Raw genomic sequence first — 88,980 nt, 5'->3', positions numbered from 1 at the left:
GCTTCTACATAATCCCGCTCGACTTGCATGTATTAGGCACGCCGCCAGCGTTCGTCCTGAGCCAGGATCAAACTCTCCATTAAAGACCAACCGAGGTTGGTTATAGAAAGAGCGATTAGCTCACGTTGAATCTGACGAGATAAAATATCTCAATGTTTGCTTCGATTTCATACAGCCTGAAGGCATGTACCAAAATCTCAGCGGTGGATTTTGCAAGCAAAATCCGTACTCACTCGTTGTTCAGTTTTCAAAGATCAAACCTGCATTATGTCTTGCCTTTGTTCTTGCTTTGCTTCACCACCGCGTCTCAGCGGCGACTTAAATAATGTAACACATAACCCTGTTTTTCGTCAAGCACTTTTTTAAAATTTATTTTTCACTTAAATTTTCGCTTGATGCAACACGCTTATCCTGCTTTAAACAGTACTAAATTATTCATGCTGCTTCATGGGGCGAGTTATAACTTATCACATATTTTATATACTCGTCAACCTAAATTAATAATTAATATGTGGTTTTAAGCCACCTCCAACTTTAACCGTATAAAAAAAGGAAGAAAAGTCAGCTCGACGACCTTTCTTCCTGAAAAATCAGCTCTTATTCATCAAATAAGAGAGTAGCGCAGTTCACGACTATGTCCGTGATCTCTAAAGTTCCCAGCAGCTGATTCTTTAATAAGTGAACGATACACCAGTTTGCGGAGCACGACGGTAAGATCCAATTGGAGATTTTTTAGCTCAGGATGATTAATGAGTTCATCTATAGACCAAGGCTCCCGTCTGCTCCCTAATATACGGAATAGCGGGGAAGAACACTCTTTCATTTTAGACATGACTGAAAATTCGCAAGCAAGCAGTACCAGCTCAATCCGCTGCTCCAACGTTTCCGTACTTAATGTGAGCTCGTTATACAACTTATAGACCGTCCGATCCAACGGCTGTACCTGAAGCCATAAATGTACCTTCGGATATATTCCCCGCTCAATGAGTTCAATTGAGGCCCAATGATCCAACGCCTTCAAAACACTTTGATACGCGTCAATGGTTCGACCTTCTCGCATCGCCTTTTTACCATGAACGTAATTGACCAGAAAGCGAGAAAACTCATGAAATCGCTTCTGCTCCCGCAACGGATCGTTGAATTCGACAATTTCCTCTCTTAAAAGACGGACCCTATCATCCCGCTCCCAAACGATACGACCTTCCAGCAAATAATCTATAACGTTGGCTTGTTCACCAGCGATAATCCAGCCCTTCAGACAAGCAAGTGTTGCATACAGCACCTGACATCTTAATCCATCAATAAGTAAATGCTGTATGAACCGGGCTGGCTGCTGGCCTTCTCCAATAATTAGAATGAGTTCATCAAAATCGTACAACATCGCTCCGTGAAAATACTCTCCCGGCTTTCTGTACGAAATAACTCCTATTGAATTTTTCTGCAACAATTCATCATACATCAAGCTTAATTTGGTTTGCTGCACTTCTCCCTCCATACCTGCAAGGCGGCTCAACCGCTAAATTTGGATATATGTGAACACTTCTACATAAAGAAGCAACTTCCTTCTTCAATTGTATAATTTTTTATGCTTATTTACTTATTTCTTTTAAAGTTTCCCATGCGTTTTCATCTGCAAAGGTCCGATTCCACACACCAATCCCTCCGAGTTTCAAGGATTTGGCAAGCTCCACTCTCGCCTCCAGAGACACCCGATCCTCCAGCCAAATCTTTTTGACCACACCGTCTTCAGTATACTCCACATAATTTTGGCCTTCCGAAGCTCTGAATTTAGGCTTTAACTTAAATTTTTCCACGATGGCCGCTGCTGAATCCATGCCAAGTGATTTGGAGCTAACCTTAATTTTCCCTTTTTCAGGAGTCTCGGACCATACACGGGTATATAATGGAATTCCCAAAACTACTTTTTGCGGCGGGACCTCGTCCTCCTGAAGGATTCGCTTAATTGACGCTTCCGTCCACGGTAGCGAGGCTACAGAACCTGCCTTGGGACTGGCAGCCCAATGTTCATCATAAGCCATTACCATAAGGTAATCTGTAATACTTCCCAATGATTTTCGATCCAAAAAAGCAGACCACATCTCACTTTGAGATTTGGGCGTAACATCAACGGACAACATCAAATCATGTTCCCGAGCCATCGGCTTAAGCTCCCGCAAAAATTGGGTAACATTAGGGCCGTCCTTCGTATGAACATTTTCAAAATCAATATTAATGCCGTCCAGATCATATTCTTGGGCAAATGAAATCATCTGATCCACAATCGACTTTCGCCGTTCGAAGGTAGATAATGCTTCTGTTGTTAATTCGGGATTAAAGCTGTTGCTCAGCAAGCCCCATACCTCCATCCCTTTGCGATGCGCCCAACTGACATAAGCCGGATCAGCCTTGCTTTCTACAGTACCCTCCTGATCAATGACACTGAACCATGTGGGACTCACTACATTGACCCCGGGCATAGGATTAAATGTAGAAGGATTAGGCTTACGATTATAGACGGCCTCCCAAGCCAGATTAACTGGTCTGCCCTCCCAATGCTTCTCCGAGATGGACAAAACATCCTTAACTGAAGGCACCGCAAGCTCTCCCCCTTCAGAAACATTGTCCACCTTAACGTATCCTGCATAGCCATTATCCAATTGAACAAAATACCAATCGCCCTGTTTGGACCAAATACGTACCTTCGTTTGCTGAGATATATCTGTCAAAATAAAAGATAGGCTGGAGGCTTCTTTACGCAAAGCGATTTTAGCATCCTGCTCCCCATCTTTCTTTTCTACACTTCCCAGTTTGACTTTATCCCCGGCTTTCATCAGGATGACTGCACCAGTCACCGGATCTTCGTGAACGGACACACCGTATACTTCACGAACAGCTTGTATAGGGATGTACAACTCACTGCTAATTACTTGTGGGGCAGCGGTCAGGGCATATGCTTTACCATTCAGTTCTCCTTGTGTCTTCGCAACGTTCATGTGGAGCAAGCTTTGTCTTGTCGCCAAAATGATGGTCTGGTTCTCATCCTCATATCGAATTGCAGGATCAATTTGATTTTGCACTAGCTTGAGCGGAATCAGCATATTCTTGCCAGAGCTCTGAGCCTCATACCCGGTTAACTTGCCCTGGATAAAAATAGGACGCACACTACCTTGCCAATCGGGTTTCTCATGCAAGGGATTACCATACCTTACGACAGTAATAGTGCAGATGATCGCTGCGAACAGTAGCAAGCCTGCCGCTCCTTTGAATCGTGAACGCTTACGGCGGCGTCTGGAATGATTTCTGGCCAATATCGAACCTCCATTATAGAAACTTTGGATTTCTGGATATCGTAATTCTAAGAGAACACTTTTAAAAAGTGATTTAAACAAAAAAACGCGGTAAATCCCCGCTTATGGGGAATCCCTCACGTTTCCAACCTATTACAATATATACACACCCTACCAAAAAACTTATATTCCTTGTTTCGCTATATTTGTTTGTTGTTACAATCTTTGCATACTCCGTATAACTCCATACGATGTCCACGTACCTCGAAGCCTGTCTCCAACGCGGCATGGCCTTCCACATCAGCCAAATACGGATAACTGAAATCTTCAATCTTCCCGCATTTTTCGCAAATGATATGATAGTGCTCCGAAACATTAGCATCGTAACGACTGGCGTTATCTCCATAGGTCAACTCATGTACCATACCCGCTTCTATAAACATCTTTAAGTTATTATAAACCGTAGCCACACTCATGCTTGGAAACTTGGATTCGAGTGCTCGATATATTTCATCTGCAGTCGGATGCCCCATAGATTCCATCAAATAGTTTAATATGGCATGGCGCTGGGGTGTTATGCGTACACCTGTCTTCTTCAGAAGTTCCAAAGCATGCTGGACGTGTGCTGCCATATATGTCCACCGCCTTATCCCTTACTTACGATTCTATCCATGTATAACCCATCTATTGACAACCCATTTTAAACATACTCACATTGTACGGTCTACCGAAGTTTCTTGTCAACGCGCCGTAGTATTATCAGATGTCTCTGTGGAGGTATCAGTAACAGAAGCTTCCGAACTATCTGGAGAGCCTTCAGATATGCCAGGCACAATCGGTTTTCCGGACTCATCCAAACCAGGCAACGTCGGTATCAGTAACCTTTTAATCATTAAATTACTGTTCCCCTCTACGTTGATCACATATTTGCCTGTCCCATTTTGGCCTGAAATACTTTTACTGTCTATTTTAAATGGAAACTCGGATTGAAGATTGCCATAACTGCTGGAGCCCTCTAACTGAAAATCTCCGTTCGACGGAAGATCTAAAGCAATATCACCGACGGCGCTGTATATTTTCCAATCCCCGCCTACCTGCTCGCTATTCACCTTGATTGCACCATTAAGCGAATTTGCATTCAACTTGGCTGTAGAGTCCAGCACATTGATGTCACCATTCTGCGTATCCGTTGTGATATCCCCTTTTGAGCGTGCAAGCTGAATATCGCCTACCACCGTGTACAGCGACACGGCTCCTTCAATATCCCCTGCCTGCATGTCGCCACGGTTTGTTCGCATATCCACGTCTCCGGTAATCCGGTGCAATTTGACCTGACCATTCAGGGTGGACCCTTTGACATTACCGATAGCATCAGTGACTACGAGATTCCCATTGCCGCTCTCAAGCCGGATGCTGTCGATGGCATCTACACCGTTCAGGGTAATATTCCCGTTGGAGGTTCTGATCTGCATATTGAAGCGCCGATCCTCCGGTACTGTAATCAGCATATTCATACGGGGCTGACGCTTGCTGGATGCTCCATATGGCTGAACCTCCGGACGGATCTGGATGGTCTTGCCGTCAGTGGAAGCCAGTGAGGAAGCTTGGGCAATCTTGTCCGCTTGGGCAGCAGGTGCTTGATCCACCCACAGGGTCCCACGCACCTCTATATTGGACACAGGTCGTCTGATCAGCGTTATATCACCATTAACCGATTCAACCACCAAATCGGACGTCTGCATGGTTACAGGCACCAGCACACCGCCCATATCATATCGATTCTCTTTGGCCTGGCTAAAATCCATGGAGGCTGACGTCAGATTGAGACTGACCCGGTTCCACAGGTACATATAATGATTCTGCTGGGTCACGATAAAAACCGAAGCAGCTACTACTAAAGCAGAGATAATCCCTTTCAGATCTGGCCTGAAACGCCGACCATTGTCAGACTTGCCCTCTTTGCGGTAGTACACACCAAAAAAAATAAGATATTCCAATCCCCAAAGCACGAAAATGACAGGCCACCATACAAGAAGCTGAAGCATATATTCAGTATTTTGAAGCACATCTACGATAAGCAGAACACCTACAGCCATCAACAGAAGCGATGAGGTGTAGCGCCCGACTCTTATTTTGCGGTGCACGCCAGCCTCACCCTCTTTCCTTCAATTTTTTCCGCTTAAAGGACAGGACAATTTCCCGCAGAAAAATGAATACACCAATCAGTATTAATAAAATAGCCAGCGTCAGGAATCCATAATCCTCAAAAAAAATGCCCAGCCAGCGAGGCTTCATACGAAACAGAATCATAAGTCCACCGCCTGCGACCAGCAGTACAGCAAAAGCCAAGCCTCTCTCCCATGCATAAAAAGGACTGCTTTGGTGACCTCTGGCATCCATTCGTGAATAACGATCCGGCTTGCGACGATAACGAACCATATAATCCGCTGATTGTAAGACGTCATACACATTGTAAAAATATAAGACAGGGATAAATAATCCAAGCAAGATAAGCAACGGGATGTTGATCCTTAGGCCGTCAGAGGAAACATACAGCATCGCAAAAATATCTAACAGGAGCAATACAATAAATGTAAGCCCCCTAATAAACAATCCCAAAAATAGATGCCCCAGTCCAGGTATTAATGCCGCCATGATAATGGCAATCACTTTGCGAAATTTAGTGTATTTTAGACGCTTCCCCTGTAAGGGTTGTTCCGAGTTCATACCATCCTCCCCTTTGAATTCCATACGTGTTCCATTGAAAATGCATTGATGGTTAAATAGTACCCCAATCGGATTTAAGAGTAACTGGGAAAAAATGTGGTAACCCATCATTCTACAGAAACTGCCGCTACATCTTCCCACTGTCGAAGCTCAGCGGCAGTACGCACTGGATCAAAATCGCGGCTGGCCAATACTTCCAAAGAGACCTCCATACTTTGCCGATTAGGGTGCACTTCATGAAAAGGGACATGCTCATGTTCTTTAATCGTTATTTTGCGTATTTCTACTTTTTCTTGTTTTAAATAATTCGAAATTTGCTCCAGTAATCCATGAGAGGACAATCCGTACAAAGTAATCAGGTGACGTGTGCGTCCACGCATATACCGCAGTTCGATTTTGTTAAATACCCATAAATTCAAAAACACAAGCACCGTCGCTGCGATGGAAGGAAAATAAAAGCCCGCACCAACACCAAGGCCAATGGCTGCCACGACCCAAATAGAAGCGGCAGTCGTTAAGCCAGTAATGGATTTGCCTGTAAACATAATTGTTCCTGCACCCAAAAAGCCTACTCCAGTAATCACCGCCGTAGCCAGACGAGCTGGATCTATACGTACATTGGCTTCTTTAATAAAGTCCGAAAAGCCATAAATGGAGAGCAGCATAATCAGTGTCGAGCCAAGGCTGACCATAATATGAGTTCTCAAACCGGCAGCGTGATTGGAGCGTTCGCGTTCAATGCCAATAAATCCACCGAGAAGCATGGACAGTAAAAGCCGTAAAATGATATGTGAATCATCGATAATCCACGGATTATTCATTTGAGTCTCTCCTCCCGGTTGTGTCGTGCTTCCCTCTCCGAGTGCGCGGTTTGTGAGCATTATTCCACGTTATGCAGATGGTAGGTGGTTAATTCCACGCCTGGGGCAACCTCAGCCGCTGACACAGGGCGAAAGCCGTGTTTACGATAAAGTGCAACCGCAGGAGTATTTAAAGTTCCTGTGGAGACGATAAACAGCGGTATATGACGATGTTCATTCAAAACATGCGCCATTAAGGAGTCCGCAATCCCTTTACGAAAATGATCCGGATGAACCATCATACGCGTAAGAGTAAGCGAATCGGGCGACTCAGACTGCACAGCCAGCGCGCCTAACAGCTCACCATCCTCCATCCAGCCGTAAAAGGACTCACCACAGCTTTTCAGCGTATCAAATGTATCCATGAGGGGCGGGATCTCCTCAAACCCAATTAGCTCCGCCTCCAGCCTATAAGCAACGTGCTGAAGACGCCATATCTGGCTTACGATATCATCGTCTTTCAATGAACATAGGGTAACCATCTGTTTTCCCTCCTAAAGGAAACTCATAATGTGCCATCACGCTTCTAAAGCTCGTTTTCCGTTTTCATTCAACAGTTTCTCTCGTCTATGCAAAAAGAGGCCTGTCCCTAAAAGACAAGCCCCCAGTCAAATCTATGCCATTAGCGGTTCAGCACTTCTGTCAGCAACTTATTGGCGAGGCCAGGGTTTGCTTTGCCCTTGCTCTCCTTCATCACTTGACCGACCAGGAAGCCGATGGCCTTTTGCTTGCCGGCTTTGTAATCCTCAACCGATTGCGGGTTAGCCGCTACAACCTGTTCGACGATCGTCAGGACCGCGCCCTCATCACTGATTTGCACAAGCCCTTTTTCTTCAACAATTTGCTGTGGAAGTTTGTCACTCTCCAGCATTTCCTTGAAGACCGTTTTAGCAATTTTGCTGTTGATCGTCCCCTTCTCCAGCAGTCCGATCATTTCACCCAAGCCCCGACCTGTCAGCTTAACCTGTGACAGCTCTACACTGGCACTATTCAAATAGCCGAGCAAATCCCCCATAATCCAGTTGGATACTGCTTTGGCATCCTTGGTGTATTGAAGGCTATCCTCGAACAAATCAGCCAATGGCTTGGAGGACGTAATCACCTGGGCATCATACTCAGGTAACCCATATTCCGAAGTGTAGCGTGCTTTACGCTGGTCAGGCAGTTCAGGAATCGAAGCACGGATGCACTCTTTCCATTCCTCATCAATATGCAGTGTAACGAGATCCGGGTCCGGGAAATAACGATAATCATGCGCCTGTTCCTTGCCACGCATGGACAGGGTTTTACCTTGGGCCTCATCCCAACGACGTGTCTCCTGTACAATCGTTCCGCCTTCCTCCAGCATTTGCTCCTGCCGGAACTGCTCATATTCCAGTCCACGCTGTACGCCACGGAAGGAGTTCATGTTTTTCAGTTCCGCTTTGGTTCCCAGCTCTTTTTGTCCATGCGGACGAAGACTGATATTCGCGTCACAGCGAAGTGAGCCTTCCTCCATCTTCACGTCGGATACATCGCAATACTGCATGATAGCACGTATTTTTTCCAGATAAGCCTTGGCTTCTTCCGGCGAAGATATGTCCGGCTCCGAAACGATTTCGACCAGTGGCGTGCCGACCCGATTAAAATCAACCAGAGACGCATAGCCGCCATCCACATGGGTTAATTTACCTGCGTCTTCTTCCAGATGCAGTCTGGTAATGCCGATACGTTTGGTCTCACCGTTCACCTCAATATCAATCCAGCCGTTCTCGCCGATGGGTTGATCATATTGCGAGATTTGGTAAGCCTTCGGTGAATCGGGGTAAAAATAGTTTTTGCGGTCAAACTTGCTCACATCAGCAATGGTACAATTGAGCGCCATCGCTGCTTTCATCGCATAATCGACGGCCTGACGGTTCAATACTGGCAATACCCCTGGGTGTCCGAGACATACTGGACATGTATGTGAGTTGGGCGGCGCTCCGAAGGATGTCGAGCATCCGCAAAATATTTTAGACTTCGTATGCAATTCCACATGGACTTCAAGTCCGATGACCGTCTCATATTTGGATGTAGTTGTAGACATAAATGGTTTCCCTCCTTTTCGATAAATTACAGCTGTGGACGCTGCTTGTGAAATTCGGTATTTTGTTCAAATGCATGCGCTACGCGCAGCACGGAAGACTCATCAAAGGCTTTCCCGATAATTTGCAGTCCGACCGGCAGTCCATCTGCAAGACCACAAGGAATGCTGATGGCTGGTACCCCGGCCAAGCTCACCGGAATCGTCAAAATATCGTTCAAATACATTGTCAATGGATCATCCACCTGCGAACCGATTTTGAATGCAGTTGTCGGTGCGGTAGGTCCGATAATAACATCATATTGCTCAAATACACGGTCAAAATCCTGTTTAATCAGCGTGCGTACTTTTTGAGCTTTCAGGTAGTAAGCATCATAGTACCCGGAACTAAGGGCATAGGTCCCCAGCATAATCCGGCGTTTCACCTCAGGGCCAAAGCCCTGCGTGCGTGACTGATGATACAGATCAAGCAGGTTGTCAGGATTATCAGAACGTACACCGTAGCGCACACCGTCAAAACGGGCCAGATTGGAGGATGCTTCGGATGAAGCCAGCAGGTAATATGTAGCTACCGCATATTCGGTGTGAGGGAGAGACACCTCTTCCCATACCGCGCCCAGTCCTTCCAGCGTTTTCAGTGCATCCAGCACTTTTTCCTTAACCTGTGGATCGACGCCCTCACCAAGGTATTCCTTAGGTACAGCAATGCGAAGTCCTTTTACATCTCCGGTCAAAGCGTTCAAATAATCAGGAACATCAACCTTCGCAGAAGTGGAGTCCTTCTGATCATAGCCTGCAATCGCCTGCAGGACATACGCCGAATCCTGAACATTTTTGGTGATGGGTCCAATTTGATCCAAAGAGGAGGCAAAGGCCACCAATCCAAAACGTGATACCAGACCGTAGGTTGGCTTCAGACCAACTACACCGCAATAAGAAGCGGGCTGGCGAATGGAACCGCCTGTATCGGAGCCAAGGGTGAAATAAGCCTCACCCGCTGCTACGGCCGCTGCTGATCCCCCACTGGAACCGCCAGGTACACGTTCCAGATCCCATGGATTACGCGCCGGGAAAAAGCTGGAGTTCTCGTTAGAGCCGCCCATGGCGAATTCATCCATGTTCATTTTACCAAGTGTTACGGTTTGGGCTGCTCGTAATTTGTCGACAACCGTGGCATCGTACACAGGGTTAAAATTTTTTAAAAACTGACTGCCGCATGTTGTACGCAGCCCTTCTGTCACGATATTATCCTTAATACCAACTGGCAGGCCAAACAACAACCCGCGTTCCTCTCCCGAAACCAGCTGATCATCCAGCTGACGTGCGGATGCACGGGCCTGTTCCTCGTCAACGGTGATATAAGCCCTGATCTTGTCTTCCCGCGCACCAATCGTCTCCAGAGCGTGTCCCACCAGATCACTCACAGAAATTTCCTTTTGATGCAGCTTGTTATGTATTTCCGGCAATGTATTATTGAACAAGCTCAATTTGCATCCTCCTTTCAAATGTAAAATCTATTCCAGAACAGCAGGAACTTTAAACTGTCCGTCTTCTTCTTCAGGTGCATTGCGCATGACTTGCTCCTGCGTCAAACTGTCGCGAACTTCGTCGTCCCGCATGACATTGCTGACGTGCAGCACATGAGTGGTCGGTTTTACCTGCTCCGTATCCAGCTCATTCAGTTTCTCCGCATAATGGAGAATGGCGTTCAATTGCCCTGTCATCGTTTCTTCTTCGTCCGCGGTCAGATTCAACCGGGACAGCTTGGCTACGTGACGGACATCTTCCATGGAAATGTTCATACAATACCCTCCTCATGTATATCAAAAAATGCTGCACCGAACTTTGAAATAACGTTTTTAATTATAGGATAGAACCTTTTACAATTCAATCTTTGACGCGGCACAGAAGCATACTGTACGCCAATGAGATAAATATTGCTAAACGGATATAAAAAAAGCACCTCTCGGTGCCTTTCACGAAAACTATAGGAACGAGATCGTGCCGTTATATATTCCTAAAAAGAGTCGGCAGTGGCCGACTCCTATATCCAAGCACGTAAATTGACTTGTTTGATAAAATCAGCCTGTGACAACAACTCTGCCGCGGTTTCTTCTTCCTCAGCCTCTACCGAATCAAGACCACCGTTCATCACATGCTTGAACAGTTTCTCATTATGAGTAGCAAGGGCGTAATCTATCAGCGCTTCACGCTCAATTCGCTCGGCTTCCAGCTTCAGAATACTTTCTTCCAGCTCGATGTCCCCGGAAGGTACAAAAAAGTTGCGATTCACCTTCGGGACGCGAATGACATAGTCAAAAGCATTGTCCGCATTACGATCGTAAGCAATGATAAAACCGTGTTCGCCCACAGGAAGATTCTGCTCAAAAGCATCCGCGACGATCATAATTCTAGCTCCTAAATGATGCATCGTTAGCCCCCCCGTTTGTCTGAACTTATCTGCTAAGTCTACTAAAAAATAAGTAGCTTGTCTATATCATCTATAGTCGTGAACTACACACCACCTAAGAGGTGGGTGCTTCTTAGTCAATAGAGCTACTGCTCCAAGTTTACCCAAGCTTACAGGCTAGTTCCTAACCCAATAGATGCAATTACAATGCGAGTTTCAGCAGATTATTGGCAGCGTTCACGTCCCGATCATGATGTACATTACAGCTTGGACAAGTCCATTCACGCAAGCCAAGATTCTTCACGTCTGCATTTTTGTAACCGCAACATGAGCATAATTGGCTACTAGCGTAATTTTTGGGTGCAATCATCAGATCACGTCCGTACCAGTTCGCCTTGTACTCAAGCATCGAACGGAACAAGCTCCATGATACTTCACTTATCGCTTTAGCAAGCTTGTGATTCTGCATCATGTTCTTTACTCGAAGGTCTTCCATGACAAAGACTTGGTTTTCGCTAATCATCTTGGAAGATACTTTGTGCAAAAAGTCCTGACGCTGATTGGCTATTTTTTCATGCAATTTGGCAACTTTCAGCCTATCCTTGTGTCGGTTATTGCTTCCCTTCTTTTTGCGTGACAAGTCCTTTTGCAATTTTGCTAATCGCTTTTCAGACTTGCGAAGGTGCTTAGGATTATCAATGATTTCTCCCTCGGAAGTCATAGCAAACACCTTTAGTCCAAGATCAATACCCATCTTATTCGCAAGCTTAGGCATAGGCTGAATATCCGTTTCCACTAGTAAGGACGCATCATATTTGCCTGACGGTGTTTTGCTTACGGTGCATGACTTGATCAGCCCAACGAATGGACGGTGTAACTTGATTCTGATTCTGCTTTTCAGCTTAGGAAGCTTGATGTAATCGCCTTCCACGCTGATCGTGCCCTTCTGATTATTCGTTGTATAACTGTGGCTGTTCGTCTTCTTGCTCTTGAATTTCGGGAACCCAACGCTCTGATCACGGAAGAAATTCTTATATGCCTTGTCCAAGTTCAGTTGAGCATTGGCAAGTGCAAGGCTATCTACTTCTTTCAGCCAGTCAAATTCCTTCTTGTATGTAGCAGGCGTATTCTTGAGCATGGTTTCAGTCTTCTTGTAATGCTCGATCTTATCCGCAAGCATTTTGTTGTAGATGAACCGAACGCAACCAAACACTTTTGCAAGGTACTGTTGCTGTTTGCCTGTTGGATAGATGCGATACTTATAGGCTTTCAGCAAGTCCTATCCTCCTTTCTGACCTTGTGTTTCGATATACTTCTTGATCACGTTTATCGGTGCTCCACCCGTAGTAAGCAGGCAATAGGAACGTGACCAAAAATACTCTTTCCACAAGAATTTACGAATGATAGGGAATTCCTTCTTGATCAATCTTGACGATGCACTCTTATAGGCATTCAGAAACTTGGAAATGTCCGTATTCGGATGCGTCTTCATGAGGATATGAACATGATCGCGGTCATGGTTCCATTCCTGCAAGGTAACGTTGTAATTAAGCTGAATGTACTCAAATATCTCTTTCAGACGTTCGGATATTTCAGCATTGATTACCTTTCTGCGATACTTGATTACTAGAATTAGGTGATAATTGAGCGAGAACACTGAATGATTATTTGAGTCTAATTGCACTGATAACACAACCTTTTATCATAGTACGACTGAATAAATCTTTATAGTATTATGAGGTTGTACAGTGCAAACCGTTGCCATTCATCCCCCGCTTTAGAAGACGGGGCAATTCTGACAACTAATGGTTAAAATTGGCCGTCTCCACGCCCCAGCCTGTGCTCATTTAGCCTTACATGCCATTTTTGTGTATAGGTGCAGGCTCGTCTGGTTACCTTCTTCCATGTTATGACCTTCGGCTCAGAGCCTACCACGGAGGCTTTATCTCCTACTATATTAGAAAAACGGAGGCTTTCTCCACTCTCACGCTGTAACCCATATATATGTTTTCTTTTCATTCTTGCTCCCCCTTGTGATCTGACGGCCTCATGCCTCTTTATCCTCTTAATGGGCAAAAAAAAGAACGCAAACCGGGATTCATCCACAGCTTGCGTGCTTCGCGAGTTTAGTATGTAACTTCAATAAATTTATGTTAACAAAAATAAAAACCTTTGTCTATACATAATTTATAATTTGTTGTCGAAAAGGAGCAAAACCTGTCACAACTTTGGCTCTGCCCCAATTGAAACGTTCATACATTTTACCGAATATACGGATTATTGGCTTTTTCATAGCCGATGGATGTTTTGGGTCCGTGACCGGAATACACGGTAACATCATCTCCAAGCGGGAACAATTTGTTCTGGATCGAGTCATACAAGTCACGTTCCCGACCACCAGGCAGGTCCGTACGACCGACGCCTTGACGAAATAGCACATCCCCGGAAAAAAGATCCTTGCCGCACAAAAAGCTCACGCTGCCAGGTGAATGCCCCGGTGTATGGAGCACCTTGAATGTATGCCCGATCAGGTTCAATTGCTGGCCTTCCGCCAAATCATATTCGGCAGGCTCCGTCGAGATCGGTGGCGACGCCTCCGGCCACATCAAGGAGCCATTCAGCTTGGGAGATGTCAGCCAGTCTTGCTCCAAGGCGTGCAGGTAAACCGGGCACCCTTTGGCATTGCGAATCGCCTCTACCCCACCGATATGGTCAAAATGGGCGTGAGTCAGCAAGATCGCCTCAATGGTCAATTGTTCAATAGCTCTCAGCAAAGGGCCTGGATTCATCCCCGGATCAATAATAACGGCACGTTGCGGATCATCCCCTTGAAGCAAATAAGCATTCGTTTGGAGTGGACCGAGATTAAAGCTGCGAACGGATAACGTCATGAGTTAAAATCCCGAGATCAGCTCGCGCAATTCCTGAACAATTACAGGATGAGACTCGGTTCCCTCCCCATATTTTTCAGCCATTTCTTTGCGGGCAACCGCAATTTTTTCTTGATAATCATCGGCTTCCCGATCAGGATTCTCACGTTTGAACTCGATCATGATTTGTTGGACATGCGCAGGACGCGGTCCCCAGTGACCAAGTACGTGGCCCCCTGTATCGGCAAAAATCACAATCGGCACTGCACGTCCGCCCATGGTCAGGAAGTCGTCCATCAGTTCCTGGTGATTTTCCAAAATCAATACTTCGGTCGGAATGCCGCTATTCTCCAGCGCACGGAATACAACCGGCACGTTGCGTACTACATCGCCACACCAGTCGGCAGCCAAAATAAGCACACGCAGATCATCTCTATGGTTCAAGCTTTCAAAATACTCCTGATCCTCTTCGCTGTTCCACACGAACTGATCGTACCCGGAGCGGAAAGCTTCCTTGTTCTTTTCCATTCCCTCCATAAACTGCTCAGGGCTCAAGCCCTTTCTGAAATATTGCGATACGTTAGTACGGCTCATGTTATGCACTTCCTTTTTTGTTTTTGGATATAACCCATTTGATGACAAAATAAATGATCAGGAGCGCAAGAGCAACCAGCAAAATCGGTTTGATGTAAGGCGCAGCCACTTCATCAATTTGCTCCCATTTGTCTCCCAGCAGCATACCTAAATAAATAAACAGAACAGACCAAGGTATAATCGCCAGCGTCGTCAAAATAATAAAGCGCCATACGTTCATTCGAGCGAGCCCGGCAGGGATTGAGATTGCGTGACGTACAACAGGGATAAAGCGCGCTGTGAAAATGACCCCTGTGCCGTATTTGTTGAACCAAGCCTCAGCGTGGTCCACATGACTCTTTTTGATAAGTATGTATTTACCATACTTATCCAATACCGGCCTGCCGCCATAACGTCCAATCCAATAAATAAACAGCTGAGCCAGCACCCCGCCAATGGTTCCAAACACAACCGCGCCAAAAAAATTAATATGGCCTGAGGACACTAAAAAACCACCATATGCGAGAACAATTTCACTCGGTATGACTTCAACCATCAATCCAAGCATAATACCAAAATATCCAAGGCTGCGAATAATCTCAAACAAATAATTAATGATGCCAGATATATAATCCATCTCTCTGCCACTCCCTGCCTTTTTGCTCTATTTTCATTAGTTTATCACAGCGGTTGAACAAGTCGCCACTTTGCTCAAACAGGGAGTCAGTGACCCCTGGTCTTCTGTCCGCATAAGCTGTGGGAGAGAGGAGGGGGGACGATATGCCTCCTGGCAAATTTCCCAAACATGACAATCCACAATCCCGTTTACCCACAGCCCGTGGTATCAGGCGCGCATGCAGCAAAGAGCTATACCGAGCGCGCAAGCGTCTGCCTGTTCACATTGCTCCTGATCTGGTCAAGCAGGGCGAGGAGCTGTACTATCGCAAAGTCGTCGGACACCTTATCTGGATTGCGGAAAACCGTAGCAACCGCAAACTACTGTGTGACTGGTGGGACGAAGATGTCAGTGAGGCGCTCGCGGCATTATGGGAGGTGGATCGCGACGCTTTGTGCACTGCTTTTAGAAGTGCCTATGGCGGATAGAAGCAAAAAAAGTGGAGCCGCTCCGTAGTGGCCCCACTTTTACGATATTCCTTAACGATGTGTCTGCGTCTTCCCTGCTCCTTCGGGAAGCAAATCTGCACACGCGCGTTCCAAATAAGGATCAGCATGAATAAAATCCCGAAATGCCGTGTATTCATGCCATAGAACGGACTTCTCTCCCGCTTGGCCCTTGACGGCACGAATCAGGATATTTTTAGGTGTATGCTCCATGTCGATAAACTCCAGAAGTTGTGTCCGATATCCCATCATATCCAGCAGCTTGGCCCGGATTCCATCCGTTGCCAGTGCCGAAAAACGCTCCTTCAGGATACCGTGGGAAAGCAATGGCTCCAGCACCGGATTTTCCAGCTGGCTAAACAGCTCATGCTGGCAGCATGGAACCGACAAAATGACGGACGCTCCCCAGCGTACAGCCTTTTCCAGCGCAGCGTCCGTGGCTGTATCGCAGGCATGCAAGGTAACGACCATATCCACCTGCTCCAGCTCGTTATAGTCTGCAATATCACCGACCAGAAACTCCAATTGGCGATATTGTAGCTTTTGCGCCAGCAGGTTACAGGTTTCAATGACATCTGCCTTCAAGTCCAAACCGACGATCTGTAAAGGTCGTTTTTGCTGTACAGCCAAATAGTGATACAAGGCAAAGGTCAAATACGATTTGCCGCAGCCAAAATCCACAATCGTCAATGGGCGGCCTACGGGAAGGCTAGGCAGTACATCCTGTACCATTTCGAGAAAACGGTTGATTTGACGGAATTTATCGTACTTGCGTGCCAGCACCTTACCGTCCTCATTCATAATTCCCAACTCAATCAGGAACGGAATTCGCTCCCCTTCCTCCAGCACATATTGCTTTTTACGATTATGAGACAGGTCGGCTTTACTTTTACTTGGTGATTTTGTCAAAATGGAAACTTTATATTTTTTACTAATTAGCACCTGATAGTCCGCATCCTTGGCACATAAAAGACCTTGACGGAACGTATCCTCAAACAAGGCGGTCATGCGCGCATTAGCTTCGTCCGGGGTTAGGTTTTCATGAATGACTTTGTTGCTGTAATGAAAAGCAAACTGGTAATGCAGCTTGTTTTTCAATTCCACAGGCTTGATGTGTACTTTAGTAAAGGAAGCATCCTCCCGTTTGCGAAGCTGACTTAGCGTCGCGGTTATAAGAGAGCCTCCTGTGGTCAATTGGTATATAAGTTCACGCAGTGAATCCAAAAGGTACATCTCACTTTCTTTCATGTAATTGGGTGATCTCGGCCAAACCTTCGGTGACTTCCTGGCGTGAAATTCCACCCCGCTCCAGCTCCGCATTGGTCTTATCCAGCAATTGGCTATAAAATGACTTTGCTTCCGACAGCAGCTCTGGCTGCTCCCATGCCAGTCCGAACCAAACATCGGCAGCTTCATCCAGCCTATCCTCACGCTCATAATAAGCAGCCAACAGCCTGCTGGTTTCAGTGGGTAGCTCATATTCACACACCAGATTTACGATACACGCAATCCGTTCAGGCAGAGTCTGTAGTTCACGAGCTGCGCCGTTCGAATCGCTGTACAAATATAGATGAAGTGATTTCATCAAGATTCGTATTCCCTCGTCTGTTCTGTCGGTTTCCAGGTAAATCACGGCTTCTTCTTCTAAAATACGAGCCACCTGCTGCAGCTTATCCGCTTCAATTCCAGGGCCCAATCGGAAAAGCTCAATTATCTGCTCCGGCGGCAATCGTCTGAGCAAATCTGAACGAAGGCGAAACTGCTTGTTGAGCAGGTCATCTAGCTGCTTCAGCGCTTCAATGTGTTTATTTTCACGTCTTAGACCGAGCACCGTTGCTACTGCGGATGTCAATTCTTCCATCATACTGAGCAAATAATCTTTTCTAAGCAAGCCGTTCCCTTCCTTTCATCCCGATGCCTAGACAACCAGGAACCCTGTCCCTTCTGATTGTAAGACATCCTTCTCCAAAAGCCAAATGCCGCCGCCATGCAGCAACCAATGATCCGGTAGTCAGCATGCTCACGTATGGCATGTGACATTCCGACGTTACAGTGGGTACATTGCTTTATGGCCTATTATAGGACTGGCCAATGACGAATGTTTTAAAAATTTAATATTGCTTCTTCGTCAGTATCATGTTAATTTTGTTTCAAGAGAAACAAAAATTATTCAATGAAATTAAAAGATCTATTCAATCTATTATTAAATTTTATTTTCTAAAGAAACAATTATTTGATTATTATTTTATGAGAAAGGATGATTGCGCATGGCTAATCGATTTAGCTCGATATTACCGGAATATCAAGAATTTATACAGCGGCAGCATATTTTCTTTGTAGGATCAGCACCGCTATCCAAGGCTGGACACGTTAATCTTTCTCCCAAGGGTTATGATTCCTTGCGTATTCTGTCGGATCAGAAAGTAGCCTATCTCGACTTGGCGGGAAGCACCAACGAGACAAGCGCCCACATTATAGAGAACGGACGGGTAACCATCATGTTTTGTGCATTTGAGGGCGCGCCCAGTGTATTAAAGCTCTACGGCACTGGTGCCGTCGTGCTGCCCGATACCCAGCAATGGAATGAGCTATACCCTCTCTTCGCCCCGCTTCCCGGAGCAAGACAGATCATTGTTGTGGACGTTCACATGGTGCAGAATTCATGTGGTTTTGCGGTTCCCTTCATGACATTCACAAGCGAACGGGAAAAGCTGAAGGAAGTCGCGATTCAGATGGGTGAAGAAGCCCTTAAAAAGTATAACTATGAGAAAAGTTTGGAGAGTATTGACGGTTTACCGACGGCGTTTGCCTTGAACAAAAGCAATATAAATTAGACACCTTGCACACCCAAAAACAATGGGCTGCACAAAAAAAATCGGGAGCATCTGATTATCACATCAGGTGTTCCCGGTTTTTGAGTTCTTCTTCAGGCTTACTTCAAATGTTGTTCCAAAAATGACGAGATGGCATCCGCTAATAATTCCGGTGCTTCGAACAGGCTCATGTGACCCACTTTCGGTATAGTAACCTGAGTTACCCCGGTGCGATCCGTTGTAAACGTGCGGGCTGGAGGAACTGCATGATCCTGCTCACCTGCCACTAAAAGGACCGGCAAGGCAGAAGCTGACAGTACATCCCGACGGTCAGAACGCTCACGCATAGCCAGTGAAGCTCCTACAGCCCCTTGCGGCGGCGTTTTATAGCCAATTTCTTTGGCTTTAAGTAACTGTCCGGGCATAGACTCTACATGATCTGGAGCAAACAGCCCAGGTACGAGCCCGTCTACAAAGCTCGTAATCCCCTCAGTTTGAATGGTGGATACAGCCTTGTCCCGCTTTTCTTTGCCTTCCTCCGTATCTGCATAAGCAGTCGAATGAATCATCCCAAAGACTGTAAGACGCTCCGCATGTCTCTGTACTGCGGAAAGTGTCAAATAGCCCCCTAGGGAGTGACCGAACCAGGCAGCCTGCGGGATGTCCAACTGCCCTTGAAGTTTAAGCACATCATCTGCCATTTGATCAATGGTATAGGCTCCGAGTGGAGCATCGCTGCGTCCGTGTCCACGCAGGTCTGGAACAATACATCGATAGCTTTGGGATAGCAAGGGAACAACCTCATCCCAATAGGAAGAGCTTCCGCAAAATCCGTGCAGCAGAATGATCGGTTCTCCTTTCCCCTGTTCGGCATAGCAGATCGTTGTTCCTTCGCACAATACCTTTTTCATGTGAAACCCTTCCTTCTCTGTATATAGTCTATTGGAGCTGAATATATTAGTAAGTAGAACATGCTGATGTATATTATTAAGCAGAACATCAATATCTGAAACGGTAGCCATCTGGAAAATCTTGCGTGGCTGCTCTTAGCCCAAATTCAGAAGCCGCAGCGTTGGCAATATGTGCAGCCATCGTCATGACGAGGTGGAGCGACGTCATTTGCAAGGTCCAATAGGGCTTGGGGCTACGCTCGTTAACAATAGCTGCGACGCTATAGTGTCCAACAGAAGGCAGAGCCAGCCCAACGGAGCGGGCCGGAGTCAACGGCTCACGTGCAATAAGAAACATCCCTGTCGATCCCTGCTGTCCAAGACAAGCGTCTATGGCGATGACATGGTGATCCTGGGGAATACGCTCCAGATACGACACCAGATGATCCGCGTCACACGGCTCCGTCAATGTGCCAATGACGTGTGGAACCCCCTGCTCCTTGAGCATGGTGCCAACCAGCGGCCCCAGCGAGTCACCTGACGAGCGATCCGTACCGATACAAACAAAGGTCAGCTTATCTATAGTATGCTGGTCATGAATTTCCCGAAAGAACGGTGCGAGTCCTTCACGATCTGTTTTTTCTACATTACGATCTAAGGGGGAGCGACCGGATGCGGAAGCTCGATTATACAAAGACACCTTTGTCCATCCTCCTTGATTCCGTTGTTTACCGGCATTCTGGCTTTCAGTACATTCTACAACAAAAACATGATACAATACAGGCAACTTCCCCTGTTATGAAAGGATGGAACATTAACAATGGATTTGTCTGTACCGTCTCATGCCAACATTGAGTATATGATTGAAGGTATTAAAACCAAGCTTCGTATGGCGAGTGGAGCTGCTATGCAAGCCTCTGCTTTCTCGCTGGAGCAATATGAGGACATCCATGATGTCTATGATATGGTGATAAGCAAACCTAACCTGAGCATCTCAGAGGTTGAGGCCATCGTTTCTGAGCTGGGCAGATTGCGCAAGCCCTCCTGACCACCAGCTCGTACGACAGGTCGCTTAACTAGCTTATGACCTATCATTTGGGACAACACTGCTCATGATCGTGCGCTGTGCTCGTAAATAAGGCTCGTATCTCCGGTCGCATCAACAGATGCGCAAGCGGAGTACGAGCCTTATTTTTTATAGGTTACATATACATTGACTCAAGGCAAATCAGCCTGCGACTTAGTCAAGTTTTTGCTTTCAAGCCTATTATTCGTTAAGTTAATAGTACAACATGATCAATCTATCACTTAGCCTTAAGGAGGAGATTAGCTATATATGCTGCCTCAAAAGTCTCAATCATTTCGTTTCCTGCCAAGCTATTTACGCCGCAGTCTGTATGCGTCTATGGTCATGATTGTTGTTTTGCTTCTCATTGCCTACTCCATCCGATGGATCGGTACAGCTCCTTTTTTACATTGGGATGAACGTATTCAGAATATGATTTTTCCAGAGATAACAACTACACATTACAGGTTGCTCCCCGTTGCTATATTCATTACATCCTTCGGTTCATTCCATATATCATTGCTCGTTGCCCTCGGCGTTGCCATCTTGTGCCGGGTATATTTTCGGTCAAAGGCTTATTCCTTTGCAGTTATAAGCAGCTTTACGGCGATGTGGGGATTGAATACGATCATCAAAGAAATGTTGCAGCGGGAGCGCCCGGCACTTCAGCATTTGGTAGAAGCCGGAGGTTACAGCTTTCCCAGCGGTCATGCGATGATTTCCATGGGATTTTACGGAACCCTATTTGCTATCTGGGCTATAGAACGCCAGATTCATAATCGTTCGCTCTTCCCTCCGTGCATCCTTGGTGTACTGCTTATTCTCTTGATTGGACTAAGTCGCGTATATTTAGGAGTTCACTTTCCTACCGACATTGCGGGTGGGTATATGGCAGGGTTCATTTGGCTGATGTTTACCGTTCCTGTGCTCTACTGGCGAGCGTGTCAGCAGCCTTCTTCCCCTTCTTCCACTCCCCGCCTGTAGGCGAACCGGATGCTTATTGTTTCACTCAAGGTCACGGCGTTTATATACGAAGTAAGCAAGACAAAGCTGCACACGAAGCTTTCGCATCATCAAAAGCAGCATGGTTTTTTATATATTTTTTTATTATATAAGAGGAGTGATATGACATGAATAACATCGACAATCAAAATACGGCAGGCAATACTTCAAGCTTTGCAAAGGGTTTATTGATCGGAGGTTTAATTGGTGCTGCGGCAGCCCTGCTGTTCGCACCGAAGCCGGGACGTGAGTTGCGCAGCGAACTGTCTGATAAAATGACGATTGTATCCGATAAAACAAAAGACGTCGCCTCTGTAGTCAGCAGCAAAGCAACGGATTTGGCCAAAACGGTGTCTACCAAAACAGCAGATGTGGCTAAAACCGTATCCGGGAGCAATGACATCATCTTATCCAGCGTAGCCAGAGCTTCTGCCGACGTTGCTGATGAAGCAGCCAAGGCAGATCAAGAGATTATGGATGCAACAGCCCAGGCAGTCAAGGAGTCGGAAAAGGAATTGAATACAACATCCTAGTAACCAAACGTTCTGATTACAACAGGAATAGATCTCAAACACTGAACAGCCAGCATGCAAGAAGCTGGCTGTTTTTTTAATACTACTCCAGTACTCCCCTAACCTGCCACTTGAATACCTCAGTCAACTCTTGAACCACCTGGAATTTCAAATCTCTATGCTTGTCTCCAAAAATTCAAGATACTTTGGGTCATCTTCCATAAAAATCTCAATACCCGCACCCATGTAAGCCCGGGTTAGCTCGTCTGTCGCCTTTTCGAGGTTTTCCTGTTCATAATATAGCTGCCCTAGCCGAAGATGAATATAGGGGTTGCCCAACCCTTTCGGACACTGAACAGCATTAAAAAAGCACTTGAAGGCCTTATCGTAATTATTCATTCGAAAATGAACATCCCCGATAGCCACGTATAACCATGTAGCGGCCTCCCATTCTCGATGGTTTTCCGGCAATAAGCGGAGGGCAGCAACATACTTATGCTTGCTCGCCTCAAGATCGCCTGCCTTCACTAAATCTTCGCCTTGTTTAGATAGAGTGATGATTTCGGAATGGGTGGAATCTGAAAGTTGCACCGTAATCTCTCCTGTCGTCATAAAATCTCATTCGTGAATTTATCGAATTATAGCTTCTTGACTTTCATCAAAAATTATTGCGTTTGGTTTTTCGTTCGTGAACGGATTCGCTGATGTTTCAATTTTCAGACCATTTTTTGTTTCAAAATCAAAATAGGTACTTAACTCAGAAGCGAGACGTTCATGGGAGTATGTATTTGCCGACTTCGCAAGGTAGGCATGTATTACGGACAAACAAACATAATCCACTTTTCTAGACGCTAATTATGCAAACTAAGTATATTGTAACTGCTAAGCAGCTGCTACAATTTGTTGCGCTTGTTCGTTTTAAAAAAGGACACGCTTCCCTATTTGGAATAACGTGCCCTTACGATGTGACGTCAAATATTTGAAACCGTAAACTCTGCTGTGTTCTCATAAAATAGAGGAATTAGACATAATCTGCTTCAGCTTTTCTGTTGCCCGCTTCTGGATACGGGAAACACTCATCTGCGATACGCCCAACGTCTGCGCAATCGCACGTTGAGATTGTCCGTCCTGAAATGCGAGGAGGAGCACCTTCTGTTCCTGCTCTTTCAGTTGGCTTAAAGCCTGCTGCAAATCCATCCGTTTTTCGACCGTATCATAATCGTTGGCCTCCGAGCTAATAAGCTCACCTAACGTTGCTGCACTTTCTTCCTGGGATAAAGGCGAATCTAGCGAAACATAATGGTAGCATTCACGACCAGCAAGCACTTCGATCGTTTCTTCCACAGTCAGTTCCAAATATTCCGCAATCTCGCTCACATTCGGCGAACGTTCCAGTTTAACGGTTAGTTCGTCGATGGCATGCTGAACAAGCGCTCCCTTTTCCTTAATGCGGCGGGGAACCTGAATGTACCATGATTTGTCGCGCAAATAATTTTTCATATGTCCGAGCATACTTTTCATTGCATACGGTTCAAAGGGAATACCCAGACTGATATCGTACTGCTGAAGCAGACGGATCAAAGCCATCTGACCGGTCTGATATAAATCCTCGTATAAATCCGGACGGTTACGAGAGATCTTCCCGGCAGCCATCTTGACCATCGGTTCATACTTGCGGATCAGCACGGTAGCAATCTCGTTATCTTTAGTTTGCTGGTACTCCCAGATTAGACCAACGGCTTCATCCATCGACTCCGGGGGAGTTACCTTTTCATTCATACTTTCTCCTCACTTCTGGTCAGACGCTTGATCAGCACCACTTCGGTGCCTTTTCCTGCCTCATTCAAGATATGGACATCATCCATAAGCGCCTGCATGAGATAAAAGCCTAAACCGCCCACCTGTGCATCATTCAACTCCTTGTCATGCAAGGATGCATTACGGGACGGGTCCTCCACCCGTTCAAAGCTCTCCCCTTCATCTTTGACACGGATAGACAACGAAGCTTTGTCAAATTCGAATGTCACTTCCACGACTCCTCCCTTATGACCATATGCATAAAGAACAGAGTTATTACACGCTTCCGATACAGCCACTTTCATGTCTTCAATCTCCTCATAAGAGAATCCCATTTTCGCGGCAATACCGTATAAATTTAATCTTACAATATCAACAAAGTCAGCAGTGGCAGGCAAATTAAGAACTACTTTTTGAATTTGAGCATTCATTTCTTTTTCTTTCCTTTCCTATTGGGAATTCTCCTGGGGGACAAAGAATTTGGCAATACCGGTCAGATCGAACAGCTTTTGAATTTGAGGCGGTACCTCCTGAACGGCAAACCGGGACTCCATCCCGTGTCTTGCTTTTAAAATGGATAACAAAATGCCAATGCCCGTGCTGTCAATGTATTTAAGGTCTCTCAAATTAATAATCAAATCCTGGCCGGATTCCTCTACCAAAGGCTCCATCACCAAACGAAAGTCAGGTGCCACCGAAAGATCCAATTCTCCACTCAGATAAACGATATTTACGCCATCGCTTGTTTCTGTAATTGTATTGAACTTCTCATTTTTGTTTGTATTCATAGGCCTACGCTCCCAAAAAAAGATTTCCCTACATACTAACCCATTATACGGGCCCTTGAATCAAGCTATAACCTTTTAGCACCTTCCAAATGCCACCTGCTAAGCTTCATTGTAAAATGAAACGTTACACCCTGTTCTCCGCTCGTATCCACACGAATATCCCCGCCCATCATATTGACCAGCGTTTTGCATATGGCGAGTCCCAAACCGGTCCCGCCATATCTACGTGTCATTGAAGAATCAAGCTGGGAAAAGGGCTGAAACAGCCTTCCAACTTTAGCCGACTCAATACCAATACCGGTATCCTTCACAGAAAACTCAACGGTAAGTCCCTTGTCGCTACGCTCTTTGACAGAAGCGAAGACATATACCCCGCCCTGGTCTGTAAATTTAACGGCATTGGATACCAGATTAATCAGTACTTGACGCAATCTTCCCATATCGCCATATAGCACGGAAGGCATCTGTTCATCGAGAAAATAAGCCATCTCCAAATTTTTCCGCTTCACTTCTATCGTAAACAGGCTGAATACTTCCTTGATACAGGAAACCAGCTCGAATGGATATTCCTCTACTTCCATTTTGCCTGACTCCAGCTTGGTAAAATCCAGAATATCATTAATGACTGCTACAAGCCCGTCTGCACTGCGGCGGATGATAGCGGCATATTCCTGCTGATCGCTTTGCAGTTCCGTCTCCATCAGCAAATCAATCATGCCAATAACGCCGTTCATAGGTGTGCGGATCTCATGGCTCATCATCGCCAAAAACTCCGTTTTGGCATTGGCCGCAATCTCCGCTGCCTCCTTGGCGGCAATCAGCTCGCTGTTCATCTTCTCCAGCTCCTGAGTCTTCTGGTGAAGCAGCATAGACTGTGTCTTCAAGCGCTTGTTCGTCAAATACATTTGCACAAAGCCTTCAATTTTGGACTTGAGGATTTGAGGGATGAACGGCTTTACCATATAATCAATACCACCCGCTGAATAGCCTGCAAACAAATGTTCAGCTTCCTTGCTGTTAGCTGAAATGAAGATAATCGGAATATCCTTTGTCTTCTCTCTGGCCTTAATCAGCTTTGCAGTCTCAATTCCATCCATACCCGGCATTTGCACATCGAGAACTACGAGTGCGAATTCATCTTTTAACAAACATCGCAGTGCTTCTTCTCCGGATGTAGCTTTTACCAGATTATATTGCTCACTCTCCAGCACCGCCTCAAGAGCGAGCAGGTTCTCAGGTCTGTCATCTACCAGCAATATATGAATCGGTTCATGAAGCCCCATGGAAGCTCTCTCCCTCTTTCAATGAAATCCAGATCAGGCACTTGTCATCATCGCGGTCCTGAGGCGTCACTTTACGAAAAAAGGCATCCAGCATTGCTTCTTCATTCCATTGCTCATGCTTGCGCAGACAAGCAGTCAAATACTCTATTTGCTCCTCGTATTCACCCTCTACAGCCTCCAGCAAGCCATCCGTATACAAAGCGATATGTCCCGTCCCTTCATAATGGATCGTGTGCATTTCCGCATCAATTTTGTCAAACAAGCCCACCGGACTACAGACCCGGTCGAGCTTAGTGATGTTGCCATCCTGACTGAACAGCAAGCCGGGCGGGTGTCCTGCGTTCACATAGTCAATCCGCCGAGAACGAGTATCAATCACCATATAAATCGCCGTAAAATAGTACTGTACCAGCTGTTTGCCGAGATCCAGCTGGTTAAAACGGCGATTCAGCTCCTGTATGACCTTCTCAGGCTCCACATACGTGGTCACAGTATCCTTAAGCACTGATGCAATAAACATGCAGAACAGCGAAGATGAAATGCCATGCCCCATCATATCCAGCAAGATGACGGCATACCTTCCTTCTCCTAGCGGATACCATGAATATAAATCTCCCGCCAATTCAAAGGAAGGCTGATACAGCGCATTCACTTCCAGCATCGGGTCTTGAATCGCAGGACTCAGCACTGCCTGCTGCACCATCGCAGCCAGCTTCAGTTCGTCCTGAATTCGCTGGTCCCGGTCCTTGTGCCAGTCCTTCTCCTGCTTAAGACGCAAGGCAGATCGAATTCTCGCCATGAGCTCCACCTTGTTAATCGGCTTCGTAACATAATCGACGGCCCCTACATCCAGTGCTTCAGCCAGCTTTTTGGAATCCCCTACAGCAGTTACCATGATGATCGGAATATCTTTTAAATGCTCGTACTCCTGCACAATACTACAAGCTTCAATGCCGTCCATTTCAGGCATCATCATATCCAGCAGCACCAGATCAATATCAGAAGGACGGGGTCGAAGACTAATGCTGCGATCACCAATCCCTAGATGCTCCAACATTTCTGCGGCTGAACTAGCTGAAATTACATCTCTATAATTTTCCTTTTTTAATATTTCGCGAACAATAATGATATTGGTTGGATTATCGTCAACAATTAGAATTCTCATTGGCCTCTCCTTATCTATAACCCATGTATTATACTATACCTGCTAAGCGGCAATACCCTTGGTGATTAGGAATAGCGTTCCCATAAGGTGGCGTACCTGTAAGAAGGCATTCCAAAAACATAGATAAGGAATGAGGTTGAATCCCCATTCCCTATCTATGTTTTTGGAGGACCCGCAAAGCACTCATGCTGCGGTCAACATCCTGTTTTTATGTACCTTGCCCTGATTCAGCTCTTTTTCATAAAAATCAGCTTCCGTGTCAGTAAATCTCGGGCAAGTAATCTTAGCACAAAGCTCGTTGCCACGGGAACGGGACAATTTGGCTAATGAGTCGAACTTTGGCATAAGATTTATGATGGGTCTGATTGACTTCTCTGACTATTACACGCTACACATCGATTTGAAACTTCCATGTTATGTCATGAGCTTAAAAATCAATTCACCACTCGGTTTCGTCAAAAAACTCAACATATTTTGGCTTATCTGACGTCTCATCGGTGAACACTTTAATCGCCCGCTGCCCACGTACATATACCTCTCCGTCTTCTGCTGTAAACTGCGAGCCGCCGAGCGCCTGATCCAGCGTTTGCCGTTTCAGCGGCAGCCACTCGTCATTGACCTTGATTCGGCCAGCAGCGGGGTCTACATGTACATAAGAAACGACGTCCCCACGCATGCCTACTATGACATCAGGATATTGATATTCTGTAGAAAGCTGCAGCATATCCTTTTTTACCCGAAGCGGCTTGCCCAGCTTTTTCAATACATCCGCACGAGTATCTTCCAGAGATACGCCATTTAACGTATGAAAATCAGCCGGTACGGCATGTTGAGCAGGGAATGTCTGCACAGCCCTCACCATATGCCCCGCTGCTTGCGGGGAAACGGTTTGGTGAACCGTATCCTGTCCGGAAAAGGGAGTGAGCAAACCAGCAACCAGTAATAAAATCTTCATCATAAATCTCACCCTTTCAATAGATTTCCTGAAGTTTACGGTTCACCCCCTATGCTACTGGCGCATTTTCTGCCACAGACTCGCTGCGATATCTACGTAGCCTAGCCAGTTTTTAGCCGGCTTCCCCGCAGACTCCTCGTAGGTCGCATTGTAGCTTTGAACCGGCCGTTCTGTTGCAGTTAAAGGTCTGTCCGGTGTCACTGACTTGTTCGCAGTTTCTATATTGGATGTCTTATCCGCCGTGTTATGCGGCTTTTGAAACCGGGTCATTAACGCGGTAGACGCCTGTTTGGCAGCCAGCGTCACTTCGCTGAGCACTTCGCCCAGGTTTTTGACAGATTCCATCACAGGCTCCACTTGCTTTAATTTATGATCAACATCTGCGGTGATGTCATTCGCATGTCGAACCGTTTGTTTTACTTCATAGCTCAGTTCATCGACTGTTTTTTGTACATCCTGCAAGGTTTGAGTCACCTTATCCAGAGAGCCTTGTGCTGCTTTAAGTGTTTTAATAAGAAAAATAACGAGAACTGCAAATGCGATAGCAATAATAAAAATGCTGATCTGTGTTAACATGGCGTAACCTCTCTTTCATCCTTCACGCTGATGTTTATGATTATTGCATAGTTACCCTTTACGTTCAGACGCGAAACAACGTCGAAGCTTGCTTTTTCTTCGCCCCAGGCGCTATGTTTCACGGAATAGATCACGGTTCAGAACACCGTATAACGATGGCTCAGCCACGAAAAATACGAACGATTTTGCCATCACTCGCAACTAAGCCTAACAGGCACGAGTATGCCACATTATATACAAAAAAAGGAGAATGCAGAACATGCTGAAATGGTCCGAAGGAAACAGACTTCATAGTCGTGGGCAAAGACGCGGCAGCTGTAATATTCACCTCGATATTAAAAAAAGGATGTTCTCAACCTGATTACAGGGCTGTGGAACATCCTTTTTTGATGCAGCTTTTTTAACTGTTTGCGACGCTTTATTGGATCACGCTGCCCCCAAACAGGAAACGGTCCTGCCAAGGTTTGCTGAAATCCGTAACTTTCACACCGCCACCAGCTACAGAAAACGTATGAAGAAGCTTGTTGTCTCCCAAATATACAGCAACGTGTGTGATCGTTTGGGAGGAATTATCCAGAGACGCGTACGTCCCGGAAGATGCATTATAATTTGTGAAAAAGAGCAAATCGCCACGTTTGAGCGTAGTCATGTCGGTATTCGGCTGACTGTTTTGTTTGATCCACTCACCCTGTGAACGCGAATCTGCCGGAAGCTGGATACCTAGAGCCTGACGGAAAATTTGGCGGGTAAAGGCCGAGCAATCAAAAGTAGCCGTACTGTTACGATCGGAACCGTATTCATAAGGTGTCCCGAGATAAGTCATACCTGTGTTAATAACCTGTTCTATTGCAGCCGCTACATCACCGGAAGGCAAGCTAACCGTTGACGCAGGAGACGCTACCGCAGGTAGAGCAGTAGTATCCGAAGCAGATGCCGCCGAAGCAGCTACAGGCTGCTCCACAACAACGCCCTCACCAATACGAATATATTGTGGAGACGAGCTGACATAGCCTGCCGTACCATCAGCGGTGGTAACCTTGAACCAATAAGCGTTACTAGGATCGGTAATTGTAACGACATCCCCTGTATTCATATAGCCCAAAATCTCGGAAGAAGTGGATGCCTCCGCCCGCAAACGAACGGACGTTTGAATCGTAGCTTTCGTTTGACCGGCAGAACTATTCACTGATGCTGGAGCCTCTTTAGTTGAAACGTTGTTTTTAACGGGTTCTGTGATTTCCGGTTTACGGCTGGCAGTCGGGGTGACAGTAGCAGCGGCGCTGGTAGCGCCAACCTTTATGTACTTATCGGAGCTGCTTGTGTATCCGGTAACTCCACCAGAAGTCTTGACCTTATACCAATAGCTGTTTGTTTTCTCCAATACCGTTACGGCCTCTCCCTGCTTCATAAAGCTGACTACATCCCCCGTCGTCGAAGGATCGGATCTAAGCTTTACAGCCGCTTGAATAACCGCCTTCTGGCTTGTGGATGCTGTCGATGCCGCTGCGTCAACCTGACCCGGCGACACATGAATTGCTGCCAATAGCGCCGCTGACGTCATGAGCGTTCCCATCACACGTCTTCTCAATGTTGCACCTCCTGGCTGTTTATTACGAATTTGAAGAGCATGTCCAATTCCGACCAATATAGCCGGACATGCCTTCATTATAGTAAAAGCAGCAGGAAGAGAGATATAATCCAAACGTCACAAAAGAGAAGGTATCCACTCTTTGCATATAGGTCTAAAGTCTCTTTTAGCGCTAACTATTAAATAATTAAACTATAATTTGGGTTCTACATGGACGTGGACATGCATTGTATTATGAACCTCTTGCAAGCGTTCCTCAATTCGGTCGCTGATCCGATGTCCTTCAATCAGGCTGAGTTGCGGATTCACCTCAATGACCACATCCACCAGCGCATGATTACCGTGTACCCGTGCCTTAACATCTCGAATTCCCTCTACTCCAGGTATATGGGCAATCGTACTCCGTAAGTCAGACAGCTCCTGCTCGTCAAATCCATCCGTCAAACTGTGTGTGGAATCTTTAAAGATATCCCATGCCGTCTTGCATATAATAAATCCTACCGCGATCGCCGCAACAGTATCGAGCCATGGCAATCCGAACTGTGCGCCAATAATACCTACCGCGGCTCCGACACTGACGAGCGCATCTGACAGATTATCCTTAGCCGCTGCCAGCAACGCCTTATTGTTAATCTGCCGGGCCAGTCTGTTATTGTACAGGTACACTCCCAGCATAATAACTGCACAAATCACGGCTACACCTGCAGAGGTAATATCCGGTGTTTGCTTTCCACCCTTAAAAATGCTCCCGATTCCATCAATAAGCACCTGAAGACCGACGACAGCCATAATAAAGGACGCCAGCAGTGCTGCAATCGTTTCTGCCCGAAAATGTCCGTAGGCATGATCAGAGTCCGGCGGTTTCTGGGATATTCTCAGGCCAATGAGCACGGCAACGGACACCACAATATCGGTGACATTGTTAAAACCATCGGCCAGCAACGCGCTGGAAGCAAAGATATATCCACTGATCAGCTTGAATCCGGACAGCAAAAGGTAAGCGCCAATGCTCACCCACGCCCCTCGTTCACCTTTTCGTATTTCCTCATAAACATTCACCACAACGGAGGACACTCCTTCAAAAGCAACTGTTATTTCAGCATAGCAGACGATATTTGTGTGGGTCTACAGAAACAGTCTTTCCTCTCCGCATCGCTGTAGGAACAACGAAAAAGTATTGCCAAGCCCCATTCCTGTAGGGGTTACAAAACATTTTTGCCTGCATGCAAAAAACAGGCTTTCCGTTCCCGGTTCACCCTGCCCTCGTGATATTATTGTTGCCCTTGTCCCTTCTTTTAAAAACGTATAAAATGAGGACACAGCCGCGTTGTTCTTCAATCAGCAGGATTGACATGAATCCGGCGGCAACAGGAGGAATTTATTCATGAGCGATGCCAATGAACCACGTAAAATTAATCTTGCAGATGCCATTCGCGAAAAGCTGGCACAAAAAAAACAGCAGTCCGGCGCTTCACAGCAGGGCGACTTTCAAGGCGGTTCCACCAAAACACTGAAAAGCCAAAATACGAAGAAGCCGAACAACCAACGCCGTCGAACAGGTGGATCATAAGCCACCCAGCCCATAGGCTATTACGGTAACGGAGGCCTGACGAGGTCAATCTTGCCTCGTTGCCGGAACCGATTTTTTAAGCTATAGGATGGAACCAACGAAAAAGAGGAGCTTCCCCAGCCATATCCATGGCCCAAGGAGCTCCTCTTTCGTTATCTATTCGCTGAAATTAGCTGGATTAGCTGTTCGGGTATTAACCGATTTCTACCGGATACATACGCTCACGCAATTTTGTAATTTCTTCGCTTTCCAAGTATTCATCATAGCTCATCGTACGGTCAATTACACCGTTTGGTGTAATCTCAACGATGCGGTTCGCGATGGTTTGAATGAACTGATGGTCATGGGAGGTGAACAAAATGGTACCGTCAAAGTCGATCAGACCATTGTTCAGCGCCGTGATGGATTCCAGATCCAAGTGGTTGGTTGGTTCTTCCAGCAACAGTACATTGGCACCGTTCAACATCATTTTCGCCAGCATACAGCGAACCTTTTCTCCCCCGGACAGCACGCTTGCTTTCTTAAGTGCTTCTTCACCTGAGAAAAGCATACGTCCCAGGAAGCCGCGCAGGAACGTTTCGTCCTGATCCTTTGAATATTGGCGCAGCCATTCCACAAGATTCAGATCCACACCTTCAAAATAGGTGGAGTTATCTTTCGGGAAATACGCCTGGCTAGTTGTGATCCCCCAGGAAAATTCACCGTTGTCCGCTTCCATTTCGTTCATCAGGATCTGGAAGAGCGTCGTTTTAGGCAGGCCGTTCGGGCCAACGAGCGCAATTTTATCACCTTTGTTCACAACCAGACTGAACTCGTTCAGCACTTGCTCGCCTTCAACGGTTTTACTGAGGCTGTCTGCAGTCAGCAGTTGCTTGCCCGCTTCACGCTCAGGCTTGAAGTTAATGAACGGATATTTACGGTTCGACGGACGGATGTCATCCAGCGTAATTTTATCCAGTTGCTTTTTACGCGAGGTTGCCTGTTTGGACTTGGAAGCATTCGCAGAGAAGCGCTGGATAAAGGCTTGCAGTTCCTTAATCTTCTCTTCCTTCTTCTTGTTGGCATCACGAGCCAGTGTAAGCGCAAGCTGGCTGGACTCATACCAGAAGTCGTAGTTACCGACATACATCTGAATTTTACCGAAATCAATATCCGCAATATGCGTACATACCTTGTTCAGGAAGTGACGATCATGGGATACGACAATGACGGTGCCTTCATAGTCCATCAGGAAGTTCTCAAGCCACTGAATGGATTCGAGATCCAAATGGTTGGTAGGCTCATCGAGCAGCAAATTGTTCGGACGTCCAAACAACGCTTGTGCCAAGAGAACGCGTACCTTGTCGTTACCGCTCATCTCAGCCATCTTTTTGTCATGAAGGTCACGCGGAATACCGAGGCCGATCAGCAATGCGGCCGCATCCGGCTCGGCATCCCAGCCGTTCAGCTCTGCAAATTCGCCTTCCAGCTCACCGGCGCGCAAGCCGTCCGCTTCGGAAAACTCTGCTTTAGCGTACAGTGCATCCTTTTCCTTCATGATCTCATACAGGCGCGTATGGCCCATAATAACAGTTTCCAGAACAGGGAATTCATCGTATTCATAATGGTTCTGCTTGAGCACTGCCATCCGTTCGCCCGGTGTCATGTGGACCTCGCCTGAATTGGCTTCGATTTCACCGGAAAGAATTTTCAAAAAAGTGGATTTGCCCGCGCCATTCGCCCCAATCAGGCCGTAGCAGTTCCCAGGAGTAAATTTGATATTTACGTCTTCAAAAAGTGGGCGTTTACCATAACGAAGCGTTACGCCGCTTGTACTGATCATATAAGCATACCATCCTTATCATTAGTAAAGTGCTAAACACAAAATTACCGACGGCAATAGTATAACACACAAAAGATCGGATTCGAACCGTAGTATAAGCAGAACCGTCCCTGAACCTCACCCAATATCTTATAACTAAAATAAAAAAATGCTTCTGTCTCCACGATTGTCACCCGACAAACACATGGAACAGAACCATTTTTTTGTTTTCAAATTCGATGAGCCGCCACCAGGACAAACGTGTTATTCGGTTTCAACATTCATATTCCGTGTGTTTGTAAATATCAGGAAACACCGACACCAAGCGGAATGAGATACATTCCCGCCTCGTCGTCCTGTCTTACGGCTACCTCCACACCATAGACGGCTTGAATCAGTTCGGATGTAACAACCTTTGCGGGCGGACCGTTTGCTATGATACGTCCTTCCTTCATAGCGATCATCACGTCGCTATACCGAATAGCCTGATTAATATCATGCAGCACCATCACGATGGTCAGCCCGTGCTCCTGATTGAGCTGCCGGATAAGCTCCAAAATCTCAAGCTGGTAATACATATCCAGATAGGTGGTCGGCTCATCCAAAAATAAAATTGGCGTTCGCTGTGCCAAGGCCATCGCAATCCACACACGCTGTCGTTCCCCACCTGAAAGCTGATCCAGTGTACGTGCTCTGCGTTCCTCCAGGTTGGTACAGGCTATAGCCCATTCGACTGCTTCCTCGTCCTCGTCCCGGTTGGCTGTGAACATGTTCTTATGAGGCAGTCTTCCGAAGCTGACGAGCTTTTCTACCGTCAAGTCCGAGGGTGCCTCATTCTGCTGATGTACCACCGCCAATTGACGGGCCAGTTCCTTGGGCTTGTAGCGGGTAATTTCCTTCCCGTCCAAAATCACCTGCCCCAAGCGGGGAACCGCATTGTTGGACATCACACTGAGCAGCGTCGATTTGCCGCAGCCATTGGGGCCAATAATCGTGGTAATTCGTCCCGGCTCAATCACAGCATGGATGGCATGCAGACGATCCGTTTTGCGGTCGTATGAAAAGGTAATATCCTTAATGTCCATAAGTGCGATCCGCCTTTCTGATTAAAAATATCAGGAACGGTCCGCCAATGACAGCCATAATAATAGAAGCCGGAATTTCATTGGGCGCAAGCACCGTCCGCCCAAGCGTATCTGCCAGCAGCAGCAGCAAGCCGCCACACAAGGCGGAGAACGGAATTAGCCACTTGTGATCCGAACCCACCAAATAACGGGCACAATGCGGAACGAGCAGGCCGATAAAGGCGATAACTCCTGCGATGGCTGTAGCCGTTGCTGCCAGCAGCACGGCAATGACGGAAATCAAAAGTCGTGCGCGCGTCACATTGAATCCGAGGTTTTTAGCCGTTTTATCTTGAAGGGACAAGAAATTGCACCAGGAGAACACGAGCATGGCCAGAATCAAACCAATTCCGCCATAGGTCAGGATAACCTCGACATCAACCCATTTTTTCATGGACAGGGTCGAGGTCGTGACCTGATTAATGCTGGTGACCGCATAACTTCCCCGATAGTTAAACGATTGCCCTAAACCGGAAAAGATGGCGTTCACGGCGACCCCGATCAGGATCAGGCGTATCGGATGCAGTCCGGATTTCCAGGAAAATCCGTAGACCATCAAGCAGGCCAGCGCGCCACCGATAAAAGAGAAGAACGGCATCCAGAAATAAAGCATCGGAAAGATTGTCACTGCGATCAGCGAGATTAAAGCTGCTCCTGAAGAAATGCCGATCACTCCCGCATCAGCCAGCGGATTTTTCATGACAGCTTGCAGCAGGACACCCGCCACGGCAAGCGCTGCTCCGGCCATCACAGCCACGATAATTCTGGGTAATCTCAGATCCTTAACCACATTTACCTGCTCATCCGTGCCTGTCCATAACCCTGACACTAATTGACTCAAGCTGACCTTGAGGCTGCCCGTCATTGCCGAATACAGAATGACGCCGATGAGCAGGACAGTGACAATGATAATACTCCATACTTTCCTTGACATGTCATCAGCTTCCTTTAGTTCGAAGGGTACATCATCTTCATCAACTCATCCAGCGCCGAGCTGGCAGCCAGATTTCCTGTTGTGCCAAATAACGGCTCCGGCAGATCGTAGACGTGTCCATTTTTTACAGCTTTAAAATGCTTCCAGATGTCGTTGGTTTTGAATTCTTCGTCAAACATTTTGACCACCTCATCCGGCATTCCGTGCGCGGCGCGCAATATAATATCCGGATTAGACTGCTGCAAGGCTTCTGTATTGTGAGCAATATACTCCACCTTCTGATCTTGGACTACATTCGTCCCACCTGCAATTTTGACCAGGTCGCCAATATAGGAATGCTCGGTAGCCACCAGATAACTTCCCGGTACCCCCAGCAAAATCAGGACCTTAGGAGATTTCTTTCCTTGGATTTGCTGTTTAACCTCGGCTACTTTGGCATCCAAAGCTCCATTAATTTCTTTCGCCTTTGCAGCTTTATCAAATCGGTCACCCAGCTTTTGAATTTCCTTTTGCATATTCGCAAGACTTTCAAAATTCAAGAATTCAGCATTGATATTCAGGTCCTTAAACTTGGGCTCCAAATCATATTTAAGTGTCGTGACCGACAAAATATCTGTTGGCTTCAGCGACATCACCTTTTCCATGTCAGGACTCATCGGATTTCCCACATCAGGCACATCCTTGTATCGGTCAGGCAGCACCTTTGTACTTGTTGGCTTGCCAGCCAAATCCAAGCCTAGCGCATCCGTAATTTCCGTAATAGCTACCGTAGTCGCAACAATACGTGGCGTTTGCACTTTATCGTCTGACGGCTTTCCTGCCGCCTCTGACGTTACTGGCGATTTCGAACCAGCGCTACTGTTCTGTTCGGCCTCTGCTCCTCCCGAGCATCCGGCGAGCAATAAGATTACAATGCCGATCAAGATGTAAAAGCAGAATGATTTCCCTTGTGTAAAAGCTGTATAGCGTTTCATGAAAATTAAATCACCTCAATTCAAAATATAGAGCAGCATGAGCCCCAACTATTTTCGGGTATGTAAATGCTGACAAGTCTTGATGCCAGGCACCAAGACTTGCTTACATACAAATTATGCTGTTTAGTCGGGCTTGATTGATATCATAGCCTGGATTTACTTCGCTTTCAGGCTTGCTTCATCAAATTGGAACTGAACTGTGTACCAGTGATCATATGGCACACCGCCCAGAACCAAACCAGGCACAGCAACGTGGGTGTAGGCACTAATTTTCTGAGACAAGTCCCCTGCCTCGAATTGAACCACACGTGTATCACCGGATGTCGAGATCACTTCCACATCTTTCAGAGTGCCGTTTTGCTCCACTTGGAGAGCTGGCATCCAGGAGCTGTTATTCAAAGTAATTTGAATATAGCGCTTGTCTCCTTTTTCAATCAGTGTAGCTGGCTTGTCGAGATATCCTTCCATAACGGAAGCTTCACTCGTTTTGTCTTTAAATATGCTGTAGTTGATCGTGTATTGCTTCTCTGAAGCTGCAGGCTGAGCCGATTGCTCAACTACGGGCTTTTGTTCAGCTACAGGTGTGGATGTTTGTGCTGCTTTGTCCGTAGAGGCTGGTGCCGGTTCAGCGGCGGTTGTAGCTGTGGCTGCACTTATTCCCTCACCTTTAAGCGATGCACGGTCAAATTGAAGCTGTCCGCCGAATTTCTCATTAAAAATGTATTTCTCAGGCAGATATACCTGGGTATACACGCTCAGCTTTTGGTCCAAATCAGGTACTTCAAATGCGATCGTGTCTGTATCCCCTTTTGTGCTAGAACCAATAACCGCCGGATTTGCATAACGACCTTCAAAATCGGTTTGGAATAGTTTCAGAGCCTGTCTGTCCGTAATGGTCAGATGAGCCAGAACCTTGCCGTCCTTCACGATCAGCTTCGCCAGAGGCTTTACAAAAGGAGCTACAATGGAGTCCTTCTCCGTACCGTTCGCCAGAAGACGGAAATCCGCTGTATACTCTCCGTCAGGCAGGTTGTTTTTCCCTTTTTCTGCTTCAGCCGACTTCTTGTCGTTGTAATAAGTTACATTACTGGTATCGAATTTAAATTCAAAGTCGTATACCTTTTCTACACGATCCTCTGCCTTGAAGACCATCGGAGCAGCACTTGCCACTTTAGGGGCCTCATAAACAACCAGTTGGCCTTTTACATTGTTCTTAAAGTCATTTACACTAAAACGAATGTGCTTCGTATTGCTTGTTGCATCTTCCTGGGTCACTTCTGCGTCTCGGTAGTTCCCGCTTGCGTTATCCCATATGCGCAATGCCTTCACTTCATTACTGTTTTGCAGCTTCAGACCTACAAACCGTTTGTCGCCTTCCACGACCAATTGCGCCGGTTCGTCAGTGATGAAGCGTAGAGCTGGTGAATTCGGTGCTGTTGAGCCATCTGGTAAAACGATGCTGAATTTCAAAGCATATTTACCATTAACAAGCTTGTCAAAATCCAACTTCACTGTAGGATCTGCTGTTCCCGAAGAGGACGGTTCAACAAAACTACGTATGGTAGCAGGCTCGAATTGAAATTGCACATCATATACGTGGTCGTACAGGATGCCACCTAATTCTAATCCAGGTACGATGACATGTGTATTCACTGTCACTTTATCCGACAGATTAGGCACTTCAAATTGTACTGTTCTTGTATCTGCGGAAGTCGATTGATCAACCACCTGAGCCTCTGCACCATTTACTTTAAACGTTTTAATCCAGCTGCTCCTGTCCATTTTGACCTGAATCACATTTTTACCGGACTGTCTTAACAGCGTGGCTGGTTTCTGCATATAGCCATCCATAATAGATATTTCATTGGTTCCGTTTTTGAGTACAGAAAAATCAATGCTGTATCTGCCGTTTTCATTCACAGGAGTTGTACCGCCATCTGTTCCTTTTGCCGTGATGCTGCTGCGGTCAAATTGAAGGCGGATCTTATGATCCATTTCGTAAACCGATCCGTTAAAACTGGTACTTACATGAACCTGTGCATTCAGAATAGCGTCCAAATCCGCTACTTTGAATTTTACGACACGTGTATCAGCTTTCTTGTCTTCACTTACAATATCGGCATCCGTCAGTATTCCGTTTTGTTCCGTTTTGAATTCTGTCACCGTTGCGCTGTCCTTGACGGTAAAGGAAACTTCATACTTGCCTTTAGATACCGTCAATGTAGCCGGAGACAACAAATATTGCGCCATGGCCGATGGTTGATCTTTGGTTGCATGCAGCGCATTGAACTTGATTGAATACGTTCCATCGGCTAAACCCTTCCCAGGTGTACCAGGCGTCCCTGGATCAACCGGGGTTGGAGTTTTTGCAATGCTGCTCTTGTCGAATTGAAGACGAAGCTTATGATCCATCTCATAAACCCCACCCGGGTAGGTCGTGCTTACATGTACTTGTGCATTTAGAATAGCATCCAAATCCGCTACCTTAAATTTCACCACACGGGTATTGGCTGTCTTATCCTCACTTACAATATCCGTATCTTTCAACGTTCCGTTTTGTTCTGTTTTAAACTCCGTCACCGTACTGCTGTCTTTAATGGTGAAAGAAACTTCTTTTTGCCCTTTGGATACCGTCAGGGTTGCCGGAGACAACAGATATTGTGCCATTGCCGATGGCTGATCTTTGGTTGCGTGCAGCGTGTTAAAGTTAATCGAATACGTTCCATCCGCCAAATCCGCTGGTGCGGGTACAGAAGCGAGCTGAAGATCTACATTATAAGTATTCACGTAGTTTAACTCAGGCCAGTTGATGCTTACCCATGCGTTCAGCTTGGCAGGTACTTCTTTCACTTCAAATTCGATCACTCGTGTATTCGCAGTTTGATCTTCACTTACTGTGACTACATTGGATAACACTCCGTTTTGCTCTACCTTAAATCCATCAATTTGCTTGCTATTTTTCAAGGTAAAACGAACATACTTCTTCCCATCACGTTCAATCAAAACGCCTGGTTTCTCTGTATAGCCATCCATTACAGACTTTTCATTCGTTCCATCCTTCAAAAAGGTGAAGTCCAAATTGGAGCCTGTTTCTGGAGAGGTACCATTTTCAGTAATACTGCTCTTATCAAATTGAAGACGAAGCTTATGATCCATTTCATAAACTCCACCTGGATAGGTCGTGCTTACATGCACCTGCGCGTTCAGAATAGCATCCAAATCCGCTACCTTAAATTTCACCACACGGGTATTGGCTGTCTTGTCCTCACTTACAATATCAGCATCAGTTAGCGCTCCGTTTTGTTCTGTTTTGAACTCCGTCACCGTACTGCTGTCTTTGATGGTAAAAGAAACTTCTTTTTGCCCTTTGGATACCGTCAGGGTTGCCGGAGACAACAGATATTGTGCCATGGCCGATGGCTGATCTTTGGTTGCGTGCAGCGTATTAAATTTAATGGAATACGTTCCATCTGCCAAATCTGCTGGCGCGGGTACAGAAGCGAGCTGAAGATCTACATTATAAGTATTCACGTAGTTTAACTCAGGCCAGTTGATGCTTACCCATGCGTTCAGCTTGGCAGGTACTTCTTTCACTTCAAATTCGATCACTCGTGTATTCGCAGTTTGGTCTTCACTTACTGTGGCTACATTGGATAACACTCCGTTTTGTTCTACCTTGAAGCCATCAATCTGCTTGCTATTTTTCAATGTGAATTGGACATACTTTTTACCACCACGTTCGATTAAAGAGCCTGGTTTTACCGTATATCCATCCATCACCGACACTTCATCCGTGTTATCCTTCAAAATAGCGAAGCTCAACTCTCCTGGTTTAATTGGAGTCCCTGGTTCTGGAGCAGGTGGAGTAACCACGTCTTGCTTCACTTTTATAGTCGAAGGATCAAACTCAATAACGTTACCATTGACTGGATCAATGTAATCGTCCGGTTGACCCTTTTGATAATCAATTTCAACTTTTTTGTCCCATTGATATACATCAAAGGTTACCGTCTGAGTATAGCTGCTTTCTGAAACCTGAACCTTGTCTGCAATGTGAACAGGGATCGAATTTCCATCCACTTTGACATTAAAATAACTGAAGGCATATGAGCTATTCAAGCTTTTTAAAGAAACGTGATAAGTTGCTTCTCCGACCGTTGTTCCCTGTTCAACTGTAAAGGTAGCCGGATTTTCAAATTCTCCGCTCTCACTTGAGGGCTGGTTGTCTCTTTTCATTGCGTAATTAATCGTATAAATATTTGTATCTGGAGCAACGCTTGCTGTTTGGGATTCAGCAACAAACGCTTGTGGCTCTGGATTTGCAGGTACAGTCCATTCTGCCGGGATCTCTTCCACTGGCTCTGTCGAATATACATCTTCGGTAACAGCTGTACTGGAAGAATCACCTTCTACAGTCTGACTTGTTCCGTCAAATGCATATGCTGCTGGAGCAGATGGAAGCACAAGTGAGAACAACATCACCAATGCGGCAAACAGCATTACATATTTTTTAAATTGCCTTTTCAATTGCATTAATCCCCCTACTAAAAATATACTGATTTGAAGCTTTGAGACTCCAAATCAGTATAAATAATATGTTTAAGTTTATGAATCAGAACTTGTCTTATTTCTTGACAGTACTTTCTTTGAATCCAAATTGAACGACATAATCGTGATCATATGGAACTCCACCTGTGTATTCTGCAGGCACACTTACATGCAACTTAACATTCAATTTTTGCGACAAATCACTTACTGGGAACTCCACCACTCTTGTGTCTCCAGATGTGCTGATTACAGTTGCGTTGACATATTGCCCGTTTTGTTGTGTCTTAAACTCAGTGACCCAAGCGCTTTTAGTAATTGTTACTCTTGCCTTGTATTGACCATTAGTAACGATCAACGTAGCTGGTTTGGCGACATAACCGTTCGAGTCCATGTAAGAAGTTTCATTGGTGCCATCTTTGTACACGGTATAATCAATAGTGTACTTGCCATTAGCCAAAGCCGCATTCGCTTGATTAGCAGAAAATGGAGCTAGTACCACAAAAACAAGCGCAGCCATCAATACAGTGAGCATTACTTTTTTCAAAGACAATTTCTCCATACGGTTCATAATCATGTTCATATCTAAATCTCCTTTTCTTTATTTTAGTTTTTGAAAAACTTGAACTTCATTTTCCCTTAAATACCTGCGAATTGCAGCTGTACATCGTACTTGCCTGTATAGCCGATTACCGGAATTGAGATTTCAGCATAAGCATTCACTTTGGCATTCAGATCAGCAACCTCGAACTCAACAACACGAGTGTTGCTGGCAGAATCCGTGCTTACAACAGTGGCATCTTTTAATTGACCGTTTTGCTCTACCTTGAACGCCGTGATCAGGTTGCTGCTTTTCACAGTCAGACGAACGACATTTTTGCCATTAGCTACAATGACCTGAGCTGGCTTCGCCAGGTAGCTGTCCAATCGGGACGTTTCATTCGTTTGATCCTTCAAAACGGTATAGTTTACGGTGTATGTGCCGTCTGCTGCCGCCGCTTTAGCTGAGAGTGGAGCAACGAGTGCAAAAACAAGTGCTGTCATGATCAATGCCACAAAAACCTTCTTCAAAGAAAATTGATCAAAACGACTCATTACCATATTCATATCTACACACACTCCTCAATGGTTTATGATTGAATTTATGTTGATTTTATGAACGATAAAGATGTTTGAATTACTTTTTGGAAGATTTGGATGATTTCGCAGACTGAACGGCTGCCACTTTTTTGATACTTTTAGAATCAAACGCGAAACGGATCGTATAGTCATGATCGTAATTATACGCAGGAACAGTAACATGAATTTTAGAGATCAGCGTGCTGTTCACACTTGCAATTGGAAATTGTACAGTTCGGGTATCGGTTTTGGCATCCTTTTGGATGACCTTGGTATCAATGATTTTGCCTTTGTAATCTACTTTAAACCCGGTTGTCCATTCGCTATGATTCAGCTTAATTTGCATGGTCATTTGACCTTTTTTCACATACAATTTAGCTGGCTTTTCAAAATAATCATTAGCCATGGATACCGAATCATTTTCTGCCTTGAGAATATTGTATTTGAGCGTGTATGTACCATCCGCCAATTTTGGAGAAGCCGCAGCGGCTCCTACAGATGACGAAGTTGGCCAAAAGCCCAGCACACTCACCAGCAGAAACACAGCAATAATTGCAGAAAACCCCTTCTTCATTTTGACAGCAGTCCCTCCCCACGAGAATATAACTAATTGATTATCATTCTCAATTGATAATTGAAAAAAATAGCTCTTATTGAGCTTTTCCCCCCACCTCTCTATTCCAAGAATTCGCAAAACCAAGTGAACCCATCATCAATATATCTCACACTTTTCGAAAATGTCAATATATATTTACGTGTATATAATCCCTTGATATATGCTATTTTTTAAGAAAAATTTGTATCATCTTCCTCTATAACATGAGCAAACCTCTCCTCATTTTCAATTCAAAATTATTTAAAATTTTGATTTTTTCGATTGACAATCCCCATTGATATTCATTATCATTTTCTTATGTTTAAATGAAAATGATTATCATTATTGTTCAACTCGAAATGCAGGAGGAATAACATGAAATCTTATGTGTTGTGGTCATCCGCAGCGCTTTTATTGGCTGTCACCGGATGCAGTAGTGGCACTCCGACCGCAGATCATCAACCAACCAGTGCATCTGTATCTGCCACTTCAGGCTGGGCAAGCAATGCGACGATTCAGGTTACTGATTTTTCCAAGCGAACGTTGGCGTTCCAGGGTGTACCTCAACACATCGTGGCGCTAAGCAACGGCGATCTGGACATTATATATGCTCTGGGCGGGACTGCTGTCGGCAGGCCCAACTCGAATGGACCTTCCGTCGTCCCAGCCGCAGAGAACGTTCAGCAGGTAGGCTCCACTCACGAGGTCGATCTGGAGAAAATTACGATGCTCAAACCGGATGTTGTACTGGGCAATTACCCTATGAATGAAAAGGACATTCCGGCCATTGAAGGAGTCGGTTCACAGCTGCTGCTGACTGGAGCCAACTCCGTCCAAGATATTCAATCGCAAATTACACTATTCGGACAATTACTGCAAAAGCAGGCTCAGGCCAAGAAGCTCAATGAGCAAATTGATCAACAGGTAGTCAAGCTGCAAAAGGAAACAGCCTCCAGCGCCAAACCGAAGGTGCTGCTGGTCTACGGGGCCCCGGCCACGTATATGGCGGCATTGCCGAATTCACTGGGCGGTAACATGCTGGAGCTTGCAGGCGGCTCCAACATTGCTGCTGATTTTCCGGGCCTGCAAAATTTTCCGCAATATGCACAGCTGAACACAGAGCGCATCATACAGGCTGACCCTGATTACATCTTCATCATGACCCATGGCAATACGGACGAAGTCAAAGCGGCATTTTTAAAGGAAATGCAGGAAAATGCAGCCTGGAACGGAATTCGGGCGGTCAAAAATAATCAGGTCGAGGTGCTGCCTTCAGATCTGTTCGGAACAAATCCGGGCTCACGGGTGACAAAGGCGCTGGATTTGATGCACGACAAGCTGTATCCGGCGAAATAGGCGATGAACAAAGCACAGCGTGCCAGAAGACGCACAATCGCCTGGATCACCCTTCCTATTCTACTGCTGGCCGTGTCTGTGTACGGTCTGGCCTACGGTTCGGTGTCGATCCCGCTCCAAGAAATCAATCGGGTTTTGCTACATAACGATAACTCTGTATATCGCACGATCCTGATGGATCTACGGCTACCCAGAGTACTCGTGGGCTTGCTTGTAGGAGCTTGTCTCGCAGCATCCGGAGCACTTCTTCAAGGGGTCATGAAAAATCCACTAGCCGACCCTGGCGTTATTGGTGTATCGGCCGGGGGTGGACTCGCTGCCGTCATCACGATGGTCATGCTTCCACAGCTTAGCTACCTTCTTCCGGTAACGGCTTTTTTAGGAGCCTTCCTGAGCGCGCTTGTCATTTACCTGCTGGCATGGGACCGAGGGGCTTCCCCAGTCAAAATTGTACTGGCTGGTGTGGCAATCAACGCGCTGATCGGTGCACTCACCAACGGCGTGATGGTCATGTACAGCGACCGCGTCCAGGCCGTTCTCCCTTGGCTATCCGGCGGATTAAACGGGCGAAGCTGGCATCACCTGGAGTTCATGGCACCTTACGCCATCCTTGGCTTAATCGCCTCTCTGTTTGCGATCAAGCCCGCCAATTTGCTGTTGCTGGGCGACGACTCAGCACAGCTGCTAGGCCAGCGGGTAGAGCTTCAACGTTTGCTGATTATCCTGCTCTCCGCCCTGCTTGCCGGTACGGCAGTCAGTGTGGCCGGGCTGATCGGTTTCGTAGGACTGGTCGTTCCCCATGTCGTACGGCTGCTCCTTGGGGAGGATTATCGTTTCCTACTCCCCCTTTCCATACTGGGCGGTGGGACACTGGTTGTCCTGGCGGATACGGTGGCACGCTCCTGGTTTGATCCGATTGAGCTGCCTGTAGGTATTTTGCTGGCCGCCATCGGGGCGCCGTTCTTCTTAATCCTGCTCAAGAAACGGGGGAATATCGGATGACAGCCATTCAGGGGGAGCATCTCTCCTTACAGCGCGGATATTTCCAGCTGGACGATGTCAACATCACCTTGCCCTCCGGGCAGCTCACCGCAATTGTCGGCCCCAACGGCTCAGGCAAATCTACACTTCTGCGCATTATAACCCGGCTGCTCAAGCAGGATCAGGGGCAGGTTTCCGTACTGGGCAAGAAAGTAGAGGACTACGCACGGCGCGATTTTGCCCAGACCCTTACGATGCTGCCGCAAATGAAGGATATGCTGCCATTATTAACGGTTCGTGAGCTGGTCGCTTACGGAAGATCTCCTCATGCCAAAGGCTTGAGAATACGCCATACCGGACAGGACCAGCTTATCGTAGATAAGGTTATGGAAATCACGGGCATCAAGCCCTATGCGGATCGGATGTTCCATACTCTATCGGGAGGTGAACAACAAAAAGCGCGAATTGCAATGGCTTTGGCCCAACAAACAGGTATTCTTTTGCTCGATGAACCGACCACTTTTCTGGATATCGCCCACCAATTTGAGGTTATGGATATGCTGCGGCGTATCAATCACGAGTCCGGCTTGACGATTGTTATGGTACTGCATGATTTGCAGCAAGCTGCGGCCTATTGTCATCATATGATTGCGCTTAAAAGAGGACGAATTGCCGTTGCTGGCGAACCCCGTCAGATTTTGACGTCTGCTTTTCTTCGCGACATTTATGAAATGAACGCTACGATCAAATTCGAGGCTGGCTATCCGGTCATTATACCGACCATACCACATCATTTAGGAGGAATTTAAATATGGTTATTGTTACAAATACGTCTAAAATCACGCCGGGCAATGCCCATCTGCTCATCGAACGATTCAACAAAGAAGGAAAAGTAGAAAAAATGGAAGGTTTCCTCGGTCTGGAAGTACTGTTGACTGAAAATACAGAGGATTATGAGGAAGTAACGATCAGCACACGCTGGAAGGATAAAGAGAACTTCCAAGGCTGGACCAAAAGTGAAGCGTTCCGCGAATCTCATAGCCACCGCCAAATTCCGGACTATATTATTGAAAATAAAATCACGTTTTATGAAGTTAAAATCGTTCGGCACCCTATCGCCAACAACGATTCGTCTTTGGCAAGCGATACCAAAGCCGTTTAATCCTGAAACACAGCCTCACAACAAAAAAAGCGGCTCCGCAGACAACATCCTTTGTCCGCAGAGCCGCTTTTTTCGATGAGTATTTTACCTAACTCCTCAGATGGTTGTCGAGCACCGGCGCCTAATTTTCAGCGTCTCTCCGTGCCCCAACACATGGATACGCTCCCTCGCGATACCCAAACGCTCACGCTCGGCTTCGAGACGATCCAGCGCCTCTCTCGGCGTATCATCCGCCAGCTTAAAGGCTCCATAATGCATCGGGATCATCTGATCCGCGCCGCAATCCACAAAGCCCTGCAATGCCTCCTCCGGTGTCACGTGCTGCGAGGTCATGAACCATTCCGGTTCATACGCACCAATCGGCATAAAGGTCAGGTCAATGGAAAAACGCTCGCCAATCTCCTTAAAACCACGAAAATACCCGGTATCTCCCACAAAATACAACGTTGGTACATCCGCCGAATCTGAGTCTGCATGAGAATCCGAGTCGGCAACGGACGTGGCAGAGCCGATCACCTGCTGCTCACTTTGCAGTACGTACCCACCCCAATGTGAGGTGTTGGTATCAAACGGCGTACGCCGTGTCCAGTGCTGTGCCGGAACAAATGTAATCCGCACCCCGCCTACCGTAAAATGCTCCCACCATTGCAGCTCATGGCAATTGCGAAAGCCTTTGCGGAGCATTTTCGACTTTAGTCCCGAAGGTACAATCATAAGCGTGTCTGCACGATATAATTTGCGCAACGATTGTATATGTAAGTGGTCATAATGCGAATGGGACAGCAGAATGATGTCCAACGGCGGCACATCCTGAATGCGAATGCCGGGCGGAGCCAGCCTTTTGTCCAATGCCATACGCTCGGCCCATACCGGATCGGTGATGATATTCAGCCCAAGGTATTGGATGAAAAAGGTGGAATGGCCTACCCAGGTTGCTGTCGTCATGTCCCGATTACTGTGCAAAAACTCCAGCTCCGGGGGATGGTTTGGAACAACAAACGTATAATCCTTTGTTTTGCTGCGTCGTTCCTGCCGCCATTGTCTGAATTGCTTGATGGTTTTATCCGTATTGACATGATCCATATTGTTAAAACGAACTTTGGGCATGATGTAGTTTCCTCCCTGACGAACCCGTTCTCCCAAGTGATCCAAAGGGTTGCATTCATCTATATATTTTATACGTGAGTATGAAAACCAAATGATACTACATGCTGATATATGTAAAGTATAATTCAATCCCCAATCTAAAGGAAATCTGTAAAGGAAATTCTACAGCATATATCAAGGGACATCTAAGGGACCCTCCTCATGATCAGGAAGGCCCCCGTTTCCAATGCCGCTGTTAGTCCTGCGGATTTTTAAAGCGTGCCGAGTATATAAAAAGAAACACAATCGCCACGACAATAATGATAGGCGACTCGTACATAATCGTAAAATGCTCGAAAGCAGCCACTCTAACTCATCCTTTCTTCCCAGCTTGTCCTCGCACATATTTTGCATCGAACAGGAACAGTCTCAATATCAAAATCAGCGAAGGGATCAATACCAGCAGACCGGCACTAAACGCCGTAATCAAGGCATACGCCATCGCAGAGTTCGTAAAGCTGTCATGCACATTAATGTAGGGGTACAAAACATATGGAAGATGCGAGCGACCATAGCCATACCAGGCAAATGCAAATTGCAGCATCACCAGGATGAATGAGGTACCCAAATATCGCCGTTGCCATACCAGATAAACAGCTCCCACAAAGCATATGAAGGATGCGACAAACATCCAGGCCATGCTCAGCATATTGGCAAAATGGTCCGGATTTTGCTTGTTGATCTGCAAAAATGCGAACAAACTCGCCATAATTGTAGGAGCACTCCAGAACAGTGCGTATCCCCGTACGATTTCGAAGGCGATCTTGTCTCCCGCTCTTTTGGCATAAAAGGACAAAAACATCGCCGATATATACAGCACACTCACCAGCGCGAGAATAATAACAGCCCACGTATAGGGGTTGCTTAATAGCTGGCCCCATTGCAGATGAACACCTGTGCTGTTTTCCACAATAATGCCGCCTTCCGAAATGGCGAGAACCGTGGATAATGCCGCCGGAATCAGCAGCCCTGTCGCACCGTACAACGCCATGTAGACGATATTATTGGTACCGGAATGCCCATACGTATTGTACGCATAATACACTCCCCGAATCGCGAGAAGCACAATCGCAATACTGCCGGGAACAAGTAGCGCCGTCCCATAGTAATAAGCCGCATCCGGGAAAAACCCGTTCAATCCCACCACGAAAAAGATGAGAAATACATTCGTTACCTCCCACACCGGGGATAGATAGCGTTGAATGATATTGTGGATTTTGTTCTGGTGACCTGTCAACACACTGTAAAAGCTGAAAAAGCCTGCACCAAAATCAATGGATGCCACAATCAAATAACCGAACAGGAAGGTCCACAAAATGGCAATACCGACAATTTCATAGCTCACTTGCTTTCAGCCCCTTCCAGGCCCAATTGTTTCATCTCTTCTACCGCATCCTTATTACGGAATAGCTTGCTGAGTACCTTAATGGCCGAGAAGCACAACACCAGATACAAAATTACAAATAGCACCAGCATCCATCCGACACTGGTAGAGGTGGTTGCTGCCTCGGACACCTTCATGTATCCGCGTAAAATCCACGGCTGTCTGCCAACCTCGGCAAACATCCAACCCAGTTCAATGGCTACCATAGCCAACGGACCGACCAAAATAAGCGCCAGCAGCAGCCATCTGGGGTATGGTTTGCGACCTGGCAAACGCCCCCGGATCAGATATAGCAACGGAATGACCAAAATCAGCACCCCGGTGGTGATTTTGAGGTCAAACATATAGTGGATAGAGAGCGGCGGACGCTCATCTACGGGATAATCATTTAATCCCTTGACCTCCGTACTGGGCAAATTCCCGGCCAGCACACTAAGTGCATAAGGCACTTTCAGGGCATACTTGATTTCGCCGTTCTTATCCATGTAGCCGCCATATACAAAGGGAGCGTGCGTCATCGTATCAAAATGCCATTCGGCGGCAGCCAGCTTCTCCGGCTGATATTTGGCTAAAAATTTACCAGACGCGTCTCCGATCATTACTGTACTAATGGCAAACACAATGGTGCAGGTAGCCGTCAGCTTCAGCGCTTTTTTGAAATACGAGTGATTACGCCCCCGCAGCATACTGTAAGCAGCCAGTCCCATCAACACCCCGGCGCTTAATGTATATGACGAAGCCAGTACATGTGAAACCTTGGTCGGCGTGGCCGGATTTAGCATGGCCTGAATGGGATGAATATCTGTCATGACTCCATTTTTGAGTGTAAAGCCTTGAGGCTGGTTCATGAACGAGTTCACAGTCGTAATAAAAACCGCTGATGCAGATGAGGCAATCGCTACCGGGATAAGCAGCATCAGGTGAAAATATTTGCTTTTAAACCGATCCCAGGTATACAAGTAGATACCCAAAAATATAGCTTCGATAAAGAAAGCAAACGTCTCCAAAAATAAAGGCAACGCAATCGCTTGTCCAGCCACCCGCATAAAGGTAGGCCAAAGCAGGCTGAGCTGCAGACCAATCGCGGTGCCTGTAACGACACCTACGGCAACTGTAATGACAAACCCCCGCGCCCACCGTCGGGCCAACAAAGTATAATGCGGATCACCGGTTCGCAGCCCGCGCCATTCTGCAAGTGCAATCATTAAGGGTACGCCAACACCGATGGATGCAAATACAATATGAACAAACAGGGTAATTCCGGTCAGCATCCGGCTTAGCAATACAGGGTCCAGTGAAGACAAATGGGTTTCACTCCTTCATTTCACATTTTAAAAATAGGAAAACCATCGTAAATCGCTCTTGATTACCAGCTAAGGAGTCAAGCGAGCTATGCTTTTAATTACGGCGTACAGCATAATAGCCGCAATCACAATACATACAATAATGAGCGTTCTTTCCTGCTTGCGGAACATCCGAACGCCTCCTCCACTTATCTTTTGGCGTATTTTGGTAACCTATTCTCAGTTTGGTTCACTCAGCCGATTTTTAACCCTGCTTTGGTGCTGAATGTTTATCAGAAAATATTTTCTCCATGCTTACAAGACAAGGCATGTTTATACGATTAATGTGAGATATGTCATTGCATTTTCCTCAAGATTACAAACTATCTCTTTGGAGACATCCATAGAATGAGGTACAATACAGATAAGCTATATATGGAGAACTTTTGAACAGGAGGCTGTACCGAGCTATGAAGATCACATCTATCGAGCCGACTCCCAGTCCGAACACCATGATGCTGCATCTGGATGAACGACTGGAAGCAGGTATTCGCAGAACATATACACGGGACAATGAGCGTTCCGCCCCCCCATTCATCCGGCGCATGCTGGCCATTGAAGGGGTCAAAAGCGTGTTTCATACGACAGATTTTGTCGCCCTTGACCGCAAAGGAAATGCAGATTGGTCTACCATTCTGGGTCAAGTCCGGGATCAGTTGGGCGAGGAAGGCGCTGACGCCAACTGGGATTTGCCGGAGGAGACCTCGGGGGAAGCGTTTGGCGAAGCACAAGTCTTTGTGCAATTTTTCCGCGGCCTTCCGATGCAAATTCGGGTTAAGGCGGGACAGAAGGAGGAACGGATTTCCTTGTCCGACCGCTTTGTGCAAGCCGTTACACGTGTAGCGAGTGCTACGCTGATCAAGGAGCGCAAGCTCAGTGATTACGGCGTTCGTTACGGTGAGCTGCCGGATATTGCGCGTGAGGTCGAGCAGGAGCTGGAAGCCGCTTTTCCGCAGGAACGGCTGGAGCAGATTATCCAGCAGGCGATTGCCCACGGCGCGAACAACAGCGAATTCGTGGAGGAGCGCCGCGAATGGAGCGATGCCGAGCTGGAGCAGGCCCTGCAGCACGAGGATTGGCGCACACGCTACGCCGCGCTGGATCGGCTGGAGCCGACACCCGAGCATTTGCCGCTTATCCGGCAAGCGCTGCATGACGACAAAATGCAGCTGCGGCGGCTGGGTGTCGTCTATCTGGGCGATATCCGCTCACCGGAGGCGATGGAGCTGCTGGCCGAGGCGCTGCGCGATCCTTCCGCCGCGGTACGCCGCACCGCAGGCGACACACTGTCGGACATCGGTGATCCGGTCGCTACCGGTGCGATGATTGGAGCACTGTCGGATAGCAGCAAGCTGGTTCGCTGGCGGGCGGCCCGTTTTTTATACGAGGTCGGGACCGAGGAGGCGCGTGACGCGCTGGAGAAGGCTGTCGATGACCCCGAATTCGAGGTCAGTCTGCAGGCTAAAATGGCGCTGGAGCGCATCGAGTCAGGCGAGCAAGCCGCAGGCACCGTGTGGCAGCAGATGGCCAAGCGCAATTCTTGATTTTATACTTTACAGCGGCAAATTCAAAAAATTGTCGATTGTCAGAAGATGTACAGGTACGATATACTGTAGTTCGCTATACAATAAAATATCATGTCATACACCTCATCAACCCTGTTTTATGATGAGGTAGAGGTCGCGGATGTAATCAGTACACCGGAGGAGACGCCAAGAGCCGTCTGTGATTCCAGTGGAAAGGTACACCCGCCGAAGTATGCGGAGCTGACTCTTTGTAAATACTCCGGATGCTGGGGCTGCTGACCGAAAGGAGCAGAACTGTCACGCGATGTCCTGACACAGACACGTGTGTTGAGCTATCTTGTTATAGAAGAAGGTATGGTGCGGAATGCATAGACAGGACCGCAGGCGTATTCCCTGCGGTCTTTTGATTTATATACTCCCTCTCCTTCTGGCTCTTGCCCTGACATGAAATACAATTTCATGAAGGAGTGTTTGAACGTGCAACACAAAGCAACACCTGACGCAACCTTGCGAAAAAGTCTCAAAGCCCGCCATATGACGATGATCGCCCTCGGGGGCTCCATCGGAACAGGCCTGTTCCTCGCCAGTGGAGGCGCGGTTGCCGAAGCTGGACCCGGCGGAGCCCTGCTGGCCTATGCTGCAGTCGGACTCATGGTCTACTTCCTGATGACCAGCCTCGGTGAATTGGCTACGTTCATGCCCGAATCCGGCTCTTTTAACACCTATGCAGGTCGCTTCGTTGATCCGGCTTTCGGTTTCGCCATGGGCTGGAACTTCTGGTACAACTGGGCGGTGACGATTGCCGCCGAGCTGGCAGCAGCAACGGTGCTGATCAAATACTGGTTCCCGGAAAGCCACTCCGCCTGGTGGAGTTTGCTATTTTTGGCTGTTATCTTTACGCTGAACGCGTTGACCGTCAAAGGCTATGGCGAGTCTGAATACTGGTTTGCCATGATTAAAATTGTGACTGTAGTCATCTTTTTGGCTGTAGGTGTGCTGATGATCTTCGGCATTATGGGGGGCAAGGCAGTTGGCTTCGCCAACTTCACAGTCGGAGACGCTCCGTTCCATGGCGGATTCTTCGCCGTATTAGGTGTATTCATGGCTGCGGGCTTTTCCTTTCAGGGAACAGAGCTGATCGGGGTAGCCGCTGGAGAAAGCGAAAATCCACGCGAGAACGTGCCGCGTGCCATTCGCCAAATCTTTTGGCGCATCCTGTTCTTTTATATTCTGGCGATTCTCGTCATTGGCTTGATCATTCCTTACACGAATCCAAACCTGCTGCGGGGAGATATCAGCGACATTGGAGTCAGTCCGTTTACGCTTGTGTTTGAAAAAGCCGGGCTTGCGATTGCTGCCTCCGTCATGAACGCCGTTATTTTGACCTCCGTATTGTCAGCAGGCAACTCGGGGATGTACGCGGCAACACGTGTGCTGTTTGCTCTGGCACGCGAAGGCAAAGCTCCCCGCTTCCTCGGACACATCAATCGACGCGGCATTCCTATGAATGCCTTGCTGATCACGACTGCTGTCGGTATGCTGGCCTTTCTTGCTTCTCTGTACGGGGACGGTGTCGTCTACAATTGGCTGCTAAACGCCTCCGGGATGTGCGGATTTATTACGTGGGTCGGTATTGCGGTCAGTCACTATCGTTTCCGCCGTGCCTTTATGGCACAAGGCCGTAGTCTGAGCGAGCTTCCATACACAGCACGCTGGTTCCCGTTTGGACCGTTGTTCGCCTTCGCGCTGTGTATCATCGTTATTATCGGGCAAGGTGCGGATGCCTTCACCGGTCAGGAGGTCGACTGGAAAACGATGATTGCTACGTACATGAGTGTGCCACTGTTCCTTATTCTGTGGTTTGGCTACAAATGGATCAAACGCACCAAAGTCGTTCCATTAAAAGAATGTGATTTGAGTTCAGATGCTTCTGCGAATAAATAAAATAGTAAAAAGCCCGTCTCCACATATCATGGAAAACATGCTGGTAATTCTGGTCCCAGACCGCTCAGTCGCATGTTCACCTATAGATGCCCGGAGACGGGCTTCTTGTTTTATTTGGAGGAAGGAGCTGCGGCTACTGCAGCTGTTAAAGACGTAGCTAAGGCACGTCGACTGAAGATGCCATAAATTACAGCGATCAGTGTCAATAATGAGGAAAACAAGTACAAATTAACGATGCCCAGATGATCTGCAATCCAGCCCATTAAGAGCAGCGAAATGCAAAAGGTCAGGCTGGTTAGTGTGGCCTGGGCCGACAGAACCTTGGGCAAATCATGCACAGATACGCTCATTTGCATCATCGTGCGGCGGGATACGACGGACATTTCCGCAGGCAATCCCATCAACAGCACGATAAGCAGCGTCAGCGGCGGTAATGTGTTCAGAGCATACCAGGCTGTCAGCAGACCATAGCCTGTCATCCCCACGAGCATGGCGGGCAGCAGTCTGCGCTGCAAATGCTTGACACAGGCGAGGACAACGAAGCCTCCGCCAATCGCGCCCGCGAAATATGCTGCATTAATGTATCCCCACCAAGCCTCGCTCTTGTGCAGAACCTGCTGGGCGAAAGCAAGCGTGAACGCGCCGACCCACACAGATCCCCCCAGCAAGTCAATCATATCCATGAAAATAAGCGCTTTGAGCCTTCGACTGGCTCCGATAAGGCTCCAGCCCTCACGCAATATTTCTTTTTTACGCTTCGGAGGTAACGGCGGGCTGTCCGACTCCGGGCCATGAAGCATTTCTTCCAGCTGTACGGGAGGCAGGTCATGATGTCCTTGCCCCAACTCAGACACAGCTTCGAACGCCAACTCCTCCCCGTCTCGTACCCGTGTCCCGGGCTGCAGCAAGTAATGGGTCTTGCCCTCTAATGGATCTCGGATCAAGCTGGTGAAAATCATGGCTATCATATATAGTCCGCCAGCCACCAGCAGCGTCTTTTCAGGGCCCAGCATGGCCACGAGCACGCCACTAAGCCCCCATCCCGCCAATTGCACCGTCTGATCACTGACCGATACAAGGCTGTTCGCCCGCATCAGCCCTTCTCCGGAGGCAAGACGAGGAATCAGCGCATTCCGTGCAGGCGTAGTCCAGCCGTCCAGAAAGGACATGGCTGCCACCATCATAAACACAATCGCCCATATCGGTTCCGTGCCTGCTGACCACAGGTGGCCCAGCAGAACAGTAAAGAAAGCCAGTTGCCCGAGCTGGGAAACGAATAAAATAAAAGGCAACTGGAATCGGGCCAAAATCAGCGGCGCCAAAAAGCCGCTGATCATCTGTGCTCCCATCCGCAGCAGCGGAACGAGCACCGAGGAAAAGATCGAATCCGTCTCATGAAACACGAGAGATACAAGTGCCATAATATAAAGAATGTCGGCCGCATTTGACATGGTCTGCGTGCCAAGCAAATAGGTAAAGGAACGCTTGTGCATATCAATAAAATACTCCTTCAGTAGTGTAGCTTTTTTACTGCAAGATGATTAGGTCCATCTCAGCGTTACACGAAGATTCCCGGTACTGCCTAAATTCGTAATCTGATAGGAAATGGACTTCAAACCGAGCTGATACAATGGCTGCAAATCTTCCTTGAGGCTTCGCTCTGTTCCCTGATATCCGAAGGTAAGCGTCGCCCCCCCTTTATTTATAGCCGTGCGAACCTGCTCCTTGATGTCGGCCGATGAGTTAACCAAACCCTTGCCGTCCTGGAGCGGATATTCCAGGTTATTATACAGCTTTTGATACACAGCGGCCTTTGGTCCTCCCGCAGCGATCATTGCTGATAAGGTCTGCCGATACGATGTGTTCGCCTGAGGATACGGTTTAACCCATGAGTGGTCCCGGCGCATTTCGGAATCGGTCAGCAGATAATAGGAAGTGCTTACCTCGTTCCCGCGATCCGGGGTTGGATCATCCCAGGTCGTATCCATGTGATACCAGTGACCATCCAGCAAAACAAGATTCCATGCATGCAGTTGGCCCCCTGCTCTTCCTTCTACAATCCGGTTTGTAATCCCTGCTCGTTCCAGCATTTTGTACGCCAACAGTGAATAGCCCTGACAGACGGTGCTCCCGGTTTTCAGACCATCATAGGCGGTGTACTTTTGCTGTGTTTCATCGTATTTCAGACGAACCACAATCCAGTCATGAATGGCCTTCACCTTCTCATGATCGGTCATGCCCTTCGTAATGATATCCCCCAGCACGGATTGAACGGTGCTATCCACGTAGGCCGTCTGTTCCTTCGTCTCGCGGTAGCTCAAACGAATCGTGACCTGAGCGGACGTGGTGGTGCCAGTATAGCTGAATGCGTAGCTTTTGATCGTATAATTCACATACGGATCGCTCTCCATGGCCTGTTGAATGGCCGTCTCCAACTGCTGCTTGAGACCGTTCACCCGCCCTTGATATGTAAAGGTCAGCGTTTCACTCCGTGTATCCATGGCCTGTAAAAGCTTATTTTGAAGCTGCTGCGACGATACGGATGAAGTCGGCTTGACCGACGCCGCATATACGCTGCTGCTCCACTCCACAGCCTGCGGCAGCAACACAGCCAGCGCTGTACCTGCAACCAGACATTTTACAAGCCTAACCCCGATTTTTCTGTTCATACAGAGCGTTCCTGCCCTTCTTAACATAGTTGTTAACAGCTCTATCTTACCATAAAAACAGTTGCCCCAAACGCTCTAGTTTTGTCGGTTGCAGACGAGTAAAGGCCCGACCAGCAGCAGGTTGTGACATCGTACGTGCTTTTTTAACAGGCTGAACAATAGATGTTCATGGTCGTCCACAGCGAATTTTATCACAGCAACAAAGCACTTCTTATGATATGGTACTTGCATCGGAAGTAAATGATATTGATTCTCATTCTACATTGGAAAGGCTGAGCACCATGCCAGAATGTATCTCACTCCTTCGTACTCCACCCGGCCAGACTGTGCGCTTGCAATCTCTTGCCTCTCTTCATCCCTCATTGCGCCGCCGTCTAACGGACATGGGCATTGACGAAGGTTCCATTATACGATTAAAAAAAATCAGTTTGTTGGGCGGTCCTATTGTCATTGAATGCAATGGTCAACTGGTTGGCCTCCGTCAAAATCAGGTGAAGCAACTGGAGGTCGTCCCAACATGGACATGATCGCTCTGTTCGGCAATCCCAACACAGGAAAAACCTCATTATTCAACAAGCTGACTCGTACGTATGCTGAGGTAGGCAACTGGTCCGGGGTCACGGTGGAAAAGAAAACAGGGCTTCTGCGCGACAAGTCTGCCGTTTTGGTGGATTTGCCGGGTGCGTATTCCTTGCTTCCACTTTCGCTGGATGAGGGTGTCGCAACCCGTTATTTGCTGGAAGAACCGCCCGCGGCCCTCATTAACATCGTGGATGCCTCCCAGCTCCAGCGAAATCTGTATCTGACCGTACAGCTACTGGAGTATGGCCGCCCGCTTGTACTCGGTTTAAACATGACCGACGTAGCCGATGCGACGGGTCTTCGTGTAAACAAAGAATTGCTGGCTGAGCAATTGAACGTTCCTATCATTCCGATGGTGGCCCGCACAGGCAGCGGAAGCAAGCAAATGCTTGCCACTCTTCGAGAGGTACGGCGTACATCGAATAATTTCCAACTGGATTACGGCCCCGCCGTCGAAGCCGCCATTACTGATATTAGCAGCCTGCTGACGGATGCACCTATACCGCAACTGCGATGGGCCGCACTGCAATGTCTGGAAAACAATCCTGTCGTTATGGAATGGATGACCACTGAGGTGCAGCGTGAAAAGGTAACTGCACGTATCCAGCGTTGCGGGGAAGACCTTCTCGGCGAAGGCTATGCAGCCACCCCTGCCCAGCATATCCGTTCTGTACGTGCAGCATGGATCACTGATCTATGCACCAAGGCGCTCGATACCTCCAAGTTCAAGCCGCACAGTCTGACAGATAAGCTGGACGCAGTGCTAACCCATCGATATCTGGGGCTTCCGATCTTTTTGCTGCTGATGTACGCTACCTTCAAGTTCACCTTCGATTGGGCGGGTACGGTCCTTTCAGATATGCTGGACGGATTCTTTTCAGAGACACTCAGCATCTGGATCTCTGAGGTGCTTGTGCAATGGAATGCATCTGCTTTTACGCAAAGTCTGGTCGTGGACGGTATCGTGGCAGGCGTCGGGGGCGTACTCGTGTTTCTGCCGCAGATCGCTATTTTATTCCTGATCATCTCCGTAATTGAGGATTCCGGATATATGGCACGGGTCACGATATTAATGGATCGGCTGATGCAGGCTGTTGGCTTGAACGGGAAAAGCTTCATTCCCTTTATCATCGGATTTGGCTGCAATGTTCCGGCGATTATGGCGGCACGCACCATTGAGCAGCCCAGAGAACGCCTTATTACAACGCTGCTGGTGCCATTTATGTCATGTTCGGCCCGCCTGCCGGTATATGCATTGTTCGCGGGAGTGTTTTTCCCGACACATGCGGCCAGCGTTATTATGCTGATGTACGTACTAGGAATTACCGTGTCGCTTATACTTGCCAAAATTTTTTCCAAGGTATCCATTTTGTCGGGCGAGCCGTCCCTCTTTATCGTCGAGCTCCCTCCCTATCGGATACCGCAAGCTCTTACCCTGTTTCGCAGCACATGGGAAAAGGTCAAAGGCTTCGTCCGCAAGGCCGGAACGATTATTCTTGCCGGCTCCGTCGGCATCTGGCTGTTGTCCAATTTCGGGCCGCAGGGCTTTGGTGCCGAAATGAATGACAGCTTGCTCGCCACGATTGGAGGATGGTTTGCGCCCATATTGGCTCCTCTCGGTTTTGGCACCTGGCAAGCAGGGGCGTCCCTGCTCACAGGCTTTATGGCCAAGGAGGTTGTCGTATCGACGATGAATATCATTTACCACGTTCCCGATATGCAGGGATTGGAGCTGCAGGTGAGTCATGCTTTTACACCGCTTGCTTCCTTTAGCTTTATGGTGTTCATTCTGTTGTATGTGCCGTGTCTGGCGACGGTAGCGGTCATTCGCAAAGAGACCCTTTCCTGGCGCTGGACTGCATTTTCTATCATTTATCCTTTGACTGTTGCATATATCATCACCGTTTTCATTTATCAGGGTGGCAAATTGTTAGGCTGGGGTTAAAGCAAGGCCCTATGAACATAAAAGGAAGTGGATACCATGATCAATGTTATCATTTTACTGGTGATCCTTGGTTATAGCGCATGGGTATTGGTACGCTTTGTGCGAAAAAGCCGCCAAGGCGCCTGTTCCGGGTGCTCATCAAGCAAGTCATGTCCGGGCTGTGCCACTAGTGCTGTGGATGAGCATCATAGAAAGACGACTACTATACCCAAAGGCTAGTCATAACATTTGAGTGGACAACAAAAAACTTGGCAACTACTTCCTACTATGTTGCAGGAGATAGTTGCCAAGTTTTTTTTCTGGACTTTAGCTTCCATTCAGACCGATTTAAACCGGATTTATTTGGTAGTCAATGACAGCAACTTGATTTTATCATAGCGATACTTTTCCCGTGAGGTGCTGAATACCACACCCGTATTTAAGAACACCTTATTTTCTACGATTAATGTAGGATCACCGGGTTGCAGGTCGAGCAGCGATGCATCATAATCATCTAGTTTCTCACTCGAAATAACCTTATCTGTGAATCCAACGTTAAGCTTCAGATCTTGCGAGATATAATTGTAGATGGAGTGGTTACAAATTTCTTTGTCCAGATACAAGATAATGTCCTTGTTAAAATAAGATTCCTCAATGACAAATGGCATCCCATTAAGGTTTCTCACCCGTTTAACATAGTATACCTTTGTGTTCACGGCACATTTCAATTGCTCCGCGAGCTCGTCATCTGCTTCAAGCAAGTCCAACTGTAGCAGAGTACTGGTTAGCTCATCTTGTGCAAATTCTCTGGTTAAGCCAATCATATTTTTGATGGATATGCAGCCCGGTCTGGAGAATTCCCTGAGAAAAATTCCGCTGCCCTGAACCTGATAAATGTACCCGTCCTCCGCCAGTATATCGATAGCTTTGCGAATGGTATTGCGACTGACATCGAACTTCTTCATCAGTTCCTCTTCGGTAGGTAATTTGGTATTAGGTGCATATTTGCCGTCCAAAATTTCTTGCTCCATCTGCTCTACAACCATTTTATATTTTAAAGTCATATTATGCGTTACCTTCCCTCAGCGCCGATCTTTGATTACAACGATATCTATCTTCATTGAGTTTTAGATGAGGCTATCCCTACATATAGTATAGATTTTAAAGACTATTGTAAAGATAACCCTCATCTCTTTATTGAAGTTGGATTAGGAGCCCCTATAAATCAAGTTACACAGCTTGCTCCGTCGTGGGTTGTTCTTGTGCCACACTAACCTTATCCAGCATCTTAACAAACGGATAATAGACGACTACGGCAACGATCAGAATAGCGAGTTGTAGTACGACACCTTGCCAGCCAGACAGAATGAATCCGGATATGAACGGCGGAGTTGTCCATGGAACCTGAACGGCATTGAACGGTGCGACAAAACCTGTAAGTACGGAGAAATAGGTCATCAATGTAGCTAACACCGGAACCGTTACAAATGGGATTAGCATCAACGGGTTGAACACAATTGGAAGACCGAAAATCATGGGCTCATTGATGTTGAAGAGACCCGGTACGAGTGACATCTTGGATAACTGCTTGACCTGCTGCGATCTGGCTACAAATAAAGCTGCAAAAATGAATCCCAAGGTTATGCCGGCTCCACCGAATTTTGCATAAATATCGACGACTTGGACCGTAACAATCTTGGCATTTTCCCCTACTGTTAGGGCTTGACCTGCATCTAGAACGGCCTGATTAGCCAGAGCATTGGAGGTCAGGATGGGAGCCATAATGCCCATTACGATATTCGGACCATGTAATCCAAACCACCAGAAGATGGAGATAAGAGCCATGATTACGATGATACCTGGTAATGTGTCGGATAGATTTTGCATAGGAATTTGTAGAACTTGATAGATAATCTCGGTCATGGATATACCTTGAAGCTGATCACAAATGATGTACATCATCATGGATAACAGCATAATAGCGAAACCAGGGATGAGAGCGGAGAATGCATTGGATACACCAGTAGGTACGCTTTCCGGCAGTTTAATGCGAATATTTCTCTTCATGAACCATGAATAAATGGCTCCTACAGCCAGGCCTACCAGAATGGAAGTAATCATGCCTTGACCGCCTGTCCAAGTCTTCGGAATGACGCCGCCAATTTTGTCACCAGCCTCACTGAGTACGAAGGAGTTTGTAACAATCAGGAAAGAGATAATGCCAATGATTCCGGCAGGAACCGCTTCGATATTATTGCTCTTCACATAAGAGTAAGCGATACCAAAAACACCAATTAAAGCAATAATGTCGAAGGTAGCCCCTGTAACCTGATTCAGGGGTGCTGCCCAGTCCGGTCCGAAGAATCCGGTCATGATCTCATTCCAGTTGCTGATAGGCAAGTTGGCAATCAACATGAAGATGGAACCAATCAGGGTAAGCGGCATGGTGAGTACGAAGCCGTCTTTAAGTGCAATAATAGCTTTAAAATTTGAAAATTTAGCGAATGCAGGCATTAGCTTCTCGAAAAGTCTCTCGAGTCTGTTCATATAGTATTCCTCCGATATGATGTCTAAGATAAGCTGATCATGCGACCTATAATAAGAATCCTGAATCCATAGAAAACCCTTACATAAAGATGCGAGAACATTGATATGCTTGCATGAGAGGGAAAAGAGCTTTATAGCTCTTCTCCCCGTGTTGCAATGATGTGTTTGTACCAATGAAAGGACAGCTTCTTGCGCCGTTCCAGATTGTTCTTATGGTCTACATAGATGAATCCATATTGTTTCTTATAGCCGTTGAGCCAACTTAGCAGGTCAATTACAGACCATGCATAATAACCTTTGAGGTTAATGCCTTCCTGGATCGCGAGCTTGACGGCTCTTAGATGCTCCTCGATATATTTGATCCGCGGCACATCGACGATCTCACCCTCGATGATAGGATCTTCATCACCCAGCCCGTTTTCCGTAATGTAAAGCTTCACATCTCCGTAACGATCCTTGATCATCCGAAGACCCTGCATAAACCCTTCAGCCGAGATCTCCCAGCCCCATTTGGTATATACCTTGTCATCCATCATGACTGTCCGGTAATAGCTATCGAAGGAAGGGTTACCGGGTCTGCCTGTAGACTTATCGCGATCCATCGCTATGGACTCAGCGGGCTCATCAATCTTGATTACACGTGCAGGCTGGTAATAGTTAAGTCCGATGAAATCGTTGTTGCCGGCCATTTCTCTCAGCAGAGCAAGTTCCTCTTCATTCCAGTCAGGAGTCAATTCTTTTTCTCGCAGAGCGTCAATCACGTATGTGGGATATTCTCCCTTCAAAATGGGATCGTAATACCAGAAGGTCTGATAGTTGTTTGCATGAAACGCCGCTTGCTGATTCTCCTCCTTCTCATCTACACCGTAGGCGGGATTGAACACATGAGTAATGCCGATCTCACCGTATTGCTTCAAGCTTTTATAGATCTGTATCACTCTGGCATGAGCCACGAATACGTGATGTGTCGCCTGAAAATATTTCTTCGCATCATTCACATACCCTGGAGGATGTGCGCCGTTCAAATACCCTAGAGTACAGAAAACAACCGTCTCGTTAAAGGTAATCCAGTGCTTCACCCGGTCTCCGAAGGCCTTGTAACAGATCTCAGCGTACCTTGCGAAAGCGTTCACAATGTCTTTGTTAATCCATCCGCCCTTGTCCTCTAAAGCCTGCGGTAAATCCCAGTGATACAGCGTAACAAAAGGTACAATGCCGTATTTCAGACATTCGTCAATAATGTTGTTGTAGAATTGAATGCCTTTCTCGTTAATCGCGCCATCTCCATCTGGAATGATTCGAGCCCAAGAGATAGAGAATCGATACGATTCCAGTCCCATCTCCGCCATGAGCTTAATATCTTCCGGATATCTGTGATAATGGTCGATCGCAACATCTCCGTTGGTACCCTCGAACGTCTTGCCGGGAATCTTGGAAAAGGCGTCCCAATTGGTTATGCCTTTGCCATCTTCGTTCCAGGCACCTTCGATCTGATAAGCTGCGGATGCCGCGCCGAACAGAAAATCATGTGGAAATTTCATGTTGTCACTCCTTACTTCTATTTACTGGCTAATGACAGGGCTTGCTCTAATACTTTAGCGCCGTTCATCATACCGTAATCCACGGGGTTGATGACTTCGACGGGAATGGACTTCGGAGCACATATGGCTTCGGCTTTCTTTAACAGGAATTTGACCTGCGGTCCGAGCAGCGCAACATCAATCGAATCTACAACCTGCTCCAGCTCAGATTCCGGATAGGCGTTGATTTCTGCATCAATTCCCTTACTCTTCGCTTCGTTCTTCATCTTGCTCACCAGCATACTGGTAGACATTCCAGCCGAACAGAACAATCCGATTTTAACCATGCTTCACAACCTCCAATTGTTGTTTAAGTACGTTGATTTCTTTTTGCATCGTAATCAGTTGATCGAGCAATTCCTTCACCAAAATTGTGTTCATCAGATGATCCTGGGCATGTACCATTAAGATTCCGACCTCAGTCTTGTTACCGCTCGCTTCTTCTGTAATTAAGTCCGTCTGTACTCTATGGGCTTGCTTCAAAGCTTGTTGACCATTCTTCTTGCATTGTTCCGCTTCATCGTATTTACCAAGGCGAGCCATCTCTAGTGCTTCATAAAAATTGGATTTGGCCTCTCCTGCACCGGATATCAAGCCGAAGACTCTCATTTGCAATTCTTCCACATCGTTAGTAAGCATTACACAACCTCCATATTCATCATTATAATTACAATTCATTGGTACAAATTCATTGGTACGAATTTATTGTATACTGTTATGCTTTCGAAGTAAACGGTTTCTTTTTCAATAAAAATAAAAAAGCGGATTCGGGTCTATATGCACCCGAAACCGCTTCTTCATTTCATGTTAAGGTTGGGAAAGATTTGTACGAATGACTGTTACACAAGCAGATCGTAATCTTGATTCCCTTCGTTTTCTCTCAACCTTACCGTATATTCAGCGATATTTCGCCAAATGTTCGTTGAGCTCCCGCGTGTGCGGGTAAACTACACGATACAGCTCATACAAACCTTCATACCGAGCCACATGCTCCGGGTTCGGTGAATATCTCGCAGCCTCGCGCAGAAATGTTTCAGCACACGCTTGCAGCGATGCAAACCAGCCGCTGCCGTATGCAGCCAGCATGGCTGCTCCCAGGGCAGGCCCCTGCTCGCTCTCCAGCTTGATGATATCCGCATTGAAAATATCGGCCTGCATTTGCAGCCACGCCTCGTTACGGGCTCCACCGCCGATGGAAATGACTTCTTTCACCGTTTTGCCCGTGCCTCTGAGAATATCAATGGATTCCTTGAGCGAAAACGTAATTCCCTCCAGCACCGCCCGTGTAAAATGCGCAAGCCCATGCCCCGCATCCATTCCGATAAAGCTGCCCCGGATGGTTGCATCCGGATGAGGGGTACGCTCGCCGACGATATAAGGCGTAAACAGCAGTCCGCGGCTGCCTGGCTCCACAGAGCTGACATCTTCCAGCAGCGCATCAAAAGAAAGCCCCGGCGCAAAGGTTTCCTTAAACCAGGTTAGGCTGTACCCGGCCGCGAGTGTAACTCCCATGATATAATAGGCATCCTGCTCACTATGATTAAAAAAATGCGCCCGTCCCTGCACATCAATATCCTTGCGCTCCTCATAGGAAAGCACAACGCCCGAGGTGCCGATGCTGCACATGGTGCGGCCTTCGCTTAAAATGCCTGCACCAATCGCGCCACATGCGTTGTCTGCACCCCCCGCATACACCTTTGTTTCAGGCGAAAGTCCGCTCTGCTCCGCAATCTCCGGCAGGAGCGTACCCGTCTGGTCAAAGGATTCCACCAGCGGCGGGAACAACGACAACGGCAATTCAAAAGCAGCGGCGATCTCCTGGCTCCACTGCTTTTGAGCAACATCCAGCAGCAGCGTACCGGCTGCATCCGAATACTCCGTCGCCAGCTTTCCGGTCAGACGGTATCGCACATAATCCTTCGGCAGCATAAAATACGCTGCACGCGCCAGCACGTCCGGCTCATGCTCCTGCACCCACAGCAGCTTGGGCAGCGTGAAGCCCTCCAGCGCGCGATTGCGTGCGATGCTCAGCAGCTCCGGCCCGAGCTTTTCTTCAATGCGGCGACATTGTGCCGTTGTGCGCGTGTCATTCCACAGAATAGCCGGACGCAGCACTTGGCCGTCCTTGTCCGTCAACACAAGCCCGTGCATCTGCCCCGAAAAGCTAATGCCGTCCACGGCATCTGTACCGCCGATTCCGGCCTTTTCCACAAGCTCCTCCAGAGATGCTAACGTACCACGGACCCAGTCCTCAGGATGCTGCTCACTGTACCCTGCCTTAGGCTGATGGAGTGGATATGACTGGGAAGCTTCATAAGCCACTTGTCCCTTGCGGTTGACCAATACCGTTTTGACTGCGCTGGTCCCTAGATCGACGCCGATGACATACCGCTCCTGCTCCTGTTGTGGCTCTTTTTGCATCGAAGTTCCTCCTTCCCTGCTACCATGTATCCATGATTTGATCTATAGATTCTGGTTTTAATCCGCCAAAATGTATTGGTTTAATGTCGCCTTCAAATATTCCTGACGACCGGACGCGTTTTTGCGTGGTGCTTCGTTCGCCAGTGCATATTCAGCCAGCGAAGCAAGCGTTGCTTTACCGGATACGATGTCTGCTCCAATGCCTTCTTTAAAGCTGCTGTAGCGCTTCTCGATAAAGTCTTCAAACACACGATCCTCGATCAGTTTGGCGGCGATCTTCAAGCCTTTCGCATACGTATCCATCCCTGCGATGTGTGCGAGGAACAAATCCTCTGGCTCAAACGATGCTCTGCGCACCTTGGCATCAAAGTTGATACCGCCACGGCCCAGGCCTTCGTTTTGCAGCACTTCATACATGGTCAGGGTCGCATCATACAGATCAACCGGGAATTCGTCCGTGTCCCAGCCCAGCATCAAATCTCCCTGGTTGGCATCCAGTGATCCCAGCATACCGTTAATCCGTGCCACACGCAGCTCATGATCAAAGGTATGGCCCGCCAGAGTCGCATGGTTAGCTTCCAGATTCAGCTTGAAATGCTGATCCAGATCGTATTTTTGCAGGAAAGCAATCGTCGTCGCCGCATCAAAATCATATTGATGCTTGGTTGGCTCCTTCGGTTTAGGCTCGATCAGGAACTGAGCGTCAAAGCCGATTTCACGCGCATAGTCCACAGCCATATGGAACATACGGCCCAAATTATCCTGCTCCAGCTTCATATCCGTATTCAGCAGAGTTTCGTAGCCTTCACGGCCGCCCCAGAAAACATAATTGTCTGCGCCCAAGCGCTTGCCTACTTCCAGGCCCTTTTTAATCTGGGCGGCTGCATGTGCGTATACATCCGCATTGCAGGTTGTCGCAGCTCCATGCAAATAACGAGGATGGCTAAACATGTTCGCTGTGTTCCACAGCAGCTTTTTCCCCATAGCCTTCATATGCTCCTCTATCAGATCTACAATCGTATCCAGATTGCTGTAAAATTCCTTCAGGGAAGCGCCTTCCGGGGCAATATCCACATCGTGGAAAGCAAAATAAGGCAGATTCAGCTTATCCAGCAGCTCAAAGGCAGCTTCCACACGAGCCTTCGCCAAGTCCAGCCCGGTAAACTTGGACCACGGGCGTTCCGCTGTCTCTACCCCGAATGGATCGGAGCCGCCTGCGACGAGTGTATGCCAATAGGCCATGCTAAAACGCAAATGCTCTTCCATCGTTTTCCCGGCCACAACTTCCTGTGGATTATAAAATTTAAATGCAAAAGGATTATTGGATTGCTTGCCCTCAAAATTAATTTTGGATACCTGCTCGAAATAAGCCATCAATAAGTTCCTCCTTTGTAGCAATCGTTATAGTAACCGTTTACAAAAACGATTCTAGCACAGATAAATAACTTTGTCTATTGCTTAAACTAAGTTTGTTTTTATGATATAATATCGGGAATTACACCAACAGGAAGTGAAAAGGTCATGAATGTCACCGGCGATCAGGCGCTTGTCAAAAAGCTGAATAAATCCATTGTGCTGGAGCGTATCCGCCTCCATGCCCCGCTATCCCGGGCACAATTATCAAGTCAAACCGGGTTAAACAAGGCCACCGTATCCAACCTGGTAGCAGAGCTAATCACCGAGGGACTTGTATATGAAACGGGATTAGGTGAATCCAGTGGCGGGCGTAAGCCTTTAATGCTGCTGTTTAACAGCCGCGCCGGCTTTGTGCTTGGCATCGAGGTTAGTGTGCATTATATCCAGGGTGCTCTGACTGATTTGGCAGGAGCCATTGAGACAGAGCTTACCCTCCCCCTGAGGCAGCATGATCCTGCCTTTGTCATGGAGCAGATCCGAAAGCTGGTTCAGGAGCTCATGCTGGTCACTCCTCCCTCCCCTCATGGCATCGTCGGCATTGGGCTGGGGGTGCCGGGGATGGTGGATGAATCAGGAACTGTTTTGTTTGCACCCAATCTGGGCTGGGAAGAGGTCCCACTGCGGCAGCAGCTTGAGACAGAGCTTGGCCTGCCCGTCGTAGTGGATAACGAGGCCAACGTCGGCGCACAAGGCGAGCTGCACTATGGTATGGACGGCGAGCATCGGCAGATGGTGCGGGATCTGGTTTACATCAGTGCAGGGTCCGGGATTGGGGCCGGAATTATCATTGACGGCAAGCCGTATCAAGGAGCTTGGGGATACGCCGGAGAGACGGGTCATATGACCATTGACTGGAACGGACGTTCCTGCTCCTGCGGTAGCCGGGGCTGCTGGGAGCTATACGCTTCGGAAAAAGCCTATACAGCGCCCACCCTCTCCCTGCCCGCGCACAGTACAGCGGAATTACTGCAGTTTGCCCGGCAAGGTGACGCGGATACGTTAAGCGTCTTTCGTGATATCGGGCGATATTTGGGTGTGGGCATTACCAACATTGTGAACAGCCTCAACCCCGGCATGCTCATCATCGGCGGTCCACTGGCGGAAGCCAGACCATGGCTGGAGCAGAGTATGCGTGAGGTAATTGATGAACGCGCCCTGCCCTATCACCGTCGACAGCTGCAAATCCGTTTTTCCACGCTTGGCAGCCGTTCGACCATGCTGGGCGCAGCCTATGCAGCAACAGCCCCTTTTCTCGGGCGTGTACGGGTATCTCTCTAAAAAAGGCGTACAGGAACATTAAAGTTCCTATACGCCCATTTATTTTGTTAGGATTTTGCAAAATCCTCTTCTTACAGACCATTATTGGCGATAACCTCTTTATACCAATAGAAGCTTTTTTTCCGTTTTCTTTCAAGCGTTCCGTTACCGTCATTGTCTTTGTCCACATATATAAAACCGTATCTTTTTTCCATTTCAGATGAGGAATAGCTGACCAAATCGATAGCTCCCCAACTGGTGTAACCCATCAGTTCAACCCCGTCCAGAATGGCTTCATGCATTTGTTCAAAATGAGCACGGAAGTAATCAATCCGGTAATCATCCTGAATGCTGCCATCTTCCTCTACCTGATCGTACGCTCCCAAACCATTTTCTACGATAAACAGCGGCACTTCATAACGGCTGTACAGCTCATTCAGGGAAAGTCTCAAGCCAACCGGGTCAACCTGCCATCCCCAATCACTCGTCTCCAGATAAGGATTTTTCACGCCGCCAATCGTATTCCCACTGACCTTTTCCATGCCTTCACTATCTGCACTGGTCACCAGCGACATATAGTAGCTAAAGGAAATGAAATCCACCGGATGCATTTTTAAAATTTCATCGTCACTCTCCAGCTTTTCAATCACAATCTCCTTTTCACGGAAGAAGCGTTTCATATAATGCGGATACGCGCCACGAACCTGTACATCCGTGAAAAAATAGTTAAACTGATTATCTTTAAACGCTGCAAGAATATCCTGCGGATTACAGGTGTGCGGATATGTCGTCAGCCGGGTTAACATACAGCCGATTTTGGCATCGGGAATAATTTCGTGGCAGTATTTCACAGCCAAAGCACTGGCCACAAATTGGTGATGTAAGCCTTGATAAACCGCCTGCTCTACATTTTCAAAGCGTTCCGGTATAATCCCGCCGCTCGTAAACGGATGGCGAACGATACTATCGATTTCATTAAAAGTGATCCAGTGTTTTACTTTGTTTTTGTATCTTGTAAACACGGTTTTACAAAAATGAACGAAGAAATCCACAACCTTCCGCTGGGTCCAGCCCCCGTAATGATTGACAAGATACATCGGCATTTCGTAGTGAGACAGAGTGACAAGCGGCTCGATCCTATTTTTATGCATTTCATCAAACAGCCGATCATAAAATTGCAATCCAGCCTCGTTGGGCTTCTTCTCATCTCCGTTTGGAAAAATGCGTGTCCATGCAATAGACACCCGTAGCGTTTTAAAGCCCATTTCACCAAACAATGCCAAATCTTCAGGATAGCGGTGATAAAAATCAATTCCCTGGCGTTTGGGATAATCGCGATCTGACGTGTCCTGCATCGCCTTTTGGATATGCTCCTCGGTGATGGAATTGTGTTTTTTGTAATCACTTTTGCTCACATTTCTTTTGTAAATAGCCATATCTGCTGTAGATATCCCTTTGCCATCGACATTCCAGGCTCCCTCTACCTGGTTAGCAGCTACCGCTCCACCCCATAAAAAACCCTTCGGAAATGTTCTTTTGATCTCTGTCATCTCTAGCTCCTCCTCTTTAATTTCTGCTTATAACCCGTTTTAGATGAATAATCAGATACATGAGTTCTTCATCCGGGATCGAAAGCTCGAATTTGGCTTCAATATATTGTTGAATCGATAACGCACACTTCTCTTCTTCAGGGTACTTGTTCACTATCTGATCCATTAGTTCTTGATCCTGAGAATCCAGCATTTTATGTTCAAGTAGTCGCTGCACAAAAAATTGAAGGTGCGTTAAAAACCGTGAATAGTTGATGCTGTGAGTGTCCAGCTCGATGTGGTAATGCAGTTTAATGATGTTCAGAATGTCCTTGACCGTATTGGTCATCAACAGAACCTGGTTCATATTGTTGTCGGTCTGTTGAGCGTTAACCAGATGAAAGGCAATATTAGCCGCTTCCTCTTCAGGCAGCTTTAAGCCGATTCGCTTTTCAATCAAGGTGAGCGCATACAGCCCAATGCCAAACTCTTCCGGGTAAAACTTTTTGACCTCCCACAGCATCCGGTTCTGAATGGTCATGTTATCTTTAAACCGTTTGGTAGCCATATACAAATGGTCTGTCAGGGATACATACAGGTGCTCATTCAAGTGACTGGATAGCGTATTTTTAGCATAAGATATGATTTCATCTGCCATAATCAAATACTCCTTGGGCGTATCTTTCATTAAGGCTGTTAAATCGGAAGACATACTTTCATTTTCAAGAACGTATATCTTTTCAATCTCGTTCTCATTGACGAAATCGCCAGGTTTGCTTTTAAAGCCGATCCCTTTCCCCATCACGATAATCTCTTTGTGATCCTCACGTTTGGCAAGAACAACACTCGTATTGAGAACTTTTATGACTTTCATATCCAATGACCTCTCACTTTCCAGGCTTGATTCCCCCAGCAGACACCCTGTTAAAGTACAGTAATCAGCGGCTTCTCCGGCCCTGTCTTTTCTGAACTTTCATGACCCATGATTTCCAGATAGTCAGGCGTATTGGTCACAATAATCGGAGTTATCGTATCATACCCTGCCTGTTGTATGGCTTCAAGCTCGAATTCAATCAGTAGCTGTCCGTGCTTAATGACGTCACCTTCTTGTACATGCACTGTAAAATGCTGTCCCTTCAGCTTTACAGTATCCAAACCGATATGAATGAGCAGTTCTACACCCTCAACCGAATGTAAGGCTATGGAATGCTTGGTGCGGAATACGTTGACCACCGTGCCGTCAAAAGGTGCGACCACTTTTCCACTGCTGGGTTGAATCGCTATTCCTTTGCCCATGGCTTCCTGAGAGAACGCTTCATCTTTTACCTGCTGCAAGGGAATGACAGTACCCTCCATCGGTGCGAAAATAACAGTTTTGGACTTGAAGCTTTTACTTTGCGCTTGAGCAGGCTCTGGACGAGCTTCTGTTTTAGCTGGTTCGGTAACCGTATCTTTAAAGCCGATCACATATACTGCAATAAACGTCACAATAATCGAAATGGCCATCGTAATAAGCGCATACACCAGGTTGGAGTGATCTTCGCTGATAAACATCGGCAGGGATGCAAACCCAGGGCCTACAGCGGCATATGCTTTTAAGTTCACAAGTCCAGCAAACAATCCGGCAACACCAGCTCCAACCATGCAGGCGAACAGTGTTTTTTTCAGGCGTAAATGTACGCCGTACAAGGCGGGCTCCGTGATGCCGAATACGCCTGAAATACCTGCGGACAGAGCAATTTGCTTGAACTTGGGATCTTTTGTTTTCAGCGAGACGGCAAATGCGCCAGCGCCCTGTGCCATATTGGAAGCCAGCATGGCAACCAGTACCAATGTTTCGTACCCTGGCGAAGCCAGCGCAGCAAATATGATGGGATAAAATACTTTGTGCATACCGAACATGACGATTAGCGGCATCACAATTGACATCAATACAACGGTAAGCCAGCCGATTCGTTCCTGAATCCAGAACACACCGTTGGACATGCCTAGGCCCAAATACGTCCCCAAGGGTCCTAAGGCAATAAGAGAAACAGGCGCGACAATCAGAATAACGATTAATGGTTTTAAAAATATTTTCACAGGTCCGGGAGAGATTTTATCAGCAAATTTCTCAATGTATGACATGAACCATATGGTCAAAATAATCGGAATAACCGAGGTGGCGTACTGTACTGCTGCTACGGGCAAGCCCGCAAATGTGACAGCTTTCTCACCTCCTAACAAACTGATTAAGTTTGGATGAAGCAGCACACCCCCAAGGAGTACGGATACGAATGGATTGGTCTTGAATTTCTGTGCGCTGGAGAAAGCCAGCAGCATAGGCAGAAAATAAAATGCCGCATCTGACATCACGCTTAAAATCGTGTAGGCTTGGCTTTCCTTGCTCATAATTCCGGTTACCGTGGACAGCAAGAGCAGCGCTTTTAGCATCCCTGAAGCGGCAATGGCCGGGATAATCGGCTGGAAAATACCTGCGATCATGCTCGCAAAGGTATTAAACAATCCCTTAAGACTTCGGTCTACCTTCACTTTTTCGGCTTCATCCGAAGATGATTTATCCGGGTCCAGCAATTTGATCAGCTCATTGTAGACATAGCCTACATCATTACCTATGATGACCTGATATTGTCCCCCGCTGTTCACGGCTCCCATAACGCCGTCCAGAGCTTTAATTTCATCGGTTTGTGCCAATTCCGGCTTCCGAAGCGTCATCCGCAGTCGTGTCGAGCAATGAATGACACTGTTAATATTATCGTTCCCACCCACTTTATTAAAAATGGCTTGTGCGATGTCTTTGTAATTCATGAGTTACACCTTCCTTCTTAAAATAAGGAACAAAAAAAGACCTAAAAAGGGTAGGAAAACATATCCCACCCAATCTAGGTCTTGCCTGCCGAACAGTAACACGCCTGTATTGGATAATCTACTATTTAATTAGTTAGAGGTACTGCTGATTGATCGTTGATTGTACATTAATGAACTGTTACATTAAGCAACCCGGGTTTTAAGCGCTTACAATTAAAATATAACACCAACTAGCTATAGATGCAACATATTTCGACAAAATTTTCTCTAACCGTAGGACAGAAGGCAACAACTGCTTTACAACTTATCATTTGTTGTCGTTCAAAAAAATAGCAATAAGGCCCCCGTCGCAGTCTGTACCTGTGACGAGGATCTTATTAAAATCATATGAGGATCTGTGAATCCGCTGTGAATCTACTGTGAAGCTGATTAAGCGTTCAACACTTTTTCAAACTTGGTTTTGTTCATACCGGAAATACGTTCTTCCCCGATCAGAGTCAATGGAACGGCACGAATACCCATATCCCATACCTCTTGCGCGAAGGCTTCATTCGTTTCGATGTTGCGTTCTTCGTACTCTACGCCCTTTTCACTCAAATAGCTTTTGACTTGACGGCAATGCGGGCAGTTTGTAGATGTGTATACAATTGCTTTTTCCATGAATATCACCTCATCAATTATTGTTTGTAAACATTATATTTATTCATACCTGTTCGCAAATATTACAAGGCTAACGCGCTGTGCTCCAGGCTTTCGATATACTTCTCACTGTCCATAGCGGCCATGCAGCCGCTGCCTGCTGCTGTAATCGCTTGTCTGTAGCGTGTATCCTGTACGTCGCCGCAAGCGAATACGCCAGGTACGTTCGTTTCGGAAGTGCCAGGGTTCACCACGATATAACCGTTCGCATCGGTTGTAATTTGGCCCTCCAGGAAGCCTGTGTTTGGATGGTGACCAATTGCCACGAACACGCCGTTAACCGTAATGATTTTCTCTTCGCCTGTTGCATTGTTCAGTACTTTCAAGCCGGTTACCCCGTTCTCGTCAGCAATCACTTCCACAGGAGTATGGTTGAGCGCCCACTCAATTTTGCTGTTCGCACGAGCACGATCCTGCATAATTTTGGAGGCGCGCAGTTCTTCACGGCGATGCACCAGCGTTACTTTGGAGGCAAAGCGTGTCAGGAAGTTGGCTTCCTCCAGCGCTGAATCCCCACCGCCGATGACCACAATTTCCTTGCCGCGGAAAAAGAATCCGTCACAGGTTGCGCAGGTGCTCACGCCGCGTCCGATGTTGTCCTGTTCGCCGGGAATCCCCAGGTATTTGGCAGTCGCGCCTGTGGAAATGATCAGTGTGTCGGTAACCAGTTCACCCAAACCCTCTACATCCAATGTAAAAGGACGAGCGGTTGTGTCTACCTTGTTTACCCAGCCTGTGCGGAATTCAGCGCCAAAACGCTCCGCCTGCTTACGCATATTATCCATCAAATCAGGTCCCATGATTCCTTCAGGAAATCCAGGGAAGTTTTCGACATCAGTAGTCGTGGTTAATTGTCCGCCTGGCTGTGGTCCTTCAATCACCAGCGGGTTCATGTTGGCACGTGCCAGATAGATCGCAGCGGTCAGACCGGCAGGGCCGGTACCTATAATAATAGACTTGTACATATCTTGGTTCCTCCTAAAATATCATAAGTATTATATAGCCAGTTTTCGGTCCCGGGCGCTGGGCTGCTGCATATACTCTAAAAGCAGTTCTGCCAGAAGCTCATCCCAAAATACGGACACCCGGCTGTTGCAAAAACGAATCTCTTGTTTAATAGCTTCCTGTGACTTAGACTGATTCTAAATCCTAATTTCATTATGCGGAAAGAGCTGTAAACAGTCAAATGAAGTTTTCATGAAGCGACGCTGGAAGATTAATCAGGTATGGAGGGTTATCCCGATTATGAATGATGTTTTTGTAGGCAGTCTTATCTCTGCCCTGTCCACTGGACTAGGTGCTGTGCCCATATTATTTATGCGCAATGTTACGCATCGACTTCGCGATGTTCTGCTGGCTTATGCCGCAGGAATCATGACCTCTGCATCCGTGTATAACCTGATTCCCGAAGCCATGCAGCATTCCAATTGGTTTGTGCTGTCTGCCGGTATTTTGCTTGGCTGTCTCGTATTATTGGTGATGGAAAGGTATATCCCCCATGCCGACCTGGAGGACCCGGATTCCAAGACCTTTCAGCTGGAGTCCAAATCTTTTCTCATTATTGCGGCTATTACGCTGCACAATTTGCCGGAGGGGCTTTCCGTCGGAGTCAGCTATGCAAGTGAAACCCAAAATCTCGGCAATCTGATCGCCTTTTCAATCGGCCTGCAAAATGCCCCGGAAGGCTTTATCGTAGCCTTATTTCTCGTGAATCAAAATATCGGTCGTTTCAAGGCATTGGGTATTGCCACCCTTACCGGAGCTGTGGAAATCATCACGAGTCTGATCGGATTTTTTTTGAGCAGCTGGGTGAACGGATTGGTGCCTTATGGCCTTGCTTTTGCCGCCGGAGCCATGATGTTTATTGTCTACAAGGAGCTAATTCCCGAAAGTCACGGAGACGGCAATCAGCGAATTGCCACATTTTCTTTTATTCTCGGCTTGATTACGATGATTGGGCTAACCGAATGGCTGTAGCCGGGCAACATAAAAAGGCTGCTTTTCTGCCTGTAATCCAGACAAAAAAGCAACCTTATTGGCGTGTTCAATGAAGAACCCTCATTTGTTCCGATTCATGGAGCGCAGTGCTTCACGGTACTGCTCGTCCTCACTTTTAGGAGTCTCATTCTCTTCCTGGATCATTTTGGAGCGTCCATCCTTTTCCTCGCCCTTTCCAGCAAATCCACGTAAAGCTGCTCGATAATCCTGATCATCGTAAGTATCCTGATAAGTATCCCGGTAAGCATCCTGGTGATCTCTACGCTCACCTTCCAGCTTTACATCCGCATGGGTATCAGGCACCTTGTGATGCTCCTCGGCATGATGTTCGCTGGCATCAACAGCCTTATGCTGTGCCTCTCGCGCATGATCCGGCAACTCCCGTATCTCAGGCTCCACCTGCACAGGATAAGGACGCTTGCTTCTTTGCCGTGAATCCTCATCGGCTTGGCGAGCCTTGGGTGAAGACTTGCGCACCATCTTCGTATTAAATACCAGCAAAAAGATAAGGGCAACCGCAGCTACTCCGATAAAAGCAATGGTCATGGGCGGCCTCCTATTCTTTTGCAGCGCTACGGTACCGTCCCGCCATCTCAGCGACCCGTTTGCCCAAAGAGCGACCTAATACAAGATCATCACCTGTTGGAAAATTTGGCGGCCCATTGGGGTCTGTCTCTACCGGACAGGTTACCCCTACGCCGTAATAAGAGCCGTAGAGTGCATTTTCCGTAATATTGGCGGGCAGTCCTACAATAATCATGCCTTGATGAAGCATCGGGGTGATCAAATTCAGAAGTGTTGATTCCAAGCCGCCATGAACCGTAGCGGTTGTGCAGAACACCGCGCCGATTTTATCCACCAGCTTGCCCTGCGCCCACAGATACCCGAGCCTATCAATCCAGCTTTTCAGTCCACTGCTGATCGTGCCAAAATGGCCCGGGCATCCCCATATGATCGCGTCTACACTCCCCAGCTCTTTCACATCGGCCTCATTCACATGCTTTAGCAGCACTTCCGTGCGCTCCTGGCGCGCGCCCTCTGCGATCGAACGAGCAAGACGCTCGGTATGCCCATTTTCACTGTCATATACAATCATGATTCTGGTCGTCATTATGCGCATCATCCTTTGTCTGCAAAATCATCCTTTTCGCATGCGCTCTTATCCTCTCCCGAAATCCAACTGAATATTATAAAACATATGGCGCATACTTTGAAAATCCAAGAACTAGGGAGGCATGCAACATGAATTCACGCGCCATATTAGTCAATCTGCTGGTTATTATCATTATTCTTGCAGGAGGCGGAGCCGCCGCCTATTACTACAATCAATCCGCCAGCTACATAAAGACCGACAATGCCCAAGTGAGCGGACAAGCGGTTACCGTTGCCTCTCCAGGCGCAGGCAAGCTCACAGGCTGGAATGCCGAGGTTGGCAAAACCTATACCGCCGGAAATACACTCGGTACGGTAGAGGGAGGCGGAAGCCGGATTAGCATCACAATTCCAACCGATGGCACCATTGTGCAGCAATCAGCGGTAAACAACTCGATTGTTGGGGTGGGTACACCCTTGGCGAAGGCTTTTGATCTAAACAATTTGTGGATAACCGCCAATATAGATGAAACAGCTGTAAAAGATCTTCAAGTTGGACAGACAGTGGATGTATATATTGATGCATTTCCGGACACTTCCCTTACCGGCAAGCTCGAAAAGATCGGCCTGGCGACCGCATCAACCTTTTCACTACTGCCTACTTCCAACACTACTGCCAACTATACCAAGGTGACACAGGTCGTACCTGTCAACATATCCATTCAAGGCTACAAAGGGTTGGGTATTATCCCGGGGATGAGTGCAACCATCAGAGTTCACAAGTAGGAGGCTGTCATGGATCAAAAAATGTCCGTCGGACGCATTCTGTCCGTACTGTTGCTGGGCGCCTTCATTTCCATTTTAAACCAAACACTGCTTAACGTGGCTATTCCACACCTGATGAATGATTTCAATGTATCAGCTACTACCGTTCAGTGGCTATCCACCGGATATATGCTGACGAACGGGATTCTGATTCCAATCACCGCTTTTTTGATTGAATCATTCGGAACCCGTGCGCTTTTTATCTCCGCGATGGGGCTGTTCACCGCCGGGTCTGTCGTCTGCGCTGCCAGTACCGGCTTTGCACCGATGCTGGTCGGACGCGTCATTCAGGCCAGCGGAGCGGGCATCATCATGCCTGTGGTCATGAACGTATTCCTGACGGTGTTCCCCCCGGAAAAACGTGGCGCTGCCATGGGGACGATGGGTATCGCTATGATGTTTGCCCCGGCGGTCGGACCCACTTTATCCGGCTGGATTGTAGAGCATTATAGCTGGAGGCTGCTATTTTTGCTGGTTATTCCGCTGGCAGTCATTGATATTCTGTTCGCCGTACGCTGGCTCAAAAATGTGTCCAAGCTGACGAAGCCGCATTTTGACCTGATGGGAACCATTTTTTCCACGCTGGGCTTCGGCTTGCTGTTGTATGGCTTTAGTTCCGCCGGAGACAAGGGCTGGAACAGCAATACCGTTATACTTTCACTCGCTGCCGGGGTCGTATTTATTGTATTTTTTGTCGTACGTGAGCTAAGCATGCTAGAACCTATGCTGGAATTTCGGGTGTTTAAATACGATATTTTTACGGTATCTACACTGGTTGGGGCTACTGTCAATATGACAATGTTCGGCGGTATGCTGCTACTGCCGATTTATTTGCAAAATATACGCGGCTTTACGCCGCTGCAGTCCGGTCTGCTGCTGTTGCCGGGCGCACTGCTGATGGGTGTAATGTCACCGATATCAGGGGCCGTTTTCGATCGTATCGGCGCGAGGCCGTTGGCGATTATCGGATTGATCATTACAGCAGTGACGACATGGGAATTCAGCCTGCTGACCGATGCCACCACCTACGGACACATTATGGTCATCTATACGATTCGCAGCTTTGGTCTGTCGCTGCTGATGATGTCCGTACAGACGGAAGGGCTTAACCAGTTACCTCCCCATCTTGGCAGCCACGGCACAGCCATGTCCAATACAGTGCGGCAAATCGCCGGTTCTATCGGTACCGCTTGGCTTATTACCGTCATGAGCAGTCGGACTACGATTCATTTGGCCGATTATGCGAATGTCGCTACCACAGCCAATGCCTCTGTTACGGAAGGGGTGGCACAACTGGGACAAACTCTCGCGCAAACGGCTGGTGTTTCGCCGGAAACCGGCTCTGCGCTGGCACTACAGCAGGTATACCGAAGTGCCGTTACGGAATCGACGATCCATGGTATTAATGATGCCTTCATCATCGCTACAGGGATTGCGTTAGCGGGACTCGTCTTTTCCCTGTTCTTGCGGCGCTCTACACCGCGCCGAAGATAGACGTCCAGCATCGGCGCGAGCCAGATGTATAGATGGGCTTACTTTGTATACAAGATAGGCTGGCACTGCACAAGAAGGAGCATTCACGCCCTTGGATATTAAGGGAGTTGAATGCTCCTTCCTGTTTTGTGATTTTATTAGCTTATGACCTCAGCAAGCGCAAGCCGTTCAAAATAACAAGCAACGTGCTGCCCTCATGCCCAATCACACCGAATGGCAGGGCTATATCCTGCACAAAGTTGCTGACCACCAACAGCAGAATGACGCTTACGGCGAAGATCATATTTTGCTTGACCACCCGCTGCGCCTTGCGCGCCAGTGCTATCGTCGGAGCGATCTCTTCAATTCCGTCGTTCATCAGCACGACGTCGGCAACCTCTAGCGCAGCTCCGCTGCCGTTCATTCCCATGCCGAGTCCGACGGTTGCTGCTGTCAACGCCGGAGCATCATTCACACCGTCGCCGACCATGACGACATGCCCATATTGCTCCCGCAGCATGCGAATATGGCTGACTTTGTCCTCTGGAAGCAAGCCGGCATATACGGCGTCTACTCCAGCCTGCGCCGCAATCACGGCGGCGGTTTCCGGTCGGTCTCCGGTCAGCATGACGACCCGGATGCCCTGTGCTTGCAAGCGTTTCACGGACTCCTGCGCCTGTGGACGCAGCTCGTCACGCAGCGCCAGCATTCCGGCAATCCGGTCATCCGCGAGGATGATGGAAACGGTTTTGCCCTCGGCCTCCAGCCGGGTGCGAGCCTCTATCCACTCCGGCTCTGCCAGAGGACCAGGTTCATCCAGCACATCTGTGCGACCGATTTTCCACTTCACCCCGCCGATCATGCCTTCCATCCCCCATCCAGTAAGTGCCTGCACTTGCTCGGCTGCGAGAAGCTCCCTTTGTCCCAAATTGGCTTCGGCTTTGGCTACAATCGCTCGGGCCAGCGGATGCATGGAGTAGCTTTCGATCGTGGCGACAATGTGTAAAAGCTCGTCGGAATCGTAATCTGCGGCGGTAATCCAATCGGTTACGACAGGTGCTCCCATTGTTAGCGTGCCTGTTTTGTCAAAAGCGACCACAGCTGTCAATGCCATATTTTCCACATGAGCGCCACCTTTGAACAGAATCCCCCGGCGGGCACGGTTGGAAATGGCCGACAGCATCACTGGCATAATGGATGACACGAGGGCACATGGCGAGGCTACGACGAGAAACACCATGGCCTTGTAAAACGCCGCCGCCCACGTCCAGCCTAATGCTAAGGGCGCACCTGCAATGACGATCAGCGTGACAACAACCACAATTCGGGCGTAAATCGACTCGAACCTTTTGATAAACCGTTGCGAATCAGGAACTTCAGTCTGAGCCTCTTCGACCATGCGAATGATTTTCGAAAATAAAGTGTTTTCAGAGCACTGGCTAACCTCTATATACAGCACGCCTTCCCCATTAATGGTGCCTGCATATACCTCGTCAGCCGCCACCTTATTCACCGGAACAGATTCCCCGGTAATGGATGCCTGATTCACCGCCGACATGCCCTTGGAAATTCGGCCGTCGGCTGGAATCAGTTCGCCCGGCTTTACCAGCAGCAGGTCGCCTGGCAGCAATTGCTCAATGCCGACAGTTTCTGTCCCCTCGGGGGACAGGCGCAGGGCCGTCTCCGGCTTCAATGCCATCAGCTCGGAAATATCCTTGCTGCTGCGCTCGTTGGTATAGCTCTCCAGTGCACCGCTGAGTGCAAAAATAAAGATCAGCATGGCTCCTTCATTCCAATAGCCGATCGTCGCAGCCCCCAGGGATGCTGCAATCATGAGCAGATTAACATCCAGATCACGCTCACGGATTAGTGTTGCTACTCCTTCTCTGGCCTTGGCCCATCCCCCCAGGGCATAGGACACCACATACAGGATGACCGATAGCCATTGCGACCAATGTGAAATACCCCATGCCATCAGCATTAGCATTCCACTGCCGAGAGCAGCCTGCATCTCCTTGTTTTTTAGCATGCTTTTCAGCTGAAACTGCGGTTTGCGATTCGGACCGGGGCGTCCGCTGCCACTGCTTTTTGAACGTATCTGAGCAGAAGAAGATAAGCTCTCTTGAAGTTGTTGAACAGCTTGCATCATGTCACATTCCTTTCCGTATTTGTTCTTTGTACCTGCATCTCGTTGAGAATGATATCCATTGTTAAGGCCCTTAAAATAGCACATGCTGCTTCGGGAAACCCGAAGCAGCATGTTTGGCAATGAGAATGATAATCATTTTTGCATTAATACAATTATTTTGGTTTAATGAAACTTTTGTTTTATTATATACCCTCTTTTTCTGGTTGTAAACCCGCAAGGTCCCAAATTAAAAGGATACCCACGTAAACAACGCAGGCACCCTTTTGATTTTACAGCAGTCCGCATTTGAATTTCGTGTTACCTTCGAGCTTTGGTACTACTGTGGAAATTGCTGCGCGTGTTTGTGTAAAGCATCCGATGAATGCTGCTCAGAGCGCTGCAGAACTACATAACGCGCAGTCCCTATGCGTGCAGCCGGAACGGCTTCATTCGGACAGATGATCCCCGTCAGCTCGTTTCCCCAGACTGCAGACCCATCCAGAGACGGATAAATTTTATCTAACGCCAACCAGATCGGAAGCTCAGGCTTTACACACCGAATAGCCTCTGTTATGCCAGTGAGCGCAGCGGCACCGTTCCTATGATCATTCGCGCAAGCCGCATATAACCGCTCCTCAGCCTCACTGTTAGCGGATACAATCGGGATGACCTCTAAAATCATCGTATCAGCAAAGCGTGCCATTTCCGCCGCTTGAGATGCCTGCTTGGCGCTGGCGTGCTCCCCGGAATGTACATGCTGTCCATTCAGTAGTTGGCTTTCGTCAGGCTTCATAGATACGCCTACCGTCAATAAAACGCCTACCCGATACGGAATGCAACGCAGACGTCCACATAAGGTTTGCTCCGCAACACCGTCAATCCAGTCCCGGATTGCCCGGAATTGGTTAACATCAGCCGGATTGCGCACCAAAATCTCCAGACGAGGCTCTCCTCCCTGGCGAACGCTTCGCAATGCTGCACGCAGCAATGCTTCCAATTGCATATCTTGCAGGCTGCCGATGCCCACCACGTTATTCTGTTCGATCAGGGCTATACTGAGCGGTGATCCGTTCAAAGACTCAAACAGGCCTTCATACTCCGTTTCCAACAGGCCGATGATTCTGCGGGACAAATGCTCACACAAGCCAGGCAAGCCAGACGCCTTATTAAACGTTTTGTACGTGTCTGATGCACAGGAGCCTGGAATAAGGATGGGGTTGGGCTTCCCATTAGGGACAGGATTCATCTGTCCAGACTCTGCAGCATCCAGATAGGCATAGCATAATTCCGCAACACGGCTGGACATCTGTGACAAGGGGCCGTGTAAAAGGCTGTAGCCGTCAAAACTATCTATAGCTAGGATAGATGCCGGCTTGGTACTTAAACGATTCACATTTTCAGGAGCATCCCCATAAATCCGTATCGGTGTATGCCTGTATTCATCGCTCCATTTTAACAGTGTATCTATCGCTTTCCTGCTATCGGTGTTACCCTTATTCAGCGTTATTTCCCCAAGCAACTCCGGGGTCACAGCCAGTAATGCCTCCTCCCGGCTAATAACGCCCTGATCGGATATACCAGCCAGCCAGATCAGTGGCGCTTCCTCCTGTGAAGCAGATACTTCGCTGCATCCTGCCATCAACGAATCGATGATCAACCTTCGTGCAGCAGCCTCACTAATCGACTTCCGATCCTCGCAATCCCGGCTGTTTTTGCTGTCCAACAGCTCTGCGAAAACATGCATCCATTTAGCCTCCATGCTACTAATCCATCCTTTCCTCCGTCAGCAAGTTGGCACACACGAATTCGAGCACACCACTCCAAAAGAGAGCGCTTACTCATAATTAAAGCCAATTTCACATGAACCTTACCTGTAAGCCTCTACCTTAACGTATTAGGCACACCCCACATTTATACATCTCTGTACAACGACCAGAAGTCATCATCAGAGGCCTCTATTGCTGCAGACAACAAGCATCATTCAAAATGCGCTAACCATAAAAAAACACCCCGGATTTCACAGGATGGATACATCCAGTGTTAGTCCAGAGTGTTTATTTTTATTCGAAAGTTTTATTCATAAGAGCGAGCCTTCAATACACGCATTACATTCAATACGGCCAGCAGTGTCACACCTACATCGGAAAATACAGCTTCCCACATCGTAGCAATCCCAAACGCGCCCAACGTGAGGAATATCCCTTTGACACCTAACGCAAATATAATATTTTGCCATACGATATGGCGTGTGCGCTTGGCGATATGAATCGCCGTAACCAATCTTGAGGGTTGATCGTTCATGATTACGATATCTGCTGCCTCAATCGCAGCATCCGAACCCAAGCCGCCCATCGCTACACCTACGTCCGCCAGCGCCAACACGGGGGTATCATTGATTCCGTCGCCCACGAATAAAACCTTGTCGCTTGTTTTCTTACTTGCAGACAGCTGCTCAATTGCTTCGGCTTTATGCTGAGGCAACAGCTCTGCCCGTACTTCATCCAGACCCAGTTGACGTCCTACAGCCTCTGCGACCGTCCGATTGTCACCCGTTAGCATGACGGTCTTCACCACGCCCAGCTTTTTCAGTGAAGCAATCGTCTTGGCCGCGTCCTCCTTGACCTCATCCGAAATCAGAATACATCCGGCATATTTCTTATCCACAGCTACATGAACGACCGTTCCTTCATCCAGTGTCCCTGCCTGCTGCGCTGCGTTAAAAGCAACATGCTCTCGCTCCATCAGCTTCGCATTCCCGGCCAACACCAGACGACCATCAATCTGTGCCTGAATCCCGTGACCGGATATTTCACTATATTGCTGAACCCGCTCAGGTTGAAGCTCTTGACCAAAGGATTCACGCAGAGATGCTGCGATCGGATGCGTGGAGTGCAGTTCCGCCAATGCTGCGGTTTCCAGCAGGCTTTCCTTCGTAAAGCCATCCGCAGGATAAATCCCTGTCACACGGAAGACCCCTTTGGTGAGTGTACCTGTTTTATCAAATACAGCGTATTTCACATCATTCAAAGCTTCAAGATAGTTCCCGCCCTTGATCAGGATACCTGAACGTGAAGCTGCCCCGATTCCACCAAAGAAGCCGAGCGGAATGGATACCACCAGTGCACAAGGACAAGAGATAACGAGGAAAACGAGTGCGCGATATACCCAATCTGCAAACTGTGCACCTGGTACAACTAGCGGCGGGACGACCGCCAGCAGAAGCGCAACGATAACTACAACAGGGGTGTAGTATCTGGAAAACTTGGTGATAAACTTTTCAGTCGGCGCTTTTTTGGCGCTCGCATTTTGCACAAGCTCCAAAATTTTGGAGACGGTGGATTCGCCAAATTCCTTGCTGACCTCTACGGTCAGAAGTCCGTTCGTATTCATAAATCCGCTCAATACACTGCTTCCCGGCTCAACCGTACGAGGCACAGATTCACCTGTCAAAGCTGAAGTATCCACATGTGATTTACCGTCTACAACCTTACCGTCCAGCGGAACTTTCTCACCCGGCTTAATTACGATTAAATCACCTATCCGCACGTCCTCTGGCGAAACCCTCCGTACAGAGTCAGCCGTCTTCAGGTTGGCATAGTCCGGTCGAATATTCATCAAATCACTGATGGATTTGCGCGAACGGTTGACTGCAATGCCCTGGAACAGCTCCCCAATTTGATAAAAGAACATGACGGCTACCCCTTCAGGGTATTCTCCAATCGCAAAGGCTCCAACAGTTGCCAGCGTCATCAAAAAGTACTCGTCAAAGGCCATTCCCCGTACCAAACTGCGCGCAGCCTGTAGGACCACATCACCACCAACGATGATATATGCCAGTAAGAACAGGGCCAGCTTACCCACACCTTCCACAGGCAACCACCAGGCAGCAGCCCCAATGACAGCCCCGGCAGCCAAGCGGATAATCATGCGGCGCGTACCTTCCGCACCGTGATCGTGTGTATGCCCGGCATGACTGTCATCTCCATGCGAATGAGCATGATCATGGGTCGCATGATTATGACCCTCCGCTGAACGGTGGTCATGATGGTCATGTGCATGGTCGGCATGGTCATGCCCGTTGTGCGCATGGGCTTCTCCGCCATGGGCTTCATGGCTATGAGTATGGCCACCACATGCGCAGTCTTCTGTGGCGCATGCCTCAACGATACCAGCTTCACTTCGACTATCTTCACGCAAGCGTCCCCGGGGATTTTTGACAATCATCCGAACGTGAGGCTCCAATCTGTGAACCTTCCGTTCCGTTTGGCGAAAAATCTCTTCTTTTTGATCCAAGCTTGCGGTCATCGTCAATGTTTTCGTAACAAAATTGACCGAGCAATCAAGCACGCCTTCTATTTTACTGACTCCATTTTCAATCTTTAGAGCACAATTGGCGCAATCCAAGCCTTCTAAAACCCATTCGTGACGTTCCGTTCTTTTCAGAGCATCCATAATCATTGGCCTCCTGATAACTATATATGAGCACTTGTTCATGTATTGCTTGTTAAGGCCATTATATTCAGAATTAGGGTCAGAAGTCAATGATAATAGCCTCTTTTAACCAAAAAAATCATTTTTAACGGACAAGCACCAAAAGAGCGCCGATCACTTGGCGCCCTGCTGTTGTTTGTCCATAAAACTATTGATGTGAAATGTGCTGGTGGGTTTGCAAAAAAATCTGCTCCACATGATTATCATCCAGCGAATAAAACACCGTCTTGCCTTCCTTCCGCCGTTTGACAATACGCAGGTTGCGCAAGTAACGAAGCTGATGGGATACCGCAGATTGCCCCATGTTCAACACCTGAGTCAAATCATGAACACACAGCTCCTTTTGAGCCAGGGCGTATATGAGCTTGATCCGTGTCGGATCACTCAGTGCTTTGAACAGCTCCGACATTTTGTATGCGATGGAATCCTCAACAAGGGAAGATTTTATGCGCTCAATTTCTTGGTCTGAACCGTGACAAGCCGGCTCACAATCCAAAGCTTCCGTTTCAGAATTCATCCTTTTCACCCCATGTGTTTCGACTTGATACTCCTATTATAGCAAATTCGTAGAATTTACGAATAGCTTATATTACAGCTTGCCCTGTAACAGGGAAATTTCAAGTCTCCATTGGTTGGCTCTATCCGCGCACTATGACGTTGCGCTCAATCATAGCTTAATTCAATGATTTCAAAACTTCATCACTGTAAGGGATAATTTCTTCTGTCTGATGATCGCGCAGCTTGACCGCAAACGCCGGGTCTACCAATAAAGCCCGTCCAACTGCAACCAAATCAACCTCTTCCCGCTCTACCAGACCAACAAGTTGTTCCAGTCTCGCCTGAACACTGTTTGATTTATCAATTTCATTATGATGAGGTTTTTCCAGTTCACTCAAAAATGCTTTCTCCAAACCAATGGAGCCTACAGTAATAACCGGCTTGCCTGTTAACTTTTTGGTCCAAGCTGCTAAAGTCAGATCTGAACCCTCAAATTCCGGTTCCCAAAAACGGCGGCTTGAGCAGTGGAATACATCCACCCCAGCCTTCACCAATGGAGCCAGAAACTGTTCAAGTTCTTCCGGTGTCTGCGCCAATTTTTCTCCATAATGGTACATCTTCCACTGAGAGAACCGCAGTACAATCGGAAAATCCGGACCTACTGCACGACGACAAGCCTCAATGACCTCTACCGCAAACTGAGTACGCTGGACCAAATTGCCTCCGTATTGATCTGTACGCTTGTTCGTTTTGTCCCAGAAAAACTGATCAATTAAATAGCCATGTGCACCGTGAAGCTCAATGCCATCGAAGCCGACCCGCTTGGCATCCGCTGCTGCCTGGGCATAGGCTGCGATAATATCAGCAATCTCGGTCTCGGTCAACGGCTCAACTACCTTTTCACCAGCAGGAGAGATACCGGACGGACCGACAGGCAATGCCTCGGGATTCGGTTGGTTGTCCGCACCTATTTGGCGAGCTGTGCCCACATGCCAGAGCTGCGGTATAATCTTGCCGCCTGCCGCATGAACCTCCTGGACAACCTTCGCCCACCCCTTCAATCCCTCACCATAAAAGTTAGGAATACTCGTGTACTCCACGGCTGATGGATGATGAATAGCGGTTCCCTCGGTAATAATCAAGCCCACTGCATTCTCCGCACGGTGACGATAATACGCAGCAACCTCAGGGCCCGGTACACCTTGAGGGGAAAAATTCCGTGTCATTGGAGCCATAACAATCCGATTGGGAAGAGATAAATTTCCTGCCTTAAAAGGCGCAAACAATAATTCGGTATTCATTACTTTGTTCCTCCGCTCTCAACTAGTATTATCGTTTTTACTCCTCTGCTATACAATTCCATTCTACACATATATAAACTAGAGTTCAATAAGCCACAGTTATATTTCCGATATATTCTACACAAAAAAAAGGAATCGGCTTAAAGCCGATCCCTCTTTCATACAGTGTTGCTCGCACTATTTATTAGTGTGCTACCATGTTGTATTCCATAATCCATACGGAACCACCAACAATGGTCAACAGGATAACTACCCCGAAGATCAAAGTCATGACATTCCAGCGTGGTCCATTGCTCTCACGGATGTGCATGAAGAAGAAAAGCTGAACCAGGAATTGCAGCACTGCCGTGGCCAAAATAACGACCATGGTTGAAGTGCGGCTCAACATATGATTCATAACCACACCGAGAGGAATGATGGTCAGTACGATGGACAGAATAAACCCGATAACATAGGATTTCACTGAACCGTGAGAATCATCATGACCATGAGAACCTGCTCCTGATTGATGCTGTGCCACCTACATCACCCCCATCAAATAGACAACTGACAGCAAGAAGATCCAGACAGCGTCCAAAAAGTGCCAGTACAAGCTCAATGCTGAGACTTTACCCTTCGTTTCAGGAGTAAGCCCACGCTTTTTCACCTGGAACATGAGTCCGATCATCCACACCAGACCCAAGGAAACGTGAAGTCCGTGCGTACCGACCAGTGTGAAGAATGCCGACAGGAACGCACTGGTTCCAAAATTGGCTCCTTCGTGTACCATTTCAACAAACTCGTAAACTTCAAAACCGATGAAACCAAGACCCAGGATCGCCGTCACGATTAACCAACTGATTAATCCCTTCAGGCTTCCTTTGTTCATGGCCAACACGGCCAGGCCACTTGTAAAGCTGCTTGTAAGCAAGAGGAACGTTTCAATAATAACCCCTGTCATGTTAAACAGCTCTGCGCCCCCCGGCCCTCCGGCCGTATTGTTCCGAAGGACAACGAAGGTTGCAAACAAGGTACTGAACAGGATTACGTCCGTTACAAGGAAGATCCAAAAACCAAGCATCTTCAATTCTTGCGGATCGTGATGCCCGTGGTCATGATCATGGCTGTGATGTGCTGCAGCTTGTGCCATTATACAGACCCCCTTATTGCGGCTTCCGTGCGTTTTACTTCATCTGCAGGAATGTAGTAGTCGGCATCATAGGAGAAGAACGAGCGGCAAATCATACAAATTGCCACACCGATCAGCCCTGGAATATAGAAGAACGACCAACCGAATACGAACCCAAAGCCTGCGATGAAAAAGAACACTGACATAATGAACGGAATCGCCGAATTTTTCGGCATATGAATTGCTTCAATTGGCGGTTGCTTTCTGAAAATACCTTTTGCACGTTTGTCTTTTTCTGCCCACCAGTCGTCACGTTCTTCTACTTGCGGGATGGTAGCAAAATTGTACTCCGGTGCAGGTGAAGGAATCGACCATTCGAGCGTATGACCACCCCAAGGGTCGCCTGTTGTATCCTTCAGCTTGCGGAAATTTTTGATACCCAGCAGAATTTGGAGAACCTGGAACAAGAAACCAATCCCCATCAGGAATGCTCCAATGGTTGAAACAAGGTTAAGCGGCTGCCAGCCAGTATCCCAGCCGTAAGTGCTCAGACGACGTGTCATCCCCATCAGACCGAGAGAATATTGCGGAATGAAACATACATAGAAACCGATGTTCCAGAACCAGAAAGCCCATTTACCAGGCGTTTCAGGCAGAGTGAAGCCGAACATTTTAGGCCACCAATAGTACAGACCTGCCAGATAACCGAACACTACACCGCCAATCAAAGCGGAGTGAAAGTGAGCGATCAGGAAGTAACTGTTATGGAACTGGAAGTCTG

85 protein-coding genes, 1 rRNA gene, 1 pseudogene and 1 riboswitch (1 of these 88 only partly in view) are annotated in these 88,980 nt (G+C 47.5%); of the genes and pseudogenes, 19 read left to right on the top strand and 68 right to left on the bottom strand.

Going from position 1 to position 88,980, the window contains the following annotated elements; all coding sequences use genetic code 11:
- The 18 genes from BAZ21_RS17570 to BAZ21_RS17485 all read right to left on the bottom strand — a co-directional run.
- Positions 1 to 83, bottom strand: a 16S ribosomal RNA gene (locus BAZ21_RS17570); the annotation flags it as partial.
- 521 nt (positions 84 to 604) lie between these two features.
- Positions 605 to 1,483, bottom strand: a complete 879-nt coding sequence (locus BAZ21_RS17565) for a nucleotidyltransferase-like protein (RefSeq protein WP_068503526.1) — start codon at positions 1,481 to 1,483, stop codon at positions 605 to 607.
- A gap of 106 nt (positions 1,484 to 1,589) precedes the next feature.
- Positions 1,590 to 3,308 (bottom strand): glycosyl hydrolase family 18 protein, encoded by a 1,719-nt coding sequence (locus tag BAZ21_RS17560; RefSeq protein WP_068503524.1) that lies wholly within the window; start codon positions 3,306 to 3,308, stop codon positions 1,590 to 1,592.
- A gap of 179 nt (positions 3,309 to 3,487) precedes the next feature.
- Positions 3,488 to 3,919 (bottom strand): peroxide-responsive transcriptional repressor PerR, encoded by a 432-nt coding sequence (perR, locus tag BAZ21_RS17555; protein ID WP_068503522.1) that lies wholly within the window; start codon positions 3,917 to 3,919, stop codon positions 3,488 to 3,490.
- Positions 3,920 to 4,027: 108 nt separating this feature from the next.
- Positions 4,028 to 5,431, bottom strand: coding sequence for a DUF4097 family beta strand repeat-containing protein (locus BAZ21_RS17550; RefSeq protein ID WP_068503520.1), 1,404 nt, complete (start codon positions 5,429 to 5,431; stop codon positions 4,028 to 4,030).
- 7 nt (positions 5,432 to 5,438) lie between these two features.
- Positions 5,439 to 6,038, bottom strand: a complete 600-nt coding sequence (locus BAZ21_RS17545) for a hypothetical protein (RefSeq protein WP_068503554.1) — start codon at positions 6,036 to 6,038, stop codon at positions 5,439 to 5,441.
- 83 nt (positions 6,039 to 6,121) lie between these two features.
- On the bottom strand, positions 6,122 to 6,835 hold the full coding sequence (locus BAZ21_RS17540; RefSeq protein WP_068503519.1) for an MgtC/SapB family protein: 714 nt from the start codon (positions 6,833 to 6,835) through the stop codon (positions 6,122 to 6,124).
- 59 nt (positions 6,836 to 6,894) lie between these two features.
- A complete protein-coding gene (locus tag BAZ21_RS17535; protein WP_068503517.1) occupies positions 6,895 to 7,356 on the bottom strand; it encodes a GNAT family N-acetyltransferase in 462 nt (153 codons plus the stop codon).
- Between the two features lie 140 nt (positions 7,357 to 7,496).
- The gene (gatB, locus tag BAZ21_RS17530; protein WP_068503514.1) at positions 7,497 to 8,942 is read right to left on the bottom strand and encodes an Asp-tRNA(Asn)/Glu-tRNA(Gln) amidotransferase subunit GatB; all 1,446 of its coding nucleotides are present in this window, start codon (positions 8,940 to 8,942) and stop codon (positions 7,497 to 7,499) included.
- 26 nt (positions 8,943 to 8,968) lie between these two features.
- Positions 8,969 to 10,426: an Asp-tRNA(Asn)/Glu-tRNA(Gln) amidotransferase subunit GatA gene (gatA, locus tag BAZ21_RS17525; protein ID WP_068503511.1), complete on the bottom strand. Its 1,458-nt coding sequence runs from the start codon at positions 10,424 to 10,426 to the stop codon at positions 8,969 to 8,971.
- A gap of 27 nt (positions 10,427 to 10,453) precedes the next feature.
- Positions 10,454 to 10,741 (bottom strand): Asp-tRNA(Asn)/Glu-tRNA(Gln) amidotransferase subunit GatC, encoded by a 288-nt coding sequence (gatC, locus tag BAZ21_RS17520; protein ID WP_068503508.1) that lies wholly within the window; start codon positions 10,739 to 10,741, stop codon positions 10,454 to 10,456.
- 242 nt (positions 10,742 to 10,983) lie between these two features.
- A complete protein-coding gene (locus BAZ21_RS17515) occupies positions 10,984 to 11,370 on the bottom strand; it encodes a hypothetical protein (protein ID WP_043891290.1) in 387 nt (128 codons plus the stop codon).
- A 181-nt stretch (positions 11,371 to 11,551) separates the two neighbouring features.
- The gene (gene tnpB, locus BAZ21_RS17510) at positions 11,552 to 12,625 is read right to left on the bottom strand and encodes an IS200/IS605 family element RNA-guided endonuclease TnpB (protein ID WP_068503505.1); all 1,074 of its coding nucleotides are present in this window, start codon (positions 12,623 to 12,625) and stop codon (positions 11,552 to 11,554) included.
- A 3-nt stretch (positions 12,626 to 12,628) separates the two neighbouring features.
- Positions 12,629 to 13,033, bottom strand: a complete 405-nt coding sequence (tnpA, locus tag BAZ21_RS17505) for an IS200/IS605 family transposase (RefSeq protein WP_141694994.1) — start codon at positions 13,031 to 13,033, stop codon at positions 12,629 to 12,631.
- A 125-nt stretch (positions 13,034 to 13,158) separates the two neighbouring features.
- Positions 13,159 to 13,368 (bottom strand): hypothetical protein, encoded by a 210-nt coding sequence (locus BAZ21_RS17500; protein ID WP_068503500.1) that lies wholly within the window; start codon positions 13,366 to 13,368, stop codon positions 13,159 to 13,161.
- A 242-nt stretch (positions 13,369 to 13,610) separates the two neighbouring features.
- Positions 13,611 to 14,240 (bottom strand): MBL fold metallo-hydrolase, encoded by a 630-nt coding sequence (locus tag BAZ21_RS17495; RefSeq protein ID WP_068503497.1) that lies wholly within the window; start codon positions 14,238 to 14,240, stop codon positions 13,611 to 13,613.
- Between the two features lie 3 nt (positions 14,241 to 14,243).
- Positions 14,244 to 14,813, bottom strand: coding sequence for a thioredoxin family protein (locus BAZ21_RS17490; protein ID WP_068503494.1), 570 nt, complete (start codon positions 14,811 to 14,813; stop codon positions 14,244 to 14,246).
- A 1-nt stretch (position 14,814) separates the two neighbouring features.
- The gene (locus BAZ21_RS17485; RefSeq protein ID WP_068503491.1) at positions 14,815 to 15,429 is read right to left on the bottom strand and encodes a DedA family protein; all 615 of its coding nucleotides are present in this window, start codon (positions 15,427 to 15,429) and stop codon (positions 14,815 to 14,817) included.
- A gap of 143 nt (positions 15,430 to 15,572) precedes the next feature.
- Here BAZ21_RS17485 and BAZ21_RS17480 point away from each other — a divergent pair, with 143 nt between their 5' ends.
- The gene (locus tag BAZ21_RS17480) at positions 15,573 to 15,896 is read left to right on the top strand and encodes a dehydrogenase (RefSeq protein WP_068503488.1); all 324 of its coding nucleotides are present in this window, start codon (positions 15,573 to 15,575) and stop codon (positions 15,894 to 15,896) included.
- Between the two features lie 51 nt (positions 15,897 to 15,947).
- On the opposite strand, the gene BAZ21_RS17475 is transcribed toward BAZ21_RS17480, so the two are convergent.
- Both BAZ21_RS17475 and BAZ21_RS17470 read right to left on the bottom strand, forming a co-directional pair.
- Positions 15,948 to 17,162 carry a class I SAM-dependent methyltransferase gene (locus BAZ21_RS17475; RefSeq protein WP_068503485.1) on the bottom strand — a complete coding sequence of 405 codons (1,215 nt, stop codon included), beginning with the start codon at positions 17,160 to 17,162 and terminating at the stop codon, positions 15,948 to 15,950.
- Positions 17,149 to 17,805, bottom strand: a complete 657-nt coding sequence (locus BAZ21_RS17470) for a DUF6483 family protein (protein WP_068503481.1) — start codon at positions 17,803 to 17,805, stop codon at positions 17,149 to 17,151. Before BAZ21_RS17470 ends, BAZ21_RS17475 begins: the two co-directional genes overlap by 14 nt.
- Positions 17,806 to 18,181: 376 nt before the next feature.
- Here BAZ21_RS17470 and BAZ21_RS17465 point away from each other — a divergent pair, with 376 nt between their 5' ends.
- On the top strand, positions 18,182 to 18,748 hold the full coding sequence (locus BAZ21_RS17465) for a pyridoxamine 5'-phosphate oxidase family protein (RefSeq protein WP_068503478.1): 567 nt from the start codon (positions 18,182 to 18,184) through the stop codon (positions 18,746 to 18,748).
- 98 nt (positions 18,749 to 18,846) lie between these two features.
- Here BAZ21_RS17465 and BAZ21_RS17460 read toward each other — a convergent pair whose 3' ends face one another.
- Together BAZ21_RS17460 and yyaC are read right to left on the bottom strand one after the other, a co-directional pair.
- The gene (locus BAZ21_RS17460; RefSeq protein WP_068503476.1) at positions 18,847 to 19,638 is read right to left on the bottom strand and encodes an alpha/beta fold hydrolase; all 792 of its coding nucleotides are present in this window, start codon (positions 19,636 to 19,638) and stop codon (positions 18,847 to 18,849) included.
- 88 nt (positions 19,639 to 19,726) lie between these two features.
- On the bottom strand, positions 19,727 to 20,317 hold the full coding sequence (gene yyaC / locus BAZ21_RS17455; protein ID WP_068503552.1) for a spore protease YyaC: 591 nt from the start codon (positions 20,315 to 20,317) through the stop codon (positions 19,727 to 19,729).
- Between the two features lie 120 nt (positions 20,318 to 20,437).
- On the opposite strand from yyaC, the gene BAZ21_RS17450 reads away from it, so the two are divergent.
- The 3 genes from BAZ21_RS17450 (at position 20,438) to BAZ21_RS17440 (ending at position 22,218) form a co-directional block, all read left to right on the top strand.
- Positions 20,438 to 20,665, top strand: coding sequence for a DUF1128 domain-containing protein (locus BAZ21_RS17450; protein WP_007432112.1), 228 nt, complete (start codon positions 20,438 to 20,440; stop codon positions 20,663 to 20,665).
- A 288-nt stretch (positions 20,666 to 20,953) separates the two neighbouring features.
- The gene (locus tag BAZ21_RS17445) at positions 20,954 to 21,667 is read left to right on the top strand and encodes a phosphatase PAP2 family protein (protein WP_068503473.1); all 714 of its coding nucleotides are present in this window, start codon (positions 20,954 to 20,956) and stop codon (positions 21,665 to 21,667) included.
- 146 nt (positions 21,668 to 21,813) lie between these two features.
- Positions 21,814 to 22,218 (top strand): YtxH domain-containing protein, encoded by a 405-nt coding sequence (locus BAZ21_RS17440; protein ID WP_068503470.1) that lies wholly within the window; start codon positions 21,814 to 21,816, stop codon positions 22,216 to 22,218.
- 147 nt (positions 22,219 to 22,365) lie between these two features.
- Here BAZ21_RS17440 and BAZ21_RS17435 read toward each other — a convergent pair whose 3' ends face one another.
- The 10 genes and pseudogenes from BAZ21_RS17435 to BAZ21_RS17390 form a co-directional block, all read right to left on the bottom strand.
- Positions 22,366 to 22,788, bottom strand: coding sequence for a tetratricopeptide repeat protein (locus BAZ21_RS17435; RefSeq protein ID WP_068503467.1), 423 nt, complete (start codon positions 22,786 to 22,788; stop codon positions 22,366 to 22,368).
- A 414-nt stretch (positions 22,789 to 23,202) separates the two neighbouring features.
- On the bottom strand, positions 23,203 to 23,976 hold the full coding sequence (locus tag BAZ21_RS17430; RefSeq protein ID WP_068503464.1) for a sigma-70 family RNA polymerase sigma factor: 774 nt from the start codon (positions 23,974 to 23,976) through the stop codon (positions 23,203 to 23,205).
- The gene (rsbW, locus tag BAZ21_RS17425) at positions 23,973 to 24,425 is read right to left on the bottom strand and encodes an anti-sigma B factor RsbW (RefSeq protein ID WP_068503461.1); all 453 of its coding nucleotides are present in this window, start codon (positions 24,423 to 24,425) and stop codon (positions 23,973 to 23,975) included. Before rsbW ends, BAZ21_RS17430 begins: the two co-directional genes overlap by 4 nt.
- A gap of 18 nt (positions 24,426 to 24,443) precedes the next feature.
- Positions 24,444 to 24,782 (bottom strand): STAS domain-containing protein, encoded by a 339-nt coding sequence (locus BAZ21_RS17420; protein ID WP_068503459.1) that lies wholly within the window; start codon positions 24,780 to 24,782, stop codon positions 24,444 to 24,446.
- Positions 24,783 to 24,883: 101 nt separating this feature from the next.
- Positions 24,884 to 26,065 (bottom strand): annotated as a pseudogene (locus BAZ21_RS17415) (ATP-binding protein); the annotation flags it as partial.
- Entirely contained in the window at positions 26,052 to 27,230 is a 1,179-nt protein-coding gene (locus BAZ21_RS17410) for a PP2C family protein-serine/threonine phosphatase (protein ID WP_068503456.1), read from the bottom strand. The gene BAZ21_RS17410 and the pseudogene BAZ21_RS17415, both read right to left, overlap by 14 nt.
- A gap of 439 nt (positions 27,231 to 27,669) precedes the next feature.
- On the bottom strand, positions 27,670 to 28,188 hold the full coding sequence (locus tag BAZ21_RS17405; RefSeq protein ID WP_068503449.1) for a hypothetical protein: 519 nt from the start codon (positions 28,186 to 28,188) through the stop codon (positions 27,670 to 27,672).
- A gap of 51 nt (positions 28,189 to 28,239) precedes the next feature.
- On the bottom strand, positions 28,240 to 28,761 hold the full coding sequence (locus tag BAZ21_RS17400; protein WP_068503446.1) for a DUF948 domain-containing protein: 522 nt from the start codon (positions 28,759 to 28,761) through the stop codon (positions 28,240 to 28,242).
- Between the two features lie 418 nt (positions 28,762 to 29,179).
- The gene (locus BAZ21_RS17395; RefSeq protein WP_068503443.1) at positions 29,180 to 30,349 is read right to left on the bottom strand and encodes a C40 family peptidase; all 1,170 of its coding nucleotides are present in this window, start codon (positions 30,347 to 30,349) and stop codon (positions 29,180 to 29,182) included.
- Positions 30,350 to 30,541: 192 nt separating this feature from the next.
- A complete protein-coding gene (locus BAZ21_RS17390) occupies positions 30,542 to 31,411 on the bottom strand; it encodes a cation diffusion facilitator family transporter (protein ID WP_068503438.1) in 870 nt (289 codons plus the stop codon).
- Positions 31,412 to 31,733: 322 nt separating this feature from the next.
- On the opposite strand from BAZ21_RS17390, the gene BAZ21_RS17385 reads away from it, so the two are divergent.
- On the top strand, positions 31,734 to 31,919 hold the full coding sequence (locus BAZ21_RS17385) for a hypothetical protein (RefSeq protein ID WP_068503435.1): 186 nt from the start codon (positions 31,734 to 31,736) through the stop codon (positions 31,917 to 31,919).
- A 193-nt stretch (positions 31,920 to 32,112) separates the two neighbouring features.
- On the opposite strand, the gene BAZ21_RS17380 is transcribed toward BAZ21_RS17385, so the two are convergent.
- From BAZ21_RS17380 to isdC, 8 genes are all read right to left on the bottom strand, one after another.
- Entirely contained in the window at positions 32,113 to 33,741 is a 1,629-nt protein-coding gene (locus tag BAZ21_RS17380) for an ABC-F family ATP-binding cassette domain-containing protein (protein WP_068503432.1), read from the bottom strand.
- A 284-nt stretch (positions 33,742 to 34,025) separates the two neighbouring features.
- Positions 34,026 to 34,805 carry an ABC transporter ATP-binding protein gene (locus BAZ21_RS17375; RefSeq protein ID WP_068503428.1) on the bottom strand — a complete coding sequence of 260 codons (780 nt, stop codon included), beginning with the start codon at positions 34,803 to 34,805 and terminating at the stop codon, positions 34,026 to 34,028.
- Positions 34,795 to 35,778 carry a FecCD family ABC transporter permease gene (locus BAZ21_RS17370; protein ID WP_068503424.1) on the bottom strand — a complete coding sequence of 328 codons (984 nt, stop codon included), beginning with the start codon at positions 35,776 to 35,778 and terminating at the stop codon, positions 34,795 to 34,797. The genes BAZ21_RS17375 and BAZ21_RS17370 overlap by 11 nt, the downstream gene beginning before the upstream one ends.
- A 14-nt stretch (positions 35,779 to 35,792) precedes the next feature.
- On the bottom strand, positions 35,793 to 36,752 hold the full coding sequence (gene isdE, locus BAZ21_RS17365) for a heme ABC transporter substrate-binding protein IsdE (protein WP_068503421.1): 960 nt from the start codon (positions 36,750 to 36,752) through the stop codon (positions 35,793 to 35,795).
- 156 nt (positions 36,753 to 36,908) lie between these two features.
- Positions 36,909 to 41,279 carry an NEAT domain-containing protein gene (locus BAZ21_RS17360; RefSeq protein ID WP_068503550.1) on the bottom strand — a complete coding sequence of 1,457 codons (4,371 nt, stop codon included), beginning with the start codon at positions 41,277 to 41,279 and terminating at the stop codon, positions 36,909 to 36,911.
- A gap of 97 nt (positions 41,280 to 41,376) precedes the next feature.
- Positions 41,377 to 41,880, bottom strand: a complete 504-nt coding sequence (locus BAZ21_RS17355) for an NEAT domain-containing protein (RefSeq protein WP_007432135.1) — start codon at positions 41,878 to 41,880, stop codon at positions 41,377 to 41,379.
- 56 nt (positions 41,881 to 41,936) lie between these two features.
- The gene (locus tag BAZ21_RS17350; protein ID WP_068503418.1) at positions 41,937 to 42,404 is read right to left on the bottom strand and encodes an NEAT domain-containing protein; all 468 of its coding nucleotides are present in this window, start codon (positions 42,402 to 42,404) and stop codon (positions 41,937 to 41,939) included.
- 70 nt (positions 42,405 to 42,474) lie between these two features.
- A complete protein-coding gene (gene isdC / locus BAZ21_RS17345) occupies positions 42,475 to 42,990 on the bottom strand; it encodes a heme uptake protein IsdC (RefSeq protein ID WP_068503415.1) in 516 nt (171 codons plus the stop codon).
- Between the two features lie 396 nt (positions 42,991 to 43,386).
- On the opposite strand from isdC, the gene BAZ21_RS17340 reads away from it, so the two are divergent.
- The 4 genes from BAZ21_RS17340 to isdG are packed head-to-tail and all read left to right on the top strand — an operon-like array spanning position 43,387 to position 46,510.
- Complete coding sequence (locus BAZ21_RS17340; protein ID WP_068503412.1) at positions 43,387 to 44,367, top strand: ABC transporter substrate-binding protein; 981 nt, start codon at positions 43,387 to 43,389, stop codon at positions 44,365 to 44,367.
- A 3-nt stretch (positions 44,368 to 44,370) separates the two neighbouring features.
- Positions 44,371 to 45,369: a FecCD family ABC transporter permease gene (locus BAZ21_RS17335; RefSeq protein WP_068503409.1), complete on the top strand. Its 999-nt coding sequence runs from the start codon at positions 44,371 to 44,373 to the stop codon at positions 45,367 to 45,369.
- A complete protein-coding gene (locus tag BAZ21_RS17330; protein WP_068503406.1) occupies positions 45,366 to 46,157 on the top strand; it encodes an ABC transporter ATP-binding protein in 792 nt (263 codons plus the stop codon). The genes BAZ21_RS17335 and BAZ21_RS17330 overlap by 4 nt, the downstream gene beginning before the upstream one ends.
- Positions 46,158 to 46,159: 2 nt before the next feature.
- The gene (gene isdG / locus BAZ21_RS17325) at positions 46,160 to 46,510 is read left to right on the top strand and encodes a heme oxygenase (RefSeq protein WP_068503402.1); all 351 of its coding nucleotides are present in this window, start codon (positions 46,160 to 46,162) and stop codon (positions 46,508 to 46,510) included.
- A gap of 96 nt (positions 46,511 to 46,606) precedes the next feature.
- On the opposite strand, the gene BAZ21_RS17320 is transcribed toward isdG, so the two are convergent.
- The 4 genes from BAZ21_RS17320 to BAZ21_RS17310 all read right to left on the bottom strand — a co-directional run bounded on the left by BAZ21_RS17320 (position 46,607) and on the right by BAZ21_RS17310 (position 50,344).
- Positions 46,607 to 47,617 carry an MBL fold metallo-hydrolase gene (locus tag BAZ21_RS17320; protein ID WP_068503401.1) on the bottom strand — a complete coding sequence of 337 codons (1,011 nt, stop codon included), beginning with the start codon at positions 47,615 to 47,617 and terminating at the stop codon, positions 46,607 to 46,609.
- A 235-nt stretch (positions 47,618 to 47,852) separates the two neighbouring features.
- Entirely contained in the window at positions 47,853 to 47,963 is a 111-nt protein-coding gene (gene cydS, locus BAZ21_RS30250; protein ID WP_007432143.1) for a cytochrome bd oxidase small subunit CydS, read from the bottom strand.
- A gap of 6 nt (positions 47,964 to 47,969) precedes the next feature.
- Positions 47,970 to 49,001: a cytochrome d ubiquinol oxidase subunit II gene (locus BAZ21_RS17315; protein ID WP_068503397.1), complete on the bottom strand. Its 1,032-nt coding sequence runs from the start codon at positions 48,999 to 49,001 to the stop codon at positions 47,970 to 47,972.
- Positions 48,998 to 50,344 carry a cytochrome ubiquinol oxidase subunit I gene (locus tag BAZ21_RS17310; RefSeq protein ID WP_068503392.1) on the bottom strand — a complete coding sequence of 449 codons (1,347 nt, stop codon included), beginning with the start codon at positions 50,342 to 50,344 and terminating at the stop codon, positions 48,998 to 49,000. Before BAZ21_RS17310 ends, BAZ21_RS17315 begins: the two co-directional genes overlap by 4 nt.
- Positions 50,345 to 50,793: 449 nt before the next feature.
- On the opposite strand from BAZ21_RS17310, the gene BAZ21_RS17305 reads away from it, so the two are divergent.
- Both BAZ21_RS17305 and BAZ21_RS17300 read left to right on the top strand, forming a co-directional pair.
- Positions 50,794 to 51,927, top strand: coding sequence for a virulence factor (locus tag BAZ21_RS17305; RefSeq protein WP_068503388.1), 1,134 nt, complete (start codon positions 50,794 to 50,796; stop codon positions 51,925 to 51,927).
- A gap of 122 nt (positions 51,928 to 52,049) precedes the next feature.
- Positions 52,050 to 52,252, top strand: a riboswitch (Lysine riboswitch).
- A 134-nt stretch (positions 52,253 to 52,386) separates the two neighbouring features.
- Positions 52,387 to 53,853, top strand: a complete 1,467-nt coding sequence (locus tag BAZ21_RS17300) for an amino acid permease (RefSeq protein WP_068503385.1) — start codon at positions 52,387 to 52,389, stop codon at positions 53,851 to 53,853.
- A 110-nt stretch (positions 53,854 to 53,963) separates the two neighbouring features.
- Here the strand turns inward: BAZ21_RS17300 and BAZ21_RS17295 are convergent, their stop codons facing one another.
- Complete coding sequence (locus tag BAZ21_RS17295; protein ID WP_068503382.1) at positions 53,964 to 55,346, bottom strand: MFS transporter; 1,383 nt, start codon at positions 55,344 to 55,346, stop codon at positions 53,964 to 53,966.
- Between the two features lie 48 nt (positions 55,347 to 55,394).
- Positions 55,395 to 56,522, bottom strand: coding sequence for a transglutaminase domain-containing protein (locus BAZ21_RS17290; RefSeq protein ID WP_068503378.1), 1,128 nt, complete (start codon positions 56,520 to 56,522; stop codon positions 55,395 to 55,397).
- A 218-nt stretch (positions 56,523 to 56,740) separates the two neighbouring features.
- Between BAZ21_RS17290 and BAZ21_RS28030 the strand changes: the two genes are divergently transcribed.
- Genes BAZ21_RS28030 through BAZ21_RS28025 form a run of 3 tightly spaced genes read left to right on the top strand, consistent with a single transcriptional unit; the run spans position 56,741 to position 59,268 of the window.
- Positions 56,741 to 57,049 carry a FeoA family protein gene (locus BAZ21_RS28030; RefSeq protein WP_256021577.1) on the top strand — a complete coding sequence of 103 codons (309 nt, stop codon included), beginning with the start codon at positions 56,741 to 56,743 and terminating at the stop codon, positions 57,047 to 57,049.
- Complete coding sequence (gene feoB, locus BAZ21_RS17285) at positions 57,040 to 59,049, top strand: ferrous iron transport protein B (RefSeq protein ID WP_068503376.1); 2,010 nt, start codon at positions 57,040 to 57,042, stop codon at positions 59,047 to 59,049. The genes BAZ21_RS28030 and feoB overlap by 10 nt, the downstream gene beginning before the upstream one ends.
- Before the next feature lie 36 nt (positions 59,050 to 59,085).
- Positions 59,086 to 59,268: a FeoB-associated Cys-rich membrane protein gene (locus tag BAZ21_RS28025; RefSeq protein WP_084011732.1), complete on the top strand. Its 183-nt coding sequence runs from the start codon at positions 59,086 to 59,088 to the stop codon at positions 59,266 to 59,268.
- A 119-nt stretch (positions 59,269 to 59,387) separates the two neighbouring features.
- Here BAZ21_RS28025 and BAZ21_RS17280 read toward each other — a convergent pair whose 3' ends face one another.
- From BAZ21_RS17280 to xylA, 7 genes are all read right to left on the bottom strand, one after another.
- Positions 59,388 to 60,092 carry a GntR family transcriptional regulator gene (locus BAZ21_RS17280; RefSeq protein WP_068503373.1) on the bottom strand — a complete coding sequence of 235 codons (705 nt, stop codon included), beginning with the start codon at positions 60,090 to 60,092 and terminating at the stop codon, positions 59,388 to 59,390.
- 166 nt (positions 60,093 to 60,258) lie between these two features.
- Complete coding sequence (locus tag BAZ21_RS17275) at positions 60,259 to 61,575, bottom strand: PTS sugar transporter subunit IIC (protein ID WP_068503371.1); 1,317 nt, start codon at positions 61,573 to 61,575, stop codon at positions 60,259 to 60,261.
- Positions 61,576 to 61,706: 131 nt separating this feature from the next.
- Positions 61,707 to 63,116, bottom strand: coding sequence for a GH1 family beta-glucosidase (locus BAZ21_RS17270; protein WP_068503368.1), 1,410 nt, complete (start codon positions 63,114 to 63,116; stop codon positions 61,707 to 61,709).
- Positions 63,117 to 63,133: 17 nt separating this feature from the next.
- Complete coding sequence (locus BAZ21_RS17265) at positions 63,134 to 63,442, bottom strand: PTS sugar transporter subunit IIB (RefSeq protein ID WP_068503366.1); 309 nt, start codon at positions 63,440 to 63,442, stop codon at positions 63,134 to 63,136.
- Entirely contained in the window at positions 63,435 to 63,794 is a 360-nt protein-coding gene (locus BAZ21_RS17260) for a PTS lactose/cellobiose transporter subunit IIA (protein WP_068503363.1), read from the bottom strand. Before BAZ21_RS17260 ends, BAZ21_RS17265 begins: the two co-directional genes overlap by 8 nt.
- 258 nt (positions 63,795 to 64,052) lie before the next feature.
- Positions 64,053 to 65,576, bottom strand: coding sequence for a xylulokinase (gene xylB, locus BAZ21_RS17255; RefSeq protein WP_068503360.1), 1,524 nt, complete (start codon positions 65,574 to 65,576; stop codon positions 64,053 to 64,055).
- A 57-nt stretch (positions 65,577 to 65,633) separates the two neighbouring features.
- Entirely contained in the window at positions 65,634 to 66,950 is a 1,317-nt protein-coding gene (gene xylA, locus BAZ21_RS17250) for a xylose isomerase (RefSeq protein ID WP_068503357.1), read from the bottom strand.
- A gap of 147 nt (positions 66,951 to 67,097) precedes the next feature.
- Here xylA and BAZ21_RS17245 point away from each other — a divergent pair, with 147 nt between their 5' ends.
- Complete coding sequence (locus BAZ21_RS17245) at positions 67,098 to 68,270, top strand: ROK family transcriptional regulator (RefSeq protein WP_068503355.1); 1,173 nt, start codon at positions 67,098 to 67,100, stop codon at positions 68,268 to 68,270.
- A 71-nt stretch (positions 68,271 to 68,341) separates the two neighbouring features.
- Here BAZ21_RS17245 and BAZ21_RS17240 read toward each other — a convergent pair whose 3' ends face one another.
- From BAZ21_RS17240 to trxB, 5 genes are all read right to left on the bottom strand, one after another.
- Positions 68,342 to 69,799 carry a glycoside hydrolase family 1 protein gene (locus tag BAZ21_RS17240; protein WP_068503352.1) on the bottom strand — a complete coding sequence of 486 codons (1,458 nt, stop codon included), beginning with the start codon at positions 69,797 to 69,799 and terminating at the stop codon, positions 68,342 to 68,344.
- 16 nt (positions 69,800 to 69,815) lie between these two features.
- A complete protein-coding gene (licT, locus tag BAZ21_RS17235) occupies positions 69,816 to 70,652 on the bottom strand; it encodes a BglG family transcription antiterminator LicT (protein WP_068503349.1) in 837 nt (278 codons plus the stop codon).
- A gap of 50 nt (positions 70,653 to 70,702) precedes the next feature.
- On the bottom strand, positions 70,703 to 72,586 hold the full coding sequence (locus tag BAZ21_RS17230) for a beta-glucoside-specific PTS transporter subunit IIABC (RefSeq protein ID WP_068503346.1): 1,884 nt from the start codon (positions 72,584 to 72,586) through the stop codon (positions 70,703 to 70,705).
- Between the two features lie 429 nt (positions 72,587 to 73,015).
- The gene (locus BAZ21_RS17225; protein ID WP_007432162.1) at positions 73,016 to 73,246 is read right to left on the bottom strand and encodes a glutaredoxin family protein; all 231 of its coding nucleotides are present in this window, start codon (positions 73,244 to 73,246) and stop codon (positions 73,016 to 73,018) included.
- A gap of 62 nt (positions 73,247 to 73,308) precedes the next feature.
- Positions 73,309 to 74,250, bottom strand: a complete 942-nt coding sequence (gene trxB / locus BAZ21_RS17220; RefSeq protein WP_068503343.1) for a thioredoxin-disulfide reductase — start codon at positions 74,248 to 74,250, stop codon at positions 73,309 to 73,311.
- A gap of 280 nt (positions 74,251 to 74,530) precedes the next feature.
- Between trxB and BAZ21_RS17215 the strand changes: the two genes are divergently transcribed.
- On the top strand, positions 74,531 to 75,262 hold the full coding sequence (locus BAZ21_RS17215; RefSeq protein ID WP_068503340.1) for a ZIP family metal transporter: 732 nt from the start codon (positions 74,531 to 74,533) through the stop codon (positions 75,260 to 75,262).
- A gap of 81 nt (positions 75,263 to 75,343) precedes the next feature.
- On the opposite strand, the gene BAZ21_RS17210 is transcribed toward BAZ21_RS17215, so the two are convergent.
- On the bottom strand, positions 75,344 to 75,829 hold the full coding sequence (locus BAZ21_RS17210; RefSeq protein WP_068503338.1) for a hypothetical protein: 486 nt from the start codon (positions 75,827 to 75,829) through the stop codon (positions 75,344 to 75,346).
- A 10-nt stretch (positions 75,830 to 75,839) separates the two neighbouring features.
- Positions 75,840 to 76,394, bottom strand: coding sequence for an NAD(P)H-dependent oxidoreductase (locus BAZ21_RS17205; protein ID WP_068503335.1), 555 nt, complete (start codon positions 76,392 to 76,394; stop codon positions 75,840 to 75,842).
- Between the two features lie 131 nt (positions 76,395 to 76,525).
- Between BAZ21_RS17205 and BAZ21_RS17200 the strand changes: the two genes are divergently transcribed.
- Both BAZ21_RS17200 and BAZ21_RS17195 read left to right on the top strand, forming a co-directional pair.
- Positions 76,526 to 77,161, top strand: coding sequence for an efflux RND transporter periplasmic adaptor subunit (locus BAZ21_RS17200; RefSeq protein ID WP_068503331.1), 636 nt, complete (start codon positions 76,526 to 76,528; stop codon positions 77,159 to 77,161).
- A 9-nt stretch (positions 77,162 to 77,170) separates the two neighbouring features.
- Entirely contained in the window at positions 77,171 to 78,694 is a 1,524-nt protein-coding gene (locus tag BAZ21_RS17195) for a DHA2 family efflux MFS transporter permease subunit (RefSeq protein ID WP_068503328.1), read from the top strand.
- 142 nt (positions 78,695 to 78,836) lie between these two features.
- On the opposite strand, the gene BAZ21_RS17190 is transcribed toward BAZ21_RS17195, so the two are convergent.
- From BAZ21_RS17190 to BAZ21_RS17155, 8 genes are all read right to left on the bottom strand, one after another.
- Positions 78,837 to 80,819 carry a heavy metal translocating P-type ATPase gene (locus BAZ21_RS17190; protein WP_256021632.1) on the bottom strand — a complete coding sequence of 661 codons (1,983 nt, stop codon included), beginning with the start codon at positions 80,817 to 80,819 and terminating at the stop codon, positions 78,837 to 78,839.
- Between the two features lie 319 nt (positions 80,820 to 81,138).
- A complete protein-coding gene (locus BAZ21_RS17185) occupies positions 81,139 to 82,560 on the bottom strand; it encodes a PEP-utilizing protein (protein WP_068503323.1) in 1,422 nt (473 codons plus the stop codon).
- A 314-nt stretch (positions 82,561 to 82,874) separates the two neighbouring features.
- Positions 82,875 to 85,253, bottom strand: coding sequence for a heavy metal translocating P-type ATPase (locus tag BAZ21_RS17180; protein WP_068503320.1), 2,379 nt, complete (start codon positions 85,251 to 85,253; stop codon positions 82,875 to 82,877).
- Between the two features lie 187 nt (positions 85,254 to 85,440).
- Entirely contained in the window at positions 85,441 to 85,809 is a 369-nt protein-coding gene (locus tag BAZ21_RS17175; RefSeq protein ID WP_068503316.1) for an ArsR/SmtB family transcription factor, read from the bottom strand.
- A 157-nt stretch (positions 85,810 to 85,966) separates the two neighbouring features.
- Complete coding sequence (locus BAZ21_RS17170) at positions 85,967 to 87,091, bottom strand: NADH:flavin oxidoreductase (protein ID WP_068503313.1); 1,125 nt, start codon at positions 87,089 to 87,091, stop codon at positions 85,967 to 85,969.
- Between the two features lie 184 nt (positions 87,092 to 87,275).
- Complete coding sequence (gene cyoD, locus BAZ21_RS17165; RefSeq protein WP_007432174.1) at positions 87,276 to 87,611, bottom strand: cytochrome o ubiquinol oxidase subunit IV; 336 nt, start codon at positions 87,609 to 87,611, stop codon at positions 87,276 to 87,278.
- A complete protein-coding gene (gene cyoC / locus BAZ21_RS17160; RefSeq protein ID WP_007432175.1) occupies positions 87,612 to 88,220 on the bottom strand; it encodes a cytochrome o ubiquinol oxidase subunit III in 609 nt (202 codons plus the stop codon).
- Positions 88,220 to 88,980, bottom strand: the final stretch of a protein-coding gene (locus BAZ21_RS17155; protein ID WP_068503310.1) for a cbb3-type cytochrome c oxidase subunit I. Its footprint extends 1,216 nt past the window's final position; only the last 761 of its 1,977 coding nucleotides appear in the window; its start codon lies beyond the right edge, outside the window; it ends in the stop codon at positions 88,220 to 88,222. The genes cyoC and BAZ21_RS17155 overlap by 1 nt, the downstream gene beginning before the upstream one ends.

Source organism: Paenibacillus kribbensis (assembly GCF_001705305.1).
Lineage (GTDB): Bacteria > Bacillota > Bacilli > Paenibacillales > Paenibacillaceae > Paenibacillus > Paenibacillus kribbensis_B.
This window is presented reverse-complemented; position numbering and strand designations above follow the sequence as displayed.

Excerpts from the sequence above, each read along its gene's own strand:
- feoB (WP_068503376.1), top strand. The coding sequence starts at position 57,040 with ATGGACATGATCGCTCTGTTCGGCAATCCCAACACAGGAAAAACCTCA.
- BAZ21_RS17535 (WP_068503517.1), bottom strand. The coding sequence starts at position 7,356 with ATGGTTACCCTATGTTCATTGAAAGACGATGATATCGTAAGCCAGATA.
- BAZ21_RS17445 (WP_068503473.1), top strand. The coding sequence starts at position 20,954 with ATGCTGCCTCAAAAGTCTCAATCATTTCGTTTCCTGCCAAGCTATTTA.
- BAZ21_RS17320 (WP_068503401.1), bottom strand. The coding sequence starts at position 47,617 with ATGCCCAAAGTTCGTTTTAACAATATGGATCATGTCAATACGGATAAA.
- licT (WP_068503349.1), bottom strand. The coding sequence starts at position 70,652 with ATGAAAGTCATAAAAGTTCTCAATACGAGTGTTGTTCTTGCCAAACGT.
- BAZ21_RS17450 (WP_007432112.1), top strand. The coding sequence starts at position 20,438 with ATGGATTTGTCTGTACCGTCTCATGCCAACATTGAGTATATGATTGAA.
- BAZ21_RS17370 (WP_068503424.1), bottom strand. The coding sequence starts at position 35,778 with ATGTCAAGGAAAGTATGGAGTATTATCATTGTCACTGTCCTGCTCATC.
- BAZ21_RS17205 (WP_068503335.1), bottom strand. The coding sequence starts at position 76,394 with ATGACGACCAGAATCATGATTGTATATGACAGTGAAAATGGGCATACC.
- BAZ21_RS17385 (WP_068503435.1), top strand. The coding sequence starts at position 31,734 with ATGAGCGATGCCAATGAACCACGTAAAATTAATCTTGCAGATGCCATT.
- BAZ21_RS17545 (WP_068503554.1), bottom strand. The coding sequence starts at position 6,038 with ATGGAATTCAAAGGGGAGGATGGTATGAACTCGGAACAACCCTTACAG.
- BAZ21_RS17295 (WP_068503382.1), bottom strand. The coding sequence starts at position 55,346 with ATGCACAAGCGTTCCTTTACCTATTTGCTTGGCACGCAGACCATGTCA.
- BAZ21_RS17180 (WP_068503320.1), bottom strand. The coding sequence starts at position 85,253 with ATGGATGCTCTGAAAAGAACGGAACGTCACGAATGGGTTTTAGAAGGC.
- BAZ21_RS17225 (WP_007432162.1), bottom strand. The coding sequence starts at position 73,246 with ATGGAAAAAGCAATTGTATACACATCTACAAACTGCCCGCATTGCCGT.
- BAZ21_RS17175 (WP_068503316.1), bottom strand. The coding sequence starts at position 85,809 with ATGAATTCTGAAACGGAAGCTTTGGATTGTGAGCCGGCTTGTCACGGT.
- BAZ21_RS17215 (WP_068503340.1), top strand. The coding sequence starts at position 74,531 with ATGAATGATGTTTTTGTAGGCAGTCTTATCTCTGCCCTGTCCACTGGA.
- BAZ21_RS17375 (WP_068503428.1), bottom strand. The coding sequence starts at position 34,805 with ATGGACATTAAGGATATTACCTTTTCATACGACCGCAAAACGGATCGT.
- BAZ21_RS17495 (WP_068503497.1), bottom strand. The coding sequence starts at position 14,240 with ATGACGTTATCCGTTCGCAGCTTTAATCTCGGTCCACTCCAAACGAAT.
- BAZ21_RS17515 (WP_043891290.1), bottom strand. The coding sequence starts at position 11,370 with ATGCATCATTTAGGAGCTAGAATTATGATCGTCGCGGATGCTTTTGAG.
- BAZ21_RS17185 (WP_068503323.1), bottom strand. The coding sequence starts at position 82,560 with ATGGAGGCTAAATGGATGCATGTTTTCGCAGAGCTGTTGGACAGCAAA.
- BAZ21_RS17400 (WP_068503446.1), bottom strand. The coding sequence starts at position 28,761 with ATGTTAACACAGATCAGCATTTTTATTATTGCTATCGCATTTGCAGTT.
- BAZ21_RS17340 (WP_068503412.1), top strand. The coding sequence starts at position 43,387 with ATGAAATCTTATGTGTTGTGGTCATCCGCAGCGCTTTTATTGGCTGTC.
- BAZ21_RS17245 (WP_068503355.1), top strand. The coding sequence starts at position 67,098 with ATGAATGTCACCGGCGATCAGGCGCTTGTCAAAAAGCTGAATAAATCC.
- trxB (WP_068503343.1), bottom strand. The coding sequence starts at position 74,250 with ATGTACAAGTCTATTATTATAGGTACCGGCCCTGCCGGTCTGACCGCT.
- isdE (WP_068503421.1), bottom strand. The coding sequence starts at position 36,752 with ATGAAACGCTATACAGCTTTTACACAAGGGAAATCATTCTGCTTTTAC.
- BAZ21_RS17260 (WP_068503363.1), bottom strand. The coding sequence starts at position 63,794 with ATGCTTACTAACGATGTGGAAGAATTGCAAATGAGAGTCTTCGGCTTG.
- rsbW (WP_068503461.1), bottom strand. The coding sequence starts at position 24,425 with ATGAATGCTCAAATTCAAAAAGTAGTTCTTAATTTGCCTGCCACTGCT.
- BAZ21_RS17210 (WP_068503338.1), bottom strand. The coding sequence starts at position 75,829 with ATGACCATTGCTTTTATCGGAGTAGCTGCGGTTGCCCTTATCTTTTTG.
- cyoC (WP_007432175.1), bottom strand. The coding sequence starts at position 88,220 with ATGGCACAAGCTGCAGCACATCACAGCCATGATCATGACCACGGGCAT.
- perR (WP_068503522.1), bottom strand. The coding sequence starts at position 3,919 with ATGGCAGCACACGTCCAGCATGCTTTGGAACTTCTGAAGAAGACAGGT.
- BAZ21_RS17490 (WP_068503494.1), bottom strand. The coding sequence starts at position 14,813 with ATGAGCCGTACTAACGTATCGCAATATTTCAGAAAGGGCTTGAGCCCT.
- BAZ21_RS17190 (WP_256021632.1), bottom strand. The coding sequence starts at position 80,819 with ATGCAAGCTGTTCAACAACTTCAAGAGAGCTTATCTTCTTCTGCTCAG.
- BAZ21_RS17475 (WP_068503485.1), bottom strand. The coding sequence starts at position 17,162 with ATGAAAGAAAGTGAGATGTACCTTTTGGATTCACTGCGTGAACTTATA.
- BAZ21_RS17355 (WP_007432135.1), bottom strand. The coding sequence starts at position 41,880 with ATGAACATGATTATGAACCGTATGGAGAAATTGTCTTTGAAAAAAGTA.
- BAZ21_RS17540 (WP_068503519.1), bottom strand. The coding sequence starts at position 6,835 with ATGAATAATCCGTGGATTATCGATGATTCACATATCATTTTACGGCTT.
- BAZ21_RS17350 (WP_068503418.1), bottom strand. The coding sequence starts at position 42,404 with ATGAATATGGTAATGAGTCGTTTTGATCAATTTTCTTTGAAGAAGGTT.
- BAZ21_RS28025 (WP_084011732.1), top strand. The coding sequence starts at position 59,086 with ATGATCAATGTTATCATTTTACTGGTGATCCTTGGTTATAGCGCATGG.
- gatC (WP_068503508.1), bottom strand. The coding sequence starts at position 10,741 with ATGAACATTTCCATGGAAGATGTCCGTCACGTAGCCAAGCTGTCCCGG.
- BAZ21_RS17465 (WP_068503478.1), top strand. The coding sequence starts at position 18,182 with ATGGCTAATCGATTTAGCTCGATATTACCGGAATATCAAGAATTTATA.
- BAZ21_RS17460 (WP_068503476.1), bottom strand. The coding sequence starts at position 19,638 with ATGAAAAAGGTATTGTGCGAAGGAACAACGATCTGCTATGCCGAACAG.
- BAZ21_RS17290 (WP_068503378.1), bottom strand. The coding sequence starts at position 56,522 with ATGAACAGAAAAATCGGGGTTAGGCTTGTAAAATGTCTGGTTGCAGGT.
- BAZ21_RS17305 (WP_068503388.1), top strand. The coding sequence starts at position 50,794 with ATGAAGATCACATCTATCGAGCCGACTCCCAGTCCGAACACCATGATG.
- BAZ21_RS17275 (WP_068503371.1), bottom strand. The coding sequence starts at position 61,575 with ATGAACAGACTCGAGAGACTTTTCGAGAAGCTAATGCCTGCATTCGCT.
- BAZ21_RS17200 (WP_068503331.1), top strand. The coding sequence starts at position 76,526 with ATGAATTCACGCGCCATATTAGTCAATCTGCTGGTTATTATCATTATT.
- gatB (WP_068503514.1), bottom strand. The coding sequence starts at position 8,942 with ATGTCTACAACTACATCCAAATATGAGACGGTCATCGGACTTGAAGTC.
- BAZ21_RS17430 (WP_068503464.1), bottom strand. The coding sequence starts at position 23,976 with ATGAATGAAAAGGTAACTCCCCCGGAGTCGATGGATGAAGCCGTTGGT.
- BAZ21_RS17280 (WP_068503373.1), bottom strand. The coding sequence starts at position 60,092 with ATGACTTTAAAATATAAAATGGTTGTAGAGCAGATGGAGCAAGAAATT.
- BAZ21_RS17480 (WP_068503488.1), top strand. The coding sequence starts at position 15,573 with ATGCCTCCTGGCAAATTTCCCAAACATGACAATCCACAATCCCGTTTA.
- BAZ21_RS17170 (WP_068503313.1), bottom strand. The coding sequence starts at position 87,091 with ATGAATACCGAATTATTGTTTGCGCCTTTTAAGGCAGGAAATTTATCT.
- BAZ21_RS17380 (WP_068503432.1), bottom strand. The coding sequence starts at position 33,741 with ATGATCAGTACAAGCGGCGTAACGCTTCGTTATGGTAAACGCCCACTT.
- isdC (WP_068503415.1), bottom strand. The coding sequence starts at position 42,990 with ATGAAGAAGGGGTTTTCTGCAATTATTGCTGTGTTTCTGCTGGTGAGT.
- isdG (WP_068503402.1), top strand. The coding sequence starts at position 46,160 with ATGGTTATTGTTACAAATACGTCTAAAATCACGCCGGGCAATGCCCAT.
- BAZ21_RS17330 (WP_068503406.1), top strand. The coding sequence starts at position 45,366 with ATGACAGCCATTCAGGGGGAGCATCTCTCCTTACAGCGCGGATATTTC.
- BAZ21_RS17230 (WP_068503346.1), bottom strand. The coding sequence starts at position 72,586 with ATGAATTACAAAGACATCGCACAAGCCATTTTTAATAAAGTGGGTGGG.
- BAZ21_RS17410 (WP_068503456.1), bottom strand. The coding sequence starts at position 27,230 with ATGAGAATTCTAATTGTTGACGATAATCCAACCAATATCATTATTGTT.
- BAZ21_RS17195 (WP_068503328.1), top strand. The coding sequence starts at position 77,171 with ATGGATCAAAAAATGTCCGTCGGACGCATTCTGTCCGTACTGTTGCTG.
- BAZ21_RS17335 (WP_068503409.1), top strand. The coding sequence starts at position 44,371 with ATGAACAAAGCACAGCGTGCCAGAAGACGCACAATCGCCTGGATCACC.
- BAZ21_RS17240 (WP_068503352.1), bottom strand. The coding sequence starts at position 69,799 with ATGACAGAGATCAAAAGAACATTTCCGAAGGGTTTTTTATGGGGTGGA.
- BAZ21_RS17500 (WP_068503500.1), bottom strand. The coding sequence starts at position 13,368 with ATGAAAAGAAAACATATATATGGGTTACAGCGTGAGAGTGGAGAAAGC.
- BAZ21_RS17265 (WP_068503366.1), bottom strand. The coding sequence starts at position 63,442 with ATGGTTAAAATCGGATTGTTCTGTTCGGCTGGAATGTCTACCAGTATG.
- xylA (WP_068503357.1), bottom strand. The coding sequence starts at position 66,950 with ATGGCTTATTTCGAGCAGGTATCCAAAATTAATTTTGAGGGCAAGCAA.
- BAZ21_RS17420 (WP_068503459.1), bottom strand. The coding sequence starts at position 24,782 with ATGAATACAAACAAAAATGAGAAGTTCAATACAATTACAGAAACAAGC.
- xylB (WP_068503360.1), bottom strand. The coding sequence starts at position 65,576 with ATGCAAAAAGAGCCACAACAGGAGCAGGAGCGGTATGTCATCGGCGTC.
- BAZ21_RS17405 (WP_068503449.1), bottom strand. The coding sequence starts at position 28,188 with ATGATGAAGATTTTATTACTGGTTGCTGGTTTGCTCACTCCCTTTTCC.
- BAZ21_RS28030 (WP_256021577.1), top strand. The coding sequence starts at position 56,741 with ATGGTACTTGCATCGGAAGTAAATGATATTGATTCTCATTCTACATTG.
- BAZ21_RS17485 (WP_068503491.1), bottom strand. The coding sequence starts at position 15,429 with ATGGATTATATATCTGGCATCATTAATTATTTGTTTGAGATTATTCGC.
- BAZ21_RS17440 (WP_068503470.1), top strand. The coding sequence starts at position 21,814 with ATGAATAACATCGACAATCAAAATACGGCAGGCAATACTTCAAGCTTT.
- BAZ21_RS17270 (WP_068503368.1), bottom strand. The coding sequence starts at position 63,116 with ATGAAATTTCCACATGATTTTCTGTTCGGCGCGGCATCCGCAGCTTAT.